Consider the following 111,208-nt stretch of genomic DNA (forward strand, 5'->3'; position numbering starts at 1 on the left):
TTCCCGCCCTGATTGGCCCCGTCTTCTCTGAGGATCTTCACCCACTGCCGTTCGTGGGCTTGTTCGTCAACGGCATGCCGGTGATGAGTGAGCAGGACCGCGGCCGCCCCCTGGCCAGTGATGCGCAGTTGATTCTGATCAACGCCGTGGCAGGTGGCTGACATGCAGTGCAACCTGAAGACCGACACCTCCCGTTACGCTCGCCAGATAATCCTCAGCGAGGTCGGCCCCCAGGGCCAGCAACGTCTCAAAGACAGCAAGGTGCTGGTGGTCGGTGCAGGAGGGCTGGGCTGCCCGGTGCTCTTGTACCTGGCAGGCGCCGGCGTAGGCACGATTGGCATCGTTGATAACGACATCGTCGACATGAGCAACCTGCATCGACAGATTCTCTATGGGGTTGCCGATGTGGGCGAACTGAAAGTGTCGGCAGCCAAACGTCGCGTCCACCAGTTGAACCCGGACATCGTCGTCAACACCGTTGCCACCACGTTGAACCCGGATAATGTCCTGTCACTGCTGGCGAGCTACGACATCATTGTCGACGCCACGGATAACTTCGACACCAAATACCTCATCAGCGATGCCTGCATCGCCTGCGAAAAACCGATGGTCTATGCCTCGATCAGTCAGTTCGAGGGGCAGGTGTCGGTATTCAACCATTACAACCGAGACACCCAGGAACGGGGGCCGTGCTTCCGGGATTTGTTCGAAACACCACCGCCTCCGCACTTGACGCAAAATTGTGCGCAAGCGGGTGTTCTTGGCGTCATACCCGGCCTGCTCGGCTGCTTTCAAGCCAACGAAGTCCTCAAGCTCATCCTCCATGCCGGGGAGCCCTTGAGCGGCAAATTGTTGTCCATCGATTGCCTGGACAACAGTTTCCACCTGTTGAACATCCATAAAACCCAGGACCGCCCTCCTGTGCCAACGCTGGGCGCTTCGACCACGCCGGCATGGCGCGACAGCGACTGGCTCTCCCCCGACGCACTGCATGACTGGGTCGAGTCACAGGCGCCCTTTCAACTGGTCGACGTACGCGACAGCCATGAACATCTGCAAGGCTCGCTGGGCGGTCGATTGATTCCGCTCAAAGACATCATCCATCGCCAGCAAGAGCTCGATACCAGCCGCCGTATCGTCTTCTATTGCAAATCCGGAGTCAGGAGCAAGGCCGCCCTGCTGGCCGTTCGCGGTATCAACCCGCACGCGCGCCTCTATAGCCTTGAGGGTGGCATCGAGCAGTATCTGGCGACTTACCCTGATCACTCCACCCCGGTCGCGCCGTGAACGCCCCTGATTGCGCAGTCATCCCCTCCGGATCAAAGGTACCTCAATGAGTGCAAATTCTTCAGGCATTACGTGGGGTTTTCCCGGCATCGACCGACGCTTGCTGAAAGTGCAATTCAGCTTTTTGCTGATGGTCCTGGGGGGACGCTGCAATCAATTGGCGGTGGCCTGGTGGGCCCTGCAGGAAACCGGTTCCGCGCTCTATTTTGCCAACATGATTGCCTGTTCCATCGCAGCGGAGGTGTTAGCCAAACCCCTGCTGGGATGGTTGGGGGACAAGTACAACAAGATCCTGATCATCAAGCTGGCCTCCTGGATCAGTTTGCTGACAGCCGTGTTGATGGTGATCCTGTCCGCCACGGGGTCGTTCAACCCCTGGACGGTGGGCGCGCTGATGATGATCAGCAGTGCGGTCGTCGGCGTACGCGACCCGCTCCAGGCGTCGATCATTCCCTTGTTTGCAGACGACGATAAAGTCTCCCTGGCCTTTCGAACCAAAAGCGTGATGTCGTCCTTTTCGATCCTGCTGGGGCCGGTCATCGCCAGTGGGTTGATCTACGGGTTCAGTATCACGTTCGCCTTTGCCGCCGATTTTTTTGCGATCCTGATCGCCGCGGCGCTCATCGCGACTATACCGAGCCACATCGGTGCCACCGGCCAAGGCGAAAAAGCCCCGGCCGCCAGCGGCTTGCGCATGATCTATTCCGGCTTCAAGGTGGTGTACGGCGTGAAGGTCGAATTTTACCTGGCCATTGTTGCGATGCTGATCAACTTTGCCTTGTTTCCATTTTTCACCATCCTGCTCCCACTCTACGTAAAAGACGTCATCCACTACCCGGTCACCTACATCGGTCTTCTGGACTCGTGCTTCGGGCTGGGCATCCTGGCGGGCAGCTACAAGATCATCGGCTGGTTATCCGAGCGCATCCCTCGCGACCTATGTGTATCTGCGGGTTTTGCGTTACTGGGGTTCAACCTGGTGGTGGTCGGTACTGTTTCTTCGTCGTTGCTCGTGCCGGCGGCTTTTTTCTGCGGTGGCGTAGGCCTGATGTTGATCAACATCCCCACCTCCGCCGTCAGGTTGCTAGCGACGCCCAAGCTTCATCGCAACCGGATCTTTGCCACGGTGTCGTTTCTGTCTGCCGCGGCCAGCCCATTGGGCAGTTTCGCAATGAACGGCCTGATCGCTCATCTGGGAGTCGCACTGACCATCACACTGCTGGGCGTCATGGTGCTGTTGTTGTCATTGCTGGTGTTTTTGGTACCCGACTTCAAGACGTTCATGCGCACCAAGGATACGCAGCTCGGCGATGCCTACTTGGACAAATACCCAGCAGCGTTCGCGCACTGACGCGCGTCGCCGTCACCCGCCTCTTGAAAACGGAGTTGTTTTTAACCATGCCAGACCTCAAGGACCGGCCTGAATCTATTCGCCATGAACAGATTTTCTGCGGCCAATATTATGACGACATGGGTTGTATCGGCTTCCTGGGGGATTCGTCCAAGGAGCGCATCTCGGTGCTGATGCTGGGGCTTTCGGACGGTGTGGCACTGGCACCGATCGCAGCCAGTACCAGGGTGGCCAGCCTGTTGGCCGTCGATCTGGACGAGACCGCCCTCGTTCGCAGCCTCGACAACCGAAACCGACTGGCAGCGCCTCTCGACTTTGACTGTGTGATCGACGATGCCGCGCACTTCCTGGCCGAGACCCCAAACCGATACGACGTCATTATTGTCGACCTCTACACTCAGGAGGGTTATGCCCCGATCGTGTTTGATCATGGGTTCCATCAACTGTTGAAGCGCCGCCTGAATCCCCGCGGTCATGTGGTATTCAACGGTTTTGGCGTGCCCATGAACCTGGACCCGTTCACCGGTTCTACGCCCCAGGCATGGCTCGCTCAGCGCCTGAGCGGCAGCTGGGGCGACATTCACTACCTGCCCCATCGGCGCAATGCGACGTTCATTATCGGCCCTCCACCCTCCACCGCCTCTGCCGTGAAGTCTTTATGCGCCAGTGACCGGCTCTTCATGGACATCATGAGCCTGCGCCTGCGCTACCTGAGCCCCACGGTCATCCGTGACACGCTGCTTGTGCCCCCGGCGCTGGATTTCATCGGGATTGATCAGGAGGTGCATAAACGCTGGGTGGATGCGTTACCGGCCTTGTCCGCTCTGCTTACGCCATCGTTGAAGCTGACCAAGCCCAACGATCTGCGTGTGTTGCTGGATAACCCGCACGCTTGCCTGGCACTTCAGGAACGCTTGATGAAGGACACATCATCGCTGCGCACCACCCTGGCGTTGCTGATCGCAGGTGAAGTCAACTTTTCTGATCGCGATATGTCATGGCTGCCCGACTGGGTCGTTGCGACACTGGAGAACTGCGCCGACGCCCGCCCACGAGACTGGCTGGAGGGTTTATTGCCTTATGCCTATGGCGTCATTACCCACAGAACCCGGGGGAATGTGGCTAAGGTAGACGGTTTCCGACGGGCGCTGGCCCGATTGTCACAGCCAGCAAGCTGAGCCTGCGGTGTGTCAGATGCACCGTAGACTCAGCCCCGCTGAATCACTCAGATCCGCACGTTACCGCGCGGCCCGGCAATGGCCCAGATGATCAAACCCAGTACCGGCAACAGCAGGATCAACAGGATCCATAGCACTTTGGCGCCCGTGCTCGCGCCACTTTTGAACACGTTGATGATCGCCCAGATATCCAGCGCGAGGATGATCAGGCCGATCAGACCATTAAAAGTGGAACCCATGGTGTCGCTCCTAAGTGAGGGCATGCACTTGTAGGATAGTCAGCCCTGACAGGGGTTCCGTTTTATTTCAGACGTGGACCGCGATCTTCAACGCTTCCAGCGACGGCTCGGCCTTGATACCGACTTCGGCGCACAATTCCAGCACGCGTGGCAGGTCGTTGCCATACACCAGCACCGCCTGAATCTCGTCGTCCAGCAACTGGCTGAAGTTCATCAGCACATAACCGCCGTCTTCCGGGCTCAGGGCACTCATCTGGATCTGAATACGGTTCAGCGCGGTGAGGTCTTCAGTCTTGGCCAATTGCTTGGGCTTGAGGTTGAACGCCACGCCCGGGCCGAACGACGCGACGATCTGGGCGAAGAGATCGACATAGGTGTCGGCCTGGAACAACACCGTGTCCGGCAGGCTACCCACCACCACCCACTCTCCCAGCGAAATCGGGAAAGTGTCGTCGTAGTTGATATCCGGGTTGGCCGCCAGGAACGCTGCCGGTTCCGCGTAGGCCTGAGCCGCTTCGCCGGCGATGCGCGCCACCTCCTCTTCGCCCATGACGCCGGCGCTGATTTTGCTGATGAGTTCGACGAGGGCGGTTTTCATGGGGTGATCCTGTGGCGGTGTGGATTTTGAGGGCGCAAAGCCTACACCAGTTTCTGCAACAACGCCGCCGTATCCACTGCGCCCATGGTTTGCGCCGCCGCCAGCGCGGTCGCACCCTGAGCGTCGGTGGCCTTGGGATTGGCGCCTTGGCCGAGCAGGTAGTCAACCATTTCAACGCGGTTGAACATCGCCGCCATCATCAACGCTGTACGACCATCTGAGGATGAGGCATCCACCGGCGCCCCGCCTTCGATCAGCGCCTTGACCACCTCCAGGTTGCCCTTGAACGCTGCACCGGCAATCGGCAACTGGTTCTTGCTATTGGCGATCTGCGGGTCCGACTTGAATTCCAACAGCACTTTTACCGCGTCGGCATGGCCGTGGTAGGCCGCGAGCATCAGCAAGGTGTCGCCATTGTGGTTACGCAGGTTAGCCGGTAAACCCTTGGCCAGCAGCGCAGCGAGCATGGCCGCGTCACCTCGGCGGGCCACATCAAAGACCTGCTCGGCAAACTCGGCGGCTTCGTCTTCGTCCATTTGTTTAGGCTGATCTGACATAGGGGGCTCCTTGGCGGGTACGGCATGAGGTGGCCAGTGTCGCGAGGGAGCTCCCGACTGTCATGCCTTTTTTGCCAAAAGCGGCCATAGGCAGAATCAATAACGGAACTGCCCACCCTGGATCTGCGCCAACAGTTGGCCGGTGACCGGCACATAGCAGTCCGAGCCCGGCAGCCACGCATAGACCGGGTCATTGCCGGCTTTATCCGGATCGAAAGCCTCTTCCTTGAGCCGCACTTTCTGGTATTTGAAAGTGCCGGTGGTTTCCATCTGCACCTTGATGCGCAGGAACAACGGCACCGCATAGTGCGGCAACTGGTCATGAGCGAACTGCAGCAGTTCACGCATGTCCAGCGCGGCCAAGGATTCGCTTGGGGTGATGGCGACCATGCCCGCGCGGCCATTGGTGTTTTCGATCTCGACGCCGTAGGCCACCACTTCGGCAATCTGTGGGTGTTGCAGCAGCACGTTCTCCACTTCGGTGGTCGAGACGTTTTCACCTTTCCAGCGATAGGTGTCCCCCAGGCGATCGACAAATTGCGCATGACCGAAGCCGATACTGCGCAACAAGTCACCCGTATTGAAATAGCGATCGCCCTTCTCGAACACGTCGGTCAGCACCACCTTGCGGTTTTTTTCCGGGTCGGTGTAGCCGTCAAACGGTGACTTTTCATCGATCCTGGCCAGCAGTAGCCCCAGCCCGCCCGCTTGCAGCTTGTGCATGAAACCATCACTGCCACGTATCGGCTCACCCGTGTCGTGGGCGTAATCCACCAGTGCCCAGCGTTGCAGGCAAAAGCCGATGGTGTTGTCGAAGTTCAACACATTGGTGAAACCGATATTGCCATCGCTGGCGGCATACAGCTCGCAGATATGCTCAACACCATAGCGTTGCTTGAACTGCGACCAGACGCCGGGGCGCAGACCATTGCCCACCATTTTGGTCACGCGGTTATCACGATCCTGCGCACTGGGCGGCTGATCCAGCAGGTAGCGGCACAACTCACCGACATAACCCAGAGTGGTTGCCTTGAACTTGCGCGCATCGTCCCAGAACTGGCTCGCACTGAATTTGCGGCGAATGGCGAACCCGGAGGCACCGACAATCGCCGAGCCCCAGCACACACACAGGCCGGTGCCGTGGTACAGCGGCAAGGTGCAATACAGGACGTCTTCCGGGCCCATGTCCAAAGCGATGCTGCCGAAGCTGACGGCGGTCTTGGTCCAGCGGCCATGCTTCATGATGCCGGCCTTGGGCAAGCCCGTGGTGCCGGAGGTATAGATATAGAAGCACGGATCGTTGAAGAAAATTTGCCCGCTGCTGGCCGGGTTATCCACCGAACATTCGGCACTGGCAGCCATCAGGTCGGTATAGCCATCCGGCACCACGCTTGTCTGTTGATCGGCGACAAACCAGGTTCTGTGCGCCTCAATCGCCACTTGATCACGCACTGCCATATGGGCGGCCACCAACTCTGCGCCCACCACAACCGCCACCGGGTTCACCAGATTCAAGCTATGCACCAGCGCCGCCTGGGTTTGCGACGTATTGAGCATCGCGCAAATACCGCCCAGCTTGGCCACGGCCAACACGTTCAACAGCAGTTCGGGGCGGTTTTCGATAAACAGCGCTACCACATCGCCCTTGGCGATGCCTTGGGCGTGCAAGTGATGGGCGATACGGTTAGCGCGCCTGTTGGCTTCGTCGTAGCTGAGTACACTTTCGCCAAATAACAACGCGGCGCCATCGGGGTTACGCAGCGTGGCTTGTTCGAAGTACCACCCCAGGCCGCAAGGCTGCGCAGGGTCGGTGACATTCGCGGCGCGCATGCCCCGCACCACGCGAGGCAGGGCTCGAACAATATCGGGGACCTTACGCAGCATCATGCCCCAGGTGATCATGTCGTCTTGCTGATGGCTCATGGCGGAACGTCCTTTTTCTTATTCTTCGTCTGATCCAGAAACAGCGGCAATCCTGCAGACAGGAGGCCGAATGCCTTGCTGGAAAATACGCCAGCCATTCTTTGGCTGTACACGCGGGATTTGAAAAGTTTTGTATCCCGTACCCGCCCACCATAAAAAAGGAATTTCGTGGCCTGCGAGTAGTCATTATCAGTAACCCAGCCCCAAACGATTGGCCCAGATAGCGCAAAATGCAGGATGCACGATGGCCATTCATGCAAATTGCACGAAAACGGAAAATCGTTATTTTTTCAAACTGCTGATTTATAAGAAGTTTTTAAAAATCACATACTGGCACAATCACTGCACCTATCACTCCATGCTTGCCAACTTGAGCCAACGGAGCTGATAGACATGAGCCTGATCCAAGATAAATTCGCTTCTGTGTTCTCCCAATACGACGTCATGACTCAGCCACGTCCCGACGGCGGCATCCTGTTGACCCTGCGTAACAGCGAAGGCAAACAGGTCAAGCGTTCGATTTCCTACCAGCAGTTGCACACTGCCGAGCAACTGACATGGGTGATCAGCGCCATTCGCCGTGACCTGGCCGAACAAGCCAGCGAACTCCCACAGATTTCAATGCTGCAAAGCCAAAACCGCTTCGCCCTGCCGACTTACCATTCGGCGTAAGTAACAGACATAAGAAGGGCCGCGACGCCATTGAGCGTCGCGGCCCTTTTTTATGTCTTTAGCACAGGCCTTGGCGTGCCGCTTCATTCATCGCCTGCACGCGATTGGTCACGTCCAACTTGCCGTAGATGTTACGCAGATGAAACTTCACCGTGGCTTCAGAGGTGTCGCGAATCTGGCTGATTTCCCAGACGGTCTTGCCTTCCGAGGCCCAGCGCAAGATCTCCAACTCTGTAGGGGTCAAGGGTTTGCCGGACAAGCCCAGACGTTTTCTGACCACCGTCGGCACGTCAATCAACAGGCGATACGGCTCCTCTGAACCACTCATGACTCTCTCCTCCTATTAGCTGATGCCCTACCACCCTTCGGATTCCTCCTATTGACAGGCGATATAAACATTGATGTCGGAGAGAGTTACATATCGAATGGAATGAAAGCATAAGGCACAGAATAAACAGCTACGCCCTACAAATAATTAGGTTTATTCCCACGACAACTTCCAACTTACCGGGCTTGAACCTTGAATTACTTGTGCTTAGTCGTCCAACCCTGGAAAGCGGCGAGCAATATCATCACCGGTGAACTCAGGCACCCCACCTTTAGCTGTGTTGAACAGATGCAGTGTTACAAGGTGCGGGTTCTCACCCATGTCGAACCAATGTGGTATTCCAGCCGGAATCACTAACAGATCATTTTTCTCACAGCGTACGGCGTACACATAATCGCCAATGTGTAAGGTAAACAGTCCCTGGCCGGCGATGAAAAAACGCACCTCGTCGTCGCCGTAGCGGCGCTCCTCGAGAAACTGGGCACGTAACTCGGCTTTCTGCGGGTGGTCACCCGTCACGCTGAGCACTTGCACAGAACCGTAGCCGAGAACGTCGATCTGCTCCTGATACGCCGCGATCATTTTTGCGTCGCTTGCACCCTTTGCAATAGCGCTGGGCTGCCAGCGCTCGAACCGCACGCGGTGCTCAGCCAGGGTCGACGTGATGTCGTCGACGTGAGTCAGCACTTTGTTAGGGGTATCCGGTGTGGCTGCGTGGTAGACGGCTACGTAACTCATTGCACGGTTCCTTGGTTCGGCTCTTGCAATCGAAGGCCAATGATAACGGCGGCGCCCAATGCTGCAACGCTGGCGATACTAAAAGTAAGGGTCGGTCCCAACAGGTTCCAGCTATAACCGGAGTAAAGGGCGCCAAGCGCGCCACCGGTGCCGGCCAAGGCGGCATACAAGGCCTGACCCTGGCCTTGCTGGCGGCCACCGAAGCTGCGTTGCACAAAGGCAATCGCCGCCGCATGAAAGCTACCAAACGTGGCGGCGTGCATCACTTGCGCCAACAACAGCACCCAGAAAAATTCGGCAAATGAACCCAGCAGCAACCAGCGCACCGCCGCCAACAGGAAACTGGCCAGCAGCACCCGACGTACCGAAAAGCGCGAGAGAATGCGGCTCATGGCCAGAAACATCAGCACTTCCGCCACCACGCCCAAGGCCCAGAGCATACCGATCACGCCACGGCTATAGCCCAGGTGTTCGAGGTGCAGGGTGAGGAAGGTGTAATACGGCCCATGGCTCATTTGCATCAGCGCCACACAGGCATAAAAAGCCAGTACTCCAGGGCTGCGCAATTGCTTGAGGAAGCCGTCACCGGCCAGGCGATTGCCATGGGTGGCGGGCTGCGCATTCGGCACCCACAGGCTGGCGCCGATGATGCCGGCCATGATCACCACGACCACCACCGGGTAAATATCCAGGCTCAGCCAGTCGAACAGACGACCCATGATCACCACGGTAAGGATGAAACCAATAGAGCCCCACAGGCGGATCTGGCTGTAGCGCGAGGTCTGTTTTTGCAGGTGGGCCAGGGTGATCACTTCAAATTGCGGCAACACCGCATGCCAAAAGAAGGCATGCAGCGCCATCACCAAAGCCAGCCAAGCATAGGTCTTGCTGACGAAAATCAGTGAAAAGCTTGCCAGGGTACACACCGCGCCAAAACGCACGATGGCCAGGCGCCGGCCGGTGTAATCCCCCAGCCAGCCCCACAGGTTGGGCGCCACGCAACGCATCAGCATGGGGATGGCCACCAGCTCGCCAATACGCGCGCTGGAGAACCCCAGGTGATCGAAGTACAGCGCCAGGAAGGGCGCCGTCGCCCCCAGCAGGGCGAAGTAGAAGAGGTAGAAGCTGGAGAGTCGCCAGTACGGGAGCGCTGTCACGGTCAAACCGTCACAGCTGGCCCAGCACCGGAGTACTCACGCGCACATCGGCATTTTGCCCACGATTGCGCAGCAGGTGATCCATCAACACGATGGCCATCATGGCCTCGGCAATCGGCGTGGCACGGATGCCGACGCATGGGTCGTGACGGCCCTTGGTGATCACATCCACCGGGTTGCCGTGTACGTCGATCGAACGGCCCGGTGTGGTGATGCTCGACGTAGCCTTGAGCGCCAAATGCGCAACAATCGGCTGACCGGAAGAAATACCGCCGAGGATGCCGCCCGCGTTGTTGCTGAGGAAACCTTCCGGCGTCAGCTCATCGCGATGCTCGGTGCCGCGCTGGGACACACAAGCGAAACCCGCACCGATTTCCACGCCCTTCACGGCGTTGATGCTCATCAGCGCGTGGGCCAGTTCGGCATCGAGGCGGTCAAAGATCGGCTCGCCCAGGCCCGGCTTCACGCCTTCAGCGACCACGGTGATTTTGGCGCCGACGGAGTCTTGGTCACGGCGCAACTGGTCCATGTAGGCTTCCAGCTCCGGGACCTTGTCCGGGTCGGGGCTGAAGAAAGCATTGTCTTCCACGCTGTCCCAGCTTTTGAACGGGATTTCGATCGGACCGAGCTGGCTCATGTAGCCACGCACCACAATGCCCTGGGTCGCCAGGTATTTCTTGGCGATGGCACCGGCAGCCACGCGCATCGCGGTTTCGCGGGCCGAGCTGCGGCCACCGCCGCGGTAGTCGCGTTCACCGTATTTGTGGTGGTAGGTGTAGTCGGCGTGGGACGGACGGAACAAATCCTTGATCGCCGAGTAGTCCTTGGACTTCTGGTCGGTGTTGCGGATCAGCAGGCCAATGGCGCAACCGGTGGTGCGGCCTTCGAACACGCCGGAGAGGATCTCGACTTCGTCGGGCTCCTGGCGCTGGGTGGTGTGGCGGCTGGTGCCGGGCTTGCGGCGGTCGAGCTCACGCTGCAGGTCTTCCAGGGACAGCTCGAGGCCAGGCGGGCAGCCGTCGACAATGGCGACCAACGCCGGGCCATGGCTTTCGCCCGCGGTGGTGACAGTGAACAGCTTGCCGAAGGTATTGCCAGACATGCAGGGCGCTCCGTGAAATCAGTTGAATCAAGTCAACCGTAATAACTTAAGGCAGCCAGTATACGCAGGCTAACCGACTAGTTCATCCTCGAAACCTTACCGGTAGACGTCTGTCCAACCGGCACCTTCCTCATAATGGCGCGATGATGCTGCGAGTTCTGCTTTTGACCCTCACCCTGTTTTCCAGCCTTGGCTTCGCCGCCTCCCCTGTCGTACTGCAACGACCCATCAGCCTGGACACCGGCAGTGGTGAGCTGTTTGGCTCGCTCTTGCTGCCAAAATCCGACAAGCCGGTGCCGGTGGTGCTGATCATCGCCGGCTCCGGTCCCACCGACCGCAACGGCAACAGCGCCGAAGGCGCACGCAATGACAGCCTCAAGCGCCTGGCCTGGGTGTTGGCGCGGCATAACATCGCCAGCGTGCGCTACGACAAGCGCGGCGTCGCCGCCAGCCTGGCCGCCACCCCCGACGAACGCAACCTGACCCTGGACGCCTATGTATCCGACGCGGTGGCCTGGGGCAAGCTGCTCAAGGCCGATGAACGCATGGGCCCGTTGATCGTGCTGGGCCATAGCGAAGGCGCCCTGGTCGCCGCCCTGGCAGCGCCGCAACTTGATCCGGCCGGCGTTATTTCCCTGTCCGGCAGCGCCCGGCCGGTGGACCAGGTGATTCGCCAGCAACTGGCCAATCACCTGCCCCCTGCCCTGTTGCTTCGCAGCAATGAGATTCTCGATCATCTCAAGGCCGGCCAAGTGGATGCCGATGTGCCTGGCCCGCTGGAAGGTATTTTCCGCCCCAGCGTGCAGCCTTATCTGATCAGCCTGTTTCGTGCCGACCCATCAGTCGCCTTTGCCAAGCTGAACATGCCGGCGTTGATCATCCAGGGCACCAACGATATCCAAGTCGGCGTCGGCGACGCCCAACAACTGAAAAAAGCCAAGCCGGACGCTCAGTTGACGGTGATCGAAGGCATGAACCACGTGATGCGCATCGTGCCCAAGGATGTGAAGGAGCAACTGGAGTCCTACAACGACCCGCAACTCCCGCTCGCCGCTGAGCTGGGCCAGCGTATCGTGCGCTTTATCGACGGACTTCAGCCCCGTTAAGCACTATTTGCCTCCAGTCCTCTGAAAAACGGCCGATAAGCCCAGAGTCGACAGTAAAAAGACTGTCGACTCGCAGGGCTTGGACAGGATCGCGCCGCATGACAACCACCGAAGCAACACCAGAACCTACCGCCGACACCCCGGCTGAAAAAACCGAAGCCGTCGAGGCTGCGGCCCTGCCGTGGGCGGACGTACAGGCCGAACACTTCAAGATGCTGCGCCTGGCGCCCTTGGCCACCGATCGCGCCACCGGCGTGCGGCCGTTGCGGTTTGTGCAGTTCGGCTATGCCGAGCGCAACGACAAACATCACAGCCTGCTGCGCATGGTCATCCAGTTGCCGGGCCAGCGGGTGCGTCGCGAGCAGAATCACTTGGATATCTGGGTCGATCACGATGCACACCGCGTGCACTTCGGCCCGGGCAACAGCCTGGAAATCGAACCGGCCAACCGTGGTATTGGTCGCTTCCTCGTTGCCCAAGGCGCTGCGTGGGCGAAAAAGAAGTGGTCACACTATCGCGTGGATGGTGTGGACCTGGCCAACAAGGACGCATTGAACGAAGCCACACGCCTGCGCCGCGACCACTTCCTGCGTATCCAGGGTTTTGATGTGGCCTATGCCGATGTGCAGCACCTCAAAGGTAACGTGCAGCCGGGGAAGGTCAGCGAGGTGCTAGACAGTTGGAACACCGAGAAGGTGCAGTTCGTGGAAATCCTCGAGGCCGCGCAGATGCTGCAACAGGCCGAGCAGAACCTGGCCGAGCATGAAGTGAAGCTGCGCAAGGAAGAGGAAAAGGTCACCAAGTTCAAGCGTGAGGACAGCGGCTTGCGCTTTACCATTACATGCCTGGTGGCATTTACGGTGTTTCAGGCAGGGTTGCTGATCTGGATTGCAACACACCGTTAACAGATCGTTCCCACGCCCTGCGTGGGAATGCATACGGTGACGCTCTGCGTCACGAGCGGACGCGGAGCGTGGGAACGATCACTTCGAGTTAAACGCGGGCGGCGAAGACGGCCTGATGCTCGCGGCACTGCTCAGCCGTCAACATGAATACCCCATGCCCACCGTGCTGGAACTCCAGCCAGGCAAAGTCCACTTCCGGATACAACGCCTCGACGTGCACCTGGCTGTTGCCGACTTCGACAATCAGCAAGCCCTTCTCCGTCAGGTGGTCCGCCGCTTCGGCCAACATGCGCCGCACCAGGTTCAAGCCATCATCGCCACAGGCCAGGCCCAGCTCCGGCTCATGCTGGTATTCGTCCGGCATGTCGGCGAAGTCTTCGGCGTCCACATACGGCGGGTTGGACACGATCAGGTCGAAGCGCTGGCCCGGCAGGCCGTCGAAGCCGTCGCCTTGCACGGTGTACACACGCTCGTCGACGCCATGGCGCTCGATGTTTTGGTTGGCGACTTCCAACGCCTCGAAGGACAGGTCGCCCAGTACCACTTCAGCGTCCTGGAACTCGTAGGCGCAAGCAATGCCGATGCAACCGGAGCCGGTACACAGGTCGAGAATGCGTGCCGGTGGCTGAGCCAGCCAGGGTTCAAATTGGTTTTTGATCAGTTCGCCGATCGGCGAACGCGGGATCAACACACGCTCATCGACGATAAACGACATGTCGCAGAACCAGGCCTCTTTCAACAGGTAAGCGGTGGGCACGCGCTCATGGATGCGGCGGTGGAGCAAGCGCTGCACGTGGGAGATTTCCTCTTCTTCCAGGTTGCAGTCCAAGTAGCTGTCGGCGATTTCCCAAGGCAGGTGCAAAGCTCCCAGCACAAGCTGCCGGGCTTCATCCCAGGCGTTGTCGGTACCATGTCCAAAAAACAGGTCTTCCCCATGGAAACGGCTGACAGCCCAACGAATGTGGTCGCGCAAGGTGCGCAGGCGGGATGTGATCACGGGGGAGAGCTCCTGGAAAAAACGACTGGCGATTCTAACAGCCTTCGCCTGTCCCTTCGATGTATGAAAACTCTTCGCCGTACGTCGGAATTCATCCAATTTGCCATCATTGCGTTAAACAAGCCGCCCACTTGACATGGCTGCACGCCAACAACGGCGTACCTTACGAGGGTAGCGATTCACAGAACCGCTCAGCCAGTGGACAATGTCGCAAAAGCCCCCCTCACAGGAGCCCCAGAATGTCCGTTCCAAAGACGATGTTTCAACTCAGCGGTCGCGGTTACGCAGCAGCCAATCTGAACCATGCGACCCTCGTGATCATCGACGCCCAGAAGGAATACCTCAGTGGCCCACTCGCCCTCTCCGGCATGGCCGCGGCTGTCGAAAACATCAAACAGCTGGTCGCAGCGGCACGCAACGCCGGGCGCCCAATTGTGCACGTACGCCACCTGGGCACCGTCGGTGGCCTGTTTGACCCGCAGGGCGAACGCGGTGAGTTCATTTCCGGCCTGGAGCCCCTTGGCGACGAAACCATCATCGGCAAGCTGCTGCCCAGCGCGTTCCACGGCACCGGCCTGGAAAAACACCTGCAAGACCTCGGTTCCCTGGACCTTATCGTGTGCGGGTTCATGAGCCACTCCAGCGTCAGCACCAGCGTACGCGCCGCCAAGAACCTGGGCTTTCGCTGCACCCTGGTGGAAGACGCCTGCGCCACCCGCGACCTGCCTTACAAAGGCGGCATCCTGAGTGCCGAACACGTACAACAGACCGAAATGGCCATCATGGCCGACAACTTCGCGACCCTCGCATTGACCAAAGATCTGATCTGATCGCCCCTCTGATGAGCGGTGCGGCCTGTTTAGGGCCCCGCTCATCCGCAAAGCCCTCTCATTTGGCGCATTTACCCCTGCCCCCGGAACAACCTGTGTATCTTCCGGTCGAAGGGCCGATACCCTGGAGGAAAGGTCGGAATGAAGATATCCGATGGTTTTGACGCTCGTCGCTTGCGCCCCAAAGGCCCAAGCAACTGGCGTCTGCGCTTGGTTGCCGGCTTTGCCGCGCTGCTGGCGATAGTAGGTGTGCTGCTGGCAGGTGCCGGTGGCGCCGGGTTGTTTGGTCATTCACCGGCCCTTGGCGAACTGAATACCAGCCCGGGCGGCTCGGCTATCCTGTTGGTAATCGGCCTGCTGGTGCTGTGGTTGGGCGTGTGGTTGTGGCGCCGCAGCCGTCGGCGGATGCGCCAACCGTTGTCGCTGAACATCGCTTCGCACCTGATGAAAAAACACGACTGATGGCGTTTGAATAGCGTTTCCTGCGCCCTGGCCGCCGCGATTAGGTAAACTGCCCGCCCTTCGCGGAGGCTGACATGCAAGACGACGATTTTTCCCTGTTCAAAAACGAGCTGCGCGGCGTCAAGCCGATCAAGCACGACCGCGCCGACACCGGCAAACCCAAGGCTGACCGGGCGCAGATCGCCAAGCTGCGCCAGGCTGCGACCGTGCGCACCGATGCCACCACCGTGGATGGCCTGTCGGACCAGTTCGTGATCGACGTCGGCCCCGAAGACGAGCTCATGTGGGCCCGCGACGGCGTGCAAGAAAGCCAGATGCGCAAGCTCAAGATTGGCCAGATCCCCTTCGAAGGCAGCCTTGACCTGCACGGCATGAGCGTGGAAAAAGCCCGCGAAACCCTCTGGGCCTTTCTCGCCGAGGCCACCAAATTCGAAATCCGCTGCGTGCGCGTCACCCACGGCAAGGCCGTGCGGCTGGACGGCAAGCGGCCAATGATCAAAAGCCACGTCAACACCTGGCTGCGCCAGCACGCTCAGGTGCTCGGTTTTACCTCGTGCCAGGCCCGCCACGGCGGCGCCGGTGCGGTGTATGTGATGCTCAAGCGCACCATGATGGAAGGCCGCGACGAGTAACAAGTGCCATCGTCAGGCTTGCAGCGATGTGCCCGCCACCGTAACCTTGCGCTTTGCGAAAATCCCACAGGTAGTTTCATGTCCCTGGAACAGAATTACACCGCGATCCTCGGCCAACTCGGCGAGGACGTTTCCCGCGAGGGCCTGCTCGACACGCCAAAACGTGCCGCCAAGGCGATGCAGTACCTTTGCCGCGGTTATGAACAGACCCTGGAAGAAGTCACCAACGGTGCCTTGTTCAGCTCTGACAACAGCGAAATGGTGCTGGTCAAGGACATCGAGTTGTACTCGTTGTGCGAACACCACCTGCTGCCGTTTATCGGCAAGGCCCACGTTGCGTATATTCCAAGCGGCAAAGTGCTGGGCCTGTCCAAGGTCGCGCGTATTGTCGACATGTACGCGCGCCGCCTGCAGATCCAGGAAAACCTCAGCCGCCAGATCGCCGATGCGGTCCAGCAGGTGACCGGTGCCTTGGGCGTTGCGGTGGTGATCGAAGCCAAACACATGTGCATGATGATGCGCGGTGTCGAAAAACAAAATTCGTCGATGATCACTTCGGTGATGTTGGGTGAGTTCCGCGAAAACGCGGCCACCCGTAGCGAATTCCTCAGCCTGATCAAGTAACAGGCTCGGTAGGAAAAGGCCGGCGTTCATCGCCGGTTTTTTTTCGCCTGCAAAATTCAGGTAAGCTGCGGCCCCTTCTGTATCGGGCAAGAGGTTTCAGCCATGTTCGTCAAAGCACTTCGAGTGGGCCTCGGCCACGTCATCATCGCGGGCGACTTCATTACCCGTCCACGCAAAAAGCAGCGCTCGGCCGAGCAACAAGCGCAGGTGAATGCTGCAGCCAAGGACCTGACCCTGTATCAGTTCCACGCCTGCCCGTTCTGCGTGAAGACCCGCCGCACCCTGCACCGTCTGAATGTGCCGGTGGCGCTGAAGGACGCGAAGAACAACGAACAGGATCGCCAGACCCTGCTGGAGCAAGGCGGCAAGATCAAAGTGCCGTGCCTGCGCATCGAAGAGAATGGCCAGACCACCTGGATGTATGACTCCAAGGTGATCATCGATTATCTGGATAAGCGTTTCGCGGCGATCTGACTAACACTGCTTAACCCTTGTGGGAGCTGGCTTGCCTGCTCCCACATTTAGTTCGGTGTTATCAAATCAAGATCAAGCAGGGCCGAGCCCAGGCACTTGCCATGGGCGTCCAGCGCCAGTGAGCGAGTCACTCCACCGCGCAAGATACCTGGCAGCACGAAGTTCAGTGCCTGCACATTAGGCAACTCATAACGTCGTACCGGCGCTGTGCCCGGTTCCAGCAAGCCGCCGAAAAACTCGGCCACGCGCTCGGCGGTGAGTTGCTCACACAGCAACGGATAGTCCTCAGCGCGATACGCAATGATCGAGATGTTCGACGTGTCGCCCTTATCCCCGGTACGGGAATGAGCCAGCGTGTGCAGTTTCATGCTTCGATCCTCGGGTTTACCGCGCTACGCGGCAGTAGCAACGACGCCACCGCCACCACCTGCCGCACGCTCTTGCTCGCACCGCCGCCACCGGACGGGCCGTTGGTGTAGAGGGTTTCCACTTCATTGCCGACGCGCACCGCGTCGCTGCGCTCTTCGCAGCGGGCGGCCACGCGCAGGCGTACTTCCCAAGGCTCGACGTTGCTGCGTGGGCCGTGGAGCGAGTCCATGCCGATCAACTCGGCGCGTACGTCCTGCATTTTTACGCCCATCAGTTCAAGCCGCTTGAGCACAACATCCCGCGCCAGTTGCGCGCGTGCGACAGCACCGGGGCCTCCGTAGGACATCTGCCCTTCGCCGATCCAACCTTCCAGGTAACCGACGCTGACTTTCAACTGCTCAGGCCTTGTGCGGCCACCAGCACCTTTAGCACGAACTCGATCCATGGCTTCTTCAACAAAGGCGACCTGGGAAAAGTCGGCCGTCACGTCCGGCGTCAGATACGCCGCAGGGTCATGCACTTCGTAGATCAATTGCTCGGTACAGGTGGCCCGGTTAACCCGCCCACCAGAACCCACCACCTTGGTGATCAACGCTTCGCCCTCGGCATCGATCTCCGCCAACGGAAAGCCCAGGCGCGCGAGGTCATCCACATCCTTGAAACCCGGATCAGCGAAATAGCCGCCGCTGACCTGCCCCGCACATTCCAGCAAATGCCCCACCAGCGTTCCGCGGCCCAAGCGCTGCCAATCGTCCGCGGCCCAACCGAACTCAAACATCTGCGGCGCCAGAAACAACGACGGGTCGGCCACGCGCCCGGTGATCACCACATCGGCATCCGCGCGCAGCGCATCAAGGATGCCATCGACGCCCAAGTAGGCATTCGCGGAAATCAGCCGGTCGCCCAAAGAACCGAGGGTTTGACCGTTATCCAGTAATTGCTCTGGCTGCAATACAGCCAAAACGTCATCACCCACCACGGCCACAACCTTGAGGTTCAAGCCCAATTCATTGGCGATTCGGCGCACCTCAATGGCCGCCGACACGGGGTTGGCCGCGCCCATGTTGGTGATAACCCGCAGACGGCGCCGACCGTCGTGCCGACCCACAAACGGCAGCACCCGGCGCATGCGCTCACTCAGCAGCGGGTCATAGCCGCCTTGGGGATCGCTGATGCGTGCCTGTTGTGCCAAAGCAATCGTGCGTTCGGCCAAGCATTCGAATACCAAATAATCCAGGTCGCCCTGTTCGGCCAGCTCCACGGCGGGCTCAATACGGTCGCCGGAGTAGCCGGCGCCGGAACCGATGCGCAAGGTTTTCATCTCAAATCACTCCCAGGAGCAACGCGGTCAGGGTCATCAACACCGACGCGGCAAACAGAAAAGGGATGGTAAAGCGCTGGTGATCGGCCAGTTCAATCTTGCACAGGCCCACCAGCAGGAAGGTCGCGGGGGTCAGCGGGCTGACCGGGAAGCCGGTGGTGTGTACGCCCAGCAGCGAGGCCTGGGCCACTTGCAACGGGTCGACGCCCAGGGCCTTGCCGACTTCGGCGATCACCGGCATCACGCCGAAATAGTAGGAGTCGGGGTCAAACAGCAGGCTCAAGGGCATGGAGATAAAACCCACCACCGCCGGAATCAACTTGCCGTGACCCGCCGGAATCTGTGCCACCGCCACTTCGGCCATCGCCTTGAGCATGCCGGTGCCTTGCATGATGCCGGTGAACACCCCGGCGGCAAGCAGGATGCTGGCCATGGTCAGGGCGGTCTTGGCATGGGCGTCGATGCGTGCGCGCTGGGCGTCCACGTTCGGGTAATTGATGCACAGCGCCACCACGGTGCCGAGCATAAACATCACTACCGGATCGACCCAGCCGGCAATCATCACCACCATCACCAACACGGTGAGGATGAGGTTGACCCAGAACAGCCGTGGGCGGCGCAGCTTGATGTCATCGTCACTGAGCACCCGTTGCGGCACGGCATCCACCGTGGAACCGGCGCCCAGGCCCAGGCGTTTTTCTTCACGGTGGCCCAGCCACCAGGCGCAGGCAAATACGAAGATCAGGCCGACGATCTGCACTGGGATTAACGGCTGGAACAGGTCCGCCACCGGCACGTGCAACGCGGCTGACGAGCGCAGTACCGGACCGGTCCAGGGCAGGAAGTTAACCCCCGCCGCCATAGCGCACACGCAGGCGAGGATGCGCTTATCGATGCCCAACCGTGTGTAGAGCGGCAGCATCGCGGGGACCGTCACCAGGAAAGTCACCGCGCCAGAGCCGTCCAGGTGCACCAGCAGTGCCAAGGTCGCAGTACCGACGACAATCCGTGTAGGACGCGTCCCTACCGTGCGCAGGATGCGGTCAATGATCGGGTCGAGCATGCCGGCGTCGGTCATGATCCCGAAAAACAGAATCGCGAACACAAACATGCCCACCACGGGCGCGACGTTCTTGATGCCGGTAATGATGAAGGCGCTGGTTTGCAGGCCGAACCCGCCGAGCAACGCAGCGATGATCGGCAAGGCGATCAGGGCCACCAACGGCGATAGGCGTTTGCTCATGACGGCAGCGAGCAGGCACAGGATGGTAATGACACCCAGGGTAGCGAGCATGGGTTACTCCAGAGCGGCCTTTGTGGCCGGTTATTGTTTTCCCTGGAGTATTGGAAGCGAGTTAATCTTTGTAAATTGGAATATTCAGCCGCTAGTGTTCGGAAAAACAAAATGAAGCTGCTCTTATGAAAAACAGCATCCAACACATTCAGGCTTTTCTGGCGGTAGCACGCACCGGCAGCTTCACCAAGGCGGCCAACGAGCTGCACCTTTCACCCTCGGCGCTGACCGTGCAGGTGCAGCAACTGGAAGACTGGCTCGGCGTCGCGCTACTCGACCGTAGCCCGCGCCATGTAAGCCTCACCACCGCAGGCAAGGATGCTCGCGGGCCGATGGAAAAACTGCTGTTGGACCTGGACAACATCGTCACCGGCTCCCGTGACCTCGCAGCCCTGCGCCGGGGCGTGGTCACCATCGCCGCCCTGCCCTCCGTATGCGCCGGTGCCCTGCCCCCGGCCTTGCGCCTGTTTCGCGAGCGCTTTGCCGGGATCGAAGTGCGCCTGCATGACCTGGTCGCCCACCGTATTCATGCCCAGGTGCGTTCAGGTGAGGTGGATTTCGGTATTGGCGTGCGTGCGCGACTAAGCCACGGCCTGGAATTCGTACCGGTACTGAATGATCGGTTGTGTGCGTTTGTGCCGCTGGACCACCCGCTCACCCGTCATCGCCAGTTGACCCTGGAGCAACTGGCGGACCAGCCAATCATCCTCACCGGGCGCGACAGCAGCGTGCGCGAGCAAGTGGATGCGTTGTTTGATGAGAGGCGACTGACGATGAACGCAGGAATGGAGGCCAACTACATGTCGACGGTCTTGGCGTTGGTGCGTCAGGGGTTGGGGATCAGTATATTGCCGGAGTCGGCGGCGGACAGCCTGGAGGGATTGAAGCGGATCAACATCAATCATCCCGGGGTGAACCGGGAGATCGGGTTGATCAGTCGTAGCGGGATGGGGCTAAGCCCGGCGGCGCAGCAGTGTTTCGATTTACTGAAAAATGAAATGCTGCCCCTGTAGGAGTCCGGCTTGCCGGCGATGGCGATCTTAAGGGCACCATCGCCGGCAAGCCGGGCTCCTACAGGGGTGGGGTGAGTCAGTCCAACATCGCTACGTGTTTTGGATGGCTCGCCACGCGCTTCAACCAGGCCTGCACCGCCGGATAAGGCGCCAGATCAAAACCACCCTCATGGGCCACATGGGTGTAGGCATACAGCGCGATGTCGGCAATCGAATACTGCTCGCCCACCAGATACGGCGTGGCTTGCAGCTGACGCTCCATCACCCTCAACGCCTTGTAACCGCCCTTGTGGGTGGTTTTGTATTCTTCAAGGCGATCTTCAGGCATGTTCAGGTAGAACTGGATAAACCGCGCCACCGCAATGTATGGCTCATGGCTGTACTGCTCGAAAAACTGCCACTGAAGCACTTGAGTGCGCAGGCGCGGCTCGGTCGGCAAAAACTCGCTGCCATCGGCAAGGAAGTTGAGGATCGCGTTGGATTCCCACAGGCAGGTGCCGTCTTCCAGCTCCAACACCGGGATCTTGCCGTTGGGATTCTTGGCCAGGAATTCAGCGGTCTGGGTGTCGCCCTTGAGGATGTCGACATCGATCCATTGATACGGAATGCCCAGCAGGTTGAGCATCAACTTGACCTTGTAGCAGTTGCCCGACTTGTAATCGCCATAAACCTTGTACATGGGGCTCCCCTTATGCCGCTTGCGCGTGCTGTGCTTGACGGACCACCGCGGCCAAACGCTTGAGACCTTCGTCCAAACGGGCCGGGTCGATATGGCTGAAATTGAGCCGCAATGATCCAAGGTGCTGGTCCGGCTCGGAAAAGAATGGTTCACCGGGCATGAACGCGACGTTCTGGTCTAACGCTTGCGCCAATAAGGTGCGGGTGTCCAGCGGCTGTTTCAAGGTCAACCAGAAGAATAATCCGCCCTGGGGCGTTTGCCAGTCGGCCAAATCGCTGAAATGCCGCGCCAATGCGACCTGGAATGCGTCGCGCCGCTCGCGGTAAAAGCTGCGCAGTTCCACCAGGTGCTGCTGATATTTTTCGCTGCCGATCCATTGCATCGCCTGCCACTGGCCGACGCGGTTGGTGTGCAAGTCGGCCGACTGCTTGAGCTTGAGCAGGTGCGGAAACAGATCGGGGCTGGCGATCAAGTAGCCGACTCGCAGGCCCGGCAACAGGGTTTTGGAGACGGTACCGGTGTAGATCCAACTGGCTTTTTTCAAGCGACCGGCGATGGGTTGCGCGCTCCCCCCATCGAACGTCAGCTCGCGGTACGGTTCGTCTTCGATCAGCGTCACGCCGAACTCATCGAGCAACGCGGCGACGGCTTCGCGCTTGGCTTCGCTGTAACGCACGGCCGACGGGTTCTGGAAGGTCGGGATCAGGTAGATGAACGCAGGGCGATGGCGCTCAAGGTTGGCGCGCAGGGCCGCCAGGTTAGGGCCATCGGCTTCCAGTTGCACGGTGAGGCAATCGGCGCCGAACAATTGGAATATCTGCAACGCAGCCAGATAAGTCGGGCCTTCCAACATAATTTGGGTACCTTGGTCGATATACAGCTTGGCCGCCAGGTCCAGGGTTTGCTGGGACCCGCTGACCACCAGCACCTGGCCGGCCTGGCACGGCACGCCCAACGCGCGCGCTTGGGCGGCAAGCAATTCACGCAATTGCGGTTCGCCTTCGCTCATGCCGTATTGGCCAATATTCAGGGGCATTGCGTCCCAGCTCAGCGCGGGCAGCATGGCTTCGGCCGGCAGGCCACCGGCGAACGACATCACTTCCGGGCGCTGGGCCGCCGCGAGGATTTCACGGATCAAGGAGCTTTTGAGGCGCGTAACACGTTCAGAGAAGGCCATAAGGTCACCGGTAGCGAAGCCTGTGGGAAATACGTCAAACTGGTTGACCGAAATTACGACGACTTGTGTGGATACGTCAATATGCTTGACCTTAAAAACCAGACCAGCCAGCAGGAAGCCATGGAAGCGTTTTTCTTCGGCTACCAAGCGTTTACCGCCAAAGCCGACGAAATGCTCGAACGCCGCGGCCTGAGCCGAGTGCATCAACGCATCGTGTTTTTTATCGCGCGCTACCCCGCCCTAAGCGTGAAGGAGCTGCTGGAATTACTCGGCGTGAGCAAGCAGGCGCTGAACATGCCGCTGCGCCAATTGCAGGAAATGCACCTGGTGAACAGCGTTGCGTCGCAGACCGACAAGCGCAAACGATTGCTGGAATTAAGCGAAGAAGGCCTGCGTTTCGAACAGTCGTTGCGCCGCGAACAGGTGAAGTTGTTGCAACGCGCCTTCAGCGAAGCCGGAGAAGAGGCAGTGGCGGGATGGCTGGCGGTCAATCAGGCGCTGAGTGCCGTGAATTAGCCTTTCATCCCCTTTCGCTCAGATAATCGAAAACATTATTTGCTTTATTTGTATACAAAAGCATAATTCGCTTCGTGCGAGTTCCTGACCTATTGGTCAACAAAACCCGCCAGTACCTCAAAGCGCTGTTGCCCACTCATGTGACCGGCGCTGGAAATAACAATAAAACTCTTGAGGAGTACTCGCTGTGGAAAGCCGCAAATCCGAAGCCCCTATGCTGGAAATCGCCCGGCCCAACAACAGTTGGCTGGAACGCCTGTTCAAACTCAGCTTGCATGGCACCACAGTGAAGACCGAGCTGATCGCCGGTCTCACCACCTTTATCACCATGGCCTACATCATCTTCGTCAACCCGAACATCATGGCCGACGCGGGTATCGATCACGGCGCAGCGTTCGTCGCCACCTGCATCGCTGCCGCGCTGGGTTGCCTGTTGATGGGCCTCTACGCCAACTGGCCGGTCGGCCTGGCGCCGGGCATGGGCCTGAATGCGTTCTTCACCTACACCGTGGTCGGTACCATGGGCTACCACTGGGAAACCGCGCTGGGAGCGGTGTTTATTTCCGGTGTGCTGTTCATGGGCCTGACCCTGTCCCGCGTGCGTGAATGGCTGCTCAACAGCATTCCAGTGAGCCTGCGCCATGCCATGGGCGCGGGTGTCGGGTTATTTCTCGGAGTGATCGGCCTTAAGACCGCCGGCATCATCGTTGACAGCCCGGCCACGTTGATCAAGCTCGGTTCGCTGCATGAGCCCGCGCCGCTGCTGGCGGCCGTGTGCTTCCTGCTGATCGCCATCCTCAGTTACCACCGGGTATTCGGCGCGATCCTGATCAGCATCATCGCCGTCACACTGGCCGGTTGGGGCCTGGGCCTGGTGCACTACAACGGCATTCTCTCTACACCACCGAGCCTGGCACCGACCTGGATGGCCATGGACGTGAAGGGTGTATTCAATGTCAGTATGATAAGCGTGGTATTCGCCTTTCTTTTTGTACACATGTTTGACACTGCCGGTACACTGATGGGCGTCGCACAACGCGCTGGGCTGGTGAATGCCGACGGCAAGATCGATAACCTGTCCCGCGCGCTGAAGGCTGACAGTGCTTCCAGCGTGTTCGGCGCCATGGTTGGTGTGCCGCCGGTGACCAGCTACGTGGAAAGTGCTGCCGGCGTCGCCGCCGGTGGTCGCACCGGGTTGACCGCAGTGACCGTGGGCATCCTGTTTGTGGCGGCGATGTTTTTCGCGCCGCTGGCTGGAATGATCCCGGCTTATGCCACCGCTGGTGCGCTGATTTACGTGGCGATGCTGATGATGGGGAGCATGGCCCATATCAATTGGGATGAAGCCACCGACAGCATTCCGGCGATCGTTACCGCGATCATGATGCCGCTGACGTTCTCGGTCGCCGACGGTATTGCTTTGGGGTTTATCACGTATGTGGCGCTCAAGGCCGGTACCGGTAAATACCGTGAGATTTCCATCAGCCTGTGGGTGCTTTGCGCGATCTTTATCGCCAAGTTTATTTTCCTGTAACGCAGGAAAGGCTTAAAAACCGCCTCACCTTCGGGTGGGGCTTTTGCATGAATGGAGGAATGTAAATGAATCTGGAAACCTGGCTGCTGTTCAGCGGCGCGGCTCTGATCGTGATCCTGATCCCCGGTCCGCTGTCGTTGCTGATGATCAGCAACAGCCTCAACTACGGCCTGCGCCGTTCCTACCCGGCATTTCTTGGCGGCGTGTTTGCCTCGATCTGCCTGTTAAGTGCCTCGGCGCTGGGCCTGGGCGCACTGTTGCTGGCCTCGGAACACTTGTTCAGTGCATTGAAAATCGTCGGCGCGGTGTACCTGTTTTACCTCGCCTGGCAGAGCTGGTTGCAATCGCGCCAACCAAGCCAAGGCGCCGTGGTACCCCAGGCTTTGCCGACCCCACGCTTTCGCGCGCTGTTTGGCCGGGCCTTTGTACTGGGTGCCAGCAACCCCAAGGACATCCTGTTTTTTGCCGCCTTCCTGCCGCAGTTTCTCAGCAGCCAGCAACCGTTCTTGCCACAGTTGCTGACCATGATCGCCACCTGGACCCTACTCGACCTGCTATGCAAGTTGGCCTACGGCCTGAGCGCCCATGGCGCCGCGCGGTATCTGCGCAGCGGCAAGGGTCAGAGCTGGTTCAACCGCGTCAGTGCGGGGTTATTTGGCGGCGCAGGCGTTATTTCGCTGATCAAGGCTAGGACGGATTCACTTTGACAAAATAGACACTGGGTGGAAGCGTTCCCGAAACGGGCCATTGAATGCCTGCGACGATCCGAACCAAGCGCCCTTGCTCCATGGCACTTTTGACTCGCTTGAATGTAGGTGAACCCGGATATCGGCTGATGACTTTATTGAGCCAATCATTCGTCAGCCTTTTATAAAACTTGATAGACCCTTTCTCAACCCAATGGACTGATAGGTAGTACAACGTGTTCGAATTGGGATGCGTCGCGACAAGCTCATTTGTGGGCCGACCGCCGCGGGATACTCGCAGCTCATGAACACTGAAACCCTGCTGCTCCAGCGTGCGATTGACAGCTTCAAGCTGCGCTGCGTATCGCGCTCGCTGGAGATGAAAACCGGATGGCCGCAACGAGCGGTCCAGTCCCGGCACCTCAAAGTCGACACGCGTAAGACCGGGGGCCTTGCCGTCGTAACCGATAAATAGGTTTTCGCCACGCCTTTCGATAGGCCGCAACATCCTCAGCAAGTCGTCCGTTTGCCCACGCCTGGCGGGAGGTGACGGTAACCAGCCGTCCAACGTCGCACGGAGGTTGAGCAGGTGAGTCGCCGTTGCAGAGCGACCCGGTCCCGACAACTCAACCATCCTTGCGACGGTGAAATCTCGGCTTGTGCTTGTCATGGTGGGAAAGGCTTCACCCACATCCTGTGCCAGCGGCCTGTCGAACAGTGGGGCGTGGGGCACCCATTCGTTCCCAGAAGTGAATGACACTGGAAGGGGCTGATCATGACGCGCCGTGCTTGTCCATCGCTCGATATCAACGACAGCCCATGAAACCAGTGGCTCATTCCTTGTCATAAATACGATACGGTTCAAAGGCGCCTGATTGCCTTCTGGAAGCAGCCTGTAATAACCACTTAACGGATCTCCCATGCCCGTATTCGGGGGGGCGATTCGCACAATATTGTAGGAAAAACCTTGGGCATCCACTGGAACGTGAAACACACCAGGGGCGGGGGAGGTTAATTGCCAAATATTCGGAGCAGGCATACGCCAACTCACCCAATGGTCAGCCACCGTAGTTGACTGAAGGATCGAACTTTCCGTCGCCGTGCGCAAAATGGGTGGCCACCAATCAGGCGGTGGCGACACTGGCGCACGCCACGGGTTGAGCACTCCCGAACTCGTCCCCGCCAACGGCTGAGGCGCGTCTGCGCCGAGCAACCACTCGCCCGGCTGATGGATGTTCAAGATCAGTTCGTCCTGGCCCGCGACTTGTTGGTTTTTCAGTCGAAACAGCTGCTCGTTGCTGCGCCGGTAAACCGGGTAATGGTGCGTGCCATCCTCCACAAAGAGTGCGCCATCCTTCGCATACACACCTGTATCACCCGGCCCTTTCAGCGCCACGGCACCTTCGGGCACACCCTTGATTTTGAAATGCGCCAGGGTTTTGAGTGGCGTCCCGGGAGGGGGCGCCAAGCGGGGCAAACCGCCCTGCGCGGTCATACGCAGACGGTGGATGCGCCCCAAGGCAGCCCTCGATACGGGGCGCACGACACGTGACGCTGCAACGCCCGGTTTTTTCGGACCGGGTATAAGGTTCGATAACAGATCGACAACCAAAAAAAAGGTCATGAACCCTACATCGACCGCATCACGGACATCGCCATAGCGGTGATATTGCCGCGCCGCGAGCAGCAACTCATAGACTTCATTCAGCAAGCCAAATAGCGGGGAGAAAAACGCAACTATTCTACGATTGCGGGTATCGCTTTGCTCTCCAAGCCGCTGGATTCGATACTTTTCCAACTCTTTGCCGGAACGACTGACCGCTTGAGCCTGACGTTGCAGCTCAAGCACGCTGGCACGATAGAGCAATGCCTGGGCATCGCTGTGGGAAGTGGCGACAACTGCCAGCCAGTCCTGCGGATCACTGGCAACCTGCTCAAGGATTATTTTTTCTATTTCATCAAGCAGTGCGGTCGGTTCCAGATGTTTGACGCTGAATGAACGAATAAACTCGGTCCCCCGCAATACCCCCATCAGCATGAAAACACCCGGCGCAATATCAAGAACATTGAATGCCTGGTCGGTCCCAGAAGCAGCAGGATGATGAGTGATTGCCTCAAATGCCCAGCCAGGTGCGATCTGTCGCGCCAGCACTTTGATGCTGTCCGGCAGTGCGCCGATTCGATTCAACTCATCCCGGGCCTGTTTCAAACTGCTGTGTTCGGTAAGAACCCACCCTTGCGGGGCCTCGGGCCAATAGACCACGCAGAGACCGGTGTGCATGTCTTGAACAACCACTATCCCTGCGATGTAACGATCATGCTGCATCGTGTGCCCCACCAGATGCACCACGTGCACTTGCAATCGATGCTGATTCTTCAGTAGATCCTGGGGCGTGCGCGCAGCCATCGCGGTGCGCAATACGCTCTGTGCATTCACCGTCAGCCCCCTCTGGGCCGCCGAATAAAGATGATGTTTAAAGCCTGCTTGCAGCGTGCGATTCAATAACTCGGGAATTCGCCCCTCACTGGGCATGTGATCGGCGCCAACGGAGGGATAAAAAGTCGTGTTGATCAATGTGTCGTACTGGCCACCGATATCCAGCGAGCTCACCATATTGATCAGATAATCGGCATTCAGCCGTTGTTTCCAGTCGGGTTGCAGATAGCGTGCACGATTGAATCGCCATTTCGTCCAAGGCGCCTTGGGGTCGAGGTTATGCAGCGCCAGTTGCAGCAGGCTGAAGGTCGTGCGCTCAGGGGTCGGGGTCAATATTTGTTTGCGATCACCTGGGGCACAAGTGCTTTCCCATCCACAGAATCTGCCGTGAACATCATCGGGCATGTCAATCAATGGCTGGTCGATATCCAGCTGCAGGGGCATACCATCCTGGCTCAAACGGGCGATCAGAGCGCGGCGGGCAAACGAGCCCAGGTCAGGCAAGCAGTGTTCAAGCCGGCGTCCAAATGCAAAAGCACTGCTCAGGTAAAGACGCCACACACGGCGAAAGCCTTTACGCTGGGCGCGGGATGCGCTCGCCAACCCTGTCGGCAGCCTCTTCGATTCAGACGCGATCTTGCGTATCAGCTCAACGTTGGCTAGAGCCTGGTTCAGAACACTGCTCACAGGAACCTTCAGGTAGCCCTCCAGCTCAACCATCAACAGTGAGCGACTCAACGCGGCATCCGTCACCTCACTGAAAATACGGGTGATCTCTTCAGTGCTTTTGTGCAAGCGATCATAGGTCCCAAGCAGTTTCCTGAGGGCGGCAAACGCAGGCTTGCCCTTGATATCCACGTATCGCACGCTCAAGGCTTCACGCACTGCATGCGCGCGTAAGTCGCGACGCTTGTCTCGCTCCACATAGCCCCACAGCACCGAATCGTCCCGGCTGCCAAGACTTGCCTTGAGACCTTGGGTCAATGCATCCAACCCAGAGAAAGCTATCACGCCACCCTCCTCCCCAAACGCGCACAGAACCACAGGATGCTGACGAGTCGGGACTCTTACCGCCGCAGCGGTGGTCACCACCCACACGTTATGGAGCGGATAAAAGGCATCCGGCTCATTGCCGATCGCGATTGACATCACTCGGGTTTGACTATCGGAGCGCCTGGTTGCCAGAGGCTGCTCTATCACCTCAATCATCAAGTCCCGATGGGCCGTACCGAGCAGCTTGAGCCGGTGTTGTAACTGGACCTCGCAGCGCAAAGCCTCGGCCTGGATGCTCATGAACACGGAAGCACGCCTGGGCGTCCCCGAACCGCCAGGGCGCTCGGCCCAAAACGCCAGATCAAGCGCCCGTTGCGACGCATCCTTCACCAATGCGCTCAACGCCTGCGCATGGGCTTCGATTTGACTCACCAGCAACAACAACTCTTTGTACCCAGATGTCAGGGCGCCGGGGTCATCGGGGGCTAACAGCACAACCAACCCTTTTTCGAAACGTTTGACCTGCTGCTGCTGAGTTAGCAGCGCAAGACCGGGTCGCATACCGGCAAAGACAATTTCTGCACTTCGTCGCTGCTGATCCCATTTAAGTATTTGGTCGCGAATGTGACCCAGCCGAGCGCCGCCGATCAATTGCTTTCTAGTGCCCTCCACGTGCTTGAGAAAGGGCACAGCATCCAACGGCTGAGGCCGGGGGCGCACTGTAGAGAAGACGTGCATCAAATTAATCGTCAAAGCACAGGCCACTTCGTTGTCCCATTGCCCCTCCAACAAAGCCCGTGCGCCTTGCGCCAACGCATCGCCCACAATCTCCAAACCGCGAGCAAAACCGGTTGCCGGCGACAAGCCTGTGGGGGGACATAACCCATTGCGCCGATTTAACGGTAAACACTGCCAGAGCTGGTGAAAGCACGCTCTGCCCAACTCCAGCAGGCCGCATTGAAGAACGGTGAAACTCGGGAATTCGTAAAAATTTCGCTCCACGCCCGGCAGATAAATGACATGGGGAGCTTCAACGGGCTCGCCCTCACGATAAATATGCAATGCGCCCGGGATCGCCACTGCAGGCGAACCTGGCCACATCAACTGGCCCACCTGCACGCGAGCCCAATCCCCGCCGGCACGCCGCCGAGCCTCAGCGGCTGGGGCATCGATGATGGCCTGGACCATCACCATTCCCGCACTCGACAGCTCGTCCAATTGCCGCGCGATAAACGCCCGGTCAGCGAACAGCGCCGTGTGCAGCTCGACCCAACGCTCCCGCCGTGTGAGCCAGGAACCCTGGGCCAGGGTGTTCCAATAGGTCTTGTGCGCACGGGCCAGCCGATCAGAGAGCGGCATTGCGATAACCTGTTGCAATACTTCCAACGGGGTATAAGGCAACCGACGGTCCGGGTCGCCCTTGACGCTCAGAGCGGTGAACGAATTGACGTTGATTGCCACCGACGGCTTGACCAGCAGCAACAATGCTCGATCGGTCAGCGTGTCGACTTTCTCGGGTGCGCCGGGCGGTTTGGGCTCTGTAAACAACAGGCTATCCGGATCGACCTTGAATACCTTGCGCAGCGCGGCTCGAAGCACATTCAAGACTTTGGGCGAGCGTCCTATCAGATAGGAGAGCGCCTGTGTCGACTCACCACACCGCAAATCGGCAAGGGCGATCTGATTAATCAGGCGGCTGGGATGAGTGCAGGCGTTGATTCGCCATCGCAACTGGTTGCGAATTTCCTCTCGCACGGCTTCGGCAGCAATGTCTGGTTCGCCGGTATCGGGGCTCATGGTGTTTTCTTCTGAATGAGGAAAACACCCAGCCTAAGCACCTTCGAGAGCCAAAAGGCGTTAGATAATTGAGCCCACGGCAGGCAAAAAAAAGCCCGCAGTGTGGGCGGGCGAAAAACTAACGAAGAGCGTTGGGGGTGTGAAGCGAGGTGACGCTTAGCTACCGCGGTAGGTGGAGTAGCTGTAAGGCGAAATCAGTAGCGGTACGTGGTAGTGATCCTGTTCAGCACTGATGCCAAAGCGCAGTACCACCACATCGAGGAAGGCGGGTTCCGGCAATTGCACGCCACGGGCGCGGTAGTAGTCGCCAGCGCTGAATTGCAGCTGATACACGCCACTGCGGTAGTCGTCGCCTTGCAGCAGCGGCGCGTCGCAGCGGCCGTCGTTGTTGGTCACGGCGGTGGCGACCAGCTCAAGTTGCGCACCTTCGACGCGGTACAGCTCAACCTTGATCGCGCTGCCGGGGCAGCCGTGTGCGGCGTCCAAAACGTGTGTGGTCAAGCGTCCCATGGCGTCTACGCGCCTCCCGAAGTCAGTAGATAAGAAGTCCGCACTTTTTCAGGGCATCAAAAAAGCCGGCGATGGCTGATTAAGACACTTTTTAAAAAAATTGTACACAATAAAAATCACAAACCTTACGCGCCACCCACCTGCATTGCCTGACAAGCCAATTGACGAGTAAACCTTGCTTTTAAACGACCTTTTGTCCATTAGCTGACCAGTCAGGCAAGTTTCTTGCTAGATCATTTGCACAGAGCCCTGCGGAAAAAATGCAGAAATGTAGGCTTACAAAGTTGACAATAAGTTGTATACAATCACTCATCGCTGTGACGCCACTCAGTCTTTTCACTGCCCGGACGCCACATGAATGACCACGAACAAGAAGGAAGACTGCAGTGAGCGCTGACTACCCACGCGACCTGATCGGTTACGGCAGTAACCCTCCTCACCCCCACTGGCCGGGCAAGGCACGCATCGCGCTGTCTTTCGTACTCAACTACGAAGAAGGCGGCGAGCGCAATATCTTGCACGGCGACAAAGAGTCCGAAGCCTTTCTCTCGGAAATGGTTTCCGCCCAGCCGTTGCAAGGCGCGCGCAACATGAGCATGGAGTCGCTGTACGAATACGGCAGCCGTGCCGGTGTGTGGCGCATTCTCAAGCTGTTCAAAGAATTCGATATCCCGCTGACCATCTTCGCCGTGGCCATGGCCGCCCAGCGCCACCCGGATGTGATCCGCGCCATGGTCGAGGCCGGCCACGAGATCTGCAGCCACGGCTACCGCTGGATCGACTACCAATACATGGACGAGGCCCAGGAGCGCGAGCATATGCTCGAAGCTATCCGTATCCTCACCGAGCTGACCGGCGAGCGTCCATTGGGCTGGTACACCGGGCGCACCGGTCCCAACACCCGCCGACTGGTGATGGAGGAAGGCGGCTTTCTCTACGACTGCGACACCTACGACGACGACCTGCCGTACTGGGAACCCAACAACCCTACCGGCAAGCCGCACCTGGTGATCCCCTACACCCTGGACACCAACGACATGCGCTTCACCCAGGTGCAGGGTTTCAACAAGGGCGATGACTTTTTCGACTACCTCAAGGATGCCTTCGATGTGCTGTACGCCGAAGGCGCCGACGCACCGAAGATGCTTTCCATCGGCCTGCACTGCCGCCTGATCGGCCGCCCGGCGCGCCTGGCTTCTTTAAAGCGCTTTATCGAATACGCCAAAAGTCACGAACAGGTGTGGTTCACTCGCCGTGTCGACATTGCCCGTCACTGGCACGAAACCCACCCGTACACGGGAGCGGCGAAATGACCACCTTTCAAACGCTGAAACCGTCGACCTTGAGCCGCGATGAATTCATCAACGCCTTCGCCGATATCTACGAACATTCGCCATGGGTGGCCGAAAAGGCCTTCGAGCTGGGCCAGGACCCATCGATCGATGAGATCGAAACCCTGCACCAGCGCATGAGCGACATCCTGTTGAGCGCCGATCATGCCAGCCAACTGGCCCTGATCAACGCTCACCCGGACCTGGCAGGCCGTGCGGCCGTCCAGGGCCAATTGACCCAAGCCAGCACCGATGAACAAGCTGGCGCGGGTATTCACCAATGCACGGCCGAAGAGTTCTCACGCTTCACCGAGCTGAACGATGCCTACAAGGCCACGTTCAAGTTTCCCTTCATCATGGCGGTAAAAGGCAGCAACCGGCATCAGATCCTTGCCGCGTTCGAAACGCGCATTCACCACTCGGTCGACGCCGAGTTCAAATGCGCACTGGCCGAGATCAACAAGATCGCGTTGTTCCGATTACTGACCCTTTAGCAAACCTCGCCCGAGCGCTCATGACGCCCAGGGCCTGGCGAGCATCCCAAGCCACTCAATTTAAGGCAGACAAGAAGAATGAAAGCTTACGCCGTACCTTTCGAGAAGTTCGTCAACCTGGCCGACGCCCGCCTGGGCACCAAGATTCTTTCGGTGACCGATGACTGGTTCGCTGACGCCAACCGCCTGTTCCAGCCGACCCCGGCCGTGTGGAAGGAGGGCGTTTTCGATGATAACGGCAAGTGGATGGATGGCTGGGAGTCGCGTCGCAAGCGCTTCGAAGGCTACGACAGCGCGGTAATCCGCCTGGGTGTACCGGGCTCGATTAAAGGCGTGGACATCGACACTTCATTCTTCACCGGCAACTTCCCGCCGTCGGCCTCCCTGGAAGCCTGCTTCCTGGCCTCGGGCGACCCTGATGAGAACACCCAGTGGGTGGAAGTGCTGTCGGCCGTCGAGCTGCAAGGCAACAGCCACCACTACCACGAGATCAACAACGACCAGGCGTACAGCCACCTGCGCTTCAACATTTACCCGGACGGCGGCGTAGCGCGTCTGCGCGTGTACGGCATTCCGTTCCGCGATTGGTCGTCGGTCGGCGACAACGAACAAGTCGACCTGGCCTCGGCCCTCAACGGTGGTCGCGCCCTGGCCTGCTCCGATGAGCACTTCGGCCGTATGAGCAACATTCTCAACCCGGGCCGTGGCATCAACATGGGCGACGGCTGGGAAACCGCACGTCGCCGTACACCGGGCAATGACTGGGTGATCGTCGCGCTGGGCCACCCTGGCGAGATCGAGAAAATCATCGTCGATACCCTGCACTTCAAGGGCAACTACCCGGACACTTGCTCGATTCAGGGCGCATTCGTCAAGGGCGGCACCGACAGCCAGATCGAAACGCAATCACTGTTCTGGCGCGAACTGCTGCCGTCGCAGAAACTGGAAATGCACGCTGAACACACCTTCGCCGAGCAGATCAAGGCACTGGGCCCAATCACCCACATCCGCCTGAACGTGTTCCCGGATGGTGGTGTGAGCCGCCTGCGCGTCCTCGGCAAGGTCGCCAAGTAAGCGGTAACTGATCGGACGCAGAGCGTCCAAGGCAGCGTTCCCACGCAGAGCGTGGGAACGATCAAGAATTTGGATAAGAAGACAGCCATGCGCACACTGATGATCGAACCCCTGACCAAAGAAGCCTTCGCCCCTTTCGGAGACGTTATCGAAACCGATGGCAGCGATCACTTCATGATCAACAACGGGTCGACCATGCGCTTTCACAAACTGGCGACGGTGCAAACCGCCACGCCAGAGGACAACGCAATCATCAGCATCTTCCGCGCCGACGCGCAGGACATGCCGCTGACCGTGTGCATGCTGGAGAGACACCCGCTGGGCAGCCAGGCTTTCATTCCGCTGCTCGGCAACCCCTTTCTGATCGTGGTCGCGCCACTTGGCGATGAACCTGTATCGGGCTTGGTCCGCGCCTTCGTCACCAACGGCAGGCAGGGCATTAATTACCATCGCGGCGTCTGGCACCACCCGGTGCTGACGATCGAAAAGCGGGATGACTTCCTGGTGGTTGATCGCAGTGGCACAGGCAATAACTGCGATGAGCATTTTTTCAAAGAGGATGAGCGGTTGATCCTCGCCCCCCACCAATAAGAGAAGGTCTGATCACTCGACGACAGAGTGACAGGCGAGAGGTAAAGACTGTGGAAGCACATTTGATGGAATGGCTGAACCTTAGCGTGCGCTGGGTTCACATGATCACTGGCGTCGCCTGGATCGGCGCTTCGTTCTACTTCGTCTGGCTGGAAAACAACCTCAATCGCGTCAACCCCAAGGACGGCCTCGCCGGTGACTTGTGGGCGATCCACGGTGGCGGTATCTATCACCTGGAAAAATACAAACTGGCCCCGCCGACCATGCCGGACAACCTGCACTGGTTCAAATGGGAAGCCTATTTCACCTGGATGTCCGGCATCGCGCTGCTGTGCGTGGTGTTCTACGCCAACCCGACCTTGTACCTGCTGGCCCCGGGCAGCAGCCTCAGCGGTCCGGAAGGTGTATTGCTGGGCCTCGGCTCGCTGCTGGCCGGCTGGTTCATCTACTCCTTCCTCTGCGACTCGGCCCTGGGCAAGCGCCCTGCCCTGCTCGGTTTCATCCTGTTCGTACTGTTGATTGGCGCCGCGTACGGCTTCAGCAAAGTGTTCAGTGGCCGTGGTGCGTACCTGCACGTGGGTGCGGTGATCGGTACGATCATGGTGGGTAACGTGTTCCGCATCATCATGCCCGCACAACGTGCATTGGTGGCAGCCATCGCGGAGAACCGCACGCCGGACCCAGCGCTGCCGGCCAAAGGCCTGCTGCGTTCACGCCACAACAACTACTTCACCTTGCCGGTGCTGTTCATCATGATCAGCAACCACTTCCCGAGCACCTACGGCAGCCAATACAACTGGCTGATCCTGGCCGGGATCGCGGTGGCGGCGGTGTTGGTGCGTCACTACTTCAACACCCGTCATAACAGCCAGAAGTATGCGTGGACGTTGCCGGTTGGCGCGTTGGCGATGATTTGCCTGGCGTATGTCACCGGCCCTAAACCAGTTGCCACCGCACCGGATGTGGCCAAGGCGCCTGCAGTGATCGAGTACCAGCCATTGCCGGAAACCGCACTGGGTGGTGGTTTGAAACCCGCAGCAACAACCGCCCCCGCCGAACCTGTCGCGGCACCGGCACCTGTACCGGCCCAGGCGTCGATTGATTTCGACAAGGTGCATGGGGTGATCCAGGAACGCTGCGCCGTATGCCATTCGGCCAAGCCCACCAGCCCACTGTTCAGTACTGCACCAGCGGGCGTGATGTTCGACACCCCGGCACAGATCCAGCAGCAGGCAGCGCGCATTCAGGCGCAGGCCGTCGCCAGCCAGATTATGCCGCTGGGCAACATCACCCAGATGACCCAGCAGGAGCGGGATTTGATTGGCACCTGGATCAACCAGGGGGCCCGCACAAACTGACGGAGTTACACAGAATCAATTGTGGGGGCTGGCTTGCCAGCCCCCACAATTGAGATCTGTGGTGTTTGGAAGATTGAGCGCCACCCGGCAATTGAATGCCGAACAACACAAAAATAAAAAGATCCGAGGTGTTGCATGTCCCAGTTAGAAACGCAGATTTCTGCCGCACCCGCGATGGTGCGGCTGCCCCTCTTGCAACTGATTCTGGTAGGCCTGCAACACGTCTTGCTGATGTATGGCGGCGCCGTCGCCGTCCCCCTCATTATTGGCCAGGCCGCCGGTCTGAGCCGTGAAGAAATCGCTTTTCTGATCAACGCCGACTTGCTGGTAGCGGGCATTGCCACCATGGTGCAATCGTTCGGCATCGGCCCGGTGGGCATTCGTATGCCGGTGATGATGGGCGCCAGTTTCGCCGCCGTCGGCAGCATGGTTGCCATGGCCGGCATGCCCGGTATCGGCTTGCAGGGGATCTTCGGTGCAACCATCGCCGCCGGGTTCTTTGGCATGCTGATCGCGCCGTTCATGTCCAAAGTCGTGCGCTTTTTCCCGCCGTTGGTGACGGGCACCGTGATCACTGCCATCGGCCTTTCGTTATTTCCAGTTGCCGTGAATTGGGCCGGGGGGGGCAGCGCCGCCGCGACATTCGGCTCGCCGGTTTACCTGGCAATTGCCGCCCTGGTACTGGGCACCATCTTGTTGATCAACCGTTTCATGCGCGGCTTCTGGGTAAACATCTCGGTGCTGATCGGCATGGCCCTGGGTTACGGCTTGTGCGGCATGCTCGGCATGGTCGACCTCAGCGGCCTGGCCCAGGCGCCGTGGGTGCAAGTGGTGACGCCGCTGCATTTCGGCATGCCCAAGTTCGAGTTGGCACCAATCCTGTCGATGTGTCTGGTGGTAGTGATCATCTTTGTCGAATCCACCGGCATGTTCCTCGCCCTGGGCAAGATCACCGGCCAGGAAGTCACGCCAAAAATGCTGCGTCGCGGCTTGTTGTGTGATGCCGGAGCATCCTTCTTTGCCGGTTTTTTCAACACATTTACCCACTCTTCGTTCGCACAAAATATCGGCCTGGTGCAGATGACCGGCGTGCGCTGCCGCTCGGTGACGATCATGGCCGGCGCGTTTTTGATTGTGCTCAGCCTGCTGCCGAAAGCGGCATTTCTGGTGGCGTCCATTCCACCCGCCGTACTCGGCGGCGCGGCAATTGCCATGTTCGGCATGGTCGCGGCGACCGGCATCAAGATCCTGCAGGAAGCCGATATCGCCGACCGTCGTAACCAACTGCTGGTGGCGGTGAGCATCGGCATGGGCTTGATCCCCGTGGTACGCCCAGAGTTTTTCGCGCAGCTGCCTCTATGGATGAGCCCGATTACCCACAGCGGGATAGCTATGGCCACCCTCAGCGCGTTGTCGCTGAACATACTGTTCAACATCCTCGGTGGCTCTGAACGACCCGTCGTCGCCCACACGCATTGATTGCGCCTGTTATTAAAACAACAACAAAAATAATAACGAACAGGAAACACCCCCATGCACGCCATTCACCCGGGGCCGGCCACAAGCTGCGCCCCATTCTCGCCCCACGCGCTCTCTAACAGCGCACTTGAGCCAAGGCCTGGGAGCCAGTATTCTCCGCGCCCGCTCGAATCGACTCAAAAAAAAACAGCGAATGTAAAAGCTGACTGCAGGGCCAACTTATCCTGGCTCCATGTCTGCGGCCAACGTGCACAAAAAACCTCCGGATTCGACTGCATCAAGTGCAGCCGAAGGCGTTTTATTGGCTTTTTAAACACCTTGGCGCAGCTCTTGCTAAAAGCATTAAAGCTGACCAAACAGACGATTTTTGCAGCGAACCAAAAGGCGCCACACCAGAGCGCCTGCGTAGAAAAAAAACCATAAACTTTGACTCGGGAGCAACCGAATGAAACCTATGTTGAAAGGCCTGATGTTGGCAGGATCCCTGCTGGCAGGCGGCCAAGCGGTAGCCGGTGACTTATTGCAGTGGCAGAACAACAGCCTGACTTACCTGTGGGGCAAGAACTTCACCATCAACCCACAGATCCAGCAAACCGTTACCTTCGAACATGCCGACGCGTGGAAGTACGGCGACAACTTCCTGTTCGTCGACCGCATCTTTTACAACGGCAAGGAAGACGGCAACGTCGGCCCCGACACGTATTACGGCGAGTTCAGCCCACGGTTGTCATTCGGCAAGATCTTCGACAAAGACCTGTCATTCGGCCCGATCAAAGATGTGCTGTTGGCCTTCACTTATGAGTTCGGTGAGGGCAATAACAACTCCTACCTGATCGGCCCTGGTTTTGACCTGAATGTGCCGGGCTTTGATTACTTTCAGTTGAACTTCTACCAACGCCACCCAGCAGGCGATCGCCCAGGCAACAACATCTGGCAAATCACTCCGGTATGGTCCTACACCATTCCCGTGGGCAGCTCCAATGTACTGATCGACGGTTACATAGACTGGGTAGTCGACAACGACAAGAACCAGCGCGGCACCTACCACGCCAACCTGCACATCAACCCACAGATCAAATATGACCTGGGCAAGGCGCTGCACTGGGGCGAGAAGCAGTTGTACGTCGGTATCGAATACGACTACTGGAAGAACAAGTACGGGGTTGAAGATTCCGGCGCGTTCAAGACCAATCAGGACACGGCGAGCCTGCTGGTCAAGTATCACTTCTGATTGAACACCGCATAACCAATGTGGGAGCGGGCCTGCTCGCGAATGCAGTGTGTCAGTCACTAAATTGACTGACTGACCACCGCATTCGCGAGCAAGCTCGCGAATAGGTCATAGCCCTCACATCAAATCAAGCTGAAACCCCCGCATCCGCCAACAACCCCACCCCCTCAATTGCCGTAATCGCACACTGCTCATCAATATCCGATGTATCCCCGCTGATCCCGATCGCCCCCAGCACGACGCCTTCCTGACTCCGAATCAACACCCCACCCGGCGCCGGCACCACGCTGCCCTGCCCCAGGCTGTTCAACGCCGCGATAAACGCCGGCCGCTGCTGCGCGTCCAGCGCCAACAGGCGTGAGCCCTTGCCCAAGGCAATTGCGCCCCAGGCCTTGCCGATGGCGATCTGCGGACGCAGCAGGCTCGCACCGTCTTCCCGTTGCAGGGTGATCAAGTGGCCGCCGCTGTCGAGCACTGCGATGGTCAGCGGCGCCGCTGAAATCGTACGACCTGCGGTGAGGGCCTGGCTGGCCAGTTGGGTGGCGAGTTTCAAGGTTAAAGCGCTCATGGTGCCGTCCTTATCTTTTTATGGGGAAAGCGGTGGAGTTCTGTTTGATCAGATGCTCGATCAAACAAATAGAACACAATGACATTTATTTTTGTATACAATAATTTCGCACAAAGGCTCCACGCGTCGAAAATATCCGCTGAAAAGGCCTTCCGACGAACGCAAAGGCCAATGAGTAAAATGGATTGACCTGCGCGGCTCGCCGTGAATACACTTTGATCAGACACCACTTGTATACAATTACAAAACGCAAGAGGCACCAAAACCATGAGCAAAATGAGAGCAATCGAAGCCGCCGTTCTGGTGATGCGCCGCGAAGGGGTCGACACCGCCTTCGGTATCCCAGGCGCCGCGATCAACCCGCTGTATTCGGCTTTGCAGAAGGTCGGTGGCATCGATCACGTCCTTGCTCGCCACGTTGAAGGCGCCTCGCACATGGCCGAGGGCTACACCCGCACCAAAGCCGGCAATATCGGCGTGTGCATCGGCACTTCGGGCCCGGCGGGCACCGACATGGTCACCGGCCTTTACAGCGCCTGGGCCGACTCGATCCCGATCCTGTGCATCACCGGCCAAGCCCCGCGTGCCCGGATGCACAAGGAAGACTTCCAGGCCGTCGACATCACCAGCATCGTCAAGCCAGTCACCAAGTGGGCGACCATGGTGATGGAGCCCGGCCAAGTGCCGTACGCCTTCCAGAAAGCCTTCTATGAAATGCGCTCCGGCCGCCCTGGTCCGGTGCTGATCGACCTGCCGTTCGACGTGCAGATGGCCGAAATCGAATTCGACATTGACGCCTACCAGCCGCTGCCCCTGGCCAAGCCATTGGCCACGCGTATCCAGGTAGAAAAGGCCTTGGCACTGCTGGATCAGGCCGAACGCCCGCTGCTGGTAAGCGGTGGTGGCGTGATCAACGCCGACGCCAGCGAACTGCTGGTGGAGTTCGCCGAGTTGACCGGTATTCCAGTGATCCCAACCCTGATGGGTTGGGGCACGATCCCGGACGATCACCCGCTGATGGTGGGCATGGTCGGCCTGCAAACGTCCCACCGTTATGGCAACGCGACGATGCTCAAATCGGACGTGGTGCTGGGCATTGGTAACCGCTGGGCCAACCGCCACACCGGCTCGGTAGACGTCTATACCGAAGGCCGCAAATTCATTCACGTCGACATTGAGCCAACGCAAATTGGCCGCGTATTCACCCCGGACCTGGGCATCGTCTCCGACGCCGGTTCCGCGCTGACGATGTTCATTGAAGTGGCCCGCGAGTGGAAAGCCGCAGGCAAGCTCAAGGACCGCAGCGCCTGGTTGCATGACTGCCAGCAGCGCAAGGCCACCCTGCACCGCAAGACCCACTTCGACAACGTGCCGGTCAAGCCGCAACGGGTGTACGAAGAGATGAACCAGGTGTTCGGCAAAGACACCTGCTACGTCAGCACCATCGGCCTGTCGCAGATTGCCGGTGCGCAATTCCTGCACGTCTACAAACCACGCCACTGGATCAACTGCGGCCAGGCTGGCCCGTTGGGCTGGACTATTCCGGCGGCACTCGGTGTGGTCAAGGCTGACCCGAGCCGCAAAGTGGTCGCGCTGTCGGGCGACTATGACTTCCAGTTCATGATCGAAGAACTGGCCGTGGGTGCACAGTTCAAGCTGCCGTACATCCACGTCGTGGTGAACAACTCCTACCTGGGGCTGATCCGCCAGGCTCAGCGCGGTTTCGAAATGGACTACTGCGTGCAGTTGTCCTTCGACAACCTCAACGCTCCGGAGCTCAACGGTTATGGCGTAGACCACGTCGCCGTCGCCGAAGGCTTGGGTTGCAAGGCCCTGCGCGTGTTCGAACCGGGCCAGATCCAACCTGCGTTGCGCAAGGCTCAGGAAATGATCGAAGAATTCAAGGTGCCGGTGATCGTCGAGATCATTCTGGAACGCGTGACCAATATTTCCATGGGCACCGAGATCAACGCCGTCAATGAATTCGAAGATCTGGCGCTGGTCGGCAACGATGCGCCGACTGCCATTTCCCTGCTCGATTAAGGAGAACCCTATGCCGCGCTTTGCCGCCAACCTGTCCATGCTGTTTACCGAACAGGATTTCCTTGCCCGTTTTAAAGCGGCCGCTGATGCCGGGTTTGAAGGGGTCGAATACCTGTTCCCGTATGAGTTCAGCTCCGCCGAAATCAAGGCGCAACTGGACGCCAACGGCCTGACCCAAGTGCTGTTCAACCTGCCGGCCGGGGACTGGGCCAAGGGCGAACGCGGCCTGGCGTGCCACCCGGACCGGGTCGAGGAGTTCCGCGCCGGGGTCAAGCTGGCCATCGCTTATGCCCAGGTGCTGGGCAATACCCAGATCAACTGCCTGGCGGGTATCCGGCCACAGGGCGTTGACGATGAAATCCTGGAAAAAACCTTTGTCGCCAACCTCAAGTACGCCGCCGAGAAGCTGCAAGCAGTGGGTATCAAGCTGGTGATGGAAATGATCAACACCCGCGACATCCCGGGCTTCTACCTGAACAACACAGCACAAGCCCTGTCGATTCGCGAGCAGGTGGGCAGCGCCAACCTGTTTCTGCAATACGACATCTACCACATGCAAATCATGGAAGGCGACTTGGCCCGCACCATGGCCTCGCATCTGGGTGAGATCAATCACATCCAGTTGGCGGACAACCCAGGGCGCAACGAGCCGGGCACCGGTGAGATCAACTACCGCTTCCTGTTCGAGCATCTGGACCGCATCGGTTACCAGGGTTGGGTCGGCTGTGAATACAAGCCGTTGACGACCACCGAAGCGGGTCTGGGCTGGCTCAAAACCCATAACGCGATCTAACTCTCACTGATCGTTCCCACGCTCTGCGTGGGAATGCAGCCCGGGACGCTCCGCGTCTCAAAGCGTGACGCGGAGCGTCACAAGAGGCATTCCCACGCAGAGCGTGGGAACGATCAATGCGCCTAATAACAAGAGGATTTCTTCATGGCTAAAATCGGATTTATCGGCACCGGCATCATGGGCGAACCCATGGCCGCGAACCTGCAGAAAGCAGGTCACCAATTGTTCCTGTCCGAACACCACGGCAAGGCACCACAAGCACTGATCGACGCTGGCGCCGTGGCCCTGGCCAACCCGCAGCAAGTGGCGCAGGAAGCGGAGTTCATCATCGTCATGGTGCCCGACACCCCGCAGGTCGACGATGTGCTGTTCCGCGCCGACGGTGTGGCCGCCGGCCTGTCGCCGAACAAGGTGGTGATCGACATGAGTTCGATCTCGCCCACCGCCACCAAGGCCTTCGCTGCGAAGATCAACGCAACCGGCGCGCAGTACCTCGACGCCCCGGTATCCGGTGGCGAAGTCGGCGCCAAAGCCGGCACCTTGAGCATCATGATTGGTGGCGAGCAGCAGACGTTTGAACGCGCACTGCCGCTGTTCCAGAGCATGGGCAAGAACATCACCCTGGTCGGCGGCAATGGCGATGGCCAGACCGCCAAGGTTGCCAACCAAATCATCGTCGCATTGAACATCCAGGCGGTGGCTGAAGCGCTGCTGTTCGCCTCAAAAAACGGCGCCGACCCGGCCAAGGTGCGTGAAGCGCTGATGGGCGGCTTCGCCTCGTCGAAGATCCTCGAAGTGCATGGCGAACGTATGATCAAGGGTACCTTCGATCCGGGCTTCCGCATCAACCTGCACCAGAAGGACCTGAACCTGGCGCTGGCCGGTGCCAAGGAGCTGGGGATCAACCTGCCGAACACCGCCGGCACCCAGCAAGTGTTCAGCACCTGCACCGCGATTGGCGGCGGGAATTGGGACCACTCCGCGCTGATCAAGGGCCTGGAGCATATGGCGAATTTTTCGATTCGCGATAAATAACCTGCTCCACCGCTGATCGTTCCCACGCTCTGCGTGGGAGTGCAGCCCGGGACGCTCCACGTCCCAAAGCGTGACGCAGAGCGTCACAAGAGGCATTCCCACGCAGAGCGTGGGAACGATCGTCTTGAATCTAATAACAAGAATCCCCCGGGAGCCCGCTTATGTCGGTCGATCCGCAACACCTGCTTCGCGAGCTGTTTGCCACAGCCATCGACGCCGCTCACCCCCGGCTCGTCCTTGAACCTTACCTGCCCGCCGACCGCAGCGGCCGTGTGATCGTGATCGGCGCCGGCAAAGCCGCAGCTGCCATGGCGCTCGTCGTGGAAAACTGCTGGCAAGGCGAAATCTCAGGCCTGGTGGTCACCCGCTACGGCCACGGCGCGCCCTGCAAGAAAATCGAAGTGGTCGAAGCCGCACACCCGGTCCCCGATGCGGCAGGGCTTGCGGTCGCCAAGCGTGTGCTGGAATTGATCAGCAACCTTGGCGAAGACGACCGCGTAATCTTCCTGCTCTCCGGTGGCGGCTCTGCATTGCTGGCCCTTCCCGCTGAAGGCATCACCCTGGCCGACAAGCAGGCCGTCAACAAAGCCCTGCTCAAATCCGGCGCGACCATTGGCGAGATGAATTGCGTGCGCAAGCACCTCTCCGCCATCAAAGGCGGCCGACTGGCGAAAGCGGCATGGCCGGCAACCGTCTACACCTACGCGATTTCCGATGTGCCGGGCGACCAGGCCACGGTGATCGCCTCCGGCCCCACCGTCGGCGACCCGAGCACCTCGCAACAAGCCCTGGCGATCCTCAAGCGCTACGGCATCGAGGCCCCCACCTCGGTGCGCAGCTGGTTGCAAAACCCGACCTCGGAGACCGTCAAGCCCGGCGACCCGGTGCTTGCCCGCAGCCACTTCCAATTGATCGCCCGCCCGCAACAGTCCCTGGAAGCGGTGGCGGTGAAAGTCCGCCAGGCCGGGTTCAGCCCGCTGATTCTCGGCGATCTCGAAGGTGAAGCCCGGGACGTGGCCAAGGTGCACGCCGGTATCGCTCGCCAGATTGTGCAGCACGGCCAGCCTTTAGCCGCGCCGTGTGTGATTTTGTCCGGCGGTGAAACCACCGTCACCGTGCGCGGCAATGGCCGTGGTGGGCGCAACGCCGAGTTCCTGTTGAGCCTGACCGACAGCCTCAAGGGCCTGCCCGGCGTCTACGCCCTGGCCGGTGACACCGATGGCATCGACGGCTCCGAAGACAACGCCGGTGCAATCATGACCCCATGCAGTTATGCCCGCGCCGAAGCCTTGGGCCTGTCTGCCAGCGATGAGCTGGATAACAACAATGGCTACGGCTACTTCGCCGCACTCGACGGTTTGATCGTCACCGAGCCGACCCGCACCAACGTCAACGACTTCCGCGCCATTCTGATCCTTGGGAACCCTGCACATGACGCCTGACAAGAAGGTCAAAATCCTCGCCACCCTGGGCCCGGCCATCGACGGTATCGACGACATCCGCGAGCTGGTGGAAGCCGGGGTGAACATCTTCCGCCTCAACTTCAGCCACGGCGAACATGCCGATCATGCCCAGCGTTATCAATGGATCCGCCAGGTGGAGCGCCAGCTGAATTACCCGCTGGGCATCCTGATGGACCTGCAAGGACCAAAGCTGCGGGTCGGGCGGTTTGCCGAGGGCAAAGTGCAATTGGTGCGTGGCCAGGCCCTGCGCCTGGATCTGGACCCGACGCCGGGCGACCAATGCCGGGTCAACCTCCCGCACCCGGAAATCATTGCTGCGCTTGAGCCCGGCATGGACCTGCTGCTGGACGACGGCAAGCTGCGCCTGCGGGTGATCACCAAACATGCCGATGCAATCGACACCACCGTGCTCAATGGCGGCGAACTGTCTGATCGCAAAGGTGTGAATGTGCCACAAGCCTTACTGGAGCTCAGCCCGTTGACGGCCAAGGACCGTCGCGATTTGAGCTTCGGCCTGGAGTTGGGCGTGGACTGGGTGGCGCTGTCGTTTGTGCAGCGCCCGGAAGACATTCGCGAAGCCCGCGAACTGATCGGCGACAAGGCGTTTTTGATGGCCAAGATCGAGAAGCCGTCTGCCGTACAGCGCTTGCAGGAAATTGCCGAGCTGAGCGACGCGATCATGGTGGCCAGAGGTGACCTGGGTGTTGAGGTGCCGGCCGAAAGCGTGCCGCAAATCCAGAAAGACATCATCAGCACCTGCCGCCAACTGGGTAAACCGGTGGTGGTAGCGACCCAGATGCTTGAGTCGATGCGCTTCTCCCCGGCGCCGACCCGCGCCGAAGTGACGGATGTCGCCAACGCCGTGGCCGAAGGTGCGGATGCGGTGATGCTGTCAGCGGAGACCGCGTCCGGCGACTACCCGCTGGAAGCCGTGCAGATGATGAGCAAGATCATCCGCCAAGTAGAAAGCGGCCCGGATTACCAGACGCAACTCGACGTCAGCCGACCCAAAGCGGATGCCACGGTGTCGGACGCAATCAGCTGCGCGATCCGGCGTATCAGCAGCATCCTGCCGGTGGCGGTGCTGGTGAACTACAGCGAGTCCGGCAGCTCCAGCCTGCGCGCGGCGCGGGAACGGCCGGTGGCACCAATCCTCAACCTCACGCCGAACCTGTCGACAGCGCGGCGTTTGAGCGTGGCGTGGGGCGTGCATTCGGTGGTCAATGATCGGCTGCGTCAGGTGGATGAGGTGTGTTCCACGGCGCTGGAAATCGCTCAGGCCCAGGGGATGGCGCAGCGTGGGGATACGTTGGTGATTACCGCGGGGGTGCCGTTTGGGCAGCCGGGGTCTACCAATTCTCTGCGTATCGAGACGTTGATTTAGCGCCTGTAAGGGCCCCTTCGCGAGCAAGCCCGCGAAGGGGGCGATTCGGTCTCATTGACTCAACCAAAATGCACAACCAGACCTGCCCCGACTGGGCCGAAGCCCTGCTCAACGGCTTCAGCCAGATCTTCCTCCAGCGCCAACCGTTGTGTGGCCTGCTGTGCCTGCTGGCCATCCTGATCGGCGCCCCGGCTTTGCTCGGTGGCGCGTTATTGGGTGGCGTCGCGGGTTTGCTCACGGCCCAGCGCCGGGGTTATCCAAAGGCGGAGCGCCAGGCCGGTCTTTATAGCTACAACGGTGTGCTGCTGGGCTTGTTGATCAGCCAACACTTCGCCTGGTCGGCCTTGTTGCCGCCGCTGATTCTGGCGTGCGGTGGCTTGAGCGCGATCCTCACACGGCAATGGCTCAAACACGCGACTCAACCGAATGATTTGCCTGCCTATACCACGCCTTTCGTCGGCCTCGGCTGGTTGCTGCTGGGTACTGCCCCGGACAGCACGCTTGTCGTGACCGAGCCCGACACGTTGTCCGTCTTGGCTGCCCCCTTTACCGGCCTCGCGCAAGTCATGTTGCTGGACCGCCCCTTGGCCGGCACTTTGATTGCACTGGGTCTGCTGCTGGCCAACCGTCGCGCGGCCTTATGGGCAATGATCGGCGCCAGCATCGGCGTGCTGATCGCCCTGCTGCTGGACGAACCCGCCAGCGCCCTCCTCGGCCTGCACAGCTATAACCCGGCGCTGGCTGCGCTGGCATTGAGCCAAACGCGTCGCCAATCCTGGTTGCCGCTGCTCGGCATCGGCCTGGCAATCATCCTCACGCCAGGTTTCGCCGCCCTGCACCTGCCCGCGCTGACCGCGCCGTTTATCCTCGCCTGCTGGCTGGCACGCGCCAGCCAACGGATGTTTAAACCCCGCGTGGACAGCCCGTTCGAATCCCCCTAGGCTTGCTCGATATTCGATTCAGGCGATTTCCATGGACAGCAACAACTGGCGTCAACGGCTGTATGTAATGGTGTTCCAGAGTGACACCGTGGCTGGCCGACGCTTCGATAGCACCCTGCTGCTGATCATCCTCGCCAGCCTGGTGATTGTGATCCTCGACAGCATCCAGGAGGTGCACGACAACTACGCCGACCTGCTGGCCTACATCGAGTGGGGCTTCACCATCATCTTCGCCATCGAGTACGGGCTGCGGCTGTACTGCTCGCCCAAGCCGTTGCGCTATGCGTTCAGCTTTTATGGGTTGGTGGACTTGCTGGCTATCGTGCCCGGCATCCTCGCGCTGTATTACAGCGACGCCCAATACCTGCTAATTATCCGGATTATCCGGATGCTGCGGATCTTCCGCGTGCTCAAGCTGGGGCCGTACCTCAAACAGGCCAACTACCTGATGGCGGCGCTGCGGGGCAGCAAACAGAAGATCGTGGTGTTCCTGCTGAGCGTCTGCACGCTGGTGACAGTGTTCGGCACCCTGATGTACGTGATCGAGGGGCCGGAGCACGGGTTTACCAGTATTCCCAAAGGCATTTACTGGGCAATCGTGACCCTGACCACCGTGGGCTTCGGCGATATCGTGCCGAAGACGCCACTGGGCCAAGTGATCTCGTCGCTGGTAATGATCACCGGTTATTCGATCATCGCGGTGCCTACCGGGATTTTCACGGCGGAACTGGCGAATGCCATGCGCGGTGAACAGCTGCAACACGATTGCCCGGTGTGCAAGAAAGACAGCCATGAGCCCAATGCGGCGTTTTGCTCGCGTTGTGGCAATAATCTTTTCAAAAGAATGGAATAAGCAAAGAGCGTTTTAATCTTTAAACGTCTATGCGGCGCCCGCTATAGTCGATGGCAAATTGCCCCCACTCAACCAATAACCTTCTCGAACAACAAGGAATGAGCAGTGAAAAAACTCGTTAGCGCCTCTCTCCTGGCCGCCGGCCTGGCCCTGGCCGGCGCCGTCCAGGCTGCACCGGTCACCCTGCTCAACGTCTCCTACGACGTGATGCGCGACTTCTACAAGGACTACAACGCCGCCTTCCAGAAGCACTGGGAAGCCGAGCACCCGAACGACAAGTTGACCTTGCAAATGTCCTTCGGTGGTTCCAGCAAACAAGCGCGCTCGGTCATCGACGGCCTGCCGGCTGACGTGATCACCATGAACATGGCCACCGACATCAACGCCCTGGCGGACAACGGCAAACTGGTGCCGGACAACTGGGTCACCCGCTTGCCGAACAACAGCGCGCCGTTCACCTCCGCCACGGTATTTATCGTGCGCAAAGGCAACCCTAAAGCCCTGAAAGACTGGCCGGACCTGCTCAAAGATGGCGTGCAAGTCATCGTGCCGAACCCGAAAACCTCGGGTAACGGCCGTTACACCTACCTGTCGGCATGGGGCTACGTGCTCAAAAACGGCGGCGACGAAAACAAGGCCAAGGCCTTTGTCGGCAAGCTGTTCAAGCAAGCGCCTGTGCTGGACACCGGCGGCCGTGCAGCGACCACGACCTTCATGACCAACCAGATCGGCGACGTGCTGGTGACCTTTGAGAACGAAGCGGAAATGATCGCCCGTGAATTCGGCCGTGATCAGTTCGAAGTGATCTACCCAAGCGTCTCCGCCGAAGCTGAGCCACCCGTGTCGGTGGTCGACAAAGTCGTCGAGAAGAAAGGCACCCGCGCCGCGGCCGAGGATTATCTGAAATACCTGTGGTCGCCGGAAGGTCAGGAAATCGCTGCCAACAACTACCTGCGTCCGCGTGATCCGAAGGTGCTGGCCAAGTACACCGACCGCTTCCCGAAAGTCGAGTTCTTGTCGGTTGAGAAGACCTTTGGTGATTGGCGTACCGTGCAGAAAACCCACTTCAATGATGGTGGGATTTTTGATCAGATCTACAGCGGGCAGTAAGCCGCTGTAACCGAATAAGTGCGGTCAAACATATGGGAGGGCGCTTGCTCCCTCCCATATTTGAGTCGATGTTTGGCCGCTACATCGGCGGTGTTACGCCATCCTTGCCAGCTGAGATAGCTTGAGCAGTAATAGTCCCGTCCTCCCCCTTCGCGGCAAACAACACCACCTTCGTCCCCACCTTGAGCAAGCTGCGATCCCCCGGCTCCAGGTTGACGATCGGCACATCATCCGGCACCACAATCTTCTGCTCGCCGCCTTTGTACTTGACGGTCAAGGTGCGCCCTTTGCTGACCACCAGGTCGCCGACGGTGCCGTTGGTCATGCTGCTACCTTCCTTCAAATCGAACGCGCGGTGCCCGTCGCCCGTACCGGCCATGGCCGGTGGAAACACATGGACTTCAAGCGCGGTGAGGCTGCCCTCGGCATTCGGCATGGCGGCCGAGCCGATGTAGCTGCCAGGCTTGATGTCTTCGATCTTGGCCAGGGTCACGGCGCGAACCTGGGTGTCCTTGGTGAGTTGCACGGTGACGTCTTCGCCGCTATTGACCTTGACGTGTATCGCGTCGCCATCAATTGCAGTGATAGCGCCGCGTACGCCCACTCGCGGGGCGTCAGCGGCATTGGCCAAGCCAATCGCCATGGCCGCGGCGAGGGTTGAAGCCAGGAGCATCTTGTTCAACGTGATCTTCATGACGGTGGATTTCCTGTTTCGGCAGTTGGGTCTGAATGTATCATTGCCGTTCGACTCAAAAGTTAACGTTTCAGTCATTAATTTCCGGCATGAGTGATATCACTGCCAACGGTCTACCCCGCGCGGAGTCTTGTCTCTACTCTCGCACGCAATCTTCCTTCGCTTTGATGAGAACACCATGAACGCCACCCCACACGCCCCAAGCACGATGACCCGCGGCATGGTGATGCTGTTTGCGTTCTGTTGCGGCGCTATCGTTGCCAACATTTACTACGCGCAACCGATCATCGAGCTGATTGCCCCGGACATTGGCCTTACCCCGGCGATGGCCAGCCTGATCGTGTCGCTGACGCAAATCGGCTATGCCTTGGGCCTGTTCTTCCTGGTGCCGCTGGGTGATCTGCTGGAAAACCGCAAGCTGATGATCGCTACCACCGTAGTGGCTATCGCTAGCCTGCTGGGCGCGGCGTACACCGAGCAGCCGAACCTGTTCCTGCTGGTGTCGTTACTGATCGGTTTCAGTTCGGTCTCAGTGCAGATTCTGATCCCATTGGCTGCGCACCTGGCGCCCGCCGAATCCCGTGGCCGTGTGGTCGGCAGCATCATGGGTGGCCTGTTGCTCGGTATCTTGTTGGCACGGCCGGTGTCCAGCGTCGTGGCCGACCACTTTGGCTGGCGCGCGATGTTCATGGCCGCCGCCGCGTTAATGGCGTTTATCAGCTTGGTACTGCTGATGACCATTCCCAAGCGCCAACCTGACCACAGCGCCAGCTACGGCCAACTGCTGCGATCCCTCGGCACCCTGCTGCGCCAGCAACCGATACTGCGCCAACGGGCGTTTTACCAAGGTTGCATGTTCGCCACCTTCAGCCTGTTCTGGACCGCAGCGCCCTTGGAGCTGGCGCGTAATCACGGCCTGAGCCAAAGCGAGATCGCACTGTTTGCGTTGGTGGGTGCGCTGGGCGCTATCGCCGCGCCTATCGCCGGCCGCCTCGCCGATGCCGGCCACACCCACCGCGCCTCGCTGCTGGCCATGCTGTTTGCCGCGCTGAGCTTCCTGCCGGCCTTCATACACCCGCTGTACAGCGTGATCGGCCTGGCGGTGACCGGCGTGGTCCTGGACTTCTGCGTGCAGATGAACATGGTCCTCGGTCAGCGCGCCATCTACGCCCTCGACGCCAACAGCCGCAGCCGCCTGAATGCGCTCTACATGACCAGCATCTTCATCGGCGGCGCCTTCGGCTCGGCGATTGCCAGCAGCGTGTATGAACACGGCGGCTGGCTGGGCGTGATGCTGGTGGGCAGTGCGTTCCCGCTGGTGGCGTTGTTGCGGTTCTTGAGTGTTTCGCGTGAAGCCACAGTCGCCACCGCCTGAACGCCCTTAAGAGCGCACCAACTTCTCCAAAGCCGCATCCGCCAGAAATGACGAGCGGCTTTTGACCTTGTGCTCCCGCACATAGCGGTCGATGCGTTGAATGACATAACCGGGCAAGGTCACATTGACCTTCTCGGTCTTGCCCAGATAGGGCGAGATGTCCAACTCCAACATTCCCCAGCCCATCCCGGCGTAGTCTTCGTGAGCGTGATGATTCGCCACCGACGTTGGCATCGGAATCGGTCCACCCTCTGCCGCGATCTCCTGCAACATGATGTGCGCAACTTCCACAGCGGCGTTGTACGCCTCTTCAAAACTGTCCCCCGCAGTGACTGCGCCTGGGATATCGGGGATCTGAATACCGGTGGCGGTGAAGTCATCGCCCCATTCGATACACATTGGGTATTGCATGAATGTTCTCCTTAAAACTGAAACAGCCCGGCGCGTTTCCTGATGCTTCTGACGGTGCCCAGCGGCAGGTCCTTCTTGGGATGGGGCACCGGAATGGTGTACGGGTTATAACGATGGGTAAAAATGTGATGACTGCCCGTGACCCGATCCAACACCCAACCCGCCTCTTGCAGCTCCTTGATCAATAACCTGCTTTGCACCTCAGCCTCCTTGGCTTGGCCTGAATAAAAGTAACCCTAGAGTTATCTTTACTCAAGCACAAAATGCCGAAGCCTGACTGACGGTTGTTTTGCGGAATGTTGAAAACACGGGATAACCGTCAGTCTCGGCCACCGGTCTGCATCGCGGCTGCATAACTTAAAGGCTCGTTGCGGAACCAAGGGATGCGCCCATTAACAGACGGCCAATAGCTGAACTGACACGCGCTGGCCAACACAGTCGGTTGACGACGCAGTAACGCCAGGACGGCCTGCGAAGCAATGGTCAAGGCGATCTTCTGCCCTGGGCATTGATGAATGCCTGCGCCAAAGCTGAAGATTCGCCGCTGTCGCCGCTCGAGCAAAACGCTGTCCGGGTCCGGATTCGCTTCGGAGTCACGATTGGCGGACGCCAGCACTATCAGAACGGTGTCCCCTTCCTCCAAGACACGGTTGCCAATTGTGCAGCGCCCTGCCACGAATCTCCGCGTGTTTTGTACGGGCGAGTCATAACGCGCCACTTCTTCTACCAGCGCAGTCGCCAAGGCTGGCGCGCGCAGAATCCGCTCAACCAGATCAGGCCGCCGAGCGAGTAGCACCAGCGTGTTGCCAATCAAACCGGCAGTGGCTTCGCAGGTCTGTGACAACAGACCGATCAGGTTGGCACTCAATACTTCCGGATTCTCCCAGCCACCTCTGCGGATGTGCGCCAGCAACACGGCTTCTTCAAGTACGTCGCTGAACATCTGCCTCAACTGCGACGCGCTGGCATCAGCGGTACGCAGTTGAGCTTCACTGCTCAGCGGCGAGAGGCTGGCGACGAAACTCCGTGTGAGCTCGGCGACAGAGGCTAACTGCTCTGCCGGGAACCCCAGCAGAGCCGCAACCACCGAGACGGGTAAGGTGAACATCAACGCGTCGAGCTTATCCACGCCGTCGATGAGTCGCCCCACTGCAGCTGCGACAGTGTGTGCGTCCACTGCGGCCAACGCTGGCTCGATCACCGACCTCGGGCACCGATGGGCAGAGCCCTCATTCATACGCATCAATCGCGCAAAAACCTGCCCTGCCGCGCCCTGCGCAATCGCCTTGGGCACCGGCTCGTGCAACGGGCGTACGCGACAATCGGGATGCGCCAGCACCGACTCGACCACCTTGGCGCGGCTGGCGATCCAGAGGCCAAGATCAGCATCAAAGATTAGCTCGCCCTGGCGCCTCAGGCCTGCGTAATACGCATAGGGATCAACATGGGTAGCGGCTTGTAGCGGTGTCATTCGGGACGTCCTGTTCTCAAAGAAGCGCTACTATCGGCCCCCTGACACAACAATGATTCGCCCAGGAACGAAACATGAACGCCCATGACGATGACGCAGCACTCTCACAAGTCGCCGGTGCGATTGCAGAACCTGCGCGCACGAAAATGCTCTGCGCGCTGATGGATGGTCACGCGCGTACCAGCACCGAGATGGCCGTGATTGCCGGGGTGAGTACTTCCACCGCCAGCGCCCACTTGGCCAGGCTCAAGGATGATGGCCTGATCAAGTTGCATACCCAGGGCCGCCATCGTTACTACAGCCTCGCGGGTCCGCACATAGCCCAGGCGATCGAAGGCCTGATGGTGATCAGCCGAAACAGCGCAAAAGCGTTTGTGCCGAACACGCCTAATCGTTTGCAGTTCGCACGCACCTGCTACGACCACATGGCCGGCACCTTGGCGGTCCAGTTGCATGACCATTTCATCGCATCCGGTTGGCTGATTGGCGACGACACTTACCAGCTCACAGCACCCGGTGAAAAAGTAATGATCGAACTTGGGGTGGATGTAGCGGCACTGTCCGCACAGCGACGACGTTTTGCCTGCTCGTGCCTGGATTGGAGCATGCGCCGCCCGCACCTGGCCGGCGCGTTGGGCGCAGCGTTGCTACAGAGCGCCATCCGCCGTGAATGGGTGACTCAGGACCTGGATAGCCGGGCGCTCGGTTTGACGCCCAAGGGACGTAAAGCGTTGGCGAGCCGATTTGGAATAGAAGCATAAGAACACTTGTGCAACGTCAGCGTCAGGCGCAGGCCGAATGCCCGTGGTCCAGGCAGCACAACAAACGCTCGACCGTATGCTCCAGCGGGCCGGAGTTATCCAGCACGAATAATCCGCACGCATTGCCCGCAATCAGGTCAGCAGTAAACCGCGCATTACGCGCCAGACGCGCGTCGATATCCACCAAAGACTCACGCCCCCGCGCTATCAAGCGCTGGCGCAGCACGGCTTGATCAACGGTCAGCAACACCACCAGCAACGTCGGATAACGCTCACGGGTTTGTGCCAGATGCGCGCGGGAGCCATTGACCAGCACGTCGTCCCCCGCCGCCAGCCACTCGTCGATTTCCTTGGGAATGCCATAGGACAACCCGTTGGCCTGCCAACTAAGGGCAAACGCACCCTCAGCATCCATCGCGGCAAACTGCTCCGGGCTTACACCCTGGGCCGCTTCACCCACCGCTTCCGCCGAGCGGGTGATCACACGACGCACAATGCGACAACCGCGCTCAGCCAAGCGTGTGCGTGCGGCATCCAACAGGCTGTCCTTGCCCGAACCCGATGGTCCGATGAGATAGATCAACCTGCTTGCCATCAAAACACCCTCTTCGCTTGTCGCCGGATTTGTTGTACTACAGGAGGCCCGGCGGCGGCCACATTACCCGAGTGCGACCCGCCGGAACAGCCATGCGGGGTGACCGCAGTTGAGTTCAAACGACAGTCGGCGCGGGAGGTGTCAGTGCTGTCGCTTGCACATGACTGGCGGGCGGCAGGTTGATGAAGGTTTGTGAAAGGTTGAAGGGGGTTACCCAGTGGCCTGCGGCGAAGCCGTCTGGCACAATCCGCACCATTAATTAGCCACTACTTGACGGCACTTCCGCAGATTTAAGGAAAAACACGGATGTTCACTGACAAAACCCGTCCTCTGGCCTATCACCGACTCTGCGGGCTGGCGCTGGCCAGCCTGCTCGTCGCTGGCTGCGCCACCCCTCCCCCTCAACCACGGCCGGTGGCTGTACGCGATCACTGCCTGGATAAAGGGCCTGCAGGGAGCGCGGCATTCGAGAACTGCACGGCCGACCAGCAAGCGCAGAAAGCGAAAATGCTAAAAGACGTCCTCGCCGTGCTCGACAAGACTCCTGGCCGACAACCCTTGGCCGATCCGGGCCCGGACGGTTATCAGGCAGCCGACTTCCCGGAAACCCCCAAGGTCCTGAACTACCAGGGCGAACGCTCGATCTCGGTCACTGAAAAACAGGCGTTGCCTTACAAGATCAGAATCACCTGGAAATTCGACTCACCTTTCCCCGTGCCCGTACCGGGCGACGTCTACAGGATGGGCCAGATGCGCCAGCAGGTCGTGCCGGCCGTGGAGGCGCAAGGGCTTGCCAAGTTTGTGTGCACGGTGACGGCTGACCAGCAGGTGCAGTGGATTTTCTATGCCAAAAGTGAAGAGACGTTCATGGCACAGGTGAATGCCGCACTGGCCAAGAGCGACCGTTACCCGCTGGTGTTCACGGCGAATAAAGAACCCGCGCTGAGCAGCGAGATGGCCGGGGCTGGAACTCTCCGCATCACGCCCAAAACCTGTATGGAATGACGTTATGGCGAGCAGGCTTGCCCTGCGTTGGGTTGCGCAGCAGCCCCAATAAAATGACCGCGTTCGCCGCCAGGTTTTGGGGCCGCTTCGCAGCCCAACGCGGGGCAAGCCCGCTCGCCACAGAGTTGTACGTAGCGGTTAGATCGGTGCAGTCGCTGGAAACGCCATGACGTTGAAATCGTCCAAAACCAGCATCTCTCCATTCGAAAGCTGCCAGTTGAAGAAGTCCGAAAAGTCTCCTCTGGCTAGAGCGCGAATCACCTTCGCCACAAAGCCATGAGCGACCAGCAACACAACACGCGCAGCATAGAGGGCTGCCAGCTCCACCAAACCTCGATGTACACGGGCAACCACATCTGCAATCGACTCACCGCCCGCTGGCCCAACGGCCCATTGGCGCGTGATGTTCTGCGCCCAAAGCTGTGGGTGCATTGCCCTCACCTCAGCCTGCGTCAGCCCTTCGAACACGCCGACGTCGCGCTCGCGAAAGTCGCCCATTGTTAATGGCTCAAGATTCAACTCACCGTTAAGAATTTGCGCGGTTTGCTGGGCTCGCACGCGCGGAGAGACGATTAACACCTCAATGCCGCTGGGCAGTTTCTTGCTGAGAGACGCAGCCTGCTCCCTGCCCCGCTCGGTTAATTCCGGGTCGAGCGCGCCGAGGTAACGATGCTCGGCGTTGGCCCAGGTTTCGCCATGGCGTACGACATAGAGATCCATGAGGTCCTTCTCGTTGAAAGTGAACGGGGGAATACAGATAACAAACTCTTGGTACTTCCGCGACTTTTCCTACGATCTATGTGGCTTGCAGTTGCTATAACGCACCGTTAGCCTCTCGCAGTCGCTGCTTATCAGCGATCGGGCTTGGTCGCCCGGGTTAGAATGGCGCACAGTGCCGCGCAAGCGGCATTATTGTGTTCGCGTTATGGCGAGCTGTGCGTGGGAGGGCTCCGGCCCTGCCGGGTTTCCATTCCCTGGTCGACCAACCTGCGTACAGCTCGCCACCCTTCTGCTTGGTCGCGGATGTGGCGAGCTCTAATTGAATGGAGATTTACTGCATGAAAAAGGCTACCCCGAATCCCCCGCCATCCTCTTTGGATGACACATCACAAACCCCACCCGACATTATCTTCACCGTCCGTCCCGGCCTCAACACTGAAGTTGCCTTAAGCAATGCCAGCGAGATGCTGGAATCGGCGACTGTGTGTGCGTACGACTGTGCCGAGCACCTGGATGGCTCAGGCCGCAAACAGGTATTGGCGGTGGTGCAGATGATTGAGATTGCGCAGTTGTTGGTAGATCAAGCGCTGAACCGGGAGTGTCCCGTGGCCTGATGGCTAAGGAGATCCCTTGTGGGAGCGGGCTTGCTCGCGAATGCGGAATATCAGCTGATTCAACGGGTGGCTGACCCACCGCTTTCGCGAGCAAGCCCGCATACATTTAGTCCGTGTATATCAGGGGATATTTGCTTCCCGCAGGCGTAATCGTGGTGTGACGAAGTCCAGAAACGCGCGCACCTTTAACGGCAACGGCGCCTGCCCTTTGTGTACCAAACTAATGGGCAATGCCGCTGATTCATAGGGTTGCAGCACCACCTGCAAATCACCTTTTTGTACCGCATCAGCCACCTGATACGACAACACCCGAATCACCCCAACCCCAAGCGCTGCCGCTGCAATCGCAGCTTCCGCCGTGTTGACCGACAGCCGTGAATGCACCGGCACGGTCTGCTCCGATTTACCCGCGCCAAACACCCATGCGCCCACCGAGGCCAGTACTTCGAAAGTGATGCAGCTGTGCGTGGTCAAATCCTGTGGTGCCGCCGGTACACCATGGGTGTCCAGATACTGGGGACTGGCACACACCACTCGCCGCACCATGCCCACCTGCGTCGCCTTGAACGAGCTGTCGGGCAGGTCACCAATGCGCACGGCTACGTCGCACTGCTCTTCCATCAAATGCACCACGCGGTCGGTCAGCATCAAGTTGATGTTGATCTCGGGGTACTGCGCGAGAAATTCCGCCACCACCGGCACGATGTGCAAGCGCCCAAATACGATGGGCGCCGTCACCACCAGCTCACCTTTGGGCACCGCATACTCGCCGGTCGCGGCGCGTTCGGCTTCGCCGATGTCTTCCAGAATCTGTCGGCACGCCGCGAGGTAGGAGGCACCTGCGTCAGTCAACAACAGTTGCCGCGTAGTGCGGTGCAGCAGGCGTGTGCTCAGGTAAGTTTCCAACTCCGCCACTTTGCGGCTGACAGTGGCCAGTGGCATACCCAAATGGCGGGCCGCCGCCGACAAGCTGCCCGCGTCTACCACCGCAATAAACACCGACATCGACTCAAGACGATTCATGGCGCCCTATCAAATTTTGGAAGGATGATTCCTGATCCTAGGGGATTATCGACATAAACGCGACTGCGTAAGGTTGGCAACTGACCCCCTGCAATAAAAGGAGAGCGCCATGAGTGGGCTGCCGATTACATCCGAGAACTCCACCGCACCTTCGGTTACGCCGCGGGGCAAGATCATCATGATGGCGGTGATCGCCGGAGCGGTGGTGACCAATATTTATTGTACGCAGCCGGTGCTGCCGTTGATTGCGTCGGACATGGGCGTCGAAGTGTCGACGGTCAACCTGGTGGCGGGCGCAGCCCTGTTGGGGTTTGCGACTGGGTTGGCGTTGTTGCTGCCGATGGGTGACCGCTTTGACCGACGCAAGCTGGTACTCGGACAGATCGTGCTGGCGTTCTGTTTTGCCTTGGCGGCAGCGTTTGCGCCGAGTATCTGGGCATTGATCGGCGCGTCGTTTGGCCTGGGAATGGTGTCGTGTGTGCCGCAGCAGCTAGTGCCGTTTGCAGCGGTGATGTCGCAGCCCCATGAACGCGGGCGCAATGTGGGTACGGTAGTCAGCGGGATCATGCTGGGTATTTTGCTCGGCCGCACGATCAGCGGCGTGGTCGGCGAGGCCTATGGCTGGCGCGCGGTTTTTGCAATGGAAGCGGCGTTCATGGTTCCGGTGTGGTTCCTCGCGGCCAGACTGTTACCACCGGGCGTGACGAGCACAAACCTGTCCTACCCGCGCCTGCTGGCTTCGCTGTGGCCGTTGATGCGCGATAACAGCCCGATTCGCCAATCGATGATGGTGCAAGCGTTGTTATGGGCGTGCTTCAACGCGTTCTGGGTAAACCTGGCGGCGTTGTTGGCGAATGGCCCATGGCAGTTGGGCAGCGCGTGGGCCGGTGGTTTCGGGGTTATCGGCGCGGTGGGTGCGTTTGCGGCGTCGTATGGCGGCCGGGCGGCGGACAAGGTGGGTTGCCGTAAAGTGATTGGCGCCAGCGTGGGCATTGTGACCTTGGCGTTTCTGCTACTGGCCGGGGCGCAAACCTCACTCATTTTGCTGGTACTTGGGGTGATCGTGCTGGACATCGGCGTGCAGTCGGGGCTGGTTGCCAACCAGACGCGAGCGTTTGCGGTGGACCCGAAGGCTCAGGGGCGGATCAACAGTTTGTACATGACAGCCACCTTTATCGGCGGTGCGATTGGGGCGACAGTCAGTGGTTGGTTGATGGCGCGGTTTGGATGGGTGGGGATTGTGGCGTTTGGGATTGTGCTAGGGATATTGGCCGGGGTGATCCATTTGATTAGAACACCGCGTCGGGCTCAAGAGTTGGCGTAAATCCCAGGCCGAATGAAGCCCGCCCCCACAGTTAATCCTCATTTCAAGGTAAGAAAAAGGCGACCCGAAGGTCGCCTTTTGTCATTGCGCGTATTGCTTGCTCAACCCCGGCGGTACGCCGTGCACGTCGGTCTCTTCCCAAGGCCCATTCGGGCTGATGGAGCGGCTCCAGCCGTTGCTCCAGCGGTAGTAGGTGCGCTGGCGGTAGAAGGTGTCGGGCTGGTCTTCCAACACATAGACCTTCATGTTCCCGTCCCAGTGGCTCGCAGCACCCGGTGGCGGTGCGAAGGTTGGCGAGGAGCTGGGCGGTGCTTTCGGCGGTGCGGTCACCGGGCCGGAAGGCCGGGTACTCGGCTGGGTCGACGGGCCCGACGGTGGAATGGTCGGCCCGGTGGGCGCTGTAGGTCGGTGGACCGCACAAGCGCTCAGCCCCAATACCAGGCTGAGCAAGGTGATGCGTGCAAGGGCGGTCATAGGTGTTTCCTCGAAATTACTTATCCGGACTGTCGATGGTCAGCTGCTGCAATGCAGTGGTGCTGCTGGCCAAGGGTTGGCTGCGGCCGATCCACTCGCCAGTGGTCGGCTGACCGGCCCGGGATATGCGCGCAACCAGTTGGACTTCGGGAAAGTTGGACAGTTTCAACTGCGGCATCATCGCGTCGGCATCGCCCAGTTCGACGGTGACCGGCAGCTCGGCGACGGTGACGCGCTTGGCCGCCAACGGTGCCGGCGGGCCATTTACCGCGCGGGCAAAGATAAACACGCTGTCGCTCGGTAAGGCCTTGGCTTTCACATCAGCCGCCAGGTCTACGCGGACTTTCATCACGGCCTTGTGCGCGACAGTGCCACCGTTCTCTTTCAACTTCTCGGCCGCGCGATCGATGCCGCCTTGCAACGCAGCGCGGGAATTGTCTTCTGGAGGCAACTGCGCCAACAGACGGTTCCAGTAGTCGATTGCCTCCTGATAGCGCTGGCCTTCAAAGGCGGCGATACCCAGCAGGCCGAGGCTGGTGACTTCCTTCGGATCGAGTTTCAAGGCCTCATCCGTCAGGGCCTGGACCTTGGGCGACCACTGTTTGTTGTCGGCAAAGTACTGCGCTTGGGCCCACTGGCCCAGCAGCTCCGGCTGGCGACCGGCCAAGGCCACGGTGCGTTCGAAGACTTTGGCCGCATCGGCCGAACGGTCCTGGGCCATGTAGGCGCGGCCGAGGAAGTACAGGCCCTCCGGCGAGTCCGGCTGCGCGGCAGCGGCGCGCTCCAGGCGGTGGGTCATGTCTTCCATGGACACCGGCGGCTGGGAGAATTCGCGGGTCAGTTCGACCTTGTCACTGGCGCCGAAATGCAGGTACAGGCCCAGGCCCAACACGGGTACTAAAACAGCGGCGAGCAACGGCAGCGGTTTGCCGAGACGCGATTCGCGGGGCTTTTCCACGCCTTCGGTGTCGGCCAGCAACTCACGGGCGGCTTCGGCGCGTCCGGTGTCGAGTTGCGCGGCGTTGAGTACACCTTCGTCCTGCTGGACTTGCAGCTCGGCGACACGCTCTTGGTAGAGCGCCACGTTCAGCGCGGTGCGATCCTCTTCACGCTGGGCACGGCGGCCGCGCAACACAGGGATCAACAGGAAACTCAGGGCAATCAGAAGCAGCAACCCTGCTGCGAGCCAAAAATCAATCATCAGTCTTGGTGTCCAGCAATTGGTCGAGGCGTTTGCGCTCTTCGGGGGATAGCGCGTCGGAGCCATCAGTAGGCGCGGCGCGGCGACGGCGGACAATCACGGCCATGACGACCACACCGGCCAGCAACAGCCCGGCAGGGCCAAACCAGAGCAGCGCGGTCTTGCCGGTGAGCGCCGGTTTGTAGCGCACGAAATCACCGTAACGATCAACCATGAAGTCGATGATCTGCTGGTTGTCCTTGCCCTCCCCCAGCATGCGGAAGATTTCTTTGCGCAGGTCGGCGGCGATCGGCGCATTGGAGTCGGCGATGTCCTGGTTCTGGCATTTGGGGCAACGCAGTTCCTTGGTCAGATCGCGGAAGCGCTCGCGCTCGGCGTCGTTGGCGAATTCGTAGGTGTCGATGGCCGCGTGGGCCACACCGGCCAGGCCCAAGGCTAAAACGGCAGCGGTCAACCAGCGCTTCATTGTTTGGCCTCGTCGACCAGCGCCTGGTACTTGGCGGCCAGTTGCTCACGCCAGACCACTTCGTCGATCACGCCGACGTACTTGTCGCGGATCACGCCCTTGGCATCGATAAAGAAGGTTTCCGGAGCGCCATACACGCCGAGGTTCAGGCCAAGGTTGCCGTCTTCATCGCGGATATCCATCTGGTACGGGTTGTGGAATTCCGCCAGCCACTTCAACGCCGACGCATTGTCGTCCTTGTAGTTGATGCCGTAGATCACCACGCCCTTCTCTGCCAGTTTGTTCAGCACCGGATGCTCAACTCGGCAGGAAATACACCAGGTCGCCCAGACGTTGACCAATGCCGGCTTGCCCTGCAAATCGGCCTGGGTCAGGGTTCTGTCACCCTGCACCGTCGGCAGGCTAAAGGCCGGGAACTGTTTACCGATCATCGCCGACGGCAGCTCGGCGGGGTCCAGGTACAACCCGCGATACAGAAACACCGCCACCACCAGAAACAACGCCAGCGGCAACACCATCAACCAACGCTTCATACTGCTGCCCCTTGCAGGCCGAGGGTTTCACGCACCCGACTCTTGACCTTGACCCGATAACGCCGGTCCAACGCGGCCAGCAAACCGCCAAACCCTGTCAACAAACCGCCGAACCAGATCCAGCGCACAAACGGCTTCACATGCACCCGCACGGCCCAGGCGCCGTCGCCCAGCGGTTCACCCAGCGCCACATAGAGGTCACGGGTGAAACCGGCGTCGATCCCGGCTTCGGTCATCATCGAGCTTTGCACGGTGTACAGGCGTTTTTCCGGGTGCAGTACCGCCACTTCCTTGCCGTTGCGCACCACGCGCACAGTGCCTTTGTCAGAAGTGAAATTCGGGCCTTCAAAGTGCTTGGCGCCGTCGAAGATGAAGTGGTAGCCGGCCAGGTCCATCGACTCGCCCGGTGCCAGGCGCAGGTCGCGCTCGGCACTGTTCTGGCTGGACAGCACTACGCCGAGGGCGCACACGGCGATGCCGATGTGCGCGATCTGCATGCCCCAATAACTGCGGGTCAAACTCGGCAGGCCCTTGATCAAGCCTTTGTGCCGGGTCTTGTCGAAGATGTCGCGCACGCCGGCCAACAACACCCAGGCCGCGAGCAGGAAGGTGGCGAGCACCGCCCAGTTGAAGTCGCCGTAGGCGATACCGGCGATCACCGCCAAGGCCACACTGCCGAGCAATACCGGCGCCAGCATGCCCGCCAGCCATTTCACCGGGGTGTCTTTCCAGCGCACCAACATGCCGATCGCCATGACCACCATCAACAGGCCCATCAACGGAATAAACAGCGCGTTGAAGTACGGCGGGCCAACGGACAGCTTGGCGCCGCTCAGGGCATCCAGCACCAGCGGGTAAAGAGTGCCGAGCAGGATCATCGACGCCGCCACCACCAACACCAGGTTGTTACCCAGCAACAGGGTTTCCCGCGACCACAGGTTGAAGCCGACCTGGCTCTTGACCACCGGCGCGCGCAACGCAAACAACGTCAGGGAGCCACCGACCACAAACAGCAGGAAGATCAGGATGAATACGCCGCGCTCCGGATCGGAAGCAAACGCGTGCACCGAGGTCAGCACACCCGAACGCACGAGGAAGGTGCCGAGCAGGCTGAGGGAAAACGCGGCGATGGCCAGCAACACGGTCCAACTCTTGAACACGCCGCGTTTTTCAGTGACGGCCAACGAGTGAATCAGCGCCGTGCCCACCAGCCAAGGCATGAAGGAGGCGTTTTCCACCGGGTCCCAGAACCACCAGCCGCCCCAGCCGAGTTCGTAGTAAGCCCACCACGAACCGAGGGTGATACCGATACCGAGGAAGGCCCAGGCGACGATGGTCCACGGCCGCGACCAGCGCGCCCAGGCCGCATCGAGACGCCCGCCGAGCAAAGCGGCGATGGCGAAGGCGAAGGCCACGGAGAAACCGACGTAACCCATGTAGAGCATCGGCGGGTGCACGATCAAGCCGATGTCTTGCAACAGCGGGTTGAGGTCGTGCCCATCCGCCGGGATCTGCGGCAGGATGCGGGTGAACGGGTTGGAGGTCATGATCAGGAACAACAGGAAACCGATGCTGATCATGCCCATCACCGCCAGCACCCGGGCCAGCATGACTTGCGGCAGTTGACGCGAGAACACCGACACGGCGAAGGTCCAGCCGCCGAGGATCAAGGCCCACAGCAGCAATGAGCCTTCGTGAGCACCCCACACGGCGCTGAACTTGTAGTACCAAGGCAAGGCGCTGTTGGAGTTATTCGCGACATAGGCGACAGAAAAGTCGTCGGTCATAAAGGCGTAGGTCAGGCAACCGAAGGCGAACACCAGAAAGGCAAACTGCCCCCAGGCGGCCGGCTGCGCCAGGCTCATCCACAAGCGGTCACCGCGCCAGGCGCCGAGTAACGGCACCACGGCCTGGACGACGGCAAAACACAGGGCGAGGATCATCGCCAACTGGCCCAGCTCCGGAATAAACAGTGCGGACGTCATCGGTTAGCCCTCCTTCGCTGGGGTCGGGGCGGATTGACCGCTGTCTTTCAAGGCTTTGGTGACTTCCGGCGGCATGTATTTCTCATCGTGCTTGGCCAGCACTTCATCAGCCACCACCACGCCGTCGGCGTTGAGTTTGCCCAGGGCGACGATGCCCTGACCTTCGCGGAACAAATCCGGAAGGATGCCGCGGTAGGTGATGGTGACGGACTTGCTGAAGTCGGTGACCACGAAGGTCACGTCGAGGGAGTCGGCAGAACGTTTCAGCGAGCCCTTTTCCACCATGCCACCGGCGCGAATCCGCGTGTCCAGCGGTGCTTCGCCATTGGCGATCTGGGTCGGGGTGTAGAACAGGTTGATGTTCTCTCGCAGGGCGCTCATGGCCAGGGCCACGGCAATGCTCACACCGGCCAGGATGGCCAGGATGATCAACAGACGCTTTCTACGCAGCGGATTCACTTATCGGTCTCCCGGCGCAAACGACGCGCCTCTTGTTGCAGGTAACGCTTGCGGGCCAGGATCGGCGCGGCGACGTTGAGGGCCAGCACCGCCAGGCAGATGCCATAGGCCGTCCAGACATACAGGCCGTGATGGCCCATGGCGAGAAAATCACTGAAAGAAGCAAAACTCATCCACGGGCTCCCAGACTGGCTTGCACTTGGGCCTTGACCCAACTGGTGCGGGCTTCACGCTTGAGCACTTCGAGGCGCATGCGCATCAGCAGTACAGCGCCGAAGAAGCAGTAGAACCCCAGCACCATCAGCAGCAGCGGCGCCCACATTTCCACGGGCATCGCCGGCTTTTCGGTGAGGGTGAAGGTGGCGCCCTGGTGCAGGGTGTTCCACCACTCCACCGAGTATTTGATGATCGGAATGTTGATCACGCCGACGATGGCCAGCACCGCGCAGGCCTTGGCGGCGCTGTCACGGTTGCTGATGGCATTGCCCAAGGCAATCAGGCCGAAGTACAGAAACAACAGGATCAGCATGGACGTCAGTCGCGCATCCCACACCCACCACGAGCCCCAGGTCGGTTTGCCCCAGATCGCGCCGGTGACCAGCGCCACGGCGGTCATCCACGCACCGATAGGCGCGGCGCACTGCAGGGCCACGTCCGCCAGCTTCATCTTCCACACCAGGCCGACGATGCCGCACACGGCCAGCATCACGTAGCAGGACTGGGCCAGCATCGCGGCGGGCACATGGATATAGATGATGCGAAAACTGTTGCCTTGCTGGTAATCCGGCGGCGCGAAGGCCAGGCCCCAGACCAGGCCGGTGCCAATCAGCAACAGGGCGGCGATGCTCAACCACGGCAGCAGTTTGCCGCTGATGCCGTAAAACCATTTGGGCGAGCCGAGCTTGTGAAACCAGGTCCAGTTCATTGCTGTTTCCATCACGGTTGCTTCCCGTCTTTGCGGGGAGCTTAGGGTCTTTACTGACTAAACGTATAACGCTTGGCCAGACCTCATTATTCGCCGACGCTGATCTTCAGGCCAGCCGCTATAGCAAAGGGTGTCAGGGTTACCGCCAGGGCGGTCAGGCTGCCAAGCCACAAGAGGTAACCGGTCGCCGGCATCCCCATGAGCGCGGCCTGCAAGGCACCGCTGCCCAGGATCAACACCGGGATATACAAAGGCAGAATCAGCAGGGCCAACAACAGGCCGCCCCGCTTCAAACCGACGGTCAACGCTGCGCCCACCGCCCCCAACAGGCTGAGCACCGGCGTACCGAGTAACAAGGACAGCAGCAACACCGGCAGGCATTCGACGGGCAAGCCGAGCATCATCGCCAGCAGCGGCGAGAGCAAGACTAGCGCCAAGCCGGAAAAAGCCCAGTGTGCCAGCACCTTGGCCAGTACCAGAAGTGGCAGGGGGTGCGACGAAAGGACCCACTGTTCCAGGGAACCGTCTTCGAAATCACTGCGAAACAGCCCGTCCAGCGAGAGCAAAACCGATAAAAGGGCGGCTACCCACACCAGTCCCGGGGACAAGGTTTGCAACAGTTTAGTCTCGGGACCGACCGCCAAGGGGAACAGCGCGATGACGATGGCGAAGAATACCAGCGGGTTGGCCAGTTCGGCCGGACGGCGGCACAACAGCCGCGCTTCGCGGGCGACCAACAGGGCGAACACACTCATACCGAGTACCGTCCCAAATCCAGATCGCGGTAACCGACGGGCATGCGCGCCAGCGTGTGGTGAGTGGTGAGCACCACCAAGCCGCCCTGCTCGCAGTGCCGGGCCAGGTGTTCTTCGAGTTGGGCCACACCTTGTTTATCGAGGGCGGTGAACGGTTCGTCGAGAATCCACAGCGGCGGGCCGGGCAGATACAAACGGGCCAGGGCCACGCGGCGCTGTTGGCCGGCGGACAGGGTGTGACAGGGAACGTCTTCAAAGCCCTTCAGGCCAACGGCGGCCAAGGCCTGCCAGATGGCGTCGCGGGAAGCGGGATGATGCAGGGCGCTGAGCCAGCTGAGGTTTTCTTCGGCGGTCAGCACGTCCTTGATCCCGGCGGCGTGGCCGATCCAGATAAGGTTGCGTGCCAGCTCAGTGCGCTGTTCGGTCAAAGGCTTGCCATTGAGTCGGACTTCACCGGCCGTCGGCTGCATCAACCCGGCCAACAGGCGCAGCAAACTGGTCTTGCCGCTGCCGTTGGGACCGCTGATCTGCACCATGTCGCCGCCCGCCAGACGCAGTTCGAGGTGCTCGAACAGCAGGCGCAGGTCGCGTTCACAGGAGAGCGCTACGGCTTCAAGAAGAGGGCTGGTCAAAAGATCGCGGGCCTTTACGGTTCAAGTCGGCGGTGCAGCGGCCGTTATAGAGAGATGCACAATAACGGCTTTGGCGACCGATTTTAGAGAGCTGGATCAAATAGTTGTGAGGTTTTTACCGCTCTCTTTGCAGACGGGCGGCATTATACATGTGATGCCCTACTCTAAAGAGGGCAATTTCCCCTGAGACGACGCGCACGATGACCGGTGAAATCAACCTTCCTACGCTTGCTCCAGCACCCGTGGCCGGGCCTGCCCCGCTGCCTGCGACCGGTGAATTGCTCAAACTGCTGGAGCCGCAGATAGGGTTGATCGACCCTGGGAAAACCGTGAATGCCGAAGTCATCGCCCTTAAACAAGGCGGCGATGCGTTTCAGTTATTGCTCAAGTTGACCCTTGAAGGCGGCCGCCAGACGTTGGTGCAAGCCAGCAGCACCCAACCCTTGCCGTTGGGCAGCAATGTGGCGGTGAGCCAGACCCCGGCAGGTAACCTGACCCTCAGCTTGCAGCAAGCCTTGAGCGCCAATGTGGCCGCCCTCACCCGCATCGACACCACGCAAATGCCGGTGGGCACGCTGTTGCAAGCCAAGGTGCTGACCACCCAAATGCTGCCCCAAGGCACCACGCAACCGGCGATTTACCGCTCGTTGGTGACCGTGCTCACTAATGCGCTGGCCGGTGCGACTTTAACCGTGGAAAGCCCGCAGCCGCTGCGGGTCGGCAGCTTGCTCAGCGCCGTGGTGCAGAACGCGCAAACCTTGAATTTCGTGCCGTTGAGCGGCCGCCAGGATCAGTTGGCGGTCAGTCAGCAACTGGGCACCCAGCAAAGCCGCCAGGGCTCGCTGGATGTGGTCTTCACCGCCTTGCAAAACCTGCCCGCTGGCGACACCACGTCCACCGACCTGCGCGCTGCCGCCGATCGCTTGCTCGCCGCCCTGCCCGACCTGGCACAGGTGAGCAACCCGAAGGTGCTGGCGCAAGTGATACAAAACAGCGGCGCCTTTCTGGAAGCCAAATTACTGGCCGGGCAAAACCCGCAGATACCGCCGCTGGACATGAAGGGCGCCTTGCTACGCCTGGTCGCCGAATTGCTGCCCGCCCTGCCCACCAGCACCAACCTCAACGCCATTCTCGCCGCCAACACCCTGGCCCAGGTGCTGCCGAACTTCGTGCGTAACCCGCTGAGCACCCTTGGCCAGATCGGCGCCCGTCAGGCACCCGCGGGCTTTCCGCTGCCGGACAGGCTGATGCAGCGCCTGGAAGGCGAAGGCGACCTGGAAAACCTGCTGCGCCTGGCCGCCGCGGCGATTTCCCGGTTGCAAAGCCACCAGCTGTCGAGCCTGGAGCAAACCGGCACCACCGCCGATGGCCGCCTGCAAACCACCTGGCAGCTGGAAATCCCTATGCGCACCTTGCAGGACATCGTCCCGCTGCAGGTCAAGTTCCAACGCGAAGAACCGGCGCCGGACAAAGACCAGCCCGAACGCAAAGACAAGAAAGACCCCAAACAGATGCTCTGGCGTGTCGAGCTGGCCTTCGACATGGAGCCATTGGGGCCGTTGCAGGTTCAGGCACAACTGACGCTGGGCAAACTGTCCAGCCAGTTATGGGCAACTCGACCGTTCACCGCCAGTTTGATCGAAAGCCATTTGGGCAGCTTGCGCGAGCGGCTGGTGACATCGGGTATCAACGTTGGCGATTTGGATTGCCACCTCGGCACCCCACCACGCGGGCCAAGAACCGGACTGGAGCAACGCTGGGTGGATGAAACCGCATGAAAAACCCAACCCCGCCGCGCCAGGCGATTGCCCTCAAGTACGACGGCCAGCAAGCGCCGACCCTGACGGCCAAGGGTGACGACGCCTTGGCCGAAGCCATTCTCAAATTGGCACGGGAAAATGAAGTGCCCATCTATGAGAATGCCGAGCTGGTGAAGCTGCTGGCGCGCATGGAACTGGGGGACAGTATCCCGGAGGAGTTGTACCGCACCGTGGCCGAGATTATTGCGTTTGCATGGACGCTGAAAGGCAAGTTCCCGGTGGGGTATGACCCGAATGCAGAGCCGGTGGAGCGGGATGTGACTGAGCGTGGGGATGACTACTGAGTTTTCGCAGACATATGTAGAACCAAATGTGGGAGCTGGCTTGCCTGCGATAGCAGCGTGTCAGCCCACACATGTGCGACTGATACACCGTTATCGCAGGCAAGCCAGCTCCCACAGAGGATCGCGATCAGTTCAGGACTTCACTCAGCGGAATGAAGTTAACTCGATCGCCGATCGCCAACGTCGTCCCTTCCAGTACCTCCACAAACCCTTCCGCCCACGCTGCGCTGCGCAGCACGCCGGAGCTTTGGTTACGGTAGATGATCGCCTTGCCCTGCTCGATGCGCCCGCGCAGGTACTCGCGGCGGTTACCCGGTTTGGGCCAGACGAACCCCACCGGCACCTCGAAACGCAGCGGCTCCACGTCTTCCACACCTTGGCGGCGCAGCAGATAAGGGCGAGCCAGCAGCGCAAACGTCACCAGCGTCGAGGCCGGGTTGCCGGGCAGACCGATCACCGGCACACCCCGAAAGTGACCGAAGGTCAGTGGCTTGCCCGGTTTGATCGCGAGCTTCCAGAGGGCCAGTTCGCCCTCTTCACGCAAGGCGATGCCAAGGAAATCCGCTTCGCCGACTGATACACCACCGGTAGACAGAATCAGGTCGACACCGCCCAAGTCTGCCAGCCGTGTGCGGGTTTTTTCCAGGTCATCCGGAAGAATCCCGGCATCGATCACTTCGCAACCCATGCGTTCCAACCAACTGCACAACACGCGGCGGTTGCTGTTGTAGATCTGGCCCGGGCCCAGCGGCAAGCCGGGCTCGATCAACTCGTCGCCGGTGGACAGCACGGCCACGCGCACGCGGCGCACCACGTTCAGTCGGTCATGACCCAGCGATGCGGCAAGACCCAGTTCAATCGGGCCTAGACGTGTACCGGCCGTCAATACCAACTCGCCCACCGTGGTTTCCTGGCCTTGGGGCCGGATGTTCTGATTCACGTGCAACGACTCGGTGAAGCTCACGCGCTCGTCGGCGTGAACCACCGCGTTTTCCTGCATTTCTACGCAGTCCGCGCCTTCCGGCACTGGCGCGCCAGTGAAAATTCGGGCGCAGGTGCCAACAGCCAGAGGTTGCGGCGCCTGGCCTGCAAAAATGCGCTGGCTGACCACCAATGGCTCGCCCGCCCAGTCCGAAAGGCGCAGGGCATAACCGTCCATGGCACTGTTGGGCCAGGGCGGCAGGTCGAGAGTGGAGATCAGGTCTTGCGCCAATACACGACCATCGCAATCAGCCAGGGGCAACTCTTCCTGCTCACGGATCGGCGCGGCTTCGGCCATGTCCAACAGTTGTTGCAACGCGTCTTCCACCGGCATCAAGGCGCCGGTCTTGCCGGGCTTATCCACGGGATTCACAGGGTTCAGCCTGCTTCAGGTGAGGAACGAAGTTGCACGGGCGGTGGCGGTTATCCAGTTGCTCAGCAAGGATGCCATCCCAGCCGGTCCGCACAGCGTTGGTCGAACCCGGCAGGCAACACACCAGCGTGCCGTTGGCCAGGCCGGCCAGGGCACGGGATTGCACGGTGGAGGTGCCGATGTCGGCCACGGATATCTGGCGGAACAGTTCGCCAAAACCGTCGACCTGCTTGTCCAACAGGCAGCTCACGGCTTCGGGCGTGCTGTCGCGGCCGGTGAAGCCTGTGCCGCCGGTGATCAGTACGACCTGCACCACGTCTTCTGCAATCCAGTGGGCGACTTGGGCGCGAATTTTGTAGAGGTCGTCCTTGAGCAGTACGCGCTCGGCCAGGCGGTGGCCGGCAGCGGTCAGGCGGTCGACGAAGACTTGGCCTGACGTGTCAGTCTCAAGGGTGCGGGTGTCGCTGACGGTCAGCACAGCAATATTCAGGGGTACGAAGGGCGCATCAGCCTTGGCTTTCATGGCTCGGTCCGGTTGTCGAAGGAACAGCCCGATGTTATATCACAGGGCCCTATTTACCTGCCGCAGCGGAACCGCCATGCCTCTTGATTCTTTGCCCCTGCCTTGTTCGATTCTTCTGCTCGCCGGTGGTCGTGGCCAGCGCATGGGCGGCCAGGATAAAGGCCTGCTGCAATGGCACGGTCAACCCCTGATCGAGCAGTTACAGTGCCTGGCCCGACCGTTGACGGATGACCTGATCATCTCGTGCAACCGCAACCATGACCGGTACGCGCCTTATGCCGACCAGTTAGTGAGCGACGACAGCCCGGACTTCCCCGGCCCATTGGCAGGCATTCGTGCAGGATTGGCCGCCGCGCGTCATGGGCACCTGCTGGTGCTGCCGTGTGATGTGCCGAACATTGACCTGCAACTGCTCACCGCGCTGCGGGGGATGGCGCAACGCAACCCGCTGCTGCCGGTGATGGTGCGCCATGGTGAGTTCTGGGAACCCTTGATTTGCATCATCCCCACCGCGCTGCAAGGTCAGGTGGAACGTGCATGGGAAGCCGGTGAGCGCAGCCCGCGCAAAATCTTCCTGCAACTGGGTGGCGTAGGTCTGGAATGCCCGGCCGAGGACCCACGCCTGGTCAATCTCAATACACCTGAGCTGTTGCAGCCCGGCTCCGGCGTGTCAGAATGAACCTCGCACAAGGAACTTTGTCGACGTCACACACGTCACAAGGTCAGCAATCAAAAAGTATTCTCTCGGAGACAAACTCATGACTCAACGGACCATCGCCGCTTTCATGCTTGCACTGGGCCTCGCTACCCTTGCCGGTTGCGCCTCGCCTGCAGTGATCACCCTGAATGACGGTCGCGAAATCCAGGCCGTCGACACCCCTAAATATGACAAGGCTTCGGGCTTCTACGAGTTCGAACAACTTGACGGCAAGCAGACCCGTATCAACAAGGATCAGGTTCGCACCGTTAAAGACCTGTAAGTCTTAGCGTTTGCCAACAAGGCCCGCCTCGCGCGGGCCTTGTCGTTTCCGGGGTTACCAGTCGAGGGTGATCCGGCTGCGGAAACTGCGCTCTTCACCGGTAACCGGGTCGATAAAACGCACGCCCTGGGCCAGCAGTTTGAGTGGGTTGGCGTAATCGTCCTCGGCGTCCTTGATCACTTCGGGGTAGAACGGGTCGTTGCAGATACTCGCCCCAAGCGCGGTCATGTGCACGCGTAGCTGGTGCTTCTTGCCGGTGACGGGGAACAGGCCGTAACGCCATAAATCGCCATTTTTTTCGCGCACTTCCACAGCCGTTTCGGTATTGCTGACGCCGGGCCCTTCCTGCATGCGAAAGAACGGTTCGCCCTCTACCAAACGGCTTTTGTGCACCCTCGGAAACGTCAGCCCAGGCAAGGCCGGGGCGATAGCTTCGTAGAATTTGTCGATGCGACGCGTGGGAAACAGCTGTTGATACGCCGAACGGCTTTGCGGGTTGGCAGAGAACAACACCAGCCCTGCTGTGTGCCGGTCGATGCGATGCAGGGGCACCAACAAGGGGTTGTCCAGACGGCGAATCAGGCGACGCAGCAGGGTTTGCTCGACATATTCACCGGCGGGCGTAACCGGCAGGAAGTGTGGTTTGTCGGCCACCACCAAGTGCTCGTCGGCGTACAGGATGGTTTCCTGCGCCGGAATAACTTTCTCGTTCGGCACTTCGCGAAAGTAATAGATGCACAGGCCTTCCTTGTAGGCCAGGCCCAGGCTGATCGGGCTGCCGTTAATGTCGAGTACCCGACCACGGGCGACACGGTCCAGCCAATGTTCACGGCTGATAGCCGGGAAATGCTCGCACAGGCAATCCAGTACCGTCGCCCAAGGGCCAGGTGGCAAATACAAGGTGCTGGCTTGGTGCTCGGACGCGGAGAAACCGGATGTGGACATGAAGATGCTCGAAACCTGGAAAAACAGGCGGGCATTATCCCGCACAGAGCAGGACTCAGCCTAGGGCGGATCTCAAGCCTTGGCCAATTCGGCCCGCAGGATCGGAGATGCACTGGCGGCGTCGGTGAACTCCTTGAGCCAGCGCAGCACATCTACCGCTTCCCAGCGACCGGGATCATAGAGTGCGTACAACAAACCCTGGTAACCCACCACATCTAATTGCTTGTGATAACCGGCACGCTGAAACAACGCCTCGATCTCGGCAAAGCAGGTATTGAAATGCACTTTGTTAAATGGCGTCTTGCCTTCCGTGACCAGGCCATCGAGGCGCAGCTCATTCACCGCGTCGCGCACGATGTCGGCGGACATGCGATTGACGCTGCTTTTCAGTTGTTCAACATTCACCACGGGCGTTCCCTCCACTCAGTCACTGTACAAATATACAGTAACTTAATATTTGGAAACTCGCCATCGGATAAAGCTTAACGAAGGAAGGCAACAACCTGCTCAGTGTCAAATGGCCAATCCAGCTCCGCACCCGTGTCCACCCGGCGAAGTACCGGAATCCTTAGCCCATAGGCTTCTGTCAGGTCTTCGGGATCGGCGATATCCACCAGTTCCACGAGCAGCCCATGTTCGACGAGCGGCATAACTTCAGCTTCGGCAATTTCACACAGGTGGCAACCCAGGGTGCCGAAGAACTGGCATTCAGGAAGCATGACGAAAGGACCTAATCAGGGGTAGGCGCCCATTTTAGGCGCACTTAGTAACGGTGGCGAGCCGATAAACCCTGATCCAGATCATCAAACGAAGAGGCACCGATTAATCCTGGCTGACCGCGCCGATCTTGTGGATCGACAAGTCCGCGCCGTAGTACTCCTCTTCCTGGCTCAGGCGCAGCCCGTGCACCCGCTTGATCACGCCGTACACCAGCAGGCCACCGACCAGCGCCACCACCACGCCGAGCGCGGTACCGATCAATTGGCTGATCAAACTGACACCTCCCAGTCCACCCAGAGCCGTCTGGCCGAAGATGCCGCAGGCGATGCCGCCCCACACGCCGCACAGGCCATGCAGCGGCCATACGCCCAGCACGTCGTCGATCTTCCAGCGATCCTGGGCCGCAATAAAACACCAGACGAACAGCCCTCCGGCGACTACACCGGTAACCAGCGCGCCCACCGGGTGCATCAGGTCGGAACCGGCGCAGATCGCCACCAGCCCGGCCAACGGACCGTTATGCAGGAAGCCCGGGTCGTTGCGGCCAATCACCAAGGCCGCGACAGTGCCGCCGACCATGGCCATCAGCGAGTTGACCGCCACCAGGCCACTGACGCCATTCAGGGTTTGCGCGCTCATCACGTTAAAGCCGAACCAGCCAACGATCAGAATCCACGACCCCAGCGCCAGGAACGGAATGCTCGACGGCGCGAATGCCACCAGACGCCCTTCCCTGTATCGCCCGTTACGCGGCCCCAGCAGCAACACCGCCGCCAGCGCCAGCCAGCCGCCCATGGCGTGTACCACCACAGAACCGGCGAAGTCATGAAAGCTGGCACCAAAGGTCGCGAGCAGCCAGGCTTGCAGACCGAAATTGCCGTTCCACACCATGCCTTCGAAAAACGGGTAGATAAACGCCACGATCAGCGCGGTGGCACACAGTTGAGGAGCGAACTTTGCACGCTCGGCAATACCTCCGGAAATGATCGCCGGGATCGCCGCCGCGAATGTCAGCAAGAAGAAAAACTTCACCAGGCCATAACCGTGATCGGCGCTGATCACCGCCGCGGGTTGCATGAAGCTCACGCCGTAGGAGATCCAATAGCCTATAAAGAAATAGGCCAGGGTGGAGATGGCGAAGTCGCTGAGGATCTTCGACAAGGCGTTGACCTGGTTTTTCTGGCGCACGGTGCCGACTTCCAGAAACGCGAAGCCGGCGTGCATGGCCAGAACCATGACCGCACCAATCAGAATGAACAGGGTGTTGGAGCTGTGAACAAGAGTGTCCACTGCACTTTGCAAATTTTCCATGGAGGTTGGCAGGCCTGCATTAAAGGCAAAAAGCACCAAAGCGGTTCAAGCCGGCGTTTCGCGCACTAAATTGGCACCACCGGTCCCACCCCTCTTCAGAGGGTGTGAACCGCTTTAGCGCAGCGATCAACGCAACAGGCCTTTCCCGACAGGGTTTTTCCGCGAGTTTCAGTTATTTAGGGTAAGGTTTTTGGAGGTTTGCGACCCGACCGCCCAGATTCAGCGCAAGCCTTCGAGCATGCGCACCAAGGCAAAGCAAAAGCTGTACCAGAGAACCGCACTGAACCTTCACCGATGCCGGTGACTCGAAACCACATGTACAGATCAGCCACTCACGGAGATAACCATGGCCAGAAAAACAGCAAAGACTGCTCAAGAAATACTGTTGGAAGATTTTCAAACCCTGGTGAGTGACACCGAAAAACTGCTGGACGACACCGCCGTCCTGGCAGGTGACCAGGCAGACGAGCTGCGCACCAAGATCCACGACAGCCTGCTCAAGGCCCGCGAAACCCTGCAGCTGACCGAAGACTCCTTGCGCGAGCGCGGCCAGGCAGCCGTGACCGCCACCGAAGATTATGTGCAAGCCAACCCTTGGCAGTCGGTCGGCATCGCCGCCGGCGTGGGCTTTTTGATCGGCCTGCTGGCTACAAGGCGCTAATCATGTCTATCGGCGAAACCGGCTCGTCCACGGGCCCAAGCTCCACTTCACGACGCCTGGGCGCGGCGGTGCTGGGCTTGCTGCACAGCCATGTCGAGTTGTTTGGCATCGAGCTGCAGGAGCAGAAGTCGCGCACCGTCAGCCTGCTGCTGTTTGCCGGCCTCGCTCTGGTGTTTGCCCTGTTGTTGCTGGTGGGGTTGTCGGCGCTGGTGATGATCCTGGTGTGGGACACCTACCGCCTGACCGGGATCATCAGCCTCTGCGTGTTCTACATTCTGGCCGCAGGGTTCTGCGGGTTGCGCCTGAAAGCGGCGATATTCGATGAGTCCACGCCCTTCCACGCCACCCTCGAAGAGCTGGCCAATGACCGGGAGCGCCTGTTGCCATGAGCCTGACTGAAATCCCGCAAAACACTTCGCGCCGGGAAATGCGCAAGGCGTTGATTCGCCTGCGCATGGAAATGCACCGTCAGGAAATCCGCCACGAAACCCAGCAACTGATGGCGCCCCTGAACAAGGTGCGCAACATGGGCCAGAACTGGCAGGACAGCCTGGGTATCAAGCACGCTCCGCTGTGGGGTGTGGCGGCGGTGACACTGATAGGTTTCTTGACCGGCAAGGGCGCCAAGGGCGGCAGTATCAGCAGCCTGACGCGCCTGGTGCGACTGGGTGCCGGTTTGATCCCGCTGATCAAATTGGCCATGCAAGGCGCTTCGCGTAAAGGTTGAGCCCCTCTGGCTGCATTCTTGCAGACAGAATCGGCCCGGCCCTCGAAAACGAGGGCCGGGTCTTTTTTCGCCAGTTCAATTAAGGAGGCCCTGTGATCGACGGGCAACCGCTCGCCTGCTTCCAGCCATTCATCGATACCGCCACCGGGCGCATTGCAGGCGTCGAAGCCCTCGGCCGCCTGCGCCAGGCTGATGGCCGCTTGCAATCCGTAGGCCCACTGTTTGCTGACCCGCGTACGCCCGGCGCGACTTTGCGTCGCCTCGACCGGCAGATCCGCGACAATGCCTTGAGTCGCTTGCATGAAGCCCCTGAGGACTGGTTTCTCAGCTTGAACATCTCGCCACGCTGGATCAACCGCCTGCGTCCCGGCCAAGCCTTGCCCAGCCTGAAACAGCTGCACGCGCATGGCGTCGATCCGCGACGCATTGTGTTCGAGATCACCGAGTTGGGCGGCGACATCCAGCGCCTGGCCGACGTGGTAGCACGCTATCGCGAAGCCGGTGCACGTATCGCCATTGATGATTTCGGCGCCGGCTACTCCCAGCTTGATCGAGTGTTGGCGTTGCAGCCGGATATTCTCAAGCTGGACATGCGCCTGTTCCAGGAAGCCGCTCGCGGCGGGCCGAGCAGTGAGGTGGTGCGGGCGCTGGCACAAATGGCCGAGAAGACCGGGTGCTGGATCATTGCCGAAGGGGTGGAAACCGAGGCCCAGTTGAACTTCGCCCTGGAGTGCGGCGCGCGGTATGTGCAGGGTTATCTGTTTGCCCAGGCACAGCTCGATTGGTTTGCCACTGACGCCTTCGTGCCACGCTTTGCCCAACTGCGTACGGCTTATGTCCAGCAAAAGCTGGCAGAACGCGGACGCGTCATGCAGTTGCGCCTGCAATTGGTCGAGTTGATGAAGATCCTGCAAACCTGGGCACAGGGCCAGGCACCGCTCAGCCAATTGCCACAACTGCCGGATTTCCCCTGGTTGTTGCGCTTTTACCAATGCGACCGCCATGGCACTCAACTGACGCCCAACTTCGAGTGGCGCCAGGATGCCTGGCAGGCCGACAGTCGCTACCTGGGCCACAACTGGTCGTGGCGACCCTACTTCTATCACCTGCTCGCTGAAGGCTGGGAGGAGCGGCGCCTGACTCTTTCCTCGACCTACCGCGATGCCACCACCAATCAGTACTGCCTGACCGCCGGACAATTCTTCGATAACGGTCAGCGTTTGCTGTTAATCGATATCGACGCAGCCGGCCTGTAGATTTTCGCTTGCCCCGCCAGGACGGAACCGGGAAGCTGGGCGGTGTCATTCACCGCACGGAGAGTACCCGCCTTGGATTGGCCCACCCTGCTTACCCGAGAACGCCTTGGAAAGCCCCTGCACAGCCCTGAAGAGTTGGGCCGCAGCCCATTTCACAAGGACCACGACCGCATTATTTTCTCCGGCGCGTTCCGTCGCCTGGGCCGCAAGACGCAAGTGCACCCGGTGTCCAGCAACGACCATATCCATACCCGCCTGACCCATTCCCTGGAGGTCAGTTGCGTCGGCCGTTCCCTTGGCATGCGTGTAGGCGAAACCCTGCGCAGCGCCCTGCCCGACTGGTGCGACCCGAGTGACTTGGGCATGGTGGTGCAATCGGCCTGCCTGGCCCATGACATCGGCAACCCGCCGTTCGGGCACTCCGGTGAAGACGCCATTCGCCACTGGTTCCAACAGGCTGCCGGGCGCGGCTGGCTGGATGATATGAGCAGTGCCGAGCGTAACGACTTCCTCAATTTCGAAGGCAATGCCCAAGGCTTTCGGGTGCTGACCCAGCTTGAGTACCACCAGTTCGACGGTGGCACTCGACTGACTTACGCCACATTGGGTACTTACCTGAAATACCCCTGGACCGCGCGCCACGCCGACTCTTTGGGCTACAAGAAACACAAGTTCGGCTGCTACCAGAGCGAGCTGCCGATCCTTGAGCAGATCGCCCACAAGCTCGGCCTGCCACAGCTGGAAGAACAGCGCTGGGCCCGTCATCCGTTGGTCTACCTGATGGAGGCCGCCGACGATATCTGCTACGCATTGATCGACCTCGAAGACGGCCTGGAAATGGAGTTGCTGGAATATGCCGAAGTCGAGTCGTTGTTGCTGGACCTGGTAGGTGACGACCTGCCCCAGACGTATCGGCAACTGGGTTCGCAGGACTCCCGCCGACGCAAGCTGGCGATCCTGCGCGGCAAAGCCATCGAACACCTGACCAATGCCGCGGCGCGAGCCTTTGTTGAACAACAGGACGCTCTACTCGCCGGCACACTGCCTGGCGACCTGGTAGAGCACATGCACGGCCCCGCCAAACGCTGCGTACTGGATGCCAAGGACATGGCGCGTAAGAAAATCTTCCAGGACAAGCGCAAGACCCTGCATGAAATCGGCGCCTACACCACGCTGGAAATTCTGTTGAACGCCTTTTGCGGTGCCGCCCTGGAACAGCATGGCGGACGCACGCCATCGTTCAAGAACCGGCGCATCCTCGATTTGCTGGGCAACAGCGCGCCTAACCCCGCTTGGCCGTTGCACGCCTCGTTCCTGCGTATGATCGACTTTATCGCTGGCATGACCGACAGCTACGCAACCGAGATGGCACGGGAGATGACCGGGCGTTCCAGCCCGCAGTGAAGATGACGGTCACGCCGCCTGTTCCCCGAACGGAATCTGCCTACGACGGGAACAGAGCGGCCTGATCGAGTTCGCACAGCCATTCGAGGAATAATCACGCACGCTTCCGGCTGACTTGGCGAGTAATTCCTACGCCCCCCCATCGATGTTTGACTGACCTGTGTGCCCTCTATGCTCAGACACCCTCTTCGAATCCTATTGGTGGAGGATCATCCTTTTCAACTCCTGGCCACTCAATGCCTGCTCAAAAGCTTCGGCTTCGATCAACTGACACTCGCAGAAAATGCCGAACAGGCCATCCGCTCGATGTCACAGTCCGAGGAGCCCTTCGACCTCATGCTGTGCGACCAATGCCTGCCTGATTTACCAGGGCTGGATCTGGTGGAAATTGCCAGTCGCCGACAGTTTATAACCAGCGCCATTCTACTGAGCGGACTCCCCCCGACAGAACTGTTCAACCTGACAACCCAAGCCTTGCAACGCGGCCTGCCACTGCTTGGCTATTTGTCGAAACCATTGAACAAAGACGAACTTGCAAAGCTCATCGCTCCAATATTCCGATGATGAATGTAGGACTTTAAACACCACCCACCTACGAAAAATCGCCTGAAAGCCACATCCCCCCTTGGCACTGCCACTGACTGCGCTGATTCAAAATTTACTTACAACCGACCTCACAAAGCCTTAACAAGTGGTAGGCAGTTACCTTTTTTGCCGTAGGATTTCTCCTGTTTTATACCTACTCCCCCCAAGGTTCATACTCCCCCCCAACTTCTGAGCTAATGTGCCCGCTTTATTTGCACTTGCATGGAATGTGATTATGAACACAGTTTTTATCATTGATGACCACCCCGTTATCAGGCTGGCAATTCGAATGTTGTTGGAACACGAAGGTTATAAAGTCGTCGGCGAAACAGACAACGGTTGTGACGCGATACAAATGGTTCGTGAATGCCTCCCAGATTTGATCATTTTAGATATCAGCATTCCGAAACTGGACGGCCTGGAAGTGCTTTGCCGATTCAATGCAATGAACACCCCGATGAAAACACTCATCCTGACCGCCCAGTGCCCAACGCTGTTCGCCACCCGCTGCATGCGCTCGGGCGCAGATGGCTATGTGTGTAAAGAGGGTGATCTGAGTGAACTACTAAGTGCGATCCGCGCCGTATTATCCGGCTACAACTACTTCCCCAGCCAGGCGTTGAATACCAGCGGACTGGAGAGTAACTCCGAGGAACTGGAACTGTTCAAGACAGTGAATGATCGAGAGTTAATGGTCCTGCAACTTTTTGCACAAGGCCGCACCAACAAGGAAATTGCCAAAGGTATGTTTCTAAGTAACAAAACCGTCAGCACCTATAAAAAGAGGCTTATGCAAAAACTCAAAGCCACATCCTTGGTAGAACTTATCGAGATGGCAAAACGAAACGCGCTAGTGTGAGAAATCGGATGCCCAGGCGTATAAAGGACTATTTGATTATATTGATTGCCGGTGTGTGCATCAGCACTGCCGTGTCCGCAGCCTCTGAAGCTGGCCCGGTACACTTCACCTTATTGAGCCGCGCAAGTCCCGTTCAATTGGACATTCAACTGGATAAGGCTCAGCGCCAGTGGCTGCAGAACAAACGCGAGTTGGTGCTAGGTACTGCGGCACCCGACTACCCACCCTTTGATCTGACCTCCAGTGGTCATGACTACGAGGGTCTCACCGCCGATTACGCAGGGCTGTTGGCCAAGACTCTGGCCTTGCCAATAAAAGTGTTGCGCTACCCCACTCGAGAGGCGTCGATCCGTGCCCTTGAAACCGGCGAAATTGACTTGCTGGGCTCCTCCAACGGCTTTGAGGCGGCGAACCCGAACCTTACGCTGTCAGAACCGTACGCCGTGGATCAACCGGTACTGGTCACCCGCGAAGGCGAAACACGCAGCCTCAGTGAGGGCTTGGCCGGGCTACGCGTGAGCCTTGTCTACCATTACCTGCCGCTGAACGAAGTGGCGAAGTTGTACCCAAAGGCAATCATCCGAGCCTATCCGTCTTATCAGAATGCCTTGAATGCGGTCGCGTTCGACCAGGCCGATGTATTCCTGGGGGATACCATCTCCACCCACTACATGATCAACAAGGGCTACCTGAAGAACATCCGTATGGCTAATTTCGGCAAACATGAGGCTTATGGGTTCAGCTTTGCCATGCGTCAGGACCAGCGCATTCTCTTGAGCATCGTCGATGCAGTGCTGGCAGCCGCCCCCATCAACGAACGGGACAGCATTGCCAAACGTTGGAGCGCTGGAAGCGATATCTTGCTGACCGACCAGAAGCTGCAACTGACTCAGCGCGAAGAACGCTGGTTGAATGACCATCCAGTCGTAAAGGTGATCGTCAACGAGACATTCGCGCCCCTGACGTTTTTCGACGCCGATGGAAACTTTCGCGGTATCACCGCAGACTTGTTGGAATTGATTCGCCTGCGCACCGGGCTACGTTTCGAAATCCAGCGCGGCCGTGAAGTCAATGCCATGATCGAACAGATCGGCAGCGGCAAAGCCGACATCATCGGGGCCATCGTTCCCAGCGCCGAACGAGAAACTCAACTGAGTTTCAGCCGCCCTTATCTTGAAAACTCCTACGTGCTGTTGACACGCAAGGAGCCCGGCGCGCCCTTGAACCTGGAACAGATGGCTGGTAAACGCTTGGCGATCACCCAAGGCAACCCACTGAAAAAAATCCTGCACCAGGATTTCCCACAGATTCAACTGGTGGAAGCCAGCGACACCTTCAAGGCATCGGAGTTACTGGCCCAGGGGCAAGTGGAAGGCGCGGTGAACTCGCTGGTGATCGCTAACTACTTCCTGTCTTCGCAAGTGTTCCAGGACAAACTGCAGATCAGCACCAGCGTCGGCACCCTGCCGGCCACCTTCGCCCTGGCGACTTCGCGCAAGGCTACCGAATTGAGTTCGATCCTCGACAAAGCGTTGCTCAGCATTGCCCCGGACGAACTGGGCATCATCAATAGCCGCTGGCGAGGCTACACCTCCGCCTCCGACAGCTACTGGCGCAACTACCACCAGTTGATCGCGCAAATCATCATCGGCACCGGGCTGCTACTCCTGATTTCCCTGACCTGGAACGCCTACATGCGCCGACAGATCAAACACCGGAAAATGGCCGAGCGCGCCCTCAACGATCAGTTCGAGTTCATGCGCGCGCTGGTCAACGAGACCCCGCACCCGATCTATGTGCGAGATCGCAGGGGCTTGCTGCAGACCTGCAACGACAGCTACCTGCAAGTGTTCAACGTCAAGCGTGAAGACGTGATCGGCAAAAGTGCGATCCAGATGAACATGGCCCTGGAAGCGGAAGCGGCGCAATACCATGCCGACTACCAACGGGTAGTGGCAGAAGGCAACCCGCTGATTCTCGATCGCACCCTGCATATTCACGATAAAAAACTGACTATCTACCACTGGATCCTTCCGTACCGTGACTCCGTTGGCGAAGTCCAGGGCATCATCGGTGGCTGGATTGATATCAGTGAGCGGCGCCAGCTATTCGATGAGTTGCGCGCCGCCAAGGAACGCGCTGATGAAGCCAACCGGGCCAAAAGCACCTTCCTCGCCACCATGAGCCATGAAATCCGTACGCCGATGAACGCTGTGATCGGCATGCTGGAACTGACCCTCAAGCGGGCTGACCAGGGCCATCTTGATCGCCCGGCCATAGAAGTGGCCTACAACTCGGCCAAGGATTTGCTGGAGTTGATCGGCGACATTCTGGACATTGCACGCATCGAGTCCGGCCGCTTGAGCCTGGCGCCGGAACGCGTGAACCTGCGAGAGGTCATCGAGTCGGTGGTGCGCGTGTTCGACGGCCTGGCACGCCAGAAAACCCTCAGCCTACTACTGGAATTCAAGCCCGAGCTCGACGATACCGATGTGCTGATCGATCCGTTGCGCTTTAAGCAGGTGCTGTCCAACTTAGTGAGCAATGCCATCAAATTCACCGAGCGCGGGCAGGTGAAAATCAAGGTAGACGTGCAAGTCACCGACATACCACAGCAGGTCGAAATGAAACTGGTGGTGGAGGACACAGGCATCGGTATCAGTCGGGACGACCAACTGCGCCTGTTCGAACCCTTTGCCCAGGCCGATAACTCCGGGCACCTGGCCAGGAGCGGCGCAGGCCTGGGACTGGTTATCTGCCGCAGCCTGTGCGCGATGATGGGCGGGCAACTGAGTCTGAGCAGCGTGCCCATGGTCGGCACCCAAGTGCACATCAACTTGAAAATGACCCGTCTGCAGCCGGTGCAAGCCGTGGACGAGCTCAAGCCGGCGCCCCCCGCACCCGCCCCGGTACTCAACGTACTGGTGGTGGATGACCACCCGGCGAACCGCTTGCTGATGTGCCAGCAATTGGGCTACCTGGGACATCAGTTCACCGCCGCCCAGCACGGTGCAGCGGGGTTCCAGGCCTGGCGTCAGGAACGTTTCGACCTGGTCATAGCCGACTGCAACATGCCCATCATGAACGGCTATGAGTTGAGTCGTTCGATCCGTGAGTACGAGCAGCGAGAACAACTCCCGCCTTGTGTCGTGCTGGGCTTTACGGCCAATGCCCAGCCAGAAGAGAAATTACGCTGCGCTGAAGCAGGCATGGACGACTGCCTGTTCAAACCCATCAGTCTCACAGCGCTGGAGCGGCAATTGTCGCAGATCAAGCCGCAGTCTTCCGGCATACAGCTGGACCTCAGTAGCCTGGATGCCCTGACGGGAGGCGATCCACAGTTGAGCCGCCGCCTGCTTGAGGAGTTGTTGAGTAGCAGCAGTCATGACCGCCAGGAACTGGTCACCTTATTGTCTCGGCAGGCTTCACATCAGGACATTATTGACCAGGCCCACAAGATCAAGGGCGCCGCACGCATCGTGCAGGCCGGCGAGTTGGCTGGCCAATGCGAGGCGCTGGAGCAGGCGTGTGCCCGGGGAGATGATCGGCCAACGATCGAAACCAGCATCAAGACCTTGGAAAAATGCATGCTTGAATTAGAGAGGATGCTACAAATGCGCCTTAATGGCCTGCACTCCCCGCAATAGGCAGGAACGAATGAGTCAACTCGCCCCTGCCACGACCGATCAGCAGTCGGTCAAGCGCAGGAAAATCGCCGCCAGCTGCTCGATACCCACCTGGTCCTGCTGGGTAAAGCGGGCCAGCGACGGGCTATCGAGGTCAAGAACGCCAATCAGTCTGCCGTCCTTGACCAACGGCACCACCAGCTCGCTGTTAGAAGCGCTGTCACAAGCGATGTGCCCGGGGAACGCGTGAACATCTTCCACCCGCTGGGTTTGTCGCGATGCCGCCGCAGCCCCGCACACTCCACGACCGAATGGAATGCGTACGCAGGCGATCTGGCCCTGGAACGGGCCAAGTACCAACTCTTCATTGCGGTTGAGGTAGAAACCCGCCCAGTTCAGGTCGTCCAACTGGTTAAACAGGAAGGCAGAGAACTGCGCGCTGTTGGCGATGAAATCGCGCTCATCGGCCAGTAGCGACTCCAACTGCGCACACAACATGGCATAGCCATCCAGACCGGTGCCGGCCTGCTGCAAATCGATCATGGTTGACGCTCCAGCAACTTGAGGCCCACCCAGTAACGGGCAAACTGATACGCACAACGGCCGTTGCGGTTGCCACGCCCGGTGGCCCAGCGTACGGCAAGGATGTCGAGTTCTTCATCGCGCTGCCACTGCAAGCCAGCCTTGTTCGCCAGCTCGCCGATCCAGTGCTCCACCACATCCAGGAAATGTTCCTGGGTGAACGGGTAGAACGACAACCACAAGCCAAAACGGTCGGATAAGGCGATCTTGTCTTCCACCGCCTCGCTGGGGTGCAGTTCACCATCCACGCGCTTCCAATTGTCGTTGTCGCTCTGGTTTTCCGGCACCAGGTGGCGACGGTTGGAGGTGGCATACAACAGCACGTTTTCCGGCGCCTGCTCCAAGGAGCCGTCCAGCACACTCTTGAGCACACGGTAGTCGCCCTCGCCGGCTTCGAACGACAAGTCATCGCAGAACAGGATGAAACGCTGTGGCAGCTTAAGCAGCTGCTCGACCACACGTGGCAGGTCAGCCAAGTGGTCGCGCTCGATCTCAATCAGGCGCAAGCCGGCCTTGGCGTGCTGGGCGAGCAAGGCGCGCACCATGGACGACTTGCCGGTGCCACGCGAGCCCCAGAGCAACGCATGGTTGGCGGGCAGGCCATCGAGAAATTGTTGGGTGTTACGGGCAAGTGTTTCACGTTGCTTGTCCACACCGATCAGGTCGGACAGGCGCATATCCAGGCTCACTTCCAGCGGGAGCAAAAAACCACTACGGCCTTCGCGCTGCCAACGAGCGGCCAGGCACTGACTCCAGTCGATGGCTTGGCGCGGCGCGGGCAACAAGGGTTCCAAGCGGGCGAGCACTGCATCAGCCCGCTCAAGAAAGGCATTCAATCGAGAATCCACGATTATTCCTCTGGCAAGTTCTTGCAAAAGATGGCGTATTGGCAACCCTGCGGCAGACCGCACGAGGCTGCGTAAAAAAACGATTTATGCCGGGCAAGCTGGAGCCTGTGGATGTTCAGCTATGCTTGCCGGGCGAAGGGAAACGTGAAGTGGCTCAACATCCGATGGATATCAAGTTCGCCCACCGCTTGTCTTATAAACAAGCCCGATTGACTGTGCTGGTCGGTTTCGTCTTGGGAACCTTGCTCAGTCTGATCCAAATCGGCATTGATTATGCCAGCGAAGATGCCTCCATCAACCGTGAAATAAGCTCGCTGATCGAAATTAGCCATAATCCCGCCTCACGTATTGCCTACAACATCGATGCCGAACTCGCTCAGGAGCTGACCCTGGGCCTGCTGCACTCCCCGGCGATTACGCGCGCACAACTGATCGACAACAACGGCGTGATCTTGGCCGACGTTAATCGCCCACGTAAAGAAAGTACTTACCGGCCCATCAGCGACTTTCTGTTTGGGGCTAACCGTCAGTTTGAAGATCGGCTGTTTTTGAGCCACATGCCCAATGACGCCCTCGGTGTGCTGCGCCTGGACGTAGACACTTATGCCTTTGGCAGCCGCTTCCTGCACCGCGCCGAGATCACCCTGCTCAACGGGTTCGCTCGTAGCCTGTTGCTGACCGGGATCTTGCTGGGCCTGTTCTACGTAATGCTGACCCAACCGCTGGTGCGCATTATTCGCGCACTCAGCACCAGTAAGCAGGCCCATCTGGACTGCCCGCCGGGGCACGAACACGATGAAATAGGTGTACTGGTGAGCGTCGCCAACAGGCAATTCGAAAACATGGAGGCCGAGATCCAGCAGCGTCGCCACGCCGAGGACCGCCTCACCGAATACCTGGGCCAACTGGAAGATATCGTCTCCGCGCGCACACTTGAGCTTAAGGCCAGCAACCAACGCTTGAGCCAATCCAACGACGAACTGGAGGCGGCGAAGATGACTGCATTGGGCATGGCCCAGGCGCGGGCGGCGTTCCTGGCCAATATGAGCCACGAAATTCGCACGCCGCTCAATGGCCTGCTGGGCATGATTGCACTGTCGCTGGACAGCCCGCTGAATACCGATCAACGTCAGCAACTGTCCATCGCCCATGACTCCGGCAAGGTGCTGGTAGAGTTGCTCAACGATATCCTCGACCTGTCCAAGTTCGACGCCGGTCAACTTGAGCTGGAAATGATCCCGTTTGATCTGGGCTCACTGGTAGAAGACACCGCCAACCTGCTGTCACAAAACGCCGCGCCGAGCGTCGAACTGACCTGCCTGATCGACCCACTGTTTCCCGCCCAGGTGATCGGCGACCCGACGCGTGTGCGGCAAATCGTCAGCAACCTGCTCTCCAATGCCTTGAAGTTCACCCGCTTCGGCCGAGTCGACGTGCGCCTGAGCGCCAATGAGGGCCGGGTAAAAATTGAAGTGTGCGATACCGGTATCGGCATTGCCCAGGAAGCTCAGGTTAAAATCTTTCAGCCTTTCACCCAGGCGGGCGCCGGCATCACCCGCCAATTTGGCGGCACGGGACTGGGCCTGGCGCTGACACATAACCTATGTGAAGCGATGAAGGGTCGCCTAAGCATCAGTTCGGAAGTGGGCTTTGGCAGCCAGTTCTGCGCCGACCTGCCGCTGCCTGCGCATTTACCGACAGCCCGACACGCTCCCTTGGTGGGTGACGTGATTGCCATCACCAGTGCCGACAACGGACTGACGGAATTGCTGACCACCCTACTGCCGCATTGGGGGCTTACACCACGCTGCTATTCACTCGATGACGATTTAAGCGGGCAAACCCCCGACCTGCTGATCACTGATTGCCCGGAGTGCCTGTTCCGCCTGCGCCCTACGATCAGTGCCCCAATCTTGCTGGTCACCGCCTATGGCAACTTCATGCCCAGTGAAGAAGTGGCGGCCCTGGGACCGTTGCAACAACAGGCACGCCCCTTGAGCCGCAACGCGCTGTATCAGATATTGCAACGCAATTTGCGCAGCGACACGCAACTGATCCTCGACCCCATACAGATGGAAGCCGTGCCCCTGCTGCACCGGGCGCGCATCCTGCTAGTGGAGGACAACCCGGTCAATCAACTGGTGGCCAAGGGCATGCTCAGCAAACTCGGGTGTGAAGTGATCGTGGCCGCCCATGGCGGCGAAGCGCTCAAACGCCTGGAAGAACAGCACGTCGACATGGTGTTGATGGACTGCAATATGCCGGTGATGGACGGCTACGAGGCCAGCCGGCAGATTCGCCGCAGCGGGCGCTGGCCAGACCTGCCCATCGTTGCCTTGACCGCCAACGCCCTCTCGGAGGAGCGCGAACGGTGCCGCGCGGCGGGAATGGATGATTACCTGGCCAAGCCGTTTCGCCGGGAAGAACTCAATGCCTTGCTGGACCTCTGGGTACCTAGGACGACAAAACTCTGATCTGAGCCAGCAACTGGTCCAGACCGTCGCGTAACGTGTCGGCCTGGTTCAGATCAACGCCGCTGTCACACAGCAAACGGGTCTTCAGACCATGGGCCTGTTCTCGTAATTGCACGCCAGCCTCGCTTAGACTCAAGTGCACTTCACGCTCATCGCGCGTGCTTCGTTGACGCTTCACCAGCGCGAGTTGCTCAAGGCGCTTGAGCAACGGCGTCAGGGTGCCCGAGTCCAGCATCAGGCGCTCACCCAGGGCCTTGACCGTCGGCTGCAATGGCATTGTGTCCTGCCATTCCCACAACACCAGCATCACCACATATTGCGGATAGGTCAGACCCAACTGATCGAGCATCGGCTTGTAGGCACGGGTTACAGCCCGTGAGGCGGCGTAGAGCTTGAAACACAACTGGTCGTCGAGGGCCAGGGACACATGGGGTACGTCGGTCATTTGAGCAGGGCTTCGATCTCTTGGGTCAGGTCCTGAGGCTTGGTCGTCGGAGCAAAGCGCTTGACCACCTGACCCTCGCGACCAATCAGGAACTTAGTAAAGTTCCACTTGATACCTTTGGAGCCCAGCAAACCCGGAGCCTGTTTCTTAAGCTGCACGAACAGAGGGTGAGCATCGCTGCCGTTGACATCGATCTTCTTGAACAACGGGAAGCTGACACCGAAATTCAGTTCGCAGAACTCGGAAATAGCGCCTTCGTTACCCGGTTCTTGTTTACCGAATTGGTTGCAGGGAAAGCCCAGCACCACCAGGCCTTGGTCCTTGTATTGCTGCCAGAGTTGCTCAAGACCCTTGTACTGAGGGGTAAAGCCACATTTGCTGGCGGTGTTGACCACCAAAATGGCCTTTCCGGAAAAATCGGCCAAAGTCTTTTGCTCACCCTTGATGGTGGTACACGGGATGCTCAGCAGTTTGTCGCTCATGGCAGTGCCTCGAATGAAGAAGATGGGTAAAAACATAGCTTGCAATTCAATTGTACGCAATTGAATTGACCGAACTGATACCCCGTTATAGATCGTCCCCGCGCATTCTGCGGGGACGCTTCGAGGCTTAGCGCGGCACTAAGTCCAGGCACACCGAGTTGATGCAATAACGCAGGCCGGTCGGCGCAGGACCGTCCGGGAACACATGCCCCAGGTGTGCGTCACATTTGGCACAGGTAACCTCGGTGCGGATCATGCCGTGGCTGACGTCACGGATTTCGATCATCGCGCTGTCGGCAATCGGCTCATAGAAGCTCGGCCAGCCGCAGCCGGCGTCGAACTTAGTCCTGGAGTCGAACAACGGCTCGTTGCAGCAGATGCAGTGGTACACGCCGTCAGTGGTGGTGGCGTTGTACTTGCCGGAAAACGGGCGCTCGGTGCCTTTGAGTCGACACACGTTGTATTGCTCTGGGTCGAGCATCGCTTTCCATTCATCAATGGTTTTCTGCAGCTTTTCCATCGGTACACCTCGGCAACTGAAAAACCCTGATCTGTGTCTTTTCCGTAGATCAGGTGGCACGTATGATTGCGCCTCTTCAAAACGCCAGTCTGGCACCCGCGCTACCGGCATTCAAACGTATTTATGGGTGCAGGCCTCGCAGGATTAGCAGTACGGTTGTCTCTACACCGTCTGGATCGTTCATTTTCAGGATCACATCGCCATGCAGGTCAGCAAATCGAACAAGCTCGCCAACGTCTGCTACGACATTCGCGGCCCAGTGCTCAAGCACGCCAAACGCCTGGAAGAGGAAGGCCATCGCATCCTCAAGCTGAACATTGGCAACCCGGCACCCTTTGGTTTCGAAGCTCCGGACGAAATCCTCCAGGACGTAATCCGCAACCTGCCGACCGCCCAAGGCTACAGCGACTCCAAAGGTCTGTTCAGCGCGCGTAAAGCGGTGATGCAGTACTACCAGCAGAAGCAAGTGGAAGGTGTCGGCATCGAAGACATCTACCTGGGCAATGGCGTGTCCGAGCTGATCGTGATGTCCATGCAGGCTTTGCTCAACAATGGCGACGAAGTATTGGTACCGGCGCCCGACTACCCGCTGTGGACTGCCGCCGTGACCCTGGCGGGTGGCCACCCGGTTCACTATCTGTGCGACGAAGGCGCCGACTGGTTCCCGGACCTGGCCGACATCAAGGCCAAGATCACCCCAAACACCAAGGCCCTGGTAATCATCAACCCGAACAACCCCACCGGCGCGGTGTACTCCAAGGAAGTGCTGCTGGGCATGCTCGAGCTGGCGCGCCAGCACAACCTGGTGGTGTTCTCCGACGAGATCTACGACAAGATCCTCTACGATGATGCCGTGCATGTGTGCACCGCCTCCCTGGCGCCGGACCTGCTGTGCCTGACGTTCAATGGCCTGTCCAAATCCTACCGCGTGGCGGGTTTTCGCTCCGGCTGGATCGCCATTTCCGGCCCCAAGCACAACGCCCAGAGCTACATCGAAGGCATCGACATGCTGGCTAATATGCGCCTGTGCGCCAACGTGCCGAGCCAGCACGCGATCCAGACCGCCCTCGGCGGCTACCAGAGCATCAACGACCTGGTATTGCCCCAAGGCCGCCTGCTGGAACAGCGCAACCGTACGTGGGAGTTGCTCAACGCGATCCCGGGCGTCAGCTGCGTAAAGCCTATGGGCGCGCTGTATGCATTCCCGCGGATCGACCCGAAAGTCTGCCCGATCTTCAACGATGAGAAGTTCGTGCTTGACCTGCTGCTGTCGGAAAAGCTGCTGGTGGTCCAGGGAACAGCATTCAACTGGCCGTGGCCGGATCACTTCCGCGTAGTAACGTTGCCGCGCGTGGATGACTTGGACATGGCCATTGGTCGCATCGGTAACTTCCTCAAGTCCTATCGCCAATAACGGATGTTGCGCTGTACGACTGGTATTCGGTCGTACAGCGAGTATCTGGCAACACTTCTTTGCCTTTCCTCCCCTCTGCACCTATCGCAGTACACCACGGGCCGGTCAGCCCCCTATAATTACAGGACGGCAAGGCAAGAGAGCGGTGATCACAACCTGTTTTCCTGGTCGGAAAATCCTTTCAAGGCTCTACATTCAGGCTGTAGGACACAGTTTGAAATAGTCGCTCGGTTGAATCACCCCATGCCGCACCTTATATACCCCGCAGTACGCGACATATTAAGCATGAGGAGAACTCTACAACCATGATGCGCATCCTGCTGTTCTTGGCCACTAACCTGGCGGTCGTGCTGATTGCCAGCATCACCCTGAGCCTTTTCGGCTTCAACGGGTTCATGGCGGCCAACGGGGTTGACCTGAACCTCAATCAGCTGCTGGTTTTCTGTGCGGTCTTTGGTTTTGCCGGCTCGCTGTTCTCGCTGTTCATCTCCAAGTGGATGGCGAAGATGAGCACCAGCACCCAGGTCATCACCCAGCCACGCACCCGACATGAGCAATGGTTGCTGCAAACTGTTGAGCAGCTGTCCCGCGAGGCCGGAATCAAGATGCCTGAGGTCGGGATCTTCCCAGCCTATGAAGCCAACGCATTCGCCACCGGCTGGAACAAAAACGACGCGCTCGTTGCCGTAAGCCAGGGCATGCTGGAACGCTTCTCTTACGATGAAGTCAAGGCGGTACTGGCCCACGAGATTGGCCACGTGGCTAACGGCGACATGGTCACCCTGGCACTGGTACAAGGCGTGGTGAACACCTTCGTGATGTTCTTCGCGCGGATCATCGGTAACTTCGTCGACAAGGTGATCTTCAAAAACGAAGAAGGCCGCGGTATTGCCTACTTCGTGGCGACCATCTTCGCTGAAGTGGTACTGGGCTTCCTGGCCAGTGCGATCACCATGTGGTTCTCGCGCAAACGCGAATTCCGCGCAGACGAAGCCGGTGCCCGCCTGGCCGGTACCGGGGCGATGATTGCAGCCTTGCAGCATCTGCGCTCCGAACAAGGCCTGCCGGTGCACATGCCGGACAGCCTGACCGCCTTTGGTATCAACGGCGGCATCAAACAAGGCTTTGCGCGCATGTTCATGAGCCACCCGCCGCTGGAAGAGCGAATCGACGCACTGCGTCGCCGGGGCTGATAGTCGGAAGCAACGCAAAAGGGGCGATTGAATCGCCCCTTTTTTGTGGGCGCGATTTACGCCTTGGTCAGTCGATAGACACGCTCATCAAGTTGGGTGACGCCGTCCTGCATGGCCTTCCAGCTCTCACCCAGGATGTCTCGCTCTTCCAGCACACGAAGGTTCCAGTGCGACCCCAGCAGTACCTTCACTTCGTCATCCGACACCGCAAACGGCGGGCCAGCTTTCTTTACCTGGTCATAGTCCAAAGTGATCAGCAAACCCTGACAGCCAGAGCCCAACAGCGTATTGAGATGCTCTGCATATTGCGCCCGCATCAGCGGGGGCAAGGCGATCAGCGCGGCGCGGTCGTAGAGTGCAGTGCAATCGAGCAAAGCGTCGGCGCCTAAATCAAAGAAATCACCGCACCACACCTCGATCAAATCGGCCCGGTACACGTTGAAGGCGCCCTGCCGGCTGATCCGTGGCGTGAGCGACTGCTCACTGAAAAACGCCTCGACAGCCTGCTCCGACAGCTCCACCCCCATAACGCGATGCCCAAGACTGGCCAACCACATCACATCCAGACTCTTGCCACACAACGGCACCAGCACCTTTGCGCCTTCAGCCAGCGTAAGTTGCGGCCAGTATCGTTGCAGGTAAGGATTGACCTCGGGTAAGTGAAAGCCGATCTGATTGCGCGCCCAACGCTCTTGCCAAAACTTAGGCTCCATAAATCACCCTGAAAATTCGATCAAAAGGCGCTAAAACTTATATTAGATTTAGATCAATGATCTGATTGAAGATGGGACCATGTTAACGCTCAGGACCCTACTTATGTTCCCCAGCCTGTTTATCTCCCACGGTTCGCCCATGCTTGCCCTGCAACCCGGCGCCAGTGGCCCGGCGCTGCAGCGCTTGGCGGCTGAACTGCCACGCCCAAAAGCAATTGTGGTGGTGTCGGCTCACTGGGAAAGCCAAGAGTTGCTGGTCAGTGGCAGTGCCGCACCGGAAACCTGGCACGACTTCGGCGGCTTCCCCCGCGAATTATTTGCCGTGCAATACCCTGCTCCTGGCGACCCACAGTTGGCGAATGAAATTGTCGAGTTGCTCCACGCCGATGGATTGAATGCGCGCATAGATAATCGCCGTCCCTTTGACCATGGCACGTGGGTGCCGCTGTCGCTGATGTACCCGGCAGCGGATATTCCAGTGGTCCAGGTTTCGTTACCCAGCCGCATGGGCCCTGCCCTACAGACCCGAGTCGGGCATGCTCTTGCCAGCTTGCGCGGACAAGGCGTGCTGTTGATCGGCTCCGGCAGCATCACCCATAACCTGGGTGAATTGAACTGGCAGGCCGGGCCAGAGAGCATTGAGCCTTGGGCGCGCGACTTCCGTGACTGGATAGTGGATAAACTTACCGCTAACGATGAGACGGCCCTGCACGACTATCGCCGCCAGGCCCCACATGCCGTGCGCAGTCATCCGAGTGATGAGCACCTGTTACCACTATATTTTGCGCGAGGCGCCGGTGGCGACTTCAGCGTGGCGCACCAGGGGTTCACCATGGGCGCGTTGGGCATGGACATTTACCGCTTCGGCTGACCCTCACACCTTAAAAAGCAGGCAAAAAAAATCCCCGAACCAGTCGGGGATTTTTTATGTGCGATCAATCAGCCCAGGGGCGGATCAATCTTCGCGGTAGCGACGCAGCTTCAGCTGCTTACCGGCAACGCGAGTGTCTTTCAGCTTGGCCAGCAGTTTTTCCAGACCGTCTTCCGGCAGCTCCACCAGGGAGAAACTGTCACGGACCTGGATACGACCGATGGCTTCACGTGCCAGGCCACCCTCGTTGAGGATAGCGCCCAGCAGGTTCTTGGCAGCGATGCCATCACGCGCACCCAGCGCGGTACGGCAACGAGCACGGCCTTCAGCCAATGGAACCGGAGCGCGACGCTCGCGATCACCGCGGTCTGGACGGTCGCCAGTACGCTCTGGGCGATCACCGCGTGGCGCGTTGTTCGGGACCAGTGGACGTTCTTTCTCGATCGCAGCCAGGGTCAGGGCCTGACCGTTGGTAGCTTTGCGCAACAGAGCTGCGGCCAGAGCACGCGGGGTGCAACCGATATCGGCGGTCAGGCGGTCCAACAGGTCGCCGTGGGTCGATTCAGCGTCAGCCACCAGCGGCGACAAGCTGTTGGTCAGTTTCTTGATGCGAGCATCCAGAACGGCCTGAGCATCCGGCAGACGGACTTCGGCAACTTTCTGACCGGTTACACGCTCGATCACTTGCAGCATGCGGCGCTCACGTGGAGTCACCAACAGCAGTGCACGACCTTCACGACCGGCACGGCCGGTACGGCCGATACGGTGAACGTAGGACTCTGGATCGTAAGGCATGTCAACGTTGAACACGTGGGTGATACGTGGAACGTCGAGGCCACGAGCAGCAACGTCGGTCGCTACAACGATGTCCAGACGGCCATCCTTGAGGGAGTCGATCACGCGCTCACGCTGGTTCTGGGCAATGTCACCGTTCAGCGCAGCGGCTTTGTAGCCTTTGGCTTCCAGGGCACTGGCCAGGTCCAGGGTCGCTTGCTTGGTGCGCACGAACATGATCAGGGCGTCGAAGTCTTCAACTTCCAGCAGGCTCAATACAGCCGAGGTCTTCTGGTCAGCGTGAACCAACAGGTGAGCCTGTTCGATCGCGGTAACGGTCTGAGTCTTGGTCTGGATCTTCACGTGTTGCGGATCGCGCAGATGGCGCTCGGCAATGGCACGGATCGACTGCGGCAGGGTGGCCGAGAACAGTACGGTCTGACGGGTTGGTGGCAGCGCCTTGAAGATGACTTCCAGGTCATCCATAAAGCCCAGCTTCAACATTTCATCAGCTTCGTCGAGAACCAGGTGATTCACGGTCGCCAGGACTTTTTCGTCGCGACGCAGGTGGTCGCACAGACGGCCCGGAGTGGCGACAACAATCTGTGCGCCATTACGAATTGCTTTGAGTTGTGGGCCCATAGGCGCGCCGCCGTAAACGGCCACAACGGTTACACCCGGCATTTGCTTGGCGTAAGTTTCAAAAGCGGTTGCTACTTGCAGCGCCAACTCACGGGTTGGCGCCAGGATCAGGGCTTGCGGCTCGCGCTTGGCAGGATCGATGCAGTGCAGAATTGGCAGGGCGAACGCGGCGGTTTTACCGGTACCGGTTTGCGCCTGGCCAATCATGTCTTGGCCGGCCATGATGATCGGGATCGATTGCTGCTGAATAGCCGAAGGTTCTTCGTAGCCAGTCGCGATGACGGCAGCAAGAATGTTCGGGTTAAGATTAAAAGCGGCGAAGCCGCCGGTTTCCTGGGTCATGGGTCTGCCTCTAAGTGCATCCGCAAAGACCCATGCTCCAAAGCTGCGCATGCCGTGTTGAGACTCAAGAGTCGCCCTGGCTGCTTTGTCGGCGGGGATTTGCGAAAACGAATGAATGGAAAAAGATTCGTCAAGGGAGAGTCCGCTGTGCGGACGTGCAGCCGAAGCTGACTTCGGGGAATTGCGCTACCTAAACGCGGCCCGGTTAAAGGCCGGCGCGCACTATACCGGAAATACCTGAAAAAGGGAGCTTTTTTTATCGGAAAACACCGATAAACCGCGCTGCGTCGCAGTCTTTGCAGATAACACCGGCAGGGTCTATTTTTCAAAGGCCCGCCCCTGTTGGTCACAACACTTAAACGGTTCACCTACTTATTAAGACCCTTTGGTCTGAAACCCTTACCCAAGCCCGAGGGCACACCCGATGAAACAAGCCAGCAGCAGTCGCGTCAGCCGTGAATTACAGGGTTATGTCCTGCTGCTGGGCCTGGACCGGGTGGCCAAGCGCAATGCCTTCGATCTGGACTTACTGAATGAGCTGAGCCTGGCCTATGGCGAATTTGATCGAAATGATGACGCACGGGTGGCCGTGGTATTTGCCCACGGCGATCACTTCACCGCTGGGCTGGACTTGGCCAACGTCAGCGCAGTGATGGCGGGAGGCTGGCATCCACCCTTGGGCGGCTGCGATCCTTGGGGCGTGTTCGCAGGCCCCAGGGTCAGTAAACCGGTAATCGTCGCGGCCCAAGGCTACTGCCTGACCATCGGTATCGAGCTGATGCTGGCGGCAGATATCAATATCTGCGCGAGCAACACACGCTTTGCGCAGATGGAAGTACAACGTGGGATCTTTCCGTTTGGTGGCGCGACGTTACGCTTTCATCAGATCGCCGGCTGGGGCAATGCGATGCGCTGGCTGCTCACCGGCGATGAGTTTGATGCACACGAAGCCCTGCGCCTGGGGTTGGTACAGGAAGTAATGGCCAGCGAAGACTTGCTGCCCCGCGCCATCGAACTGGCCAGCCGCATTGCCCGCCAGGCGCCGCTGGGCGTGCAGGCAACGTTGATGTCGGCACGCCAGGCACGCATGGAAGGCGAAACCGTCGCGGCAGCCGCGCTACCGCCGATGGTCGATAAACTGCTCAACAGTGAAGACGCCAAGGAAGGCGTGCGCGCCATGATCGAGAGGCGCCCCGGCGTGTTCAAGGGTATTTGAACAACCTGATGACGCCATCGCGGGCAACTAGGTTGCCGGCCGAATCGCCTTGATCAGCGCCTGCAACGAGTAACCCAAGCGCGGTGCCAAGACCTCGGCGCGGGAGGAAAGTGCATCAAGGTCCAGTTCCTGATCCAGCTCCGAAGGCACCAGCAGAATCACATTGCCCTCCTTCACCGGCAGCTCCCAGTAATGCCGGTGATACAACCCGCGCAGCAACGCAGCACCCAGCGGTTTGCCATCATCAGTGGCCCACTGATTGATCACCAACCAGCCGCCAGGGTTGAGTTTCTTCTGGCAGTTTTCCAGGAAGGTCCAGGCCAGGTGCCCGACACCGGGGCCGACATCGGTATAAAGATCGACGAAAATCAGGTCGGCCGATTCGGCGGAGTCAAGCAACTCCAAGGCATCGCCAATGCGGATGTACAAGCGCGGATCGTCATCCAGCCCCAGGTATTCGATGGCCAGGCGCGGCACATCGGGACGCAACTCGATGGCTTCAACGTCTTCCAGCGACAGAAACTTGAGGCAAGCCTGGGTCAGCGTACCGGCGCCCAGCCCAAGGAACAGCGCACTCTCCGGCTGCTCATGGCACAGCGCACCAATCAACATCGCACGGGTGTAGTCATACTCCAGCCAGCTCGGGTCGGCGGTGAACACACAGCTTTGCTCGATGGCATCGCCAAACTCGAGAAAACGGTAATCGGCCACTTCGAGCACACGGATCATGCCGAAATCATCATGAACTTCGGCCAGCAGGCGCTCGACACGCTCCTCGGTCATCACTACTCCTAAAGGGTTTACCGCACGGCAAAGGCGCGATTGTCGGCCAACCGGCGGCAACAGGTCACGTACTAATTACTGCTAACATTGGTGCCCTACAGTCAATCAACCAATCGAGTTCATGATGAGCCACCCTTGGAGCCCCGACAGCTGGCGCGCCCTGCCGATCCAGCAACAACCCCAGTACCCGGACGCTGCACACTTGCTGCAAGTGGAGCAGAACCTGGCCAGCTACCCGCCACTGGTGTTTGCCGGGGAAGCCCGCGAGTTGCGCCGTCAATTTGCCGAGGTAACCCAGGGTCGCGCCTTCCTGTTGCAGGGTGGCGACTGCGCCGAGAGCTTTGCCGAATTCTCCGCCGCAAAAATCCGCGACACCTTCAAGGTGCTGCTGCAGATGGCAATCGTGATGACCTTCGCCGCCGGCTGCCCGGTCGTCAAAGTCGGGCGCATGGCCGGCCAATTCGCCAAGCCGCGTTCGGCCAACGATGAAACCATCGACGGCATCACGCTGCCCGCCTACCGTGGCGATATCGTCAACGGCATCGGCTTTGATGAAAAAAGTCGCGTCCCGGACCCGGATCGCCTGTTGCAGTCCTATCACCAGTCCACCGCCACCCTCAACCTGCTGCGCGCCTTTGCCCAGGGCGGATTTGCCGACCTGCACCAGGTGCACAAGTGGAACCTGGACTTTATCGCCAACTCCGCACTGGCCGAAAAGTACAGCCAACTGGCCGACCGCATCGACGAAACCCTGGCCTTCATGCGCGCCTGCGGCATGGACAGTTCGCCGCAGCTGCGCGAAACCAGCTTCTTTACCGCCCACGAAGCGCTGTTGCTCAACTACGAACAAGCCTTTGTACGCCGCGACAGCCTGACCAACGACTACTACGACTGCTCGGCCCATATGCTATGGATCGGCGACCGCACCCGTCAGTTGGATGGGGCCCATGTTGAATTCCTGCGCGGGGTGAACAACCCAATCGGCGTCAAGGTCGGCCCGAGCATGAACCCCGACGACCTGATCCGCCTGATCGACATCCTCAACCCGAACAACGACCCCGGCCGTCTGAACCTGATTGCACGCATGGGCGCCGGCAAGGTCGGCGACCACCTGCCAGGCCTGATCCGCGCGGTGCAGCGCGAGGGCAAACAGGTGCTGTGGAGCTCCGACCCGATGCACGGCAACACCATCAAGGCCAGCAGCGGCTACAAGACCCGCGACTTTGCGCAGATCCTCAGCGAAGTGAAGGAATTCTTCCAAGTACACCAAGCGGAAGGCAGCTATGCCGGCGGGATCCACATCGAGATGACCGGGCAGAACGTCACCGAATGCATCGGCGGCGCACGGCCGATCACCGAAGACGGTTTGTCGGACCGCTATCACACCCATTGCGACCCACGGATGAATGCCGATCAGTCGCTGGAACTGGCCTTCCTGATTGCCGAGACGCTGAAGCAAGTCAAACGCTAGACACCATCGCCGCCCTTAACCGGGCGGCGCTGGGCCGCCGACAATTGAGCTGGACCTGCTCCAGCCCCAGCCAGTCGGCCATTTGCCGCAAGCTCAACGCCAAAGCCCGCATCCCCTCTTCATCAAGCCCCGACTCTTCTTCGTGCACCGCATGCACCGCCAGACACCCGTTGGCGCGTTCGGCGCGCAAGTCGATGCGCGCGGCGATTCGCTCATTGTGTAAAAACGGCAGCACGTAATAGCCGTATATCCGCTTATCTTGCGGGGTATAGATTTCCAGCCGGTAACGGAAATCGAACAGACGCTCGGTACGGGTGCGCTCCCAGATCAGCGAATCGAACGGCGACAGCAACGCACTGGCCGGCACCTTACGCGGCACTTTCGGATCGGTCAGGCAGTACGCCGGTTGTTTCCAACCTTGCACCTGGCACATCACTAACAGCCCCTCCTCGACCAATTCCGCCAAGCGGTTGCGGCTGTCGGCGGGGTCCAGGCGAAAATAATCACGCAGGTCCTTTTCGGTGCCAACGCCCAGTGCGGTGGCGCTGTGCAGCAGCAAGCCGCGCTGGGCCTGGGCCTCGCTTAAAGACGCTTGCTGAAGGATCTCGCCGGGGATGACCCGCTCCGGCAAATCATAAAGACGCTCAAACCCTCGACGACCGGCGACAGTGACCAAACCCGCGGCAAACAGCCATTCCAACGCGTGCTTTTCATCGCTCCAGTCCCACCATGGACCGGCGCGCTCCTCGCGGGTCGACAGACTGCCGGCGCCAAGTGCGCCTTGTTGCTCAACAGTCTGCAGAACGCGCTGGATGGTGGCTTGTTGCTCACGACCGAAACGCGCCATCTGCGAGTAGATCCCCTGCCCCAGCTTTGCTCTTTCCATTCGCCAGCGCATCAACGGGTACAGCGCCATGGGCAACAAAGAAGCCTCATGCCCCCAATATTCAAATAGCGAGCGCCGCCGGCCCTGGCTCCACGCCGCCTGCTCAAGGATCAAAGGGGAATAATTGCCCAAGCGGGAAAACAGCGGCAGGTAATGGGAGCGCACCACTGTAAGCCAGCGCCGGATTTGGCACCGTTCGGCGCGATACTTGGCACTCCGTGAGAAAAGGCCTGCACGCCTTTATTGCAGGATGTTTGGCACAGCAAGATAAGACCGAATGGCGGTCACCCCGCCAAAATCACAGCGAGCCATTCAGGGGCACCTGGTCGCTTATCCTTTAAGGGGAAGTCGACCGACTCAGGCCAGTCGCGCAAGTCCTGTCGATAGCCCTGCAATTGTTTGTACTGCTCAGCAGTAAGGGTTGTAGGGCGCTCAGCCTCCAGCTCGTCGCGGTGACGGGCGATCAGCGGATCAGTGAGCAACAGCGTTTTATCTCGCAATGCACGCTCGCGGTTTTTCAGCTCTTCCACCGTAGGCCCAGGTGCAGGGCCAGTACTCGGGCGCCCTTTTTTGCCAGGCACAAGAACCGAACCGCCCAGCGCAAGAACGCGGAATATCTCGTCGTGTTCATCCTGGGGAACGTCTACAAGCTCAGACTCTGGCGGAAGCAAACACACAGGGTTGGGCACGGTAATCAGCGGTGCTGAAACACTGTTATCTGGCACATCAATCATGGGCGCCACTGCGTCTGCATCAGGCACAGAAATGGTTTTAGGCTGTGATTCGTTGCCCTCACTCCAGGCAGGGTTTTGAATCGAAACGTTTGGGCGATTCCACTCTGGATCGGGGACAGAGACGGTTGGCCGCACCCATTCGGGGTCTGGCACTTGAATAGTCCGTGTACCGTGGAATACCTCATTGAAGAATGTATTGTCTTTTGCGCTATAGAAAATTTTCACTTTTTAAACCCCCCTGGCCTCTACCATTAAAACAAGGCCCGATTGCACTACGGCGGCCCATTCCTCAATTCTTACCGTACAACCGGCTTTTGTAGGCGGGTAGAAACATAAAGATAGGGCACTCGAAGATCCAGTTGACTGCCTAACACTTGACCTTACGTTTAAACACTGATTTGGAAATTGAAAAGGCCATGTAACGTCTACTAATGTGGTCCCCGGACTGTCACTAAGAGCGTACTCAACCCATTGAATGATTTCCCCAGTATCGGCGTTTTTGCTCCAGCCGCTGCTAGCGAGCAATGCCGTATCTTTTGGCCTTGACGTTTGCAGCAGTACAAGTTCGCCAGTTGCATCAACACGTAAATATGGCGCGGTTTTGTCACCCCCTACCAAACCCACCGCTGATATCCAGTCTTTAGTCGGATACTGACTGGTCCAGCCTTTCACAAATGCCGTGCTGGCGGCGCTACTACTGCTATCCGACATGGTTTGAGTCGGCACACTTGTCGTTCCGGTAATGACCAACGATGGAACGTTAAGTATGCCTTCGGCAGAGTAAGTCATTGACGGGCCGGTCCAGGTGTTATCGGAACTAACCGTTCGCCACGAAAATCCGCCTGTACCGTCAGATCTGTTGCAGATAAAAGCCAGAGCCTTGCTTAAACCACCATCACCAGGCCCATACACAATAAATCCGCCAGGAGAATTGATAGCCGAATAGTTTCGGTTAATACGAAGGCTAGAAAGACTAGGAGAGTAATCTCCCCCAGCAACAGGCATCTTTCCAGCAATGGAGTTTGCCACAGTCACTGCAAAGTTTGGATCGTTCCCCAGGGCGTCCGCCAGTTCCTTCAACGTATCAAGGGCTGCTGGCGACGACGCTACCAAAGCCGCGACAGCATTCTGAATCACAGTGCCTGTTTCTGCTTTCGTAAAGACATCAGAAAGTTTGTAACCGTCGCGGGAGGTCGGTTTACCCGTAATCTTGTCCCAACTGCTCGCAAGCTCCTGCAACATCTTCACAGCCTTCAAAACCTGCCCATCATCTTCCGACTTCAGATCCTGCCCGGAACCCTGCACTAGGTTAACCAGCTCACGCTGCATAGCATTCAACCAAGCCACAGTTATCATGGTGGCATCAATGCCAGAGCCGGGCTGGCCCTGTGTGAATTCGCCTGCACCGTTCGCAGTCGCGGTGCTACTGCTGATTTTCTGCATCAGTTATCTCCGTAGCCGAATAGCAAAATGGACTCGGCCGGTTTCATCTGGCCCAGTCGACATTCAAGTAATTTGTTACCCCAGGACGCCACCGGATCACCTGCGGCAGTTAAACCAGCCAGTGCATAGGTGACAGTTACAGCGGGAGCATTAACGCGCCAGGTGAAGTCCCAATCACCGCCGTAAACGCGGTCGCCTGCACGCGCTATACCTGCACGGGCATGGTGAAAGGTCGCAATGGTGATGTCGTAGCCCAGAGACTTAGCCAAGGCGATGTAAAAGGGTTTGCTCTGCCCGCCACGTGCTTGCAGTTTGCTAACAACCGCCTGGACGCGTTGCCGGATGGATTGCGGCACGCCTATAAGGCACGGATCGGGTAACGCCAAAACTCGCTCCCAGTCAGCCAAACCCATACCAGAGTCGGCAAAGATCGCGCTGTAGACTGCCTCTGCCTGGGTGTCAGACTGGGTCAGCGCGTTAGCCTCGGCCTCAATAGTGGCGGACAGCATCGGCGCATTGCCGTCATAGGACACAGGAGGTAGCAGCATCCGCAGTTGGTCGGCGAGCTGCGTCATTTCAGCAGGCCCAGGGTAATAATGCCGGGGCGAATCCAGCCAATCAGACTTGCATCATCCGATGCCAATACGTTACCCGTCGGGGCAGTAACGGCCCGATCAACCACACCCGCCAAGTTGCCGATCATGTTCTCTATCTGGGAGCGCTTGAGCGTTTCACGAGGTTTGAGGGCTCCCAGCAAAGAGTTGTAACCGGATTGAGCTGCGACCTGCACATCCGCCAGGGCGTAGCCCTCTGCAAGCTCAACCAGCCCGGCCGAATTGACCCGCCGCTCCGTTGGGGCGTACGCCCATACATTAGCGAAGACTGAACACACACTAGTGACGTGTTCCAAACAACGAGTAATAACCTCGGCTGATGGGCTGCCAGTGCTGGCGGTGAGAACTAGGTCAATTGAATTACCACTGCGCCGCTTTGGCAGTACCAACACATCAGCCACGCCATCCACCTCTTTAGCCCAACGCTTGAAGTCGGCCAGATTGCCTCCGGCTGGTGGTGATTGGATGACATCAAGCAATCGGGCGAGCAACGATTCCGGGCTCTCCTGATCTTCTCCGCCGGTGGTTGCACCGACAAAGCTAGCGTTAGCGTCCATGCCAAGCGGTGGGCTGGTGAGGACCAAGTCGCCTGTCAGCCCATCGAGCGAAGAACCAACGGTGTGAGCCTTTACCTGGACAGTAGTGGTCCCGTCGGTGCCAAGTTTCGCGCTAGCTAGACTGTCGAACTGCTCTCCAGTCACACGGTGCGTCAATGTCGAACCTTGCAGCAGTTCAACCGACGCAGTGCCCTTTAGGCCAACTAAACCTGTAGCCGCAACAGGGGCCTTGCGCTGAACACCACGAATACCAGCGGCGTGCACCAGTTCTTCTACGTCTGCGGTATCCGGAAAGACTTGCCGATAAAGCCAGGCCAGCTTCTGATAGAGGCCTTCGATAGCGGCAGCAATGGCCGCAGACCGGATGTAGTGGTCGCTGTCGGTGCCGATGTCGGCTTCATCGTTGAGCGCTTTTATGTCCCGCAGAATGGCTGCCAGGATGGTCTCAAGATTGGGAGCGGAAAAGGCCATGTCAAATCACCCTTACAGGTTGGCGAAACACCTGCGGATTGCCGGTGGCGTCGATGATGTCGATTTGCAGCGTGAGCCAGCCGTTGTGGGGCTGAGTGACTGATACGGTGATTGTCTTGGCGCGAAGATCCTTTAGCAGCGGCTTGAGGGCGTCCTCAGCGTATTGCTTGGCAAGGCGACCGACACGGGGGCGGTCTTTCTCGCGGCGAAGTTCGTGCAGGCGGGAGCCCAAAGTGGGATCTTTCCACCAGGTTCCGAGGGGAGTCATGAGGCGGATGTAAACGGCGTTTGCCAGCGTACTAATACGCTGGCCCGTCAAGTCGCCTGTAGTTGGGTTTATGCCTGCGTCCATAGTGATGCATGGTGCAGGCTCATGAGGCGAGACTGTATTTCAGGGGGGTTTAAGGTTTGACCAATTACCGCATTACCCAATTACATTTTTGGGCTAATGATGAGCGTTTGATAAAAATCTTTCTTATCGCAGCAGTGAGCAATATCAGATAGGTCGCCCACTTTTAGGGTTCTTGCGTCATCACCCGAAGTTCCGTTGTATACGTAAACCCTATATTCCTTCTGGTGGCTAAAACCGTTTGTCTTTCGCATGACAGCCTCATCCCCTTCAAAGGTGCCATTGAAAGTGTCGGGGTCAAAATACTCCACCAGACCACGGCCCACCTGGTTACCTAACTGAGATTCTGCCGTAAGAGCCTGATCTATACGCTCGACAAGATCTTTTGCTGGGACAATTACGCAGTATTCACCTAGATCGCCCTTCTCAACGTCCAACATCATGTACGATCTTAGATCCTCAAATGTTTCAAAGCTTAAGTCGTCGTCGCCGTAAATCGCTGACATGCAGTAGACATGGTAATCATTGTGGCGATTGAGCCCAATTCTGATTGGACCTGCAAAATCCTTTATTACGTGCTCCTCTCCAGTATCATTATTTTTTAAAGTTAATGTGACACCTTCGGGCTGATGCCACGATGACGTCCCTTCATGCGCATCGCCGATATTGCAGACGCCGTGCTCTTCATAAGCCTTGAAGAATTTCAACCGATTCATATAAAAATTGCCACGCAAGAAAGCGTCACGATGGATTTCTTTTTTAAAAAAGCGAACTAAAGCAATGATTTTTTTCGACATGGGCAGCCTAAGGTTTTGAGGACAACATTCCAGATAATCGACGCAATTAAAGAAATATCAGAAAGTTACTGCTTTTGCGATGGCTTTGCGCCACCGCCATGATCATGCCCATTGTAGACATCCCTGTCGCCTTGCATCGACCGCGCATGGTCTTCAATCTCGCCATCAGCCTTGATACCGCGCTCGACATGCAGATCGCCGGACATCTCAACCAAAGGCGTCTCAAACCGCACCCTGTTCTTGACCTTAAACAGCAGCTCATCAGTCACGACCTCGATGACCCTGCCGCGCTTCATATGCACGTAGTCGCCCTCATCGGTATAGAGCGAAACCTCACCGTCCTTTAGCTGGAGACGATAACGGCCATCCTCACTGGCAACCACGACGCAATGGTTGCTGCTACCACCCACGGGGATAACCAGATAGTCGGCCCCGGCCAGAGGCGCCGAGCTGAATCCATAATGCTGGAACAGTTCAGCCGAAACGGACTCACCCGCCAAGCCTTGCATCTCGACGCCAATCAACGGCCCATGGGAGTTGCTAACCGCAGTAGCGCGGAACGCCTGACGAACCTTGCTCATCACCCGCCACACCTGGTCGCGCACCAGTTGCGCCATCACACTCATTAGAGCCCCTTGATCATCTGAATAAAGGCCGCGTCCGGGTTGGACTTGCCTTTGTGTTTCTTCAACTTGTTGCCGTCCAGCACCCACATTTTGTCTTCACGCAAACGCAGCTCCGTAATAGCCCCTTCGCCACGGGCCAGGCGCAAGGTGCGAGACATCAAGAAGTAGGTGTCATTGAGCCCATGCGGCTCACTGCGAACGATGACACGCTGGCCTGGGGTCCAGACCTGCCCGTTATCGGCGCGATGCCCTTTGACCACGGCGCGGATCTCGAAACCCTCCAGACGACTGTCGGCCAAAAGCTTACGGGCGCGGGTTGTTGCCATGTCCTGGTTCTCGCTGGAGCTATCGACTATCACCTTGGGGCGGAAGATCCCACGACGGGCCAAGGTCTCGTCCTGGACTTGTGAACGGAGATGAGAGCGCTTGGTATCCAGCCCATCATTAGCGTACTGCCCATGCTGGCCCAGAACCGTGATTTGGCTGTATCGGTTGGCAATAGAGCGACGCACACTTAAACGCTCTACGTTATTGCCGACTCCATCCTCCCGCATCACCAGCACCCCCACCGGCTGCGTGGTGTAGTCCGGCCCGCCGATGATCAACCGGCCATCTGGTTCCACCCACGGCCAAAGGCCATTGGCCTCGGCGACCTGGAGCAATGCCTCCCAGGCTGTTTGCCCTGGCTCAATCTGAACACGTCGGCGGGTTTTAGCCTGGTCAGCGCGGATCTCGACTTTGTATGCACCTAACGGCTTAACCACCTGGTCAAGGATCTGTGCCAGAGACGCCTCACGCATTGATACGAAAGGCGATGAACAATCCACCAGAGGCGCGGCCAGGTCTCGTCCATTGATACGCATGGAGATGCCCCGGCGGGAAATATCGTGTTCAAACTCGTCAATCTGGCCGGTGAGAACCCGGTCGCCATCCAGGGTCAGCGAGCAAGGTGCCCCCTCTTTGATTACGTCAGGCAAGCGGATAGCGTTCTTGGTGTGCAGCTCAAGTTCGAAAGCATCGGCCGGGGTCAGCAGGTCGGATTCAATCGACCAGCCGTCCCAGGTGTCGTGCGCAAGGCCTCCAATAGCGAGTCGAATAGACGGAACAGGATCATTCAGCGTAAGCACGCAGCACCCTCCCGACAGGAATATTGTGCGGCGTTTTCAAGTCAGGATTGAGCCGGATCAACTCGATAGCGCGCTCATGGTCGCCATACCAACGATGGGCCAATAGGCGCAGGCTGGCCGATGATTCAACCTCCCGCTCAATCATCGGCGGGCTCAACAGGATGACTTGGCGAGCGCGTGCCTGGATCAGCGCGGCGGTGTTGCGTAGTGCTTCGATCACCGGCCGGGACGTTTCCACATCGAACAAGCGGCGATGCAACAAGATTGCACCCTGCACCAATGAGCGCACCAGGTTAACCAGCGCCTCCAATTCAACAGGGCTCAAGCTTGGATTTTTGCTTTCGTCCTCGATCACGATGGCAACCGCCTGGGCATGGGCGGCAGCCAGTTCAGTGATGACCAGGACGACCAAGGCAAAACCACTGGCCTCGACTGGATCGTCCGGCATGCGATCAGGCAACAGACTGGCATCTGGTGCAACACCCTGACGGGCACTGATCAAGAACGCGTTGGCCGCACGCGCTGGGCCAGTGGTCAAGGTATCACCGCCCGGCATGGTTGCAGGGACACCAGAACGAGACAGCAGCGCAGCCGACGTGCTGGGAGTGCTGTCCTGGATGGAGCTGCGGATCTGCGTCGGCGTGCGGAACAGGTCGACCAGGGGATCGAATGCGGCCGAAGGATTCTTTGCCATGGAGATGACGCCAGACACTACGCCGAGAATCTGCGAGCGCAGTTGCTGCACCCGCAGGAAGATCCCAGGCAGGCCCAGGGCCTTTTCAATGAGACCCACCCAGCCGCCACCAATCCAAGATTGGATCTCACTCACCAGCGAGTCAATCCGGCCGAACAGGTCAAAGACCGCGTCTTGCCAGCGATAGGCGTCTTCCTGCTCCAGGACGCCGATGTCGACGAACTCAAATTGCCGAGCAAAAAACGGCAGGTCGGGCGTGTCCTCTACAAATACCAGGGTGACCTGGGCGGAGTCCGGATTGTCCGCGTCATGCTTCACATCGACGTTGTGCGAGACCACGCTCAGGCTGCCATAGATCGGGTGGATCAGTTCACCAGGGCCTCTCTGACCAAGCGCAGCCAACAGGTTCTGTAGTTCGATCTCGTAGTTAACGCCATAGACGATGATCTGCATCGGTAGCCGCCGAGCGCCCCGGCCAAGATCGACCACGCTGTCGCCGTCTTTAAAGGGCGTGCCATGCTCTGACAACGCCCGCTGCCATTGAAGGTTTTCGCTGACGACCTGGATAGGGACGCCGCGAAAAGATGCGTCCAATAGGGTTTCTGCCCAGCTCATCGGCCGCGCCTCATTTGAATGTCAGTTCGTCGCTCGACCTCGGCCTGGATCATGTTGGAGTCCGTACGCAACTCAATGACGAGGGGCTGATCAAGCAGGCGTTGTAAGCGAGCTACGGCCGCTGGAGTGTCGGCGCCTGCGGAAACGGCACGGTTAGCGATACCTGCGGCCCACTGATTTGCTCCGTCGATAGGCAGCCCAGCAGCAGTCATACCGGTTTGTTGGTGCGCCAGTCGCTGGGCCTGGGACGACAACCAGTCCGAACTCTGGCCTGGGCTCTGCCCGGCCAAATCTAGGCGGTTGCGGTAGAACGCAGTTTGATAGGTGCGTTCGCCATCATTCAAAAGCTTGCTACGCATGACCGCGTCTAAGCGACCGGCATCCGTGCCCGTAGTAGACGCGCCACTGATTTGGGTGGCCGTCGCCCCAAGAGCGATAGGGCCAAGCCAAGGAGTGATGAAGCCACCAGGTTTCCCCTTGCCCGCCGTGGAACTGTTGGGAAGATCGGGCATGCCGCCCGGCAGTACACCACCCGGCCAGTTGGTAACAAACACTGACGTAACACCCGTGGCTTCCTCCAAAACCTTGCCCACGGCGATGTTTTTCAGGGTCTCAGGCCCGCCCATGAACTTATTGAGCAAAGCACCTGCACCCGATTTGGCACCCCGCCCGGCGTAGTAGCCGCCAATACCGAGCGCCGCACCGCCAGCTAGCATTTGCTCACCGGACAGGTTCAGATCGTCAAGCAAGTAGCTACCCATATCAGCAAATCCCTTGTTCAACGGGGTCGCCATACGGTCAATTGCCTGGCCGAGGGTTGCTTTCATCCTAGAGGCTGTCCCGCTGGCACTTTCAGTATTTTCTTTGAGGTCTCGGCCGATTACTGCGTCAGAGCCACCGATGTCCTTAGTCTGCTGACGCATGGTGTTCAGACGATCCCCAGACAACATGATGCGCATACCACGCACGGTATCTTGGTCCATCCCCTTGAACACAACACCCATGAACTTGGCGCGCTGCTCATCGGTTTTCATCTTGGCGTATTTGCCTTTTAGATCGCCGAAAACGTCCTGCGGGTTCCGTGAGCTACCGTCCTTGTTAAAGAACGTCACACCACTGGTTTTGGTGACCTGGTCCCGATACTGCTTGGTACTGAACACTCGCAACGTGGACTCGGCCAACGTGCCGAGGCGGTCTGGCTGCATCTCAACCGTGGAGAGGGTTTCCGTGAATGCCAACGCTTGCGCCATGGACATGCCAGCGGCCGCAGCGGCGCCACCAATCTTGGGAAAGAGGTCGGCAAGGTTTTCCAGTTCAGCGTTACCGAGTCGTCCGGCCACCGTCATTTTTTGGAGCAGATCCAGTGCCGCACCTTCCTTGTTCAGGTCGATGTTGAACGCACTTGCACCCGCAACCACCGCCTTGCCCAACACTGCGGAGTCGGCCCCTGTGACTGATGTCGACTGGCCGATAGCGTCGGCGGTTTTCTTCGCCGCGTCATACTTCACACCCGAGGCAATCAAGGTATTGAAGCCGCTGTCTACGTCTTCACGATTGACGCCATAGGCCTTCGCGATCCGCCACCCCTCGTCACGCCACTCATCCTTTTGATCGGGTGTCATATCGGCGGTTTGTTTGGTGCGGATCAGTTGACGGTCCAAGCGAGCGTTACCGGTCAAACCGGATACAACGCCGATACCGAGCCCCAGCCCGGCAAGCTGCCCTTGGGCGCTGCTACCCAGGCCCTTGATTCGGTCGAATTCCTGGCGGACACCGGTCGCAATAGTCTTAAGCACGCGAAGATTGCGGCCGCCGTTCTGTGCCAGGCGCCGGAACGCGGACTCAGTCCTTTCAACGCTTTGGCGCAGCGGCTGCACGCCCTGCCTGTCCGCGCTGGCAAGTTCGGTTTTGGCATCGCGGGCCGCTTTGCGAGCAGCGTTAGCCATCACCTTTAACTCTTCGGCAGTCTTGCTGACCACCAACCGAGTTTCGCCACCCGCTTTGGCAGTTTCCCGCATGGCACTGCGAATGGTCTTGTAGCTGCTGGCACCGGCCTGGCCGACCTTAGTGACTGCCGAGCTGGCTTTCCAGCTCTCATCAGCCAGGGACTTAGCGCCGTCCTTACCAGCCTTGCGAAGGTCGCCGGTAAGCTGGGCGATCTCACGTCGACTGTTGCCCGCATGGGCCTGAAAACGTAGTGCGACGCGCAGGTCGGAACTCATGGGGTACTCCCGAAAGGCTTAGAGGTGCAAGAAAGGCCCATAAATGAGCCTCGCGTTACTTGGGTTTTGGGAGAGGCGTCCGCTTACGCTTTGCGACATAGCGCGTGTTAGTGGTCTTGCCGACAATGAGGTCGATACGTGCGTCGATCTCAGGCTTAGTCATCCGCCTGATTTCCTCTAGGCGGTAACCGCGCTGGACAAGTCCGTGCTCGATTCGCCGCCAGTCGACAAGGCCGCGTTCTGCGGCGCGAGCTTTTTTTCCAGTTCCTCATCGGCGTCCGCGATGACGCCAAGGTCACTCTCCGTGAGGGATGCCCGCAGAAGGTCTGTCGTCAGCGCCTCTTCCGGAATGTCTCCAAGAGAGAGCAACTGGCGGCGGTAGACCTCAACCGTAACCAGTTGAAGCGGACCGTTCGGATGTTCTTCCTGAGCAGATATAAGGTCACCAGTCACAGGAACGCGCAGGGTGAATGTCTTGTGGAATACTCCGGCGTAATAAACCCCCACATTCAACTCACGCGTGATGGTCAGGCCTTTCCATTGCTTTAGCTGTTGTTCGGTCATTGCCCTTACTCCGTGTAGTAATTCAAGGCGGCAATGGTCAGATCGCGGGTTGCCTCACCCTCCACCTGGTATTTGCTGCCCATCTCCATCAACGAGCAGCCGGTCCAAGTCTGACGTTTGCTGCCGCCGTCCTGTGGATAGATGGTGAGCTTGGCGTCCAGCAAGGCGCGCCAATCTGGCTCGCCGGATTTCGGAATAGGCACGGAAATTTTCAGGTCGTGCTCTTCAATACCCTTTGTGGTTCCGGTAGGCCGACCAGTGCGGTTCATCGTCTTGACGATTTTGCGACCGGTCTTGAGGCTCGGCTCTACGCTCGTGACCTCGTAGTCGGTGCCGTTGATCTCAAGGACGATCTGCCCTACGTAGTTATCAGACATTTTGAATCACCTCTTACAAGAGCAAATCGATACGACCGGCGAACACGTGCAGGCCGTTGACGATATCGACGGGAATCGAAGCGTTGAGCCGGTTCGCGTCTTGGAGCGAACGCTCAACCACCAGCCCGTCCGCATTAGCATCGACGTTTTCGACGATCTCCAGTTCTTCCAGCTTTTTTAGTACATCCAGCAACTCGCCACGGACAGCCGGGGGCGTTTTGCTGGAGAGTTTGGAGCGCGGAAAACGCAAGCGGATGCGGTCGCGGCAAGCTGTACGCACGTAGTACAAGGTGCGAATGCTGGTCAGATCCAACAGCGACACATCAGTCGCACCCGCCGCTGACTTGATATAGGTCGTTACCGCCCGGACGATCTGGATGACGTCACCCGCACCGACTTCCAGTGGGGTTACACCGTTAGCCAGGGCCGTTTCCTGCTCGACACGACCGAGCCGCTTAGCCATAGGCGGCACTTTGATCCCAGTCAGAATCAACGTATTCAGTGGCCGCGCCGGGTCTTCCTCAGAGGCGATCACCGCAGCGTAGGCCGCTGCGACCTGACGGGCAGTCGATGGAGTACCAGGCAACGACGCCAGACTGATTGCGCCGTTGTTCAAGGACGCAGCCAGGGTAGTAGCAGCGGACAGACTG

The 111,208-nt window shown here is 59.1% G+C and carries 116 protein-coding genes and 1 pseudogene (2 of these 117 cut by a window edge); 55 read left to right on the plus strand and 62 right to left on the minus strand.

Translation table 11 applies throughout. From position 1 onward, the window contains the following. The 4 genes in view from BFL40_RS31740 to BFL40_RS31755 are tightly spaced (at most 47 nt apart) and all read left to right on the plus strand, a layout consistent with a single transcriptional unit that may run on beyond the window. Window positions 1–161 carry the 3' portion of a MoaD/ThiS family protein gene (locus BFL40_RS31740; protein ID WP_071487651.1) on the plus strand. Its footprint begins 112 nt before the window's first position, so only the last 161 of its 273 coding nucleotides appear in the window; its start codon lies off the left edge, out of view; the stop codon is at window positions 159–161. A gap of 1 nt (window position 162) precedes the next feature. Continuing rightward, window positions 163–1,287: a HesA/MoeB/ThiF family protein gene (gene moeB / locus BFL40_RS31745; protein WP_071487652.1), complete on the plus strand. Its 1,125-nt coding sequence runs from the start codon at window positions 163–165 to the stop codon at window positions 1,285–1,287. Between the two features lie 46 nt (window positions 1,288–1,333). Further along, window positions 1,334–2,638 (plus strand): MFS transporter, encoded by a 1,305-nt coding sequence (locus tag BFL40_RS31750; RefSeq protein WP_071487653.1) that lies wholly within the window; start codon window positions 1,334–1,336, stop codon window positions 2,636–2,638. A gap of 47 nt (window positions 2,639–2,685) precedes the next feature. Beyond that, entirely contained in the window at window positions 2,686–3,816 is a 1,131-nt protein-coding gene (locus BFL40_RS31755; RefSeq protein WP_071487654.1) for a spermidine synthase, read from the plus strand. A gap of 47 nt (window positions 3,817–3,863) precedes the next feature. On the opposite strand, the gene BFL40_RS31760 is transcribed toward BFL40_RS31755, so the two are convergent. The 4 genes from BFL40_RS31760 to BFL40_RS31775 form a co-directional block, all read right to left on the minus strand. Next, window positions 3,864–4,055, minus strand: a complete 192-nt coding sequence (locus BFL40_RS31760; protein ID WP_003172956.1) for a PLDc N-terminal domain-containing protein — start codon at window positions 4,053–4,055, stop codon at window positions 3,864–3,866. Between the two features lie 67 nt (window positions 4,056–4,122). Beyond that, entirely contained in the window at window positions 4,123–4,653 is a 531-nt protein-coding gene (locus tag BFL40_RS31765) for a hypothetical protein (RefSeq protein ID WP_071487655.1), read from the minus strand. Between the two features lie 41 nt (window positions 4,654–4,694). After that, window positions 4,695–5,210 carry an ankyrin repeat domain-containing protein gene (locus BFL40_RS31770; RefSeq protein WP_071487656.1) on the minus strand — a complete coding sequence of 172 codons (516 nt, stop codon included), beginning with the start codon at window positions 5,208–5,210 and terminating at the stop codon, window positions 4,695–4,697. A 96-nt stretch (window positions 5,211–5,306) separates the two neighbouring features. Beyond that, window positions 5,307–7,133: a long-chain-acyl-CoA synthetase gene (locus tag BFL40_RS31775; protein ID WP_071487657.1), complete on the minus strand. Its 1,827-nt coding sequence runs from the start codon at window positions 7,131–7,133 to the stop codon at window positions 5,307–5,309. A 393-nt stretch (window positions 7,134–7,526) separates the two neighbouring features. Here BFL40_RS31775 and BFL40_RS31780 point away from each other — a divergent pair, with 393 nt between their 5' ends. After that, window positions 7,527–7,805, plus strand: coding sequence for a DUF3509 domain-containing protein (locus tag BFL40_RS31780; RefSeq protein ID WP_071487658.1), 279 nt, complete (start codon window positions 7,527–7,529; stop codon window positions 7,803–7,805). A gap of 58 nt (window positions 7,806–7,863) precedes the next feature. Here BFL40_RS31780 and BFL40_RS31785 read toward each other — a convergent pair whose 3' ends face one another. The 4 genes from BFL40_RS31785 to aroC all read right to left on the minus strand — a co-directional run bounded on the left by BFL40_RS31785 (window position 7,864) and on the right by aroC (window position 11,130). Continuing rightward, complete coding sequence (locus BFL40_RS31785) at window positions 7,864–8,133, minus strand: response regulator transcription factor (protein ID WP_071487659.1); 270 nt, start codon at window positions 8,131–8,133, stop codon at window positions 7,864–7,866. Window positions 8,134–8,340: 207 nt separating this feature from the next. Continuing rightward, window positions 8,341–8,871 (minus strand): 1,2-dihydroxy-3-keto-5-methylthiopentene dioxygenase, encoded by a 531-nt coding sequence (locus BFL40_RS31790; RefSeq protein WP_071487660.1) that lies wholly within the window; start codon window positions 8,869–8,871, stop codon window positions 8,341–8,343. Next, window positions 8,868–10,028 (minus strand): MFS transporter, encoded by a 1,161-nt coding sequence (locus BFL40_RS31795; protein ID WP_071487807.1) that lies wholly within the window; start codon window positions 10,026–10,028, stop codon window positions 8,868–8,870. The genes BFL40_RS31790 and BFL40_RS31795 overlap by 4 nt, the downstream gene beginning before the upstream one ends. Window positions 10,029–10,038: 10 nt before the next feature. Then, window positions 10,039–11,130, minus strand: a complete 1,092-nt coding sequence (gene aroC, locus BFL40_RS31800) for a chorismate synthase (protein ID WP_071487661.1) — start codon at window positions 11,128–11,130, stop codon at window positions 10,039–10,041. 143 nt (window positions 11,131–11,273) lie between these two features. Here aroC and BFL40_RS31805 point away from each other — a divergent pair, with 143 nt between their 5' ends. Then, the gene (locus BFL40_RS31805) at window positions 11,274–12,236 is read left to right on the plus strand and encodes an alpha/beta hydrolase (protein WP_071487662.1); all 963 of its coding nucleotides are present in this window, start codon (window positions 11,274–11,276) and stop codon (window positions 12,234–12,236) included. 98 nt (window positions 12,237–12,334) lie between these two features. Continuing rightward, on the plus strand, window positions 12,335–13,141 hold the full coding sequence (locus BFL40_RS31810; RefSeq protein WP_071487663.1) for a hypothetical protein: 807 nt from the start codon (window positions 12,335–12,337) through the stop codon (window positions 13,139–13,141). Between the two features lie 88 nt (window positions 13,142–13,229). On the opposite strand, the gene prmB is transcribed toward BFL40_RS31810, so the two are convergent. Beyond that, a complete protein-coding gene (prmB, locus tag BFL40_RS31815) occupies window positions 13,230–14,138 on the minus strand; it encodes a 50S ribosomal protein L3 N(5)-glutamine methyltransferase (RefSeq protein ID WP_071487664.1) in 909 nt (302 codons plus the stop codon). A 239-nt stretch (window positions 14,139–14,377) separates the two neighbouring features. Here prmB and BFL40_RS31820 point away from each other — a divergent pair, with 239 nt between their 5' ends. The 5 genes from BFL40_RS31820 to BFL40_RS31840 all read left to right on the plus strand — a co-directional run bounded on the left by BFL40_RS31820 (window position 14,378) and on the right by BFL40_RS31840 (window position 17,160). After that, window positions 14,378–14,968, plus strand: a complete 591-nt coding sequence (locus BFL40_RS31820; protein ID WP_071487665.1) for a cysteine hydrolase family protein — start codon at window positions 14,378–14,380, stop codon at window positions 14,966–14,968. A 141-nt stretch (window positions 14,969–15,109) separates the two neighbouring features. Next, complete coding sequence (locus tag BFL40_RS31825) at window positions 15,110–15,430, plus strand: hypothetical protein (RefSeq protein ID WP_071487666.1); 321 nt, start codon at window positions 15,110–15,112, stop codon at window positions 15,428–15,430. A 74-nt stretch (window positions 15,431–15,504) separates the two neighbouring features. Further along, the gene (locus BFL40_RS31830; protein WP_071487667.1) at window positions 15,505–16,062 is read left to right on the plus strand and encodes a Smr/MutS family protein; all 558 of its coding nucleotides are present in this window, start codon (window positions 15,505–15,507) and stop codon (window positions 16,060–16,062) included. Between the two features lie 78 nt (window positions 16,063–16,140). Then, window positions 16,141–16,686, plus strand: a complete 546-nt coding sequence (gene folE / locus BFL40_RS31835; protein WP_003204506.1) for a GTP cyclohydrolase I FolE — start codon at window positions 16,141–16,143, stop codon at window positions 16,684–16,686. A gap of 102 nt (window positions 16,687–16,788) precedes the next feature. After that, the gene (locus tag BFL40_RS31840; RefSeq protein ID WP_071487668.1) at window positions 16,789–17,160 is read left to right on the plus strand and encodes a glutathione S-transferase N-terminal domain-containing protein; all 372 of its coding nucleotides are present in this window, start codon (window positions 16,789–16,791) and stop codon (window positions 17,158–17,160) included. A 47-nt stretch (window positions 17,161–17,207) separates the two neighbouring features. Here the strand turns inward: BFL40_RS31840 and BFL40_RS31845 are convergent, their stop codons facing one another. Genes BFL40_RS31845 through BFL40_RS31855 form a run of 3 tightly spaced genes read right to left on the minus strand, consistent with a single transcriptional unit; the run spans window position 17,208 to window position 20,144 of the window. After that, window positions 17,208–17,528 (minus strand): AtuA-related protein, encoded by a 321-nt coding sequence (locus BFL40_RS31845; RefSeq protein ID WP_071487669.1) that lies wholly within the window; start codon window positions 17,526–17,528, stop codon window positions 17,208–17,210. Beyond that, on the minus strand, window positions 17,525–18,850 hold the full coding sequence (locus tag BFL40_RS31850; RefSeq protein WP_071487670.1) for an acyclic terpene utilization AtuA family protein: 1,326 nt from the start codon (window positions 18,848–18,850) through the stop codon (window positions 17,525–17,527). The genes BFL40_RS31845 and BFL40_RS31850 overlap by 4 nt, the downstream gene beginning before the upstream one ends. 1 nt (window position 18,851) lies before the next feature. After that, window positions 18,852–20,144 (minus strand): CitMHS family transporter, encoded by a 1,293-nt coding sequence (locus BFL40_RS31855; protein WP_071487671.1) that lies wholly within the window; start codon window positions 20,142–20,144, stop codon window positions 18,852–18,854. Window positions 20,145–20,269: 125 nt separating this feature from the next. Between BFL40_RS31855 and BFL40_RS31860 the strand changes: the two genes are divergently transcribed. Next, window positions 20,270–21,157, plus strand: a complete 888-nt coding sequence (locus BFL40_RS31860) for a LysR family transcriptional regulator (RefSeq protein ID WP_071487672.1) — start codon at window positions 20,270–20,272, stop codon at window positions 21,155–21,157. A gap of 76 nt (window positions 21,158–21,233) precedes the next feature. On the opposite strand, the gene BFL40_RS31865 is transcribed toward BFL40_RS31860, so the two are convergent. Next, window positions 21,234–21,836 carry a glutathione S-transferase family protein gene (locus BFL40_RS31865; protein WP_071487673.1) on the minus strand — a complete coding sequence of 201 codons (603 nt, stop codon included), beginning with the start codon at window positions 21,834–21,836 and terminating at the stop codon, window positions 21,234–21,236. Window positions 21,837–21,846: 10 nt separating this feature from the next. Continuing rightward, window positions 21,847–23,013, minus strand: a complete 1,167-nt coding sequence (locus tag BFL40_RS31870) for an aminotransferase-like domain-containing protein (protein ID WP_071487674.1) — start codon at window positions 23,011–23,013, stop codon at window positions 21,847–21,849. A gap of 81 nt (window positions 23,014–23,094) precedes the next feature. Here BFL40_RS31870 and BFL40_RS31875 point away from each other — a divergent pair, with 81 nt between their 5' ends. From BFL40_RS31875 to BFL40_RS31885, 3 genes are all read left to right on the plus strand, one after another. After that, on the plus strand, window positions 23,095–23,529 hold the full coding sequence (locus BFL40_RS31875; protein ID WP_071487675.1) for a MarR family winged helix-turn-helix transcriptional regulator: 435 nt from the start codon (window positions 23,095–23,097) through the stop codon (window positions 23,527–23,529). 214 nt (window positions 23,530–23,743) lie between these two features. Next, window positions 23,744–25,063 carry an NCS2 family permease gene (locus tag BFL40_RS31880; protein ID WP_218176636.1) on the plus strand — a complete coding sequence of 440 codons (1,320 nt, stop codon included), beginning with the start codon at window positions 23,744–23,746 and terminating at the stop codon, window positions 25,061–25,063. Window positions 25,064–25,128: 65 nt separating this feature from the next. Beyond that, the gene (locus BFL40_RS31885) at window positions 25,129–25,770 is read left to right on the plus strand and encodes a LysE family translocator (protein ID WP_071487677.1); all 642 of its coding nucleotides are present in this window, start codon (window positions 25,129–25,131) and stop codon (window positions 25,768–25,770) included. On the opposite strand, the gene BFL40_RS31890 is transcribed toward BFL40_RS31885, so the two are convergent. Together BFL40_RS31890 and uraH are read right to left on the minus strand one after the other, a co-directional pair. After that, on the minus strand, window positions 25,751–30,976 hold the full coding sequence (locus BFL40_RS31890) for a dermonecrotic toxin domain-containing protein (RefSeq protein ID WP_071487678.1): 5,226 nt from the start codon (window positions 30,974–30,976) through the stop codon (window positions 25,751–25,753). The genes BFL40_RS31885 and BFL40_RS31890 overlap by 20 nt on opposite strands. A 156-nt stretch (window positions 30,977–31,132) precedes the next feature. Beyond that, window positions 31,133–31,486 (minus strand): hydroxyisourate hydrolase, encoded by a 354-nt coding sequence (gene uraH, locus BFL40_RS31895; protein ID WP_071487679.1) that lies wholly within the window; start codon window positions 31,484–31,486, stop codon window positions 31,133–31,135. A gap of 386 nt (window positions 31,487–31,872) precedes the next feature. On the opposite strand from uraH, the gene puuE reads away from it, so the two are divergent. The 8 genes from puuE to BFL40_RS31930 all read left to right on the plus strand — a co-directional run bounded on the left by puuE (window position 31,873) and on the right by BFL40_RS31930 (window position 39,044). Beyond that, complete coding sequence (gene puuE / locus BFL40_RS31900; RefSeq protein ID WP_071487680.1) at window positions 31,873–32,799, plus strand: allantoinase PuuE; 927 nt, start codon at window positions 31,873–31,875, stop codon at window positions 32,797–32,799. Continuing rightward, complete coding sequence (gene uraD / locus BFL40_RS31905; protein ID WP_071487681.1) at window positions 32,796–33,311, plus strand: 2-oxo-4-hydroxy-4-carboxy-5-ureidoimidazoline decarboxylase; 516 nt, start codon at window positions 32,796–32,798, stop codon at window positions 33,309–33,311. The genes puuE and uraD overlap by 4 nt, the downstream gene beginning before the upstream one ends. Before the next feature lie 78 nt (window positions 33,312–33,389). After that, window positions 33,390–34,385: an allantoicase gene (gene alc, locus BFL40_RS31910; RefSeq protein ID WP_071487682.1), complete on the plus strand. Its 996-nt coding sequence runs from the start codon at window positions 33,390–33,392 to the stop codon at window positions 34,383–34,385. Between the two features lie 87 nt (window positions 34,386–34,472). Then, window positions 34,473–34,976: an ureidoglycolate lyase gene (locus tag BFL40_RS31915; protein ID WP_017479983.1), complete on the plus strand. Its 504-nt coding sequence runs from the start codon at window positions 34,473–34,475 to the stop codon at window positions 34,974–34,976. Window positions 34,977–35,026: 50 nt separating this feature from the next. Then, a complete protein-coding gene (locus BFL40_RS31920; RefSeq protein ID WP_071487683.1) occupies window positions 35,027–36,334 on the plus strand; it encodes a urate hydroxylase PuuD in 1,308 nt (435 codons plus the stop codon). Window positions 36,335–36,469: 135 nt separating this feature from the next. Next, the gene (locus BFL40_RS31925; protein ID WP_071487684.1) at window positions 36,470–37,813 is read left to right on the plus strand and encodes a nucleobase:cation symporter-2 family protein; all 1,344 of its coding nucleotides are present in this window, start codon (window positions 36,470–36,472) and stop codon (window positions 37,811–37,813) included. Window positions 37,814–37,867: 54 nt separating this feature from the next. Beyond that, on the plus strand, window positions 37,868–38,236 hold the full coding sequence (locus BFL40_RS33975) for a hypothetical protein (protein ID WP_139213532.1): 369 nt from the start codon (window positions 37,868–37,870) through the stop codon (window positions 38,234–38,236). Between the two features lie 22 nt (window positions 38,237–38,258). Next, window positions 38,259–39,044 (plus strand): outer membrane protein OmpK, encoded by a 786-nt coding sequence (locus tag BFL40_RS31930; protein WP_071487685.1) that lies wholly within the window; start codon window positions 38,259–38,261, stop codon window positions 39,042–39,044. A gap of 127 nt (window positions 39,045–39,171) precedes the next feature. Here the strand turns inward: BFL40_RS31930 and BFL40_RS31935 are convergent, their stop codons facing one another. Next, the gene (locus tag BFL40_RS31935; RefSeq protein ID WP_071487686.1) at window positions 39,172–39,612 is read right to left on the minus strand and encodes a GlcG/HbpS family heme-binding protein; all 441 of its coding nucleotides are present in this window, start codon (window positions 39,610–39,612) and stop codon (window positions 39,172–39,174) included. A gap of 267 nt (window positions 39,613–39,879) precedes the next feature. Between BFL40_RS31935 and gcl the strand changes: the two genes are divergently transcribed. From gcl to BFL40_RS31975, 8 genes are all read left to right on the plus strand, one after another. Continuing rightward, window positions 39,880–41,655 (plus strand): glyoxylate carboligase, encoded by a 1,776-nt coding sequence (gene gcl, locus BFL40_RS31940; protein ID WP_071487687.1) that lies wholly within the window; start codon window positions 39,880–39,882, stop codon window positions 41,653–41,655. 10 nt (window positions 41,656–41,665) lie between these two features. After that, window positions 41,666–42,448, plus strand: a complete 783-nt coding sequence (gene hyi, locus BFL40_RS31945; RefSeq protein WP_071487688.1) for a hydroxypyruvate isomerase — start codon at window positions 41,666–41,668, stop codon at window positions 42,446–42,448. Between the two features lie 144 nt (window positions 42,449–42,592). After that, a complete protein-coding gene (locus tag BFL40_RS31950; protein WP_071487689.1) occupies window positions 42,593–43,483 on the plus strand; it encodes a 2-hydroxy-3-oxopropionate reductase in 891 nt (296 codons plus the stop codon). Window positions 43,484–43,644: 161 nt separating this feature from the next. Then, window positions 43,645–44,925 (plus strand): glycerate kinase type-2 family protein, encoded by a 1,281-nt coding sequence (locus BFL40_RS31955; protein ID WP_071487690.1) that lies wholly within the window; start codon window positions 43,645–43,647, stop codon window positions 44,923–44,925. After that, a complete protein-coding gene (gene pyk / locus BFL40_RS31960; protein WP_071487691.1) occupies window positions 44,915–46,330 on the plus strand; it encodes a pyruvate kinase in 1,416 nt (471 codons plus the stop codon). Before BFL40_RS31955 ends, pyk begins: the two co-directional genes overlap by 11 nt. Before the next feature lie 68 nt (window positions 46,331–46,398). Further along, complete coding sequence (locus BFL40_RS31965; RefSeq protein WP_071487692.1) at window positions 46,399–47,271, plus strand: urea transporter; 873 nt, start codon at window positions 46,399–46,401, stop codon at window positions 47,269–47,271. A 31-nt stretch (window positions 47,272–47,302) separates the two neighbouring features. Then, a complete protein-coding gene (locus tag BFL40_RS31970) occupies window positions 47,303–48,124 on the plus strand; it encodes an ion transporter (RefSeq protein WP_071487693.1) in 822 nt (273 codons plus the stop codon). 105 nt (window positions 48,125–48,229) lie between these two features. Further along, window positions 48,230–49,234: a sulfate ABC transporter substrate-binding protein gene (locus tag BFL40_RS31975; RefSeq protein WP_071487694.1), complete on the plus strand. Its 1,005-nt coding sequence runs from the start codon at window positions 48,230–48,232 to the stop codon at window positions 49,232–49,234. Window positions 49,235–49,313: 79 nt separating this feature from the next. On the opposite strand, the gene BFL40_RS31980 is transcribed toward BFL40_RS31975, so the two are convergent. Further along, window positions 49,314–49,928 (minus strand): DUF5666 domain-containing protein, encoded by a 615-nt coding sequence (locus tag BFL40_RS31980; RefSeq protein WP_071487695.1) that lies wholly within the window; start codon window positions 49,926–49,928, stop codon window positions 49,314–49,316. A 178-nt stretch (window positions 49,929–50,106) separates the two neighbouring features. Between BFL40_RS31980 and BFL40_RS31985 the strand changes: the two genes are divergently transcribed. Next, entirely contained in the window at window positions 50,107–51,303 is a 1,197-nt protein-coding gene (locus tag BFL40_RS31985; RefSeq protein WP_071487696.1) for an MFS transporter, read from the plus strand. 6 nt (window positions 51,304–51,309) lie between these two features. Here the strand turns inward: BFL40_RS31985 and BFL40_RS31990 are convergent, their stop codons facing one another. The 3 genes from BFL40_RS31990 to BFL40_RS32000 all read right to left on the minus strand — a co-directional run bounded on the left by BFL40_RS31990 (window position 51,310) and on the right by BFL40_RS32000 (window position 53,185). Next, window positions 51,310–51,714: a type II toxin-antitoxin system HicB family antitoxin gene (locus BFL40_RS31990; protein WP_071487697.1), complete on the minus strand. Its 405-nt coding sequence runs from the start codon at window positions 51,712–51,714 to the stop codon at window positions 51,310–51,312. A gap of 11 nt (window positions 51,715–51,725) precedes the next feature. Continuing rightward, complete coding sequence (locus BFL40_RS31995; protein ID WP_065901605.1) at window positions 51,726–51,914, minus strand: type II toxin-antitoxin system HicA family toxin; 189 nt, start codon at window positions 51,912–51,914, stop codon at window positions 51,726–51,728. A 119-nt stretch (window positions 51,915–52,033) separates the two neighbouring features. Continuing rightward, on the minus strand, window positions 52,034–53,185 hold the full coding sequence (locus tag BFL40_RS32000; RefSeq protein ID WP_071487698.1) for a cytochrome P450: 1,152 nt from the start codon (window positions 53,183–53,185) through the stop codon (window positions 52,034–52,036). Between the two features lie 74 nt (window positions 53,186–53,259). Between BFL40_RS32000 and BFL40_RS32005 the strand changes: the two genes are divergently transcribed. Further along, complete coding sequence (locus tag BFL40_RS32005) at window positions 53,260–53,946, plus strand: ArsR/SmtB family transcription factor (protein ID WP_071487699.1); 687 nt, start codon at window positions 53,260–53,262, stop codon at window positions 53,944–53,946. Window positions 53,947–53,968: 22 nt separating this feature from the next. Here BFL40_RS32005 and phnN read toward each other — a convergent pair whose 3' ends face one another. Next, window positions 53,969–54,541: a phosphonate metabolism protein/1,5-bisphosphokinase (PRPP-forming) PhnN gene (gene phnN, locus BFL40_RS32010; RefSeq protein ID WP_071487700.1), complete on the minus strand. Its 573-nt coding sequence runs from the start codon at window positions 54,539–54,541 to the stop codon at window positions 53,969–53,971. 306 nt (window positions 54,542–54,847) lie between these two features. Between phnN and BFL40_RS32015 the strand changes: the two genes are divergently transcribed. Then, window positions 54,848–55,546 (plus strand): DUF695 domain-containing protein, encoded by a 699-nt coding sequence (locus BFL40_RS32015; RefSeq protein WP_071487701.1) that lies wholly within the window; start codon window positions 54,848–54,850, stop codon window positions 55,544–55,546. A gap of 138 nt (window positions 55,547–55,684) precedes the next feature. Here BFL40_RS32015 and BFL40_RS32020 read toward each other — a convergent pair whose 3' ends face one another. Then, window positions 55,685–56,266: a histidine phosphatase family protein gene (locus BFL40_RS32020; RefSeq protein ID WP_071487702.1), complete on the minus strand. Its 582-nt coding sequence runs from the start codon at window positions 56,264–56,266 to the stop codon at window positions 55,685–55,687. 338 nt (window positions 56,267–56,604) lie between these two features. On the opposite strand from BFL40_RS32020, the gene BFL40_RS32025 reads away from it, so the two are divergent. Continuing rightward, window positions 56,605–56,880, plus strand: coding sequence for a DUF6124 family protein (locus BFL40_RS32025; RefSeq protein WP_071487703.1), 276 nt, complete (start codon window positions 56,605–56,607; stop codon window positions 56,878–56,880). A gap of 120 nt (window positions 56,881–57,000) precedes the next feature. Here BFL40_RS32025 and BFL40_RS32030 read toward each other — a convergent pair whose 3' ends face one another. Beyond that, window positions 57,001–57,903: a LysR family transcriptional regulator gene (locus BFL40_RS32030; protein WP_071487704.1), complete on the minus strand. Its 903-nt coding sequence runs from the start codon at window positions 57,901–57,903 to the stop codon at window positions 57,001–57,003. A gap of 109 nt (window positions 57,904–58,012) precedes the next feature. Between BFL40_RS32030 and BFL40_RS32035 the strand changes: the two genes are divergently transcribed. Further along, a complete protein-coding gene (locus tag BFL40_RS32035) occupies window positions 58,013–59,227 on the plus strand; it encodes an MFS transporter (protein WP_071487705.1) in 1,215 nt (404 codons plus the stop codon). An 81-nt stretch (window positions 59,228–59,308) separates the two neighbouring features. Here BFL40_RS32035 and BFL40_RS32040 read toward each other — a convergent pair whose 3' ends face one another. From BFL40_RS32040 to ccmA, 10 genes are all read right to left on the minus strand, one after another. Beyond that, on the minus strand, window positions 59,309–59,701 hold the full coding sequence (locus BFL40_RS32040) for a hypothetical protein (protein ID WP_071487706.1): 393 nt from the start codon (window positions 59,699–59,701) through the stop codon (window positions 59,309–59,311). Window positions 59,702–59,717: 16 nt separating this feature from the next. Further along, window positions 59,718–60,902, minus strand: a complete 1,185-nt coding sequence (ccmI, locus tag BFL40_RS32045) for a c-type cytochrome biogenesis protein CcmI (RefSeq protein ID WP_071487707.1) — start codon at window positions 60,900–60,902, stop codon at window positions 59,718–59,720. Next, the gene (locus tag BFL40_RS32050; protein ID WP_005786512.1) at window positions 60,895–61,368 is read right to left on the minus strand and encodes a cytochrome c-type biogenesis protein; all 474 of its coding nucleotides are present in this window, start codon (window positions 61,366–61,368) and stop codon (window positions 60,895–60,897) included. Before BFL40_RS32050 ends, ccmI begins: the two co-directional genes overlap by 8 nt. Beyond that, complete coding sequence (locus tag BFL40_RS32055) at window positions 61,365–61,901, minus strand: DsbE family thiol:disulfide interchange protein (protein ID WP_071487708.1); 537 nt, start codon at window positions 61,899–61,901, stop codon at window positions 61,365–61,367. Before BFL40_RS32055 ends, BFL40_RS32050 begins: the two co-directional genes overlap by 4 nt. After that, entirely contained in the window at window positions 61,898–63,886 is a 1,989-nt protein-coding gene (locus BFL40_RS32060) for a heme lyase CcmF/NrfE family subunit (protein WP_071487709.1), read from the minus strand. The genes BFL40_RS32055 and BFL40_RS32060 overlap by 4 nt, the downstream gene beginning before the upstream one ends. A 3-nt stretch (window positions 63,887–63,889) precedes the next feature. Continuing rightward, window positions 63,890–64,345: a cytochrome c maturation protein CcmE gene (ccmE, locus tag BFL40_RS32065; RefSeq protein ID WP_071487710.1), complete on the minus strand. Its 456-nt coding sequence runs from the start codon at window positions 64,343–64,345 to the stop codon at window positions 63,890–63,892. Next, window positions 64,342–64,518: a heme exporter protein CcmD gene (gene ccmD, locus BFL40_RS32070; protein ID WP_071487711.1), complete on the minus strand. Its 177-nt coding sequence runs from the start codon at window positions 64,516–64,518 to the stop codon at window positions 64,342–64,344. Before ccmD ends, ccmE begins: the two co-directional genes overlap by 4 nt. Beyond that, window positions 64,515–65,270, minus strand: coding sequence for a heme ABC transporter permease (locus tag BFL40_RS32075; protein ID WP_071487712.1), 756 nt, complete (start codon window positions 65,268–65,270; stop codon window positions 64,515–64,517). Before BFL40_RS32075 ends, ccmD begins: the two co-directional genes overlap by 4 nt. Window positions 65,271–65,356: 86 nt before the next feature. Next, window positions 65,357–66,025, minus strand: a complete 669-nt coding sequence (gene ccmB, locus BFL40_RS32080) for a heme exporter protein CcmB (protein WP_003189951.1) — start codon at window positions 66,023–66,025, stop codon at window positions 65,357–65,359. Beyond that, the gene (gene ccmA, locus BFL40_RS32085; protein ID WP_071487713.1) at window positions 66,022–66,657 is read right to left on the minus strand and encodes a cytochrome c biogenesis heme-transporting ATPase CcmA; all 636 of its coding nucleotides are present in this window, start codon (window positions 66,655–66,657) and stop codon (window positions 66,022–66,024) included. Before ccmA ends, ccmB begins: the two co-directional genes overlap by 4 nt. 200 nt (window positions 66,658–66,857) lie before the next feature. On the opposite strand from ccmA, the gene fliK reads away from it, so the two are divergent. Together fliK and BFL40_RS32095 are read left to right on the plus strand one after the other, a co-directional pair. Beyond that, window positions 66,858–68,435, plus strand: coding sequence for a flagellar hook-length control protein FliK (gene fliK, locus BFL40_RS32090; protein WP_071487714.1), 1,578 nt, complete (start codon window positions 66,858–66,860; stop codon window positions 68,433–68,435). Next, a complete protein-coding gene (locus BFL40_RS32095; RefSeq protein ID WP_053255183.1) occupies window positions 68,432–68,761 on the plus strand; it encodes an EscU/YscU/HrcU family type III secretion system export apparatus switch protein in 330 nt (109 codons plus the stop codon). Before fliK ends, BFL40_RS32095 begins: the two co-directional genes overlap by 4 nt. Before the next feature lie 127 nt (window positions 68,762–68,888). Here the strand turns inward: BFL40_RS32095 and BFL40_RS32100 are convergent, their stop codons facing one another. After that, window positions 68,889–70,115, minus strand: a complete 1,227-nt coding sequence (locus BFL40_RS32100) for a molybdopterin molybdotransferase MoeA (RefSeq protein ID WP_071487715.1) — start codon at window positions 70,113–70,115, stop codon at window positions 68,889–68,891. Continuing rightward, a complete protein-coding gene (gene moaB / locus BFL40_RS32105; RefSeq protein WP_014717696.1) occupies window positions 70,099–70,638 on the minus strand; it encodes a molybdenum cofactor biosynthesis protein B in 540 nt (179 codons plus the stop codon). The genes BFL40_RS32100 and moaB overlap by 17 nt, the downstream gene beginning before the upstream one ends. 76 nt (window positions 70,639–70,714) lie before the next feature. Here moaB and mobA point away from each other — a divergent pair, with 76 nt between their 5' ends. Together mobA and BFL40_RS32115 are read left to right on the plus strand one after the other, a co-directional pair. Further along, entirely contained in the window at window positions 70,715–71,317 is a 603-nt protein-coding gene (gene mobA / locus BFL40_RS32110) for a molybdenum cofactor guanylyltransferase MobA (protein ID WP_071487716.1), read from the plus strand. 79 nt (window positions 71,318–71,396) lie between these two features. Beyond that, window positions 71,397–71,618, plus strand: a complete 222-nt coding sequence (locus tag BFL40_RS32115; RefSeq protein ID WP_071487717.1) for a YgdI/YgdR family lipoprotein — start codon at window positions 71,397–71,399, stop codon at window positions 71,616–71,618. 54 nt (window positions 71,619–71,672) lie between these two features. Here BFL40_RS32115 and BFL40_RS32120 read toward each other — a convergent pair whose 3' ends face one another. The 4 genes from BFL40_RS32120 to BFL40_RS32135 all read right to left on the minus strand — a co-directional run bounded on the left by BFL40_RS32120 (window position 71,673) and on the right by BFL40_RS32135 (window position 74,594). After that, window positions 71,673–72,563 (minus strand): pseudouridine synthase, encoded by an 891-nt coding sequence (locus BFL40_RS32120; protein WP_071487808.1) that lies wholly within the window; start codon window positions 72,561–72,563, stop codon window positions 71,673–71,675. A 72-nt stretch (window positions 72,564–72,635) separates the two neighbouring features. After that, a complete protein-coding gene (locus tag BFL40_RS32125; RefSeq protein WP_071487718.1) occupies window positions 72,636–72,971 on the minus strand; it encodes a transcriptional regulator in 336 nt (111 codons plus the stop codon). Window positions 72,972–73,045: 74 nt separating this feature from the next. Further along, window positions 73,046–73,282 carry a glutaredoxin family protein gene (locus BFL40_RS32130; protein ID WP_071487719.1) on the minus strand — a complete coding sequence of 79 codons (237 nt, stop codon included), beginning with the start codon at window positions 73,280–73,282 and terminating at the stop codon, window positions 73,046–73,048. Between the two features lie 103 nt (window positions 73,283–73,385). Beyond that, window positions 73,386–74,594 carry an ammonium transporter gene (locus BFL40_RS32135; RefSeq protein WP_071487809.1) on the minus strand — a complete coding sequence of 403 codons (1,209 nt, stop codon included), beginning with the start codon at window positions 74,592–74,594 and terminating at the stop codon, window positions 73,386–73,388. A gap of 346 nt (window positions 74,595–74,940) precedes the next feature. On the opposite strand from BFL40_RS32135, the gene BFL40_RS32140 reads away from it, so the two are divergent. From BFL40_RS32140 to BFL40_RS32175, 8 genes are all read left to right on the plus strand, one after another. Further along, window positions 74,941–75,255, plus strand: a complete 315-nt coding sequence (locus BFL40_RS32140) for an ElaB/YgaM/YqjD family protein (RefSeq protein ID WP_071487720.1) — start codon at window positions 74,941–74,943, stop codon at window positions 75,253–75,255. 2 nt (window positions 75,256–75,257) lie between these two features. Beyond that, window positions 75,258–75,644: a phage holin family protein gene (locus BFL40_RS32145; RefSeq protein ID WP_071487721.1), complete on the plus strand. Its 387-nt coding sequence runs from the start codon at window positions 75,258–75,260 to the stop codon at window positions 75,642–75,644. Then, window positions 75,641–75,982: a hypothetical protein gene (locus tag BFL40_RS32150; RefSeq protein ID WP_071487722.1), complete on the plus strand. Its 342-nt coding sequence runs from the start codon at window positions 75,641–75,643 to the stop codon at window positions 75,980–75,982. The genes BFL40_RS32145 and BFL40_RS32150 overlap by 4 nt, the downstream gene beginning before the upstream one ends. A gap of 92 nt (window positions 75,983–76,074) precedes the next feature. Continuing rightward, window positions 76,075–77,238 (plus strand): EAL domain-containing protein, encoded by a 1,164-nt coding sequence (locus tag BFL40_RS32155; protein WP_071487723.1) that lies wholly within the window; start codon window positions 76,075–76,077, stop codon window positions 77,236–77,238. Between the two features lie 72 nt (window positions 77,239–77,310). Then, the gene (locus BFL40_RS32160; protein WP_071487724.1) at window positions 77,311–78,642 is read left to right on the plus strand and encodes a deoxyguanosinetriphosphate triphosphohydrolase; all 1,332 of its coding nucleotides are present in this window, start codon (window positions 77,311–77,313) and stop codon (window positions 78,640–78,642) included. Window positions 78,643–78,813: 171 nt separating this feature from the next. Further along, window positions 78,814–79,206 (plus strand): response regulator, encoded by a 393-nt coding sequence (locus BFL40_RS32165; protein WP_071487725.1) that lies wholly within the window; start codon window positions 78,814–78,816, stop codon window positions 79,204–79,206. 256 nt (window positions 79,207–79,462) lie between these two features. Continuing rightward, window positions 79,463–80,086, plus strand: a complete 624-nt coding sequence (locus tag BFL40_RS32170; protein WP_071487726.1) for a response regulator transcription factor — start codon at window positions 79,463–79,465, stop codon at window positions 80,084–80,086. 8 nt (window positions 80,087–80,094) lie between these two features. Continuing rightward, the gene (locus BFL40_RS32175; RefSeq protein WP_071487727.1) at window positions 80,095–83,733 is read left to right on the plus strand and encodes a transporter substrate-binding domain-containing protein; all 3,639 of its coding nucleotides are present in this window, start codon (window positions 80,095–80,097) and stop codon (window positions 83,731–83,733) included. A 39-nt stretch (window positions 83,734–83,772) separates the two neighbouring features. Here the strand turns inward: BFL40_RS32175 and msrC are convergent, their stop codons facing one another. Together msrC and BFL40_RS32185 are read right to left on the minus strand one after the other, a co-directional pair. Further along, on the minus strand, window positions 83,773–84,255 hold the full coding sequence (gene msrC, locus BFL40_RS32180) for a free L-methionine (R)-S-oxide reductase MsrC (RefSeq protein ID WP_071487728.1): 483 nt from the start codon (window positions 84,253–84,255) through the stop codon (window positions 83,773–83,775). After that, the gene (locus BFL40_RS32185) at window positions 84,252–85,142 is read right to left on the minus strand and encodes an ATP-binding protein (RefSeq protein WP_071487729.1); all 891 of its coding nucleotides are present in this window, start codon (window positions 85,140–85,142) and stop codon (window positions 84,252–84,254) included. Before BFL40_RS32185 ends, msrC begins: the two co-directional genes overlap by 4 nt. Window positions 85,143–85,306: 164 nt before the next feature. Between BFL40_RS32185 and BFL40_RS32190 the strand changes: the two genes are divergently transcribed. Then, window positions 85,307–87,616, plus strand: coding sequence for a hybrid sensor histidine kinase/response regulator (locus tag BFL40_RS32190; protein ID WP_071487811.1), 2,310 nt, complete (start codon window positions 85,307–85,309; stop codon window positions 87,614–87,616). On the opposite strand, the gene BFL40_RS32195 is transcribed toward BFL40_RS32190, so the two are convergent. The 3 genes from BFL40_RS32195 to msrB form a co-directional block, all read right to left on the minus strand. Further along, entirely contained in the window at window positions 87,597–88,061 is a 465-nt protein-coding gene (locus BFL40_RS32195; protein WP_071487730.1) for a MarR family winged helix-turn-helix transcriptional regulator, read from the minus strand. The two genes, BFL40_RS32190 and BFL40_RS32195, sit on opposite strands and share 20 nt — an antisense overlap. After that, window positions 88,058–88,543, minus strand: coding sequence for a glutathione peroxidase (locus BFL40_RS32200; RefSeq protein WP_071487810.1), 486 nt, complete (start codon window positions 88,541–88,543; stop codon window positions 88,058–88,060). Before BFL40_RS32200 ends, BFL40_RS32195 begins: the two co-directional genes overlap by 4 nt. A 127-nt stretch (window positions 88,544–88,670) precedes the next feature. Further along, the gene (gene msrB, locus BFL40_RS32205; protein ID WP_071487731.1) at window positions 88,671–89,063 is read right to left on the minus strand and encodes a peptide-methionine (R)-S-oxide reductase MsrB; all 393 of its coding nucleotides are present in this window, start codon (window positions 89,061–89,063) and stop codon (window positions 88,671–88,673) included. A 202-nt stretch (window positions 89,064–89,265) separates the two neighbouring features. On the opposite strand from msrB, the gene BFL40_RS32210 reads away from it, so the two are divergent. Then, window positions 89,266–90,477, plus strand: a complete 1,212-nt coding sequence (locus BFL40_RS32210) for a pyridoxal phosphate-dependent aminotransferase (protein WP_017734399.1) — start codon at window positions 89,266–89,268, stop codon at window positions 90,475–90,477. Between the two features lie 305 nt (window positions 90,478–90,782). Continuing rightward, window positions 90,783–91,670, plus strand: coding sequence for a protease HtpX (htpX, locus tag BFL40_RS32215; protein WP_064451549.1), 888 nt, complete (start codon window positions 90,783–90,785; stop codon window positions 91,668–91,670). Between the two features lie 56 nt (window positions 91,671–91,726). Here htpX and BFL40_RS32220 read toward each other — a convergent pair whose 3' ends face one another. Continuing rightward, window positions 91,727–92,383, minus strand: coding sequence for a thiopurine S-methyltransferase (locus BFL40_RS32220; protein ID WP_071487732.1), 657 nt, complete (start codon window positions 92,381–92,383; stop codon window positions 91,727–91,729). A 103-nt stretch (window positions 92,384–92,486) separates the two neighbouring features. Here BFL40_RS32220 and BFL40_RS32225 point away from each other — a divergent pair, with 103 nt between their 5' ends. Further along, entirely contained in the window at window positions 92,487–93,254 is a 768-nt protein-coding gene (locus tag BFL40_RS32225; protein ID WP_071487733.1) for a DODA-type extradiol aromatic ring-opening family dioxygenase, read from the plus strand. Between the two features lie 84 nt (window positions 93,255–93,338). Here BFL40_RS32225 and BFL40_RS32230 read toward each other — a convergent pair whose 3' ends face one another. Further along, window positions 93,339–95,012: a DEAD/DEAH box helicase gene (locus BFL40_RS32230; protein WP_071487734.1), complete on the minus strand. Its 1,674-nt coding sequence runs from the start codon at window positions 95,010–95,012 to the stop codon at window positions 93,339–93,341. Window positions 95,013–95,436: 424 nt separating this feature from the next. On the opposite strand from BFL40_RS32230, the gene BFL40_RS32235 reads away from it, so the two are divergent. Beyond that, on the plus strand, window positions 95,437–96,228 hold the full coding sequence (locus BFL40_RS32235; RefSeq protein WP_071487735.1) for a crotonase/enoyl-CoA hydratase family protein: 792 nt from the start codon (window positions 95,437–95,439) through the stop codon (window positions 96,226–96,228). 27 nt (window positions 96,229–96,255) lie between these two features. On the opposite strand, the gene BFL40_RS32240 is transcribed toward BFL40_RS32235, so the two are convergent. After that, a complete protein-coding gene (locus BFL40_RS32240; protein ID WP_071487736.1) occupies window positions 96,256–97,011 on the minus strand; it encodes a spermidine synthase in 756 nt (251 codons plus the stop codon). A gap of 124 nt (window positions 97,012–97,135) precedes the next feature. Between BFL40_RS32240 and BFL40_RS32245 the strand changes: the two genes are divergently transcribed. Further along, entirely contained in the window at window positions 97,136–98,482 is a 1,347-nt protein-coding gene (locus BFL40_RS32245; protein WP_071487737.1) for a class II 3-deoxy-7-phosphoheptulonate synthase, read from the plus strand. Here the strand turns inward: BFL40_RS32245 and BFL40_RS32250 are convergent. The 14 genes and pseudogenes from BFL40_RS32250 to BFL40_RS32315 form a co-directional block, all read right to left on the minus strand. Next, window positions 98,472–99,536 (minus strand): annotated as a pseudogene (locus BFL40_RS32250) (winged helix-turn-helix domain-containing protein); the annotation flags it as partial. The gene BFL40_RS32245 and the pseudogene BFL40_RS32250 overlap by 11 nt on opposite strands. Before the next feature lie 116 nt (window positions 99,537–99,652). After that, complete coding sequence (locus BFL40_RS34420; RefSeq protein ID WP_235864741.1) at window positions 99,653–100,327, minus strand: tail fiber assembly protein; 675 nt, start codon at window positions 100,325–100,327, stop codon at window positions 99,653–99,655. A gap of 3 nt (window positions 100,328–100,330) precedes the next feature. Next, complete coding sequence (locus BFL40_RS34225) at window positions 100,331–101,545, minus strand: gp53-like domain-containing protein (RefSeq protein WP_071487738.1); 1,215 nt, start codon at window positions 101,543–101,545, stop codon at window positions 100,331–100,333. Further along, entirely contained in the window at window positions 101,545–102,120 is a 576-nt protein-coding gene (locus tag BFL40_RS32265; protein ID WP_071487739.1) for a YmfQ family protein, read from the minus strand. Before BFL40_RS32265 ends, BFL40_RS34225 begins: the two co-directional genes overlap by 1 nt. Beyond that, window positions 102,117–103,187 (minus strand): baseplate J/gp47 family protein, encoded by a 1,071-nt coding sequence (locus BFL40_RS32270; RefSeq protein ID WP_071487740.1) that lies wholly within the window; start codon window positions 103,185–103,187, stop codon window positions 102,117–102,119. Before BFL40_RS32270 ends, BFL40_RS32265 begins: the two co-directional genes overlap by 4 nt. 1 nt (window position 103,188) lies before the next feature. Then, window positions 103,189–103,506 carry a phage GP46 family protein gene (locus tag BFL40_RS32275; RefSeq protein WP_256254514.1) on the minus strand — a complete coding sequence of 106 codons (318 nt, stop codon included), beginning with the start codon at window positions 103,504–103,506 and terminating at the stop codon, window positions 103,189–103,191. A 113-nt stretch (window positions 103,507–103,619) separates the two neighbouring features. Further along, window positions 103,620–104,333: a hypothetical protein gene (locus BFL40_RS32280; RefSeq protein ID WP_071487742.1), complete on the minus strand. Its 714-nt coding sequence runs from the start codon at window positions 104,331–104,333 to the stop codon at window positions 103,620–103,622. Between the two features lie 65 nt (window positions 104,334–104,398). After that, entirely contained in the window at window positions 104,399–104,959 is a 561-nt protein-coding gene (locus BFL40_RS32285) for a phage baseplate assembly protein domain-containing protein (protein ID WP_071487743.1), read from the minus strand. Further along, entirely contained in the window at window positions 104,959–106,086 is a 1,128-nt protein-coding gene (locus BFL40_RS32290; RefSeq protein WP_083374595.1) for a phage baseplate assembly protein, read from the minus strand. The genes BFL40_RS32285 and BFL40_RS32290 overlap by 1 nt, the downstream gene beginning before the upstream one ends. Further along, entirely contained in the window at window positions 106,070–107,395 is a 1,326-nt protein-coding gene (locus BFL40_RS32295) for a DNA circularization protein (protein ID WP_071487744.1), read from the minus strand. Before BFL40_RS32295 ends, BFL40_RS32290 begins: the two co-directional genes overlap by 17 nt. Beyond that, entirely contained in the window at window positions 107,392–109,617 is a 2,226-nt protein-coding gene (locus BFL40_RS32300; protein WP_071487745.1) for a phage tail tape measure protein, read from the minus strand. Before BFL40_RS32300 ends, BFL40_RS32295 begins: the two co-directional genes overlap by 4 nt. A 177-nt stretch (window positions 109,618–109,794) precedes the next feature. Next, a complete protein-coding gene (locus BFL40_RS32305; protein ID WP_071487746.1) occupies window positions 109,795–110,181 on the minus strand; it encodes a hypothetical protein in 387 nt (128 codons plus the stop codon). Window positions 110,182–110,186: 5 nt separating this feature from the next. Then, complete coding sequence (locus BFL40_RS32310) at window positions 110,187–110,558, minus strand: phage tail protein (RefSeq protein ID WP_071487747.1); 372 nt, start codon at window positions 110,556–110,558, stop codon at window positions 110,187–110,189. A 13-nt stretch (window positions 110,559–110,571) separates the two neighbouring features. Next, window positions 110,572–111,208 carry the 3' portion of a phage tail sheath C-terminal domain-containing protein gene (locus BFL40_RS32315; RefSeq protein WP_071487748.1) on the minus strand. Its footprint extends 467 nt past the window's final position, so 637 of the gene's 1,104 nt are visible here — the last part of the coding sequence; the start codon falls outside the window, past its right edge — the gene reads right to left on this strand; it ends in the stop codon at window positions 110,572–110,574.

Origin of the sequence: Pseudomonas costantinii (assembly GCF_001870435.1) — a bacterium.
Lineage (GTDB): Bacteria > Pseudomonadota > Gammaproteobacteria > Pseudomonadales > Pseudomonadaceae > Aquipseudomonas > Aquipseudomonas costantinii.

Coding starts and splice junctions, on each gene's coding strand:
- BFL40_RS32165 (WP_071487725.1), top strand. CDS start 78,814: ATGCTCAGACACCCTCTTCGAATCCTATTGGTGGAGGATCATCCTTTT.
- folE (WP_003204506.1), top strand. CDS start 16,141: ATGTCCCTGGAACAGAATTACACCGCGATCCTCGGCCAACTCGGCGAG.
- aroC (WP_071487661.1), bottom strand. CDS start 11,130: ATGTCTGGCAATACCTTCGGCAAGCTGTTCACTGTCACCACCGCGGGC.
- BFL40_RS31980 (WP_071487695.1), bottom strand. CDS start 49,928: ATGAAGATCACGTTGAACAAGATGCTCCTGGCTTCAACCCTCGCCGCG.
- gcl (WP_071487687.1), top strand. CDS start 39,880: ATGAGCAAAATGAGAGCAATCGAAGCCGCCGTTCTGGTGATGCGCCGC.
- uraH (WP_071487679.1), bottom strand. CDS start 31,486: ATGGGACGCTTGACCACACACGTTTTGGACGCCGCACACGGCTGCCCC.
- msrB (WP_071487731.1), bottom strand. CDS start 89,063: ATGGAAAAGCTGCAGAAAACCATTGATGAATGGAAAGCGATGCTCGAC.
- BFL40_RS31765 (WP_071487655.1), bottom strand. CDS start 4,653: ATGAAAACCGCCCTCGTCGAACTCATCAGCAAAATCAGCGCCGGCGTC.
- BFL40_RS31810 (WP_071487663.1), top strand. CDS start 12,335: ATGACAACCACCGAAGCAACACCAGAACCTACCGCCGACACCCCGGCT.
- BFL40_RS32075 (WP_071487712.1), bottom strand. CDS start 65,270: ATGAACTGGACCTGGTTTCACAAGCTCGGCTCGCCCAAATGGTTTTAC.
- hyi (WP_071487688.1), top strand. CDS start 41,666: ATGCCGCGCTTTGCCGCCAACCTGTCCATGCTGTTTACCGAACAGGAT.
- BFL40_RS32140 (WP_071487720.1), top strand. CDS start 74,941: ATGGCCAGAAAAACAGCAAAGACTGCTCAAGAAATACTGTTGGAAGAT.
- BFL40_RS31950 (WP_071487689.1), top strand. CDS start 42,593: ATGGCTAAAATCGGATTTATCGGCACCGGCATCATGGGCGAACCCATG.
- BFL40_RS31825 (WP_071487666.1), top strand. CDS start 15,110: ATGAAGATATCCGATGGTTTTGACGCTCGTCGCTTGCGCCCCAAAGGC.
- BFL40_RS32030 (WP_071487704.1), bottom strand. CDS start 57,903: ATGAATCGTCTTGAGTCGATGTCGGTGTTTATTGCGGTGGTAGACGCG.
- BFL40_RS32000 (WP_071487698.1), bottom strand. CDS start 53,185: ATGACACCGCTACAAGCCGCTACCCATGTTGATCCCTATGCGTATTAC.
- BFL40_RS31775 (WP_071487657.1), bottom strand. CDS start 7,133: ATGAGCCATCAGCAAGACGACATGATCACCTGGGGCATGATGCTGCGT.
- BFL40_RS31890 (WP_071487678.1), bottom strand. CDS start 30,976: ATGAGCCCCGATACCGGCGAACCAGACATTGCTGCCGAAGCCGTGCGA.
- BFL40_RS32115 (WP_071487717.1), top strand. CDS start 71,397: ATGACTCAACGGACCATCGCCGCTTTCATGCTTGCACTGGGCCTCGCT.
- ccmB (WP_003189951.1), bottom strand. CDS start 66,025: ATGAGTGTGTTCGCCCTGTTGGTCGCCCGCGAAGCGCGGCTGTTGTGC.
- BFL40_RS31830 (WP_071487667.1), top strand. CDS start 15,505: ATGCAAGACGACGATTTTTCCCTGTTCAAAAACGAGCTGCGCGGCGTC.
- BFL40_RS31925 (WP_071487684.1), top strand. CDS start 36,470: ATGTCCCAGTTAGAAACGCAGATTTCTGCCGCACCCGCGATGGTGCGG.
- BFL40_RS31935 (WP_071487686.1), bottom strand. CDS start 39,612: ATGAGCGCTTTAACCTTGAAACTCGCCACCCAACTGGCCAGCCAGGCC.
- BFL40_RS32150 (WP_071487722.1), top strand. CDS start 75,641: ATGAGCCTGACTGAAATCCCGCAAAACACTTCGCGCCGGGAAATGCGC.
- BFL40_RS32270 (WP_071487740.1), bottom strand. CDS start 103,187: ATGGCCTTTTCCGCTCCCAATCTTGAGACCATCCTGGCAGCCATTCTG.
- BFL40_RS31880 (WP_218176636.1), top strand. CDS start 23,744: ATGCTGGAAATCGCCCGGCCCAACAACAGTTGGCTGGAACGCCTGTTC.
- BFL40_RS31870 (WP_071487674.1), bottom strand. CDS start 23,013: ATGGCCTTCTCTGAACGTGTTACGCGCCTCAAAAGCTCCTTGATCCGT.
- BFL40_RS31750 (WP_071487653.1), top strand. CDS start 1,334: ATGAGTGCAAATTCTTCAGGCATTACGTGGGGTTTTCCCGGCATCGAC.
- BFL40_RS32220 (WP_071487732.1), bottom strand. CDS start 92,383: ATGGAGCCTAAGTTTTGGCAAGAGCGTTGGGCGCGCAATCAGATCGGC.
- BFL40_RS31780 (WP_071487658.1), top strand. CDS start 7,527: ATGAGCCTGATCCAAGATAAATTCGCTTCTGTGTTCTCCCAATACGAC.
- BFL40_RS32295 (WP_071487744.1), bottom strand. CDS start 107,395: ATGAGCTGGGCAGAAACCCTATTGGACGCATCTTTTCGCGGCGTCCCT.
- htpX (WP_064451549.1), top strand. CDS start 90,783: ATGATGCGCATCCTGCTGTTCTTGGCCACTAACCTGGCGGTCGTGCTG.
- BFL40_RS32285 (WP_071487743.1), bottom strand. CDS start 104,959: ATGAGTGTGATGGCGCAACTGGTGCGCGACCAGGTGTGGCGGGTGATG.
- BFL40_RS32095 (WP_053255183.1), top strand. CDS start 68,432: ATGAAAAACCCAACCCCGCCGCGCCAGGCGATTGCCCTCAAGTACGAC.
- BFL40_RS31965 (WP_071487692.1), top strand. CDS start 46,399: ATGCACAACCAGACCTGCCCCGACTGGGCCGAAGCCCTGCTCAACGGC.
- BFL40_RS32145 (WP_071487721.1), top strand. CDS start 75,258: ATGTCTATCGGCGAAACCGGCTCGTCCACGGGCCCAAGCTCCACTTCA.
- BFL40_RS32020 (WP_071487702.1), bottom strand. CDS start 56,266: ATGGATCTCTATGTCGTACGCCATGGCGAAACCTGGGCCAACGCCGAG.
- BFL40_RS32245 (WP_071487737.1), top strand. CDS start 97,136: ATGAGCCACCCTTGGAGCCCCGACAGCTGGCGCGCCCTGCCGATCCAG.
- BFL40_RS31850 (WP_071487670.1), bottom strand. CDS start 18,850: ATGAAAACCTTGCGCATCGGTTCCGGCGCCGGCTACTCCGGCGACCGT.
- phnN (WP_071487700.1), bottom strand. CDS start 54,541: ATGGCAAGCAGGTTGATCTATCTCATCGGACCATCGGGTTCGGGCAAG.
- BFL40_RS32230 (WP_071487734.1), bottom strand. CDS start 95,012: ATGACCCAGGAAACCGGCGGCTTCGCCGCTTTTAATCTTAACCCGAAC.
- BFL40_RS31915 (WP_017479983.1), top strand. CDS start 34,473: ATGCGCACACTGATGATCGAACCCCTGACCAAAGAAGCCTTCGCCCCT.
- BFL40_RS32120 (WP_071487808.1), bottom strand. CDS start 72,563: ATGTCCACATCCGGTTTCTCCGCGTCCGAGCACCAAGCCAGCACCTTG.
- BFL40_RS31770 (WP_071487656.1), bottom strand. CDS start 5,210: ATGTCAGATCAGCCTAAACAAATGGACGAAGACGAAGCCGCCGAGTTT.
- BFL40_RS32225 (WP_071487733.1), top strand. CDS start 92,487: ATGTTCCCCAGCCTGTTTATCTCCCACGGTTCGCCCATGCTTGCCCTG.
- BFL40_RS32135 (WP_071487809.1), bottom strand. CDS start 74,594: ATGGAAAATTTGCAAAGTGCAGTGGACACTCTTGTTCACAGCTCCAAC.
- fliK (WP_071487714.1), top strand. CDS start 66,858: ATGACCGGTGAAATCAACCTTCCTACGCTTGCTCCAGCACCCGTGGCC.
- BFL40_RS34225 (WP_071487738.1), bottom strand. CDS start 101,545: ATGCAGAAAATCAGCAGTAGCACCGCGACTGCGAACGGTGCAGGCGAA.
- BFL40_RS32060 (WP_071487709.1), bottom strand. CDS start 63,886: ATGACGTCCGCACTGTTTATTCCGGAGCTGGGCCAGTTGGCGATGATC.
- BFL40_RS31985 (WP_071487696.1), top strand. CDS start 50,107: ATGAACGCCACCCCACACGCCCCAAGCACGATGACCCGCGGCATGGTG.
- BFL40_RS32130 (WP_071487719.1), bottom strand. CDS start 73,282: ATGCTTCCTGAATGCCAGTTCTTCGGCACCCTGGGTTGCCACCTGTGT.
- BFL40_RS31955 (WP_071487690.1), top strand. CDS start 43,645: ATGTCGGTCGATCCGCAACACCTGCTTCGCGAGCTGTTTGCCACAGCC.
- ccmI (WP_071487707.1), bottom strand. CDS start 60,902: ATGATTGATTTTTGGCTCGCAGCAGGGTTGCTGCTTCTGATTGCCCTG.
- BFL40_RS32300 (WP_071487745.1), bottom strand. CDS start 109,617: ATGAGTTCCGACCTGCGCGTCGCACTACGTTTTCAGGCCCATGCGGGC.
- moeB (WP_071487652.1), top strand. CDS start 163: ATGCAGTGCAACCTGAAGACCGACACCTCCCGTTACGCTCGCCAGATA.
- uraD (WP_071487681.1), top strand. CDS start 32,796: ATGACCACCTTTCAAACGCTGAAACCGTCGACCTTGAGCCGCGATGAA.
- BFL40_RS32170 (WP_071487726.1), top strand. CDS start 79,463: ATGAACACAGTTTTTATCATTGATGACCACCCCGTTATCAGGCTGGCA.
- BFL40_RS31845 (WP_071487669.1), bottom strand. CDS start 17,528: ATGAAACTGCACACGCTGGCTCATTCCCGTACCGGGGATAAGGGCGAC.
- mobA (WP_071487716.1), top strand. CDS start 70,715: ATGCCTCTTGATTCTTTGCCCCTGCCTTGTTCGATTCTTCTGCTCGCC.
- moaB (WP_014717696.1), bottom strand. CDS start 70,638: ATGAAAGCCAAGGCTGATGCGCCCTTCGTACCCCTGAATATTGCTGTG.
- BFL40_RS32005 (WP_071487699.1), top strand. CDS start 53,260: ATGAACGCCCATGACGATGACGCAGCACTCTCACAAGTCGCCGGTGCG.
- BFL40_RS32305 (WP_071487746.1), bottom strand. CDS start 110,181: ATGACCGAACAACAGCTAAAGCAATGGAAAGGCCTGACCATCACGCGT.
- BFL40_RS31930 (WP_071487685.1), top strand. CDS start 38,259: ATGAAACCTATGTTGAAAGGCCTGATGTTGGCAGGATCCCTGCTGGCA.
- BFL40_RS31755 (WP_071487654.1), top strand. CDS start 2,686: ATGCCAGACCTCAAGGACCGGCCTGAATCTATTCGCCATGAACAGATT.
- BFL40_RS31790 (WP_071487660.1), bottom strand. CDS start 8,871: ATGAGTTACGTAGCCGTCTACCACGCAGCCACACCGGATACCCCTAAC.
- BFL40_RS32240 (WP_071487736.1), bottom strand. CDS start 97,011: ATGACCGAGGAGCGTGTCGAGCGCCTGCTGGCCGAAGTTCATGATGAT.
- pyk (WP_071487691.1), top strand. CDS start 44,915: ATGACGCCTGACAAGAAGGTCAAAATCCTCGCCACCCTGGGCCCGGCC.
- BFL40_RS31820 (WP_071487665.1), top strand. CDS start 14,378: ATGTCCGTTCCAAAGACGATGTTTCAACTCAGCGGTCGCGGTTACGCA.
- BFL40_RS32210 (WP_017734399.1), top strand. CDS start 89,266: ATGCAGGTCAGCAAATCGAACAAGCTCGCCAACGTCTGCTACGACATT.
- BFL40_RS32265 (WP_071487739.1), bottom strand. CDS start 102,120: ATGACGCAGCTCGCCGACCAACTGCGGATGCTGCTACCTCCTGTGTCC.
- BFL40_RS32025 (WP_071487703.1), top strand. CDS start 56,605: ATGAAAAAGGCTACCCCGAATCCCCCGCCATCCTCTTTGGATGACACA.
- BFL40_RS32280 (WP_071487742.1), bottom strand. CDS start 104,333: ATGTCGAAAAAAATCATTGCTTTAGTTCGCTTTTTTAAAAAAGAAATC.
- BFL40_RS31855 (WP_071487671.1), bottom strand. CDS start 20,144: ATGCTCGCTACCCTGGGTGTCATTACCATCCTGTGCCTGCTCGCTGCC.
- BFL40_RS31885 (WP_071487677.1), top strand. CDS start 25,129: ATGAATCTGGAAACCTGGCTGCTGTTCAGCGGCGCGGCTCTGATCGTG.
- ccmD (WP_071487711.1), bottom strand. CDS start 64,518: ATGAGTTTTGCTTCTTTCAGTGATTTTCTCGCCATGGGCCATCACGGC.
- BFL40_RS31840 (WP_071487668.1), top strand. CDS start 16,789: ATGTTCGTCAAAGCACTTCGAGTGGGCCTCGGCCACGTCATCATCGCG.
- BFL40_RS32190 (WP_071487811.1), top strand. CDS start 85,307: ATGGATATCAAGTTCGCCCACCGCTTGTCTTATAAACAAGCCCGATTG.
- BFL40_RS32035 (WP_071487705.1), top strand. CDS start 58,013: ATGAGTGGGCTGCCGATTACATCCGAGAACTCCACCGCACCTTCGGTT.
- msrC (WP_071487728.1), bottom strand. CDS start 84,255: ATGATCGATTTGCAGCAGGCCGGCACCGGTCTGGATGGCTATGCCATG.
- BFL40_RS31760 (WP_003172956.1), bottom strand. CDS start 4,055: ATGGGTTCCACTTTTAATGGTCTGATCGGCCTGATCATCCTCGCGCTG.
- BFL40_RS32200 (WP_071487810.1), bottom strand. CDS start 88,543: ATGAGCGACAAACTGCTGAGCATCCCGTGTACCACCATCAAGGGTGAG.
- BFL40_RS31865 (WP_071487673.1), bottom strand. CDS start 21,836: ATGTACAAGGTTTATGGCGATTACAAGTCGGGCAACTGCTACAAGGTC.
- BFL40_RS32310 (WP_071487747.1), bottom strand. CDS start 110,558: ATGTCTGATAACTACGTAGGGCAGATCGTCCTTGAGATCAACGGCACC.
- alc (WP_071487682.1), top strand. CDS start 33,390: ATGAAAGCTTACGCCGTACCTTTCGAGAAGTTCGTCAACCTGGCCGAC.
- BFL40_RS31805 (WP_071487662.1), top strand. CDS start 11,274: ATGATGCTGCGAGTTCTGCTTTTGACCCTCACCCTGTTTTCCAGCCTT.
- BFL40_RS32015 (WP_071487701.1), top strand. CDS start 54,848: ATGTTCACTGACAAAACCCGTCCTCTGGCCTATCACCGACTCTGCGGG.
- BFL40_RS32195 (WP_071487730.1), bottom strand. CDS start 88,061: ATGACCGACGTACCCCATGTGTCCCTGGCCCTCGACGACCAGTTGTGT.
- BFL40_RS32040 (WP_071487706.1), bottom strand. CDS start 59,701: ATGACCGCCCTTGCACGCATCACCTTGCTCAGCCTGGTATTGGGGCTG.
- BFL40_RS32235 (WP_071487735.1), top strand. CDS start 95,437: ATGAAACAAGCCAGCAGCAGTCGCGTCAGCCGTGAATTACAGGGTTAT.
- BFL40_RS31990 (WP_071487697.1), bottom strand. CDS start 51,714: ATGCAATACCCAATGTGTATCGAATGGGGCGATGACTTCACCGCCACC.
- BFL40_RS32055 (WP_071487708.1), bottom strand. CDS start 61,901: ATGAAGCGTTGGTTGATGGTGTTGCCGCTGGCGTTGTTTCTGGTGGTG.
- BFL40_RS31785 (WP_071487659.1), bottom strand. CDS start 8,133: ATGAGTGGTTCAGAGGAGCCGTATCGCCTGTTGATTGACGTGCCGACG.
- BFL40_RS33975 (WP_139213532.1), top strand. CDS start 37,868: ATGCACGCCATTCACCCGGGGCCGGCCACAAGCTGCGCCCCATTCTCG.
- BFL40_RS31970 (WP_071487693.1), top strand. CDS start 47,303: ATGGACAGCAACAACTGGCGTCAACGGCTGTATGTAATGGTGTTCCAG.
- BFL40_RS31875 (WP_071487675.1), top strand. CDS start 23,095: ATGCTTGACCTTAAAAACCAGACCAGCCAGCAGGAAGCCATGGAAGCG.
- BFL40_RS32050 (WP_005786512.1), bottom strand. CDS start 61,368: ATGAAGCGCTGGTTGACCGCTGCCGTTTTAGCCTTGGGCCTGGCCGGT.
- BFL40_RS31860 (WP_071487672.1), top strand. CDS start 20,270: ATGAAAAACAGCATCCAACACATTCAGGCTTTTCTGGCGGTAGCACGC.
- BFL40_RS32175 (WP_071487727.1), top strand. CDS start 80,095: ATGCCCAGGCGTATAAAGGACTATTTGATTATATTGATTGCCGGTGTG.